Raw genomic sequence first — 115,343 nt, 5'->3', positions numbered from 1 at the left:
CATAGTTAGGATCTAGTGGGTCCTGAGCAAGCAGATTCTTTTGCTTTATCTCAAATGCAGAAGCCGTGATTAGTATGTTTGTGCTCTCAGGTTGATACTTCAGACCTACTTCGACCTGTTCACCTTCAACAGGTTCAAAAGGACGGTCCAATCTATCTGACCCCATAACAGGCTCAAAAGACTCGGAGTAGCTGATATAAGGGCTAACACCCATATCAAACGCGTACATCGCACCAAAACGTACAGTAGTAGCATCATCATCGGTCGAACCTCTCAGAGTTTCAGACTCTGTGCTATCCCTACGTACACCTGTAGTGAAAATCCAGTTTGCGAGTGAAATCTGATCCTGGAAGTAAAAGCCCAACTGTTCGGTTTCAGTTCTTCTTTTAATCCAATACTCAGCTGGAACCTGCTCCAAGTCAGAGAGGCTCGTCATTCCATAAGGCACGTAGCCGTATGTTGGATCGAATATATCAATTGTCCCGCCCCAACCCGGAAGATATAAACCGTCTGTACCTGTACTCGCATCCTGGCTATCCAGGCCAAAAGAAACCTGGTGCTCAAATGGACCCGTCGTGATTTCCCCAGAAAAGCGTAGATCAAAGATTAGGAAATCACTACTGGAGTCAGTCATGTATATCGTGCGTGAAACATCACGAATATTTGCATCCTCACGCTGATCAGAAAAAGGGGAGAAATCTGCAAACATCGTATGGTAATCAACATCGCCCTCTGAGTAGCGAATGCTTGCATTCATACCCCAATTCTCACTGAAGCTATGATCGAACCACAGGCTATAAGCAACTTGCTCAGTATCGTATCTATCCCAGCCTGGCTCACTTAAAAATACATCAGTAGGAATATCACCATTTTCATTCTCGACGATGGTGCCACCCCAGGGCAGGAAAGCGGTGGTGGTCCCACTTTCATCCTTTTGGTAATTTGCAAGGAAGGTAATCTCAGTATCGTCACTTGGACGCCAGGAGATCGAAGGCATAAACAAGGTGCTATTGTCTTCAACGTGCTCAACCTGAGCATCCGCATCGCGGGTATAACCAACCACGCGGTAAAGCCACTTGCCTTCGCTATCCATAGCTCCAGTAACATCTGCGGCAACGACTTTACGATCGTAATCGCCGCCTTGTACCATTACCTCACCACCAAAGTCACTTTGCGGGCGCTTGGACACCATATTAACGATGCCGCCAGTAGAGCCCTGACCATAGAGTACAGACGAAGGCCCCTTGAGAACCTCTACACTCTCAAAAGCATAAGAGTTTGCGCGAGCACTATTGTAACTACCAAAAATTGACTGCAAACCATCGATAAACATTGTCGGCTGTACGCCACGCACTGTCGACCAATCCCCTCGGGCATCTACACCGAAAGTACCGCCATTTACACCAGCGACATACTGCAAGACATCCTGAATCTGCTTGGTACCAGTCAGATCCATAAAGTCTCTATTACGCAGAGAAATTGAGAATGGAGTCTCGTCGACAGGAACATCTAACTTACCAATTGAAGTCTGGCGATCTAGGTTCAGATCCCCAATCACACTGATTTCTTCAATTCCTTCATTTTTATCATCCGCAGCGAACGCCACAGAAGAACCGCCCGCAGCAATAGCCAGCGCCAATAAAGAGCGGCTGATTCCAGAAATTACAGGAGAAGCTTTTTGCATACTTTTAATTCGAGCGGTACTCATGGAGATCCCTCAACGCCAACTGAATTTGGATGGGTCACAGTAAAACTGTGACCCAGGTAACTGGGCGCGAATCCTAATAGGAATCGTTATCATCTACAACATTATTGGAACATTTTTTTACTAAAAAGAGCGATGACATGATTAGGGACAAGAAATACGGCATTAAAAGACAACATTGCAACCAGCAAGCTGCACGTTTGTACCATTAGGATGACTTGATGAAATGAGTAAAAGCAGATTCTAAGGCAGGAAAAATACTAAGTGGCTGCTCAACAGCAACCACTTAGATTGGGACTATATATATCGGGATTTGATTTAGAGAGCTCTAGACAAAGATCCCTTACCTTTTAAGGATAGGTATAACTAGCCTGCACCCCCAAAGGCATTCCCAGTGTCCAGTAGGCCACCAGGAACAGCGACCAGCAAATCAGGAACACAACGGAGTATGGCAACATAATAGATACAAGCGTACCAATACCGGTTCCCTTCACATAGCGCTGACAATATACAACCACCAAGGGGAAGTAAGGCATCAGCGGGGTAATAATATTGGTGGAGGAATCACCTACCCGGTAAGCTGCCTGGGTGAGATCAGGGGAGAAACCGATCTGCATCAACATAGGCACAAAGATGGGGGACAGCAGCGCCCACTTGGCAGAGGCAGATCCCACAAATAAGTTGATAAAGGCTACCAGTACAATAATGCCCATCAGGGTAATCGGGCCCGGCAGCTCCATCGCCGCGAGCAAGCTCCCTCCCTCTACCGAAAGCAGCGTGCCCAAGCCGGAGCGGGCAAACTCAGAGATAAACAACGCACAGAAAAAAGCCATCACGATGTAATAAGCCATGGAGCCCATGGTTTTGGACATCGCATCAATAACATCCTTACTCTGGCGGAAGGTACCGGCCGCATAGCCAAATACCACACCGGGAATCACAAACAGCAGGAAGATCAGCGGCACAATCGACTTCATAATCGGCGCTGTGAAGGAGGCTAATTGCCCTTCTGCATCGCGCAAGGCTGAGGTCTCTGGCAGCATCCAGGCCACAAGTCCGACGATACCCGCCACCATCACAGTTACCGCCAGGTACATGGCTTTTTTCTCGCGGGCGCCCAGTTCCTGCATTACCGGCATATCCGCTTCATCGCCATCCACCTCTACATTTTTGAGGCGGGGCTCAATGACCTTATCCGTCAACCACCACCCCAACAGGGTCACCAGCAGGCAGGATGCCGAAGTGAAGAACCAGTTATTAAGGGGGTTTACCTGCATTTCCGGGTTGGCGATTTGTGCCGCTGTCTGGGTAAAGCCTTGCAGTAAGGGATCAATCGCTGAGGGAACAAAGTTGGCAGAAAAGCCGCCTGAAACTCCGGCAAATGCCGCAGCGATACCCGCTAAAGGGTGGCGCCCTGCAGCATAGAAGATCACCCCTCCGAGAGGAATTACCAATACATAACCTGCATCTACGGCTGTATGGCTGACGATGGCTACCAAAATCAACATAGGTGTCAGCAGCATCTGCGGCGTTACCGCCAGCAGCTTTTTCAATACCGCATTGATAAAGCCACTCTGCTCAGCCACACCGACCCCCAGCATGGCTACCAACACCACCCCCAAGGGCGCAAAACTGGTAAAGGTAGTTACCATACCAGATAGGAAGCGAGCCATTTCACTACTGGAAAGCAGGTTGGTTACCTGTATCGCCTCGCCGGTAGCGGGGTGTAAGGCTTCGAAGTTAACACCGGAGAGAAGCCAGGAGAGCACCCAGATTCCCACCATCAAGATCAAAAACAGAACAGCGGGATCGGGTAATTTATTACCAACAACCTCAATAAAATTGAGCGCTCGATTAATCCAGCCATTTTTATTATCGGCACTATTGCCGGCATCAGGATTTGCCTGAACGTTTTCCATGTTTGCACCCTGTACATTTATTATTTTTTATTAAAAAGGAGGCCGATACTCCATGGCCTCCTGCTTTTTCAGGAAAAGCTCTAACCTATCTTGCGGATACCAACCGCGTGACGCAACCTCTCGATAAACGGAGCAGAGTAAGCGCGAGCCTTAATAGCCCCCTTCTCCAGCTCCGTTTCAATTTGTTCCGGGTTGGCCAGCAGCTCATTGTAGCGCTCGCGAGCTTCACCAATCTGTCCATTCACCAGCTCAAACAACTGCTTCTTGGCCTCACCCCAGGCAATGCCCTCTTCAAAAGCTTTGCGCATTTCTGCTGTCTGTTCTTCGCTGGCAAATGCCTGCCAAACCTGGAACACAGTGGAAGTATCCGGATCTTTTGGCTCGCCCGGCTCCAGCAGATTGGTTTTGATCTTATTAATGTGCTTTTTCAGCTTCTTCTCAGGAAGGAACAGCGGAATAGTGTTGCCGTAACTCTTACTCATTTTGCGACCATCCAGGCCTTGCAACACAGCTACGTGGTCGTCAACTACCGCTTCTGGTAAAGCGAAGTGCTCACCGTAGTGGTGGTTGAAACGCTGGGCAATATCCCGGGCCATTTCGATATGCTGTACCTGGTCTTTGCCCACCGGCACCTTATTGGCGTTGAACATCAGGATGTCGGCAGCCATCAGGATCGGGTAACTATACAGCCCCATGGTGACGCCAAAATCGGAATCTTCGCCATCGGCGCGGTTGGCATCTACCGCTGCTTTATAAGCGTGGGCACGGTTCATCAGGCCCTTGCCGGTCATGCAGGTGAGCAGCCAGGTTAATTCAGGAATCTCATGGACGTCGGACTGACGGTAGAACACCACATTGTCGGTATTCAGGCCCAAGGCCAGCCAGGTTGCAGCGATCTCCAGGGTGGACTGATGGACCTGTGCCGGGTCCTGGCACTTAATCAGTGCGTGGTAATCGGCCAGAAAGTAGAACGATTGGTTGTTTTCATCCTGACTCGCGGCGATCGCCGGACGGATTGCACCCACATAGTTCCCCAGGTGTGGAGTACCGGTTGTTGTAATACCGGTTAATACGCGCTGTTTCGTCATAATTCCTTCGTAGTCTGTACTGTCATCAGGCAATAGAGACCGAATCATACCCCTTTAGTGCCCGGGGGTGTATCAACCAAAGGTACCGACTCCCCATAGCCGTACCAACACGCGGCCAGCGTTGAGCCTCTAGCGCCACTTTGGCGGAAACCCGGAATTGGCGCTGATATTCACTGGGCGAAACCCCAAACGCCCGACGGAAATGGTGACGCAAGGTCGCACTACTCTCAAAGCCAGCCAGTTGGGCTGCTCTGTCTACAGACTCCTTACCGGACTCCAGCGCCTTCTGCGCCGCCCGCAAGCGCTGCTGAATCAGCCACTCCTTGGGAGCAATTCCCATCGACTGGCGAAACTTTCGGTCAAAACTGCGGCGGGATAAATGAGCGCGCTGCGCCATATCATCAATTTTGATAGCGCCATCCAAATTGCCAATCGCCCAATCCAGCGCGGCGGAGAAGTGATCCGGCCGTTTGGCAACGGGCATCTCCACATATTGGGCCTGGCCACCCTGCCTATGGGGTGCCATCACCAACCGCCGAGCCACCGAATTGGCCAATTCATAACCATGGTTGCGCCGCAAAAACTCAATGCCCAGATCGATGGCCGCACTACTACCCGCAGCACACGCCAGTGCGTCCTCCCACACGTAGAGAACGTCTCCCACATACTCCACCGCAGAGAAGCGCTCACGAAAACGCTCCGCAAACAACTAATGGGTAGTCGCCTGCCGACCATCAAACAGTCCCAATTCCGCAGGCAGAAAAGCACCGGAGTAGAGCTCGCTAAGCTAAGGGCGGGGTAGGCAAAAGAGTTCGGTGGCGCAACCGAGTTCGAAGAGAGAGACTTGGCAGTGAGCGAGAATCGCTACCTTTGAGTCTTATAACCTCTTTTGTGTGCCATCTATTTTTAAGTAACCTCTAAATACTCGATCACGTAGTAATAATAAAAAGGGAGAAGACGTAAAACAAAGTTTTTGGGGGTTGGTCGTTCTACCCCCGTACTTCATTAAAACCCGATAAGCAACTCATCACTTAAAAAGCTGACTTCTTATCTATTTTCTCTAACATATTTAGAGGCTTTCTCAGACTCTTTTCTCCATTCTTCCTTTGTCATACAAGTCTTTTTCTTAAACCTTGAGCCGGTTGCCCTCTTAGTTTTACATATAAGTTCATCCTCCGCCTGACCCTGCTGAGTAGAATCAACTGAAGACAGTGCGTTAGAATCATCCACCGTATTTTCAACCCCTGATGTAGCGGAAGAACACCCGTAAAAACTTAAAGAACTAACTACAATTACAAGCGGAACAAGAGTTTTCATAGCAATAATCCGTTTTTGCAAATTGGTACTTTAGGTATATTTTGTACTGCAAAGAGCCCAGACAAAAAACAAGCAATTTAGGACAGCGCAAAAAATCAATCATATTATTTGAAATAGTCTCAAACAAGGAAACTGTGGGGACTTAAAATACACCAGCAGCGCATAAAAGCAAATATCTAATAGGTCAAACTTTTAGCGAAACCAGATTAAATACAATCTACTTTTACCCCCACACTCCCAATCAAAGTACAAGCTTTACGAACGCAGAGCTACCGAAACGCTGATTTATTTCCTATCACACAGCATAAAAATCTCACGACAATTCAATTTCAGCCCTTGAACCCTAATTTATAATATTTAGAGTGCATTAATCCCAGACCAACAGATATTTCCCCATTTAATAACTGGGCAGACACCAGCAGGAATAAGCGCTGAGCATTTTTCTAAACCCCGGTAGAAAACCCCTTCTACTGGGTCGCCACTTGGAGATAGTGGGCTGGAATGGCAGGCATTTAGATCTCAAAAATGGTGTTGTACTGCCGAAAATATACCCCAATCCCAGATCGTCTCTGAAACTCACCCCAGCACTAGCTGTAACTCAACTGGAATTTTTAAACTCGTTTCAATGGCTTGGTGGGGTCAGTAGGGGTAGCAAAAAAAGCTAATAGTCAGCTAAATAAATGTTGGGTATACGAACAATTCCTCTCAACTACTCTAGCTTTGCAGAGCTATAGGATTATCATGTTTTATCCAAAATATAGTTTTCCAAAGCCTAAACGAAGGCTTTCAGTATTTCACGACTATTACTTATAAATAAGCGATGAAGAGCCTCCAGAACTGATTCTTTTCGCGTACCTAAAACCTCCCTCCAATCTTTGAGTGCCCAGAATGGGTCGCCTTCGTATTCTATACGGACATCAGACAATAGAGATCGAATCATACCCCTTTAGTGCCCTGGCGTGTATCACGACTCCCCATAGCCGTACCAACACGCGGCCAGCGTTAAGCCTCTAGCGCCACTTTGGCGGAAACCCGGAATTGGCGCTGATATTCACTGGGCGAAATCCCAAACGCCCGACGGAAATGGTGGCGCAAGGTCGCACTACTCTCAAAGCCAGCCAGTTGGGCTGCTCTGTCTACAGACTCCTTACCGGACTCCAGTGCCTTCTGCGCCGCCCGCAAGCGCTGCTGGATCAGCCACTCCTTGGGAGCAATTCCCATCGACTGGCGAAACTTTCGGTCAAAGCTACGGCGGGATAAATGGGCGCGCTGCGCCAAATCATCAATTTTAATAGCGCCATCTAAGTTGCCTATCGCCCAATCCAGCGCGGCGGAGAAGTGATCTGGCCGTTTGGCAACCGGCATCTCCACATATTGGGCCTGGCCACCCTGCCTATGGGGTGCCATCACCAGCCGACGAGCCACCGAATTGGCCAATTCATAACCGTGGTTGCGCCGCAAAAACTCAATGCCCAGATCGATGGCGGCACTACTACCCGCAGCGCAAGCCAGTGCGTCCTCCCACACATAGAGAACATCTCCTACATACTCCACCGCAGAGAAGCGCTCACGAAAACGCTCTGCAAACAACCAATGGGTGGTCGCCTGCCGACCATCAAATAGTCCCAACTCCGCAGGCAGAAAAGCACCGGAGCAAAAAGTAAGAATCTGGCGGCCGGCAACGGCAAACTCAGCGACCGCCCTATGTACACGTTCCAAATAAGCATCTTGTGGTTGTGCATTGGTCGACCAACAGGGAATCACCAGCAAATCATAATCCATCAAACTCTCTACCTGCCGACAAGCCAGAGCCAGACCGCCGGTCGCAAGAGGGCTTTCCTCAGCGAAAGTCACAATTTCACCGGTGTAGAGCTCGCTAAGTTCAGGTCGGGGTAGGCAAAAGAGTTCGGTAGCGCAACCGAGTTCGAAGAGTGAGACCTGCCGGTGGGCGAGAACAGCCACTTTCTGGCTCTTATTAGGCTTTTGTGCCAACGTCGACATAGGTACCTCTAACCCTCAGCAGTTAATTAAATTAGGTTAACGAATAAATCCAACCCAGCATACCCAGTTGAGCAGTTATTGAAAGCAATGCTGGGAATAAAACCCTCAACCTTTGAAGCATAATTTAATAGGTAAATCACCATCATCCTCAAATAAGTAAAGCCGAATCCCACTAGCCAAAGCCGACCCACAAGTTTGCACGCAGAATTGGCGCAAAATTAATGCTATCTGGCTCAGAGGTAGATCGCTCGGAAGCAACCAAAAAGGGACACTATCACCCCTTGGAAACCTGACGAACCACCGAAAAATCACCGGGAGTAATATATGAGTTCAGCCGTAAGTAGAGTACCCGCTGCCAACAGTCAAGATGCGCTAAACCACTTCCAAAACCTTCTATCTTTTGAAACAGACTGCTGGGATGTACACCACGCAGTCAGCCAAAATCGCAAGGATTTCGTACTTTTAGATGTGCGAGGTGAAGAGGCTTATAAAAATGGACATATTCAAACAGCCGAATCCTTACCATACAGCCGTATCAATAAAGACAGGCTGAGCGAATACTCTTCAGATACTTTATTTGTCGTCTATTGTGCAGGCCCACACTGTAATGCGACAGAAAAAGCAGCTATCAGACTGGCCACGCTTAACAGGCCAGTCAAAAAAATGATTGGCGGCATCACCGGATGGTTAGATGAAGGGTTTACCCTCATCCAAGAAACAGCCAAATCAATTTAACTCCTATTGTTAGCCCCTTACAGGATGACATAGCTTGGCATAAGGATGTGTCAAGCTATCAAACGCCGACTCAAAGAAATACGATTAAATGGTACTGATATGTTTGTTCGCCATGCCCACCCCACTGACTGTTTCTATCTTTACAATATGATGCGCTGCTTAGCCAGGCATAATAATTCAACTGACTCCTTCCATATTACCCAAATTGAATTGCAAAATAGGTTGTTTCAGAGGAAAGAGCATCAAATGCTGGTTGTAGAACAAGACCACAATCTTGAGGGGTATATCAGCTTTAATATTATTCCAGAAAATGAAAGCTCGGCGGCCTTAGCTATTATCAATGAGCTATATATCGGGGGTTGCGATACAAACCGAAAAGAAGAAATTACCCAAGTCCTATTGAGTGCAATTTCGAAAGAAGCTCGGAAATATCACTGTACGGATATAAGGTGGAAGATATCTTCGAAGGGGCATGAATAAAAGCCGGATTTTTAGCAAGGATTGCAAGCTCAACTTGTAATACAAAAGAGATGGAGAATTCTAAAGCTCACCTGACAGAAAACAATTAGCCCTTCCGCCACCTAGCTAGCTTTGATATTCAAAAGACCCTTTTGGCAGCAAAGAGACACTCGAACCAGAGTGCGTATATCGCCTGCAAGCCAAAGGCTAAAACTTTATCCCTGGAGTCTAGTATCTTAATCACTTGCCCCAGAATTGTCCCCCTTACGACATATTCAAGCCTCCAATTTCTGTTTCTTTTTGATCCTCACATAGACTTCTTCACGATGGATAGGCAGTGACTTGGGTGCGCTTATGCCTATCTTAACTTGATTACCTTTTACCTCCAGCACTGTGACTGAGACATTTGCTCCAATTCTTAGATATTCACCTGTCCGTCGCTTTAAAATCAACATACTCATTTCCTTCAATAATCAAAATTTGGGCACTTCCGGGATGGGGAACTTGTGATTCAACGTTTGGAGGAAATATGGGGTGGTGCGCGAGGACAGTAGACACAGAAGAGGAAAAGGCGGGCGCTAGACTTCCAGAGCTTGGGAATTGGTCCCAAACTGCTGAATGTACTCCACTTTATTGAATACGAGCGGGTTTCTAGCGTATTATCCATATAGCCATTTTGATAGTCAGATTATCAACTTGGTTAGCTGACCCCGGGTGTTGGTAGCACCTTGGGTTAGCGCCTTTTACTTACTCTTATGTCACGCTACCGTTCTCCTATAAGGGAATGGGTCTTTTAGAAAGTTCTCGATTCTCTCTGGGCTTTCAAGCCTGTAAAGCCTCTTTAACCGGCTCACTCAATTACGATCAAAACACTAAAAATATCTACCGATTCTACGCAGCTTTGACATTAAAACAAACTTAATAAATTCCAATAAGATTATTTTCGCGCCTATATTTTTTAATGTTTCGGATCTGGGAAACTATTACCAAAAACCAACAGCAGCCGTTTAAACTGGACTTTACCTGTGCCTTTTCGAAAACAATAAAGAATAAAGTTCTCAACCACATTGCTACCTGGAAGAGGAAGCAGAAGAAAGTAAGCGTTACCGAAAAGTTAAATAGCTCATCATTTCAATGCACATTGCGAAACAGTGAAGAGTAAGACTGAAATCATCAAGCAGTAAGTCATCGCCCACATTAGCGCTCCTGCCTGGTTATTTTTAGGTTGAAACTAATCGTAACGGCAATGCCTGTGATGACTGATTATAATTCGATTCAATAGCGTATTCGTGCGTCGGCTTCAGGTGAGAAGCCCAAAGACTTCTTCCATTTACCGAGTCTTATAGCCAAAAACATACCTACTAACCAAGAGCGGCTCATCATATCACCTCAACACTGGCGATATCTCAACCAGAATTTTGTAAGCCACCTTAAAGGTGAGGAGGCGTCAGCAGGTTTAGCACAACAATCTTTTAGCAACTTCAATAATCGTCAGGAACTCGGTATTGAAGTGAGAATACATATCTAACTACAGAGAAATAAATTTAAGCAAAATAATCTTAAAGACACGTGAAAACATTAAGGCCGCACCTCCTTTAACATAGAAACCGGAACTCACACTCCAAAAACATCTAAACTACGCCCTTTAACTTTCCGACCAAAACTGTGCCGACCAATTAAAACTGACATCCAAATTTATAATTAGATTCTTAAAAAGTAGTATTCAAGAGGGATTTACCTGCTTCCCATAATGGTATCTACATCAATGGGAAACAGGCATATATTTATTTTGCACTTCAATATCATCCACTTTTATTCTGATTAGCTAACCTCACTCATTACGACACCTTTCAACCCTTTACCTCTTATTCTTGCCAAGAACTCTTCAGAAACAATTATGCCGTCGAGGCAATCAGGAATCCGGAAAATATTCACATCATCCGGAACAAGGTTAGAATGAATGTATAGTTCGGTAATGATGTCCTCACCTCTAATCCCTGGAGTCACCAGGGATCTGCTTTTATCTACACAATCTACTAAGCTTAAGATATTTAATAAGCGATACCCTTTTATCTCTCCACCTGTAGCCTGTGAAAAAAGAGGAAGATCTAAAACTTGCACATCAGAAAAGATTATATCTTTAATCAAATTAAAAAACTTATCTGACAAAGTAGGCCAATCAATCACACCTCCCATAAAATCAGCAAGCTGAAGATTCGTATCCTCAATACAAATCTTCACCCTGGAAAGCTCATCTTGATTACAACGTTTAGCCTGAATAATAGATAGTCGGTCAAAACCCCCTAAATAATAATTATCAACATATGAATAACCTTTTAAGCCCGCTTCAGGCATTAGCTCAAAAAATTTTCTCATGGAATAAAAACCTACCTAGTGTTATGTGGCCTTACAATACCATAAGTAATACCTTATTGAATTGCTTGCACCGCTTGATGTACGCCCTAAAGAGTAACCTACTACCCCTAACCAGCACTGGTTAGCATTCTATTTACACCCCTGCTGTAAATACTAGAGTTTGGACCAGAGTGATTCCCTAACATAAATTGCTTGTAAAGACTTGCTCTTTAATTTACACCAGGCACCAAAGTGAGCGGGTTTTACTGATGGCTGTTTCATTTTGGTCAGAGATACTGTGGTGGTTTTGCAATGGTATACGCCCTTGCTTAGTCAACCCTAAATAGCATTGACCTATCTAACATCGAAACAGTGTCACTTGTAACTGCTAAACTCCTACATTTGAGTAGGGAGCATGTACACCATAACGATAAAATAGGTTATAAGCTTGTATTTTTTGAATATGACTGCGCACCAGTGCATTGATTATCCTCTGTAGAGAATTTGTAGTCGACGCCGAGACTCCCCCTCCTGCTCAAGCCACCTGAACCAAAGCACGCTACTGGATTGCTAGCTACATATGCATAGGCATTCGGCCCATCATCCAACCCAATCGAATCACTCTGGATAAACCACCCAAAATTCGGATCATAATTCCATTAGTAGCTACAATAATACTCAACCTCACCACCCTTTATCTGTGCACACTCGCTGGCTAAACGCAATATAGTATTAGGCGCCTTTAAATACGCTGCTTTCGTTATAGGCCTTAAAGCGATTGGTGCTGGCTTCATAACTATAAACAATACTGCTCTCATAATATTCGTGCTGGTCGCATCCTGCTGGGTGCGATTGCCCACCGAATCGTAGTAATAGCTGTTTTCTCCCTGGGCAAAGCCCTCATTCATAAGCCAGTTTAGCTTGTCGAAGATAAATTCCCGATCCTTTAGGTACTCACAATTTCCAGCCGGTAATCCAAACCTAAGCTGTAACTCTGACTGATGCCATTGCCATAATCCATAGAGCTAAAAGCATCGAAGAACAGATGAGGTATAGTTGGACCCACGAACATGAGTCCAACTGATATAGAAGTATTCTTATAGATCAAGAAAGGTATCGTCTAACTAGTAGACATAAATAGCTCCCGCAGCATCCGCATCATTCAAATCTGGATCAGCCATAAGTCCAGTATCCGAACCCTGCTCCTCTGGAGCACCCACAACTAGGGTATCCCCGTCACCACTTAAAGCGATTGAAGTTCCAAAGTAGTCACGCTCATCGGTGTTATTGGCTTTCAAGTAAGTACTCTCAATCCACTGCCCATCAACCATCGAATACATATAGGCCGCGCCCGCCCTAGATGCCGAGTTGTCAGTGCTATCAGCATAGAAACCTACACCAGCACTACTCTCCTGAGCACCTACCGCAAGCAATGAGCCGTCATTGTTCAGGCTAATAGACGTACCAAAAGCATCATCTTCATCGGTGTTACTCGCTTTAAGGTAGGCACTTTGGTACCAAGAATCCTCCTCATATGAAAATAGATAGACAGCACCATTATTGAAGCCATCGCGATCATCGGGGTCCTCTGAAGCACCAGCCTGAAGTGGGGCGCCCACAGCAAGCAGGCTGCCGTCGCCACTAAAACTAACATCCCAACCAAAGCGATCGCCCACACTTGCACTATCTGCAGTAAGCAACTGTTGTTGAGCCCAGCCTCCATTATTGGAGAAAATATAAGTTGCTCCCCTGCCACCACTCCCGCCAATGGCACCAACCGCGAGAATGGAACCATCATCACTCAAGCTAACGGATGAACCGAAGTCCATATTTGAATTACTATCACTTGCCTTCAAATAAGCTTCTTGACTCCACTCAACCCCAGAATACTGGAAGATATACACTGCACCAGAATCTAGAGCTTCGTCATTATCAGGGCCGCTATTAACACCGGTAGCACTACTATCTTCATATGGGGCTGCTACTGCCAGGGTTGTTCCATTACCACTTAAACTCAACGCCCGACCAAAGAAATCATAATAGCCATGATTATCTGCTCTTAATTTAGCGCTGTGAGTCCACTCCAAATCCTCACGGGTGAATATATGAACTGCGCCAGCTGAAAAGTTATCATCCTCACCATTTTCTTTATAGGCACCAACAGCCAAAGTATTCCCATCGCCACTAAGGCTCACTGCAGATCCAAATGCAGCTCCACTTTCAACCTCTAAAGCTTTTAAAACGGCTCGGTAAACCCAACCATCTTCACCATAATCAAAAATATATACAGCACCTGACCCGCTAGCTGCATTATTAAATTCATTTAACTCATTACTATCTTCGCCAGTCGCACCAACAGCTATGGTAGAGCCGTCATCACTAATCGCTACGGACCAACCAAACTGGTCACCGGCTTCGGCATTACCAGCCTTAAAATAACCAATACTATCGACAACTTCCTCATCAATCGATATTTCAGTTGAATCCAGGCAAGTTGTATCATCACAGCTTTGCAATATATAGCGAGCATTCAATCGCTCAAATAGAGGCACTTTAATTTCTACGACTTCAGAACCTGCAGAAATTTTATCACTAACCACTTCATAGCCAGATTGCCCATCTTTGTTCTCAAGAAGTTGATAATAGGTAGCCCCTTCAACATCCGACCATTCAAAAGTAAACACTTTTGCTGAATTGAAATATAGGTAGGGAGTCGCCGCTTCTGAGATCGAGGGACCTCCGCCACTATCATCTCCTCCACCAGATGAGCCGCCCCCACAAGCGCTCAAGATCACACCACATGCAACAACTACCGAACTGCTTTTAAACTTCACAACATCCCTCCCCAAGGAATATGGATTGAATCGCGCGCAACCCTACCAAGCTTCAATGAAAAGAAAAACCAGAAATAGGATAAAGTGAGAGACGGAGGAGGTTAACAAGTAAAGTAACAGTTACAATGGTTAGTGTCGCGATAACTTGGGAGGCTACCTTTCAAGAAAAATAGTTTCCTACAGCCCCAAAAAAACACATAAAGACAAAAACACAGCAAAAAGAGACACATTATTGAAGGCGAGTAATAAACCAGAGCAAATTAAAATAGAAACGCTAAATAAATTAGATCATTCATAATCGAAATGTAAATGCGTAAAAGTAAAACGATTGAGATGTGATTTTTGGCCTTTGACAACTTTTTCACACTCTTAAAGTGGTGAACCAGCTCTTTTATCAAGTAAAGTGGCTGTGACATTTATCAATAAGCAGTCCTCCCGTTCATTAAATATCAGGTCGGGTATACCCCAACCTACATAATACCACTGCATTGACCAAAATATCCGGCCCCAAGCCATCAGTTAGCAAGCCCTTACAAATACAGGCAACCTCATTAGGGTTAATAATATCCATGGAAATGATCCAATAACCATATTCAGCACATGGAAATTCAATATAGAAATCAAATACTGAAACACTATTTTTACAAAATAAATCGACTATGGAGAGCGTAGAGCTGAGTGCCCCCACAGCATTGCGAATTCCTGCCATCTTAGCCTTGGCAAACCACCCATGACTCCTACTCATAAAGCCACTTGAAGCTACCAGTAGTAACCTGAGCTACCCGCTAGTTAATTTCTGCAGAAAATCCACTGCTTCACAATCCCACACAGGAAGCGGTGGATAAAAAATAGTCAGCGCCATAAGCTAAAGATCAACGAATCCCCAGGCTTGGAAGAATACAAATCGCCACTTCACCAAAACCTCAAATGATAATAATTTTTATTTGCGTTTAGCGCCTAACTGAGGTAGCCTAGCGACCCATCATTACTTCTTCTTAAAAATTAATATTGGGGATAGACCTGTCTATATTGCTCAAGCTTAGAAACACAGGGACTGTCATTACTGCTGTCATGAACTCAAATTTATTTTCATTCACCGCTCCAATTCTTTTTGGGCTTGGCAGCCAGCCGCAGAGTTTGGAGGTAAAGAAGCAATGGATAGGCAGCTATCGCCTAATTCACATTGATGATAAGAATCAAATGCGACACCATGGTCGAACAAACAACCTATGGGTTACCCACTATTTCACAGGCAATACCTTTGATAATTTTAGGGTTATTATTCTAGATAAAATACTTATCTCTATGACCGAGACTCTTTATTTTTTCTCTGCAACAGTTGGTATTGTTACCGCTAGCTCTCTAGGATCAAATGGCTTAAAGAGTGCTGTATATGAAAAAAATCACAGAGAAGAACCTCTTCGCCAAGTACCTCCTCCAAGACGAAAAAATATAGATACTGAAGAAGCTACGACATCATGAACCAGGACCCCTTTAATGATATTTATAACCCTATATCCACGTTTTTAGGTGGGTTTCAAAATATCGAGTCCAATCACTTTTCTGGTTACCTAGTAGAAAGCACCTTTAGCGTGAAAAACTATTGTGACTCATTTTTTGAGCAGCTCAATGTTCCTTTTTCAGATGCATTAAACAACGCTGTCCCGTCCCGACGGGCCGAATTTCTTGCTGGGCGAGCCTGTGCACACTTTGCTCTCAGCAAGCTTGGTATGCCGGTAAAAGAAATCCCTGTAGGAAAAAACCGCTGTCCAGTATGGCCAAATGGTGTACAAGCTTCTATTACCCATGCTAGCAACCGAGCAATCTGTGCAGCCAGCACTACGTCTAAAGGGCTTGGAATTGATTATGAAACAATTATTTCAGATAAAACTGCCGAAGAAATCAAACACAATATAGTCAGTAATTCAGAAGTAAGGCTACTAACAGAGAGCGGTTTTCCTCTGGAACAGTGGCTAATAATAGCTTTCTCAGTGAAAGAAAGCCTTTTCAAGGCGCTATACCCAAAAGTCGGAAAGTACTTTGACTTTCTCGATGCTGAAATTACTGCACTATCGCCCCAGCAACAAAAGTTAGAACTAAGAATTTTGCAGGACCTCTCCCCCAGAGTTCTCAGTGGAAGCACCTATACAGCCACCTATCAACCCCATCAAGGCGGCATATTAAGTATCGTTGAATATTAATCACCACCGACTATACCGACAGCACTTCCGTTAAGAAGAGAAGGACAATTTTATGTCTGACGTTCCAGCTATTCTGAGCGCACGGACTCATATGAAACTCCCGGGTAATGACGAGCTGATCCAAAAAATGCCCTGCCCGTCTGGTACCGCTTTAGCGATCGAGCGAACTCGCCACCAGGTTGCCAGAATACTAAGCGGTGAAGATGACCGCTTACTGGTTGTGGTCGGTCCGTGCTCAATTCACGACCCTGAAGCTGCGCTAGACTATGCGCAAAAGCTGTCCGAAACTCAAAACCAGTTTGAAAACAGTCTTTGTCTTGTCATGCGTACCTATTTTGAGAAACCGCGTACCACCGTAGGCTGGAAAGGTTTTATTTATGATCCTCATTTGGATGGCAGCGCCGATATGCATACCGGGCTCACCAAAGCCAGGGAGTTATTGCTCAACATCAATGCACTGGGACTAGGTACTGCCACTGAATTCCTGTGCCCTCTGAATGCTCTCTACATTGCAGACTTGATTTCCTGGGGAGCTATCGGCGCTCGTACCACGGAGTCACAAACACACCGGGAATTAGCCTCTGCACTTCCCTGCCCTATCGGATTTAAAAACAGTACTGACGGAAATGTCAAAGTTGCAATCGATGCAATTCAGGCAGCTCAATCTCAACAGATATTCTGTACCACAATCCACAATGGAAAACTTGAAGCTATTCAGTCTACAGGCAACCCTAACTGCCACTTAATTCTTCGTGGAGGAAGAAGGCCCAATTACCATACTGAGGACATAGAACAGGCGATATCTCAGCTTGATAATACATCGCTCCCCACCGGCATTATGGTGGATTGCAGCCACGGCAACAGTCAGAAAATACACAGCAATCAAATGGGTGTTGCGAAATCTCTCTGCGATCAAATCAGTACAGGGCAAAGAAATATTTCAGCTGTAATGATTGAGAGCTTCCTCGAAGAAGGAAGCCAAAAAATTCTCCCCTGGGGCAAGATGACCTACGGACAATCGGTTACTGATGCTTGTATCGGCTGGAAGGATACTTATCAGGCGTTAGAGATGCTTTCTGAAGCCGTTGTCAGACGTCGCCATCTATTTACCACCTCCCACAATATGGGAATGGAATTAAATCAAAGTGCTATGTAATAGTATTTCAAGAATATTTAAGCTGCTATTACTTCACTGGCATGGCAGCATTCCAAAATACCGAAGATTGCGTACATCTCCACTAGATTCATAAACCATTAGCCGCAACAATTTGAATTCTCTACTTCCTGCCTGCTACTCTTCAGGTGCAATTACACTAAACTACCTTAGCCATAAGATAGACATCAGCATACTCACCATTTCGAAATGCATAATTTCTTGCAGTGCCTTCGACCTCAAATCCATACTTCTTATATAGACCTATAGCCCGTTCATTATCAGTATAAACCTCTAACTCAATACGGCGAACGGCAAGCCAGTTAATAGATAGGTTGAGCATCGCCTCCAACAACTTTGAGCCAACCCCACTCTTTTGATGCTCTTCACTTACTGCCATACCTATATTTGATACATGCTTTCGCCTTGGATTCGAGAACACCTCCATTCCAATTTGGCCGACGATCATCCCATCCAGAACAGCTACAATGCTATAAAAGTTATCGGGGATATCCCCCAGAAACTTCTCCCATTTATCTATTGAAGGGTATGGGACTTGGAGTGTTCCTGCATAGCAGGAAGACTGAGCATATATATCTTTAATTTCAGGAATATCTTCTTTTCTACTATGTCTAATTTCTATACTCATGGACCCACTCTCGTATCACTTAATATAAATTCCACCAGCTTATTAAATTTTTAAATTAATAATTATCGAGAGTATACTCTCAATATTATGAATTTCGGTAGAGATAACTTTCCTATTATGACTCATCTCCACAACCACGCCTCAATCTAAATAAATACAGCGTCTATCAAAATCCGGATGCATATTTGCTCGTATATTCATTATCACGCCTATAGAACATACAATTTTACTCGTCCACCCTTTTCTATCTGTAAAACGGTGGAAGGTCCATCGCAGTGCAGCTGGCAGTTAAGCTCGTGCCGAGAATGCTTTGTGATATACAACCTCTCCACTCGGAAAGTCGTCATCAAACGACAGTGCCTGGAAATACTCTACGGGTACATCGGGCAAAACCAGCCCTTTGACAACTTTGAAACCAAAACGCCCGTAATAAGTAGGCTCCCCCAGTACAACGCAACCTGCCGCACCTTGTTCTTTGAGGTCAGCCAGGACGCTCCGAACAAGCTTTGAGCCAACCCCTCTTCCTTGATACTCAGGTAGTACTGAAATCGGCCCGAGCCCGAACCAGTTGGCTGAGCCATCAGAAATAACAACTGGAGAAATGGCAATGTGACCTACAATTTCTTCATCCACTTCAGCCACCTTAGATATAAATAATGCATCAGCTTGGCGAAGGGCCTTCACGATAAATTGCTCAGAGTGATCTGTATACGGAGCATCCCGAAAAGCCAAGGTAGTGACTCTGTGGATTGGCTCAATATCTCTTTTACTCTCTTTGCGTATCTGAATATCCAAATTTTGTTCTCTCTAAACTTCTTAAAATATTTTCCCGGCTTTGTTGTATTGAAATTTTTTCTTTAAATTGACACTCTTTCTATCTCCCACAAGTAGATTACTTTTTGAGTAAATTCCTACGATTCTTGATTCATCTGATTTGATACCTTAACGCATTACGCAACAGGCATTGAATGTGACGCAACTTGTCCATGTACCTTCTTTTTGGCCGACGATGTAAGCTGATAAGCTGCCAGGCCATACCATATCAAAGTAACGGCCACCCAAATCCTTTGTGTAACTCCTTTGTATCCAACAGGCATATATCCGTAACTAAAGAACCAAAAGAAAACAACGTGAATCAAGGTTACAAGTACGCATAAATCCTGGAATTTCTTTGAGATATAATAATTGCGCATCTCTAAAGCAAATATAACAGGAACAACCATTAAGATACTTGTTAGTCCATATACATCATGTAATGGGCTATTCATAATAAAGAGCCCCGCAAAAATCCATGTCACACCAAATGCAAACATCGTTAAAAAAGTATATTTAGCCTTTGCGAGAGACAAACAAGCCAGTGAAAATATACACATAGAAAGACCAATCAATATATCTGTAAGTCTATGTGAATATGAAAAGAAAGGTGATTCCAATGCTAACTCACTAATATGCTGAGTCACAATACTATAGCCTGGCAAAAACAACCCCAAGAAAATATTATACAGTGCAAACACAGGTATCAGCATTGCCTGCCTAATGAATATCAAATCCCGATTACCCAAAACTCACTCCATCTTGTAGAAAAATTAACATCCACATCTCAGACAAGCCAGCGCTACCTGACTGCCCAATGCAGGCTCATGTGATCGAAAAACACGGCATCAGCTTATCAAGTAACACCCTACATTGTGACGTAAAGTTGCCGAGAATACGCATGGTAGCGATTTATAGCCAATAAGGCATTTTCCAGGATACTCTCTTCAACACTATTGCCAAATAAGAGCGCGTACCTAGAGTTCTCCGAATCTTGTATTTTGAACTCGTACTCAATATCGAAGTACTCAGCTAAAATATCCTCGATATAATCGAGATGATCCCAACTGAAAGACTCTAAACACATGCCAAAATCTGGATCACAGGAAATTCTAAGTTCTTTCAATAATGTCGATCTATCTACCATAGTCACTTAATGCCAATCACTCATGGGATGGCTCGAAGCGCTGCCCCCCCAGAAAGCATGATAGCCTTAGTACTTACCAGATGCATTCTGCTTAACAGGAACTTCTGATCTGTAGTACTTCATATGCATATTTATCTAATTCATCTTCATTTGAATAAATATCAAGGTAAGCTACCCTGTGCTCTTTTATCAATTTGAAAATCTTACACGTGGCTTTCTTGCTTTCACTATCTGTAGACGGTAAGCACCCATCACTAATCATGACAAATGTGTCAACTGACATTCGCAATATCTCTGAGTAACTGCGTAATTCCCTATGTCTGTTTCTACCAGCGTTCTATTACTACCTACTGAATTAAGATATTTATCTTTAAGGGTATACAAAGAAGCTATTTGTCACTTTGTACAAAGGTACCCCTAAAGACATCTTACAGCCGCACAATATATCAACATTTCCCTCATTTTTACGACATATGCAAATCTGTATATATCAATCCAGTTACGCACATTTTACAATGGACGTAACCATTTCCCCGAGGTGTTCGCAACAGGCGGAGACGGTACAGGCTACATTCAATATAGTTAAAGTAGGGAGATATTAGAATGCTCTTTTCGTTCCATCGCTATACTGGAGGACTTCTTGAATTTTACTATTTGCGCTATACCACTCTCGACAATCCAGAGTAGGAAAAAGCGGCACTTGGCTAGGCTGCAAAATCAGTATCCAGCAGCCTTATAGGGACCAAAGTTCTTACGATAAACAAGTAACGTTCGCTTGTAGGCGCAAACCCATTCACCATGTTGATTTTGAGCGCGGGAATATATGCTGAGCAACCCCTGTTCAGACCTTGATTTTGACTCCCTCTTGGAAAGTATCTCAGATTCGAAGTATAAAGTATCTCCTACGTAAACTGGCTGCAACTCACAGTCACTCATCTCCAAGTTGGCCACAACCTTTCCAAACGTTCTAGTTGTATGCGCCATTGCACTTAAAACAAATGTCTCCAATACTCGTTGCCTATCACCATAAACTCGACGCGCATAAACCTTATCAGTGATAAACGGGCTGAGATCGAATGAGCGAAGTGCATAGTCGACACAGCTAGCTTCAGTGAAGGTTCGGCCTGGGCGATGTTCGAATACTTGCCCCACTTCAAAATCTTCAAAATCTATTCCGACCGTTTCTATATAAACGTTATCTTCTACTTCCCGCAAAAAATTAAATGACTCTTTCATTGAGGTCACCTAAATATGGAAAATGGAAATTTAGTAGCCGTTCGCAGAGAAAGGCAGGTGATTGCGCTTGAAGATCAACATGTCACACTGCATTTCGCAAATAGTCTTCTTGTCTTGATTCTTTCCATATATAACAATTTCTACCAGCCCCGCGTCGTCATACTCACTACCTGCCTGGACTTCGAGAACCTTACTCTCAGAATACAAGGTATCACCGCCATAAGCGGGTGCCACCATGGAAATTTTTCTCCAACCAACAATTTTTTTCCGTCGATTGTAGGTCTTCCAGATCAAACCCATTAGCTGTTGAACCGCTAAAGTAGTATCGATTAACGGCTTACCGAATTCAGTTTGGGCGGTGTAACACTCATCAAAATGCAGCATGGCTTGATTTAAGGTCTTGATGCACTCTTCCTTATTATCGTGCTGGCTAATGGTAACGCCAGGCCTATGGTGAAAAACCTGCCCTACCTTAAAGTCTTCAAAATCGAGACCGTAACGCTCTCGATAGCGATTTTTACCGGTCTTTATATACGCAGGAAAATGATAGCGGGGCATAGAAACCTCTTGCCTTACCGTAAGGCTCCGGTGAGTTTGGCTCTGCTACAGTACGGTCACAATCCCTTCGAGGCCGCCACAGTTTTCAGTGCCCGCTCAACCACGGGCATATCCACCATCTGTCCATCAACTACAAGAACTCCACCATGATTCTCTTTATAAGCTTTCAGTACTCTCTGAGCATGAGAAAGCGCCTCACTAGATGGTGCCAACCCTTGGTGAATCGGTTTAATTTGCTTTGGATGGATGGCTATTTTTCCAGAAAACCCCAGGGCGGAGACCCTCTGTGTTTCCTCAGTTAGGCTTCTTTCATCATCCAGCTCCAAATAGGGGCCATCTACAGCATCAATGCCTGCAAATGCGGCAGCCTGAACCAGCCGCCCCCTGCCATATAAAAGTGCATCCCAGCTCATATCTGACCCCACTGTTGCACTGTAATCAGCCGCGCCAAAGGCCAGGCAAACCACCTCCTCTACCTGGGCAATACTCAACGCATTCTCCAAACCTTTTGGGGATTCAATCAGGGCTATTATTCGAATCGTTTTATGGGAGGGGGCCATAACCTGGCAAAAACCAATCACTTCTTCTGCTGATTGAACCTTGGGAAGGATCACAACATCTGGCAGTTGCGGCAGATCTAGCAGCATCAACATATCCTTGATGCCGCAGTCGCTGTCGAGCTGGTTGATTCTCAAGGCGCGCTGAGTGGGAACAATATCTTTTCCTGTAAAGAAATTGACCACCTGCTCCCTTGCAGTATCTTTATCTTCCAGGGAAACGGCATTTTCCAAATCCACACAGGCAATATCGGCTCCGCTGGCCATTGCTTTTTCATAGCGATCCGGCCGTGTCGCAGGGACAAACAGGACACTGCGAAAATACTTGCTTCTGTTAATGACACTACCCATCTAGCGGCGTCCTCTCAACAAATTGACAGATAGCCGGATATCCGTTCCCGGTCCCCTTCTCTACAACCGGATTCCAAGCCAATCCAGTAGCTCACCCAAAAGACTAGCAACTCTGTATTAAATCGCGACACTCACCTTCAGTGAGCCCTGCCTGTCAGAGGGTCACTAAAATACGGGTGACCGACTATTCCCAATATCTACCAGACAATCCCATCTAATTTACGACTCCTGCTCTATGCTGAGGAATACGGCGTATCTATATTTAGTGGATTATTCCGACATGTTACCTCTCTCAGGTTTTCGGATTGTGGCGGTGGAACAATATGGTGCAGGCCCTTTTGGCACCTTATATCTGGCAAATCTGGGAGCGGAAATCATCAAGGTCGAAGATATATCCCACGGGGGAGATGTAGGCCGTACCGTAGGCCCTTACTTCTTGGAAAATGAACCAGGGGATAACAGCAGCCTTTTTTTCCAGGCTTTCAATCACAACAAACGCAGCTTATCCCTCAACCTTTCCTCTTCACAAGGGCAGGAAATCTTGCACAAATTAATTCTTAGTGCAGATGCACTGACCGACAATCTACGGGGAGACGTACCGGGCAAGCTGGGTATTACTTACAAAACACTGGGAAAGCTGAACCCCAAAATCGTTTGCGCCCACTTGACTGCCTACGGCCGTAGTGGCGATAGGGCCAAGTGGCCGGGATATGATTACCCCGTGCAGGCAGAGGCAGGCTATTTCAAGCTAACTGGTGAACCTGACAGTCCACCTACCCGGTGCGGCCTGTCCCTGGTGGATTTATCCACCGGGGTGGCTCTCGCGCTGGCCGTTGTTTCTGGTGTACTTAATGCCAGGGAAACTGGCAAGGGGCGAGATATCGATGTCAGCCTTTTTGATAACGCTTTATATAATTTAAGTTATGTGGCCATGTGGCAGTTAAATGCGGGGCACAATCAAAAGCGGGTGCCGCGATCAGCACACTTTTCCCTAAGCCCTTGTCAACTTTATAAGACAAAGGACGACTGGATTTACCTGATGTGCAATAAGGAAAAGTTCTGGAAATCCCTGTGTCAATGTATTGAACATCCGGAATTAGCTGACGCACCCAAGTTTGTAAATTTCAGGGAGCGCAGGAAAAACCAATCGGAGTTAACCGAAATACTGGATGAGATACTGTCAAAAAAAGATACCGTAGAGTGGCTAAAAATTTTAGCTGGTCAGGTGCCAGCCGCACCGGTATATGACGTTGAGCAGGCGCTAACAAACCCCTTTGTTTCCGATACCGACCGCATCCAAACAATACCCGGTGATCACGGCAAGGATATTAAAATACTGGCACCGTCAATTCGCTGTGATGGAGAGATGGTTAATTTCAAGCGGGCACCTACCCTGGGAGAAGACACCAAGGATATCCTGGCTGAGCTTGGCTATTCCGGGGCTGAGATAGCCAAGCTCGCCAAATACGGCATCATTTGAAAGAACTATTGATCATCGAGAACCTGAAAATTCTCTGCCAATAATTGTGTCTGCAATTGTGACCACTGATCCTCAGGAAGTGAAACTGGCACAGTGACGTTACTGACATATTCCGCCTGCCCACAATTCCCCAGGTGACGCCCCACCAAAAAGCGCAGGCGAGCTTCCTGGGCAAAATCACAGCAAACCGAAACATGCATTAGGGGAACAAAGGGCTGCAACGGAATATCTTGCAGCGCGGCACCTACCGCACCGCGATAGGCGCGCATCAAGCCACCCACCCCAAGCTTGGTACCACCAAAATAGCGGGTCACTATAGCGCCCACATTGCCGACACCCTGTTTCAGCAGCAATTCCAGCATTGGTCGCCCCGCGCTACCACCGGGCTCGCCGTCGTCATCTGCTTGCATTACTTCCGGGTTGGAAGGGTTGCCGATCACCAACGCGGTACAGTGGTGGCTTGCATCGGGATATTGAGCGCGGACAGTATCCAGCTGTTGCTGAAAAGCCGCCTTATTCTCTACTGGCCCCAGCCAACAAATAAAACGGCTCTTCTTTTCTTCTGTCTCACTGACAACGGGAGATGAGGGAATCTGATAACTCACCGACAATATCGTCCCAGCGCTGGTTTTTTAATTTTTCATACAAAGGCTGGAGCTTGGTCTGCCAGACCTTATTGTCGACAACGCCAACGTGCTTGCACCGAATAGTCCCCTCGGAATCCACCAGGAAAGTTTCCGGCGCACCGAAAACACCCAGATCCAGAGCCAAACGGCCATCTCTATCGGCGAGGCTATACAAATAGGGATTGTGGAATTTCTCCAACCACTTGATTGCTGCCTCATCCTCATCTTTGAGGTTAACGCCAACGATCGGCACACCCTGCTCAGCCAGAGCATTCAAATAGGGGTGCTCTACCCGGCAAGCTACACACCAAGTGGCCCACACATTCATCAAATGCGAGCCATTGGGAAGATCTTTCTTCTCTACAATTTGGCTGTTATCCGCCACTTTTTGCAAAGAGAATTCCGGCACAGGTTTATTCAGCAGGGCCGATGGCATTTCCTGTGGATTCAGGTAGAGGCCCCGCCAAAATAACAGGGCCAGCACGACAAATATTACCAGGGGCAAAAAGAGTTTGAGTCTAGACATTATCCTTTCCAACTATTACGCCGTAGCAACATTGCCTGTAACTTCTACATCTACAGGTTTAGCGGCTTTCGCTTTGCGATAGCGCTTATCCGCTACAGCAATAGCTCCACCAATCGCCATCAAAAGCGAACCCAGCCAAATCCACACCACAAAGGCTTTGTACTGAAGTCGCACAGCCCAATCACCGCTTGGGTTAGACCTGTCCATCGGCTCACCGAGGGCCACATAAATATCGCGGAAGAATCCAGTATCGATCGCTGCCTCTGTCATGGTGTTGCCACCAGACAGGTAATTGCGTTTCTGGGGATGCAGCTCTGCAACCGGCTTCCCGTCCTTGCTGACATGCAGTACACCTTCAAAGGCTCGGTAATTAGGCCCCTGAACCATACGAACACCGTCAAATTTGAAGTCGTAACCGGAAACCTGGAAACTGTCCCCAGCACCCATACGCACATCTTCCTCAATGCTGTAAACGGTAGTTAGTACTACCCCCAACACCGAAACTGCCAGGCCGATATGTGCGATATGCATACCGTAGTAACTGGCTCTCTGGCGCTTAAGGCCGGCAAAGAATGAGCTGGAGTTGCGGGTTTTAGCCACGATATCAGCGATGCTGGAAGCAAAGACCCAGATACCAATAAAGATTCCGAGCGCCGCTCCCCAGTGGAAGTCTCCCAGGGCCAGGGTCCACAGCAACGCAACTACCAACGAAGCGACAAATGGCAAACGCCATGCGCTCAGCAGTTTGTCCCAGCGGCTGTCTTTCCAGTTGGCGCGCACGCCCATACCCACCAACAGGCAGAGAACAACCATCAGTGGCACGAAGAAAAGATTAAAGAAGGGCGGACCCACACTCACCTTGCCCCAGTTCATGGCGTCGGCCAGAAGCGGGTAAAGAGTACCGGTCAAAACCATGCCCATAATCAGCATCAACAGGATGTTATTGCCAAGCAGGAAGGTTTCCAAAGAGCGGAAAGAGAAAACACTGCGAGCGCTGACTGTCGGTGCGCGCAGGGCAAATAACAGCAGCGAAGTGCCGACAATTACAGCCAGGAAGCCCAGAATAAAGCTGCCTCGCAGTGGGTCAGTAGCAAATGCATGCACCGAGGTAATCACCCCTGAGCGCACCAGGAAGGTGCCGAGCAGGCTGAGACTGAAAGCGAAAATCGCCAGCAGGATAGTCCAGCTCTTAAACAGCCCACGCTTCTCAGTTACCGCCAAGGAGTGCATCAAGGCAGTCCCTACCAACCAAGGCATCAGGGATGCATTCTCAACCGGGTCCCAGAACCACCAGCCACCCCAGCCCAGCTCGTAATAAGCCCACCAGCTACCCAGGGCAATACCCAAGGTCAGGAAGCCCCAAGCCACAGCCGTCCAGGGTCTTGCCCAACGGGCCCACACCGCATCCAGCTGTCCACCGAGCAATGCCGCAATAGCAAAAGCAAAGGCTACTGAGAAACCCACATACCCCATATAAAGCAAGGGCGGATGGAAAATCATACCCGGGTCCTGCAACAGCGGGTTCAGGTCAGAACCTTCCATCGGCGGGAATGGCAGGGTGCGATCAAATGGGTTGGAGGTAAATAGAATAAACAGGAAAAACCCGATCAGTACAAAACCGAGTACGGATAAAACCCGCGCGGAAAGCTCTGGGGGCAGCTGCTTACCAAACAGCGCTACTGCCGCAGCCCAACCAGCCTGAATCAAAAGCCACAACAGAATGGAGCCCTCATGCCCACCCCATACAGCGGTAACTTTGTAATAAACCGGCAGGATACTGTTGGAGTTCTGTGCTACGTAATTAACCGTGAAATCACTTTGCACAAAAGAAGTGGTCAGGCAGGCAAAAGCGATCAGAACGAACGCAAAAATACCCAGAGCCAGCGGACGCCCCGCATCCATCCACACAGGGCGCGATGAATAGCTACCGGCCATCGGCACTGTTGCGAGAGCAACCGAAAGCAGCAAGCCGACAATTAACGCAAAATGGCCCAGCTCAGGGATCATATTTTCGCTCCATCGGAACAACCTTCATGGGAAACCATGGTGTCGGCTACTTCAGGTGGCGTATAAGTTTCATCGTGCTTGGCCAGAACCTGGTCCGCACGCAGAACACCGCTTGGCATCAACTGGCCGGTAATCACTGCTGCTTCGCCTTCGGCAAATAGATCCGGCAGGATTTTGTCAAAGACTACGGAGAGTTGAGCCTCGCCATCAGTAATCACAAACTGGACTTCCAGGCTATCAGTAGCTCGCTGCACACTGCCCGGGACAACACAGCCTCCCGCGCGAATCCGCTTTTCCACCGGGACTTCACCCGCTGCAAAGGCCTTGGGGGCATAGAAATAATCGATATTGCCGCGCATCGCATAGGCTACAAAACCTACTGCTGCACTGGACAATACCACCAGGACAAGTACGAGTATCAGGCGTTGCTTGCGTACAGGGTGCATTGTCTAAGTCCTACTCCATAACTATTTAATTCTGTTGCGCCGATAGGTTCTCCATCGCCCTATCCGCTGGAACCCAGCAAATTGAAATTAAGCCGGTTCCTCTACTGTTTCTTTCTTTGTGGTTACTGTGCGCTCACTCACTGCCTGGCGGCGGCGCTGGGCAATTTTCTGCTGTCGCACCAGCTCTGCCTTCAGGCCACGGCGGGCAATGTAAGGGTAGAGAGCCATCCCCGCGAGACTCAGGAAAGTCACCGCGTAGGACACCCACACAAATACACCGTGGCCGTCCATCGTTAGGAAATCAGCCAGGTTGGCAAATTGAAACTCCACTTTATCGACCTCCCGCCAGTTCTTCCTGTACCCACTTGGTGCGCATCTCGCGCTTGAGCAGCAGAGTGCGGGTGTGAGTCAGCAGGGTCCAGGCATACATACAGTAGAAACCGATAATCATGGTCAGCAGAGGGTAGAACATACTCGGATCAATACTGCTGGATTCGGTCAGGCGAATGGTCGCGGGCTGGTGCAAGGTAAACCACCAGTCTACGGACTTGTAAATAATCGGGATATTCACGGTGCCCACCAGGGCCAGCAACGCAGAAGCTTTGTCGGCGACTTGCTCCCGGTTCACTGCGTGGGTAAGTGCCATAACGCCGACATAGAGAAACAGGAGTATCAGCATTGAAGTAATGCGGGCATCCCATACCCAGTAAGCACCCCAGGTAGGTTTACCCCACACAGCACCGGTAAATAGCGAAACAAAGGTCAATACCGCACCGATCGGCGCGGCAGCGCGCATCACGGCAAAGGAGAGCTTCATCTTCCAGATCAAGCCGATAGCACCGCTGATCGCCATAATGTAGTAACCGGCCAGGGCCAGGAAGGCGGCGGGTACATGGATAAAGATAATGCGGTAACTATTGCCCTGCTTGGCATCTTCTGGGGCAAAACCCAGGCCCCAAACACTGCCTACAGCGAGCAATACAACACTAGCCAGCGCCAGCCATGGCAGCCAGGCTTCAGTTTTTTGATAGAACCAGCGGGGCGAACCCAGGCGGTGAAACCATTGCCAAGCCAAGAAAGACCTCCAAATCAATTATCCAGGCTAATACGTATTGCACCCGCAGCAGCGAGTGGCGCCAGTGCCGCAGCAGCCGCTAGGAGTGCTGCCAATATCGCCAGTTGGGCGCTGTAGGCATAGCCATCAATTGCCGCCTGTACTGCGCCGGTGCCGAAGATTAGCACGGGCACATACAGCGGCATAACAATTAGTGCCAAGAGCAAACCGGGGCGGCGCAAGGCAACAGTGAGTGCAGCACCAATGGCCCCGATCAAACTCAAACTTGCAGTTCCCAGCAATAGGGAAACCAGCAAACAAACATAACCATCCACGGGCAGATTCAGCATTAAGGCGAGCAGCGGCGACAGCAATGCCAGCGGCAAGCCTGTGGCAATCCAGTGCACCAGGGATTTTGCAAGAACCGCAAAGTAAAGCGGTTGTGGTAACAGGGTGAGCTGCTCCAGGGTGCCATCTTCGAAATCACCTTTAAAAAGGCTTTCCTGGGATAGCATGGTGGACAGTAGGGCCATTACCCAGATCATGCCCGGAGCCATCTTTGCCAGAAGTTCGGGCTCAGGTCCTACCCCTAACGGCAAAAGTGCTAAAACCGTCACAAAAAATAATAAGGGGTTGGCAATATCTGCTCGTTTTCTCAACGCCAAGAGCATTTCAATCCGGAACAGCGCCATAAAACCGGGGCCACTGCGCACTTCGCTCACCGGCGTTTGGACATCAACTGTCGACATGCTCTCCCCCAAAATCCTCAAAAGGCTCAGAGACTGAATAGTCAGACAAATTAACCTCACTGAGTCCGGCTAATGACAGAGGTTGGTGTGAGGTCAGCAGAATTGAACCACCGCTATAAAGATGGACCGCCATTTGCTCTTCCAAAGCAGCAACGCCCACAACGTCGAGGGCGGTCAGTGGCTCATCGAGTATCCACAATCGAGGGGAATCAGGTAGAAATAATCGCGCTAGGGCAACCCGGCGATTCTGGCCGGCGGAAAGGGAGTGACACAAGCTATCCTCAAAGCCGGTCAGGTCGACTTTATCGAGCGCATTGAGCGCGTCCTCATGGTCAGCACCATACCAGGTGAGGTTTTCCAGTGGAGTCAGGCCACTGCGCACTCCGCCCCTGTGCCCGATATATAGTAAGGACTCACGCATCGCCGAGAGCGATTGCGGGTAGGCGGTATCACACCAAAGGATCTCTCCAGTGAAATCACTGCTACTGCCAATCAAAGTGCGTAGCAAGGTCGTTTTACCCGCGCCATTACTACCTTTGATTTGAATTGCAGCGCCGGCTTGAAGAGAAAACTGAAGGCCCTCAAACAAGCGCCGACCATCCCTTTCGCAGGCGAGATCTCTCACTTGCAGCACAACTTGGGACTTAGGGGTCACAGACATTCCAGGATAAAACCGCTCTGACAAATCTGAACGGCATTATACCGGCACCAGCGCTAATTGCATTGTCTCAGCGAGCAACATTTTAGCAACCCTTGATCTTTCGCAAGAATGCCCACTGATTCACACTGAAAAGCGCTATTTAAATTGGCACTGAATTATAGTTTTGGTATTTTCACACCGTCGTGAGATTCAGTACCTGTTTCTCGCTGTACCCTCAAGGAAGTGGGTAATCTCAGAAGTCGACATAAAGCTGGACCCCCAAAAGGGCCAATTCTTCTGCTCGTAAGGATGCGTGTCTATGAACAATCTCGCCACCCATATCGATCCCTGGCTCGACGCTACTACTTTAATTGGCCAAGAAAGCCAGATTCACCAACAGCCATTTCCTTTCTTCGTTGCCAAGAACTTGCTGGCCGAGAACCTGATGGCATCCTTTATCAAAGACTTCCCAAAGCTTAAAGGGGCCGGCTACCTTCCCTACGATAGAAGCAGTTGTGGCACCACAATAAATGAACTGATTGAACAGTTTAGGGCTCCGGAATTTGCCGATGCTATTGGCAACAACCTGGGTATTGAGAATCTTTCTCAATATCCAACCTATGTTTCCATTAGCCGTACACTCAAGAAACGCCACGGCCGCATCCATACCGACGGACAGTCAAAAATTGCTACCGCCCTGCTCTACCTGAACCCGGAGTGGTCCCTAGACGGCACAGGCTGCCTGCGCTTCTTAAAAAGCGGCGATAACTTTGAAGATACCGCAGCCCCGGAGGTAAAACCTTCATACGGTACCCTGGCCGCATTTAAGCGAGCCGATAACTCGTTCCACGGACACTTGCCTTTCGAGGGTAAAAGATTGGTTATCCAGGTAGCCTGGTTAGTCAGCGATGCTGACAAAAACAGAAAGGCCAAGCGCGGCAAATTAGCTTCAAAACTCAAGCGTCTGCTGGGTTGGTTTGGAGGCAACTCTGCAGCCACACAAAATATGTAGCTACAGCCAACTCAATACCTACGATAGAGCCCGCATCCCTTACGGGCTCTGTACCTACACACCTTCTTCCCTATCTCCATAGCACCCATTGCGAAAATAATAAACCTAACAACTTTAATTAGTGGAAAATACAATACGGGGAAACATAGCCCAACGATTTAAAAGCACAGAGAAGAGCCAGGGAAAAATAGAGGTGACTTGGGCAGGAAAGGCAAATTTTCAATAAAATCTATTAACTACGCAGAGTACAGTTTAAGCAATCCTATTTTTAGATTACTTTTATTTATTATCTGCACCCTGCATAGCTGGCTGTAGCCGTTAAAGTTTCAGCATATTTCGTTAGTCGAAATCATAGTCCATTAATTCACGCCTTAAACGCTTTTCCTCCAATTTGTCTTCTACCATTCGACGTGCGTCGCGTGGTGGCTGAGAGGTAGCTTCCTTCAGCACTTCAGTTGCAATTTGTGGAATACCCACATTATCAAAATCTAGGCGTCTTTCGTTAACGTGGCCGCTCATACGAAACTCCATAATCTTGATTAGAGAAAGCAGAAATATCCTTATCGCACCAAGGGTGCAATTGCAGGTTATCCAGCTCAATCAATCGTGGTCAAGCAATAATTTATCAAGTGGAAATACGGCTTTTACGTCAAAACTTTCCAGCTGATCCCCGAACAAAGCTATCCGCAAAAACCGCCATTTCGAAGTCAAAGTAGCGAAGAAAAAAGACAGATTTATGAAGGTTTTTCGAAAATTTTAAGAAAAGGGAACGACGGGAATAGCAGTAACCGAGTGGCGCCAATGTTACCCTCAGTGACACAGCAACTTGGTACGATTTGATGGAAGGTGAGTTAATGGTGAAAAGCATGACATGACACAGGGCTTTCCACAGGCTAGAATAGCGCCGCTCTTCAGCAGTGCTGACACCCGCCCCCGTCGGTTAACAGGATAAACCACGGACCTCCTAAGTCCGGACTGGTGGTTCGAGTCCACCCGGGGGCGCCATACATATCAAGGCAAATTAGCAAACGACTGCCTTTGCCGAATGCATAAACAACGCCAGGAATAACCCAGCCAACAGCACCCCACCCCAGAAGAGCCTGGTAGAACGGCTAATTGTTCTCCCGCGCCTGGCTTCGTTTCTTACAGTCTTTCCCATATCACAAATCCATTTGCCTACTTTTCGTCCATTCACCATAAATACTAACCGAAACCATTTCGCTGGTGAATCTCCATCTCAGGATAGACAAAGCCCGGCACAAGCCGGGCCCAGAACAATAGCAATGCAAGTATTGACGAACAGCGCCTACTGGTTAGTCCCGTTTGTGCCACTGCCACCATTACTATTGTTCATCTGAGTGCCATCCTGCATTTTTTTCTGCATTTTCATCATCTGCTTTTCAGCTTTGTCCTTCTTGTGGTGCATCCCCACCTTGTGCCACTCATCTTTGAACTTAGCCCAGAAAGATTCTTTTGGCGCTTTGGTGCAGGCGGTAATCACCATCGGCGTCACTTTTTCTGTGCCTTCAATATCCAGCATATCCCCCTCTTCCGTGCCTTTCTTGGCGTAGGCGGCAGCCCAATAAACTGCTTTAGGTTTAAACTCATCGTCGATAGCCAGGAAATCCGCACAGGTCCAGTCTTTCGCCGGCTTCTTGGGATGGTTATCCGCGAAGGCAGCAGAAGCAGCAAGACTGGCAATTACCAAAGGAAGAATGAACTGCTTACTTTTCACAATTAGATCTCCAAAATATCCAGGGTTATCACCCCGTGAATCAATTGCAGGTAATGTGCAATCCGCTCGCTACCCACGGGCCGGGGAGGACTGGCCGGCAAGTCACTAAAATGACTGCGACAAACAGCGAGGCAAAGAGTAGCCCCGGATTCACCAGCCTTACGACAGCGGAAACGCAAGCCAAGACACTGAATCAACGAATGCTTGGCCCATTGAAAGGATAGACGCATTTTTCATTTTTTGGGAAAAATCAAAAACACTTTCTTACCCTCTTGCATACAAACTTTATTGTTCTGACACATTCCATGTGAAGAAGCAGGCTTTACCTATATACACCTTTAGCTATTAGCGCTCGAAATAGAGTTTGCTGCCTCCCATTTTTGACTGTGCCTACCCAGCCTTAGCAAAGAGAAACCTAACCAAATAAACCAGACTATTTGGGAAATTCCGAATATTTCTGCAAAGATATCATCCGGATAGATGGTCGCAATTCCCGCCACTCCCACTAACATTCCGATAAAGTTTAATGGCCGGGAAAAAAGTCCAATTTGCAATGCAGCAATGCTAATTAGCAGAACCCAAAGTCCCCCCACCAACTCATTGCCACCACCAAGACTCTCAACCATCAAGTATATTATTCCCCAGGTATCGAAAGCCTGCTGAACACTGACCTCCATAAGCCCCAAAGCATAGGCGAGCCCTATATTTGCGATCATGCCGCTCGCTATGACAAGGCCCACCCAGACTGCTCCGAACAAGGATGCCAATGCAGCTATCTCCCTCCTCTTACTTTTTAGCTTTTCATATAAGCTAACTACCACACAGCCCAGAAAGATCGCAAAGACCAAGTACATAAGGGTATAGGCAATATTAAAAATCAGTTGATTTTCTGCCAAGAACGTCATTTTTTCTATGGGACTCCCAGCCGATGGAAAAGACCAAAAAGCACCAAAGAATACAAACGCACTAATATAAATTAACCCCATGCCAAACGCCGAGATACCAGCAACTCTATCCATAGCTCTCCCCTATCATCTTTGAACTCAATTCAATGCCTGTAAATATCACTTTAATTATGTAACCCAAGGAAGCCAAATTCGTAACACCCCACCCTATCTAAGCAGCAAGTAATCGCAGAAATGAATATTCAGCAAGAGAAGAAAGTCACAGTGCTTTAACCGAAATGTACATTAATGCCATTTCTGACTAGCGTTCATACCAGGACCTGTTGGTTAGGTGGATAGCTAAATATCACTATTGCCAATTAAGCCGAAGGAGATAATAGGATGGGGAACAAGGAGTGAAGGATCTAAATAATCCGGAGATCAGCGATTTCCATCAGGAGCCGATTTACTTAAAAATCAGCTCACTGTCAGCTCTAACGGTAGAGTGTCGTATTCAGTCACCAAGCCGATACTTACGGGCCACAACCTCAAACTGACGAATATAAATGGCTTGGGCTGGCTTATAGGGCGGCAGCCACTGATCGGGCCCTTTATCTCCCTTACTGCGATTGTGGCCATCATCAACCAGCCACAAATTTGCAGGGTCTTCTGCAAAAGCTCTGCGCTGCTCCCGGCTCCAGCTAGCACCACCGTACTTATGAGCCCAAGATAACGGTACTATATGCTCCACATCCAGGTCCGAAGCTTTTTCAAAAAACTGTCCCGTATAGGGATCCATCCACAGACCTGTAACCACTGTACAGCTCTTCTCATTGCTGAAGGCAACAGGAGCCAAAGAGAGACGGATCAATAGCTCCTGGCGAGTATTCTGGCAATCACCATCGACATCAGACCACCGTGGCAACCACTCATTGCGATCATAAGATTGAGGGGTTACTTCATAACACCCGCTGAGGGTCAACATGGATACTATTAATAAAGACTTGAGTCGCATAAAACTAAACTGCGGCTAATTACTGCTGGGGGAGCATTTTGATTGTAGTTTAAGGGCGCGTCAACAAGCACTTTTCTTAACACAAAATTTATTCGAGGATATAAGTAATAATCGAACCTGACAGAGATACGGGTTATTTAGCATGTGCAAACCTGTAGTAGTAAAAATATACAAATAGCGACAATTTATCGATACTGTATATACTTAAACCAACAAAATTCGTTAGCAGAACAATTCAATACATCTCAACAACAATAGGGAAATGCATGAAAACAATAACAACTTTAATCGTAGGATTTTTCCTTGGGGTAGGTTCCACTACCACCTTCCTTAGCTTTCGAGATTCCGGTACATCTGAAGTCTGGACTTTAACAAAATCGCTACAGACTAACGAAGGCATGATAATCCCAAGTGGTACACATTTTATAGTACATAAATACATGCCTGAAGGCTATGTATCCCTAGATCTTAACGTGAATGTAGAAGGAGTGATTCTAAAAAATTTTCACAAAAAAATATAAATAAAAATCACTTCAGATCTCCTGTGTGGGTTGAAGAAGCAGTAAACAATTGAATCAGTATCAGCCAAAGGGAAACTGTGGCGTACCATATAATATCTTTATATCAAAGCCTAAAAATACTCCAACAAAGACTTATATAATTCAGTTTCAATAGAAGACCCTACGTGAGAAGCGAAGTAGAATGAGTGATATTGAAAAAATCATAGAATTTGTTATCGAAATTGAGAAGCTTAAAGCTGTCCTGAGGCAAACAAAGCCAGTCGGTATAAATCGTTACGAGAACTCAGCAGAGCATAGCTGGTAGGATATATATTCTCATTCAAAAGTTGACTTCCACATGAAAAATAATACCTACCCAGTAAGCGGTTGTTAACAAAGACACTTCGAGCTGCGCCTCGAACTACCAAACAAAATAGGCCTACCTAAAGCTAGACTCTTTAAACCTACAAAGATTGATCAATATCTCTAGATATCTCACAAAGGATACCGTTAATCGAATCTACAAAAAGATGCAATGTGTCGTCTGGTAGACTTAAAGCAGCCAAGCCAAATAAAAGGTCAATAGGTATGAGTTCGAAAAGCAGTTAATAAGCTATTCCTTCTACATTTAGAATAGATAATTTAGAGAGTGTAAAATTCACCTAGCCTCAATAACCGTACTCTGCAGGGCAACCTTCAAAACCTTACGCCTCTTGTAATCCCCACTCATTAACAGTACAAGAAACATCCTATTTCGCACATAGACATACTACAGATTAGCCATTTTCAAGATAACACGGAGTTAACGATCTAGATGAAAGAATCGCTGAGTTCGCTCAAAATTATCGCTGTTTTTTTAATTCTCACAGCGAGCCTCTACCCTATCGGATACTGGCTAATTTTTCACATGGAAAGCGCAGTACCCTTAATGTTTTCTGTTGGGCTTGCCACGGTCATAACATGCTTGATATTTAAGAAGAGCCTGAGCCCCTTAGGATGGTCTTGGGGAAGCTGGAAATATCAGTGGTTAAGCTATTTGGTACCCTTGGGCTATGTAGCAGCTGCCTACCTCATTATGTGGATCTTAGGTTTCGGGGAGTGGTATAACTCAGAATACGTTACGGCACTAAGAGAAGGATATAAAGTAGATGGCTGGAGTGATACCAGTGTAATCATCTTTAGATTCTTAATTACTGCAAGTATCAGCTTTTTATTGATACTGCCTGGAGTTTTAGGAGAGGAGATTGGATGGCGTGGATTGCTTGTACCTGAGCTCTCAAAGCTTATGTCCTTCTCAGGGATCGCACTAACCTCTGGGTTTATATGGGCCGCCTGGCATTGGCCCATGATGGTAGCAGGTGTCTACGGGAATGAAACAGCCCCTCTCAGCTATCAGTTGTTTTTCTTTACGCTAGGCTTAATGTCAATGTCAGTCATCATGACTTACGTAAGATTAAAGACTAACAGTGTTTGGCCTGCCGTTATTTTCCACATGAGCCACAATGCATTTATTCAAAAATTCTTCAATCCATTGACCCTACAAAGCACAGATTCAGGTTGGTATCTCAATGAATTTGGTATGGTTTTACCTGTAGTTATTTTTTGTATCAGCATTTATTTCTGGAGAAAGGGCCAACAAGAGTTCGGCTCCGCTCAATCTGCAAGCGAACTGCTGTCTCCACAAAAATCTTGACGTAGCGCCATGGATGTGTGACAGAGGCTTGGATTAAGAACAATCATGAGTTTTGGGCAATTTTACCGCAGGCATATAGAAATACATTATGGATAATGAAGTAGATATTTTTGCTCCAGTTACTGATCTAGGAAAAAGAGATGCCCTTGAATGCTGGAGATGGCTAGTTGGCAAAAAGGCCTCCATGTGTCTTCTGACCTCCATGGGGGATTTATTCTTCAAAAGGAAGGAAGGCCTACTGAACAAGGAACGTGTCTATTTCCTAGATACTGGCACAGGAGAAATGGAACTTGCCGCTAAATCCTGGAATGCATTCCGAGAGATGATGGCAGCAATGAAAGATATTCCGGGCCACTGGTTTAAATATAGATTATTACTTGAGTTAGTGGAGCAACCATTAACTCAAGGTTGTTGCTATTCACCAATCCAACCACCGATAATGGGCGGGGAGTACATTACAGAAAATTATCAATCTATATCTTGGGAAGTTCATTTGGATCTGCTTGGGCAGATATATGAACAGCTTAATGGCCTTCCCCCAGGAACACCAATAGCTAGTGTAAGCTTAAAAATTGAAGAAGATTAAGAGGCCACCATTCAAAAGGGTTATCCCTAAATCCAGCATTTAAATCTATAATTTCATGTCAGGACTTGTCCTTATGATAAGCATTGAGTTTTTGATTACCTCTTTTATCGTTGTGTTGATACCGGGAACGGGAGTTCTATATACAGTTGCAGCGGGGCTATTCAAGGGTAAAAGGGCAAGTGTTTCTGCAGCGTTAGGTTGTACGCTAGGCATCATCCCCTCTATCCTTGCTTGCATCATGGGGCTGTCCGTAATCATTCATACCAGTGCATTAGCATTCCAGTTTGTAAAATATGCAGGAGTCGCGTACTTATTGTACTTAGCTTGGTCAATGCTTAAATCTAGCAGCTCCCTGACTCTGGAGGAAAGTCAAAAGAAACAGAGCTTAACCTCAATTGCTTTCAAGGGATTTATGATTAATATCTTGAACCCAAAGCTAACCATCTTCTTCCTGGCATTCTTACCCCAGTTTATTCCCTCTCAAATACAGAACCCCGTAGATAGTATGCTGATTCTTGGACTTGCCTTCATGGCTATAACCTTTCTGGTTTTCATTGTTTATGGCTTACTAGCAACAGTCATTCGAAATTATGTTATTCACTCAGAAAAAATTAGCATTATCATCCAACGAGTCTTTGCTGGCAGCTTCGCAGTTTTAGGACTCAAACTCGCCTTTACGAGCAGGGAGTGAGCCCCTCATTAGCAAAAACAGTAAAGCGATTACTAGTGTTAGGTGTAATGTTACTTCAGGCATACCCTATTCAAGCTTCCCCCTAAGAATCTCAATCGTAAAAGCATAAGCACAAACAAGCATGAAAATTTTTTTGACCCTTTCGGTACTCGGATTTTTCTTGACCCAATCACCTGTAGTAGCCGCTTCAAAGGCAGACCTTATGACCAACAGCGCTATTGGTCAAATGCCCTCCCGGTCCTTTCCCTCTAGCGGGTCCGAATATTGGATAGAGCGAGAACAAGCAGTAAGTTTCGCAAAAACCGATGACTGGGAAAAAGCTATTCCCCTGCTCGAAAAACTAACCGCCCAATATAAAGATGATGGAGACACTTGGTTTTTACTCGGGCATGGATACATCAAGACGAACCAATGCAACAAAGCAATTCCTGCGCTTGAACGAACGCTAGAGCTAGGGACAATCATGTCGGGGATAAGATCAGCTTCATCCCCCTCTAACGATATAATGATCAAAATTGCACAATGCCATTCCAAAATGGAAGAGAAAGACCAAGCGCTAGGCTGGATTCAAAAAGCACTCGATTTCAGATGGGATGACCGAAAGAGCCTCATTGGTAGTAGTGATTTTCAACACATATCTCAAGACGACATGTATAAGGAGCTTTCTGGGGAAAGCCAGCTGGAAAATTTATCGAGAGATGAACGCTGGATGACAGATTTAAACTTCCTAGCTGATGAAATATTACGCCTACATGTTAACCCCTACCATCACTCATCAAAGGAAGATCTAGCATTACACATAAACGAAATTAAAACAGAAATCCCCCACTTAACCGACCAACAAATCGTATTTAGAATGATGGCGCTACTTGCCAGCTTAGGGAATGGACACAACTTTATTGTCCCAACCCACTCTAGGAATGGCTCATTCAGCAAGTTACCAATCCAGCTCTATTGGTTTAATGATGGGATATTCATTGTAGGTGCCGATACCGAATATAAGCATCTTGTAGGGAAAAAACTCCTTTCTGTAGCCAACCAGCCGATAGATGCAGTAATGAAAAAGATTGCCACTGTAAATGCCCGCGATAACGAAATGCAACAATACTGGCTGGGGCCTTACTATCTGGCCTTACCGGAGGTTCTCGAGGGTTTAGGCATAGTAGAAAGTGCATCGAAGATCCCACTAACTTTGGAAGAAAAATCAGGAGCCAAAGAGCAAGTAGTTCTATCAGGAAAACCTTTCAACTTTACAGGTTTTCCAACCTTACCCGCACCTAATAATAGGGACAACTTACTTTACCTAAGGAACAAGAAAGAAAACTATTGGCTTGAATACAATTCTGACAATGATCTCCTATATCTACAATTTAATAGGGTCGCACAAGATAAGTCACACCCACTGGACGTATTCAGCAAAAAGATCACAGCATTCACCAAGGGTAGAAAAGTCAAAAATCTTGTTCTAGATTTGCGTCACAACAGCGGCGGCAATGGTTCTATTATCCCTCCCTTAACAAGATCGTTAATTCATTTTTCAGAAAATAGCGAAGAGAATAATCTATTTGTGATTATTGGACGGAATACCTTCTCCGCTGCACATTTGTTACTTGCAGACCTCGATCGCTTGACTGACATCATCATTGTCGGTGAACCAAGTGGGAGCAGACCCAACCATTTAGGTGAGGCGGGATGGTTTAAACTTCCTTACAGCGGTGTCTGGGGAATTATTTCATCTCAATATCATCAGGCCTCAAAGGCCGAAGATCATCGCATCTGGATTGCACCACATGTTCCCGTAACACTCTCATCTGAAGAGTATTTCGCAGGAGAAGACCCCGTAATAAATCATATAATTAGAATAATAAGCCACAAAAAAGAAAAAGCAGCAATACCCTCACCAGGGTCAGTTAGCACGGCAGGACTTTAGAGTTAATTATACAAAGGAGACGGATCAACATGTCTTTAACTTGGGTTATTGTAGGCTCATTTCTTCAATTATCTTTTTGCGGATTCCTTTTTATGATGGCCGCATTCGCTGGAGGTGGCGTAGCTAATAGAGGAAATTTATCAAAACTTTCATCAGTGATACTTGCGGCTTCCCTATACTTACTACCCTCAATTAGCGTACTTGCCGCCGGTATTGTTATATACCAATACAACCTCGGAGGGGACGCCTCCTCTTATTGGTGGCACTTCATGCCTATTGCAGCGGCGGCTTTATATATCATTTATATAAACTCACTATGGGAAAAATAGCGTAACATAAAAGAAATCAATAGGAGTTTCATCTGTGAGTAAATGCCTGCTTTTTGATAACGATGGCACCTTAGTTGATAGCGAACACCTCTCCAGTATTGGCTTAGCTATGATGTTCGAAAATTACGGAATAAAACTAGATGCTGATGAACTGGTCATAAGATTTCGGGGCTGGAAACTGGCAAGCATTCTATCCCTATTAGAAGAAGAGAATAATATCAAACTGAAAAGCAATTTTGTTGCAGCTTATCGCGATATAGTCACAAAACTCTTTATCAGAGAGTTAAAACCTGTTAAAGGTGTAGCAGACGCTCTTGAGGCACTTGATGGTGAGAAAGCGGTAGTATCTAGCGGCCCCCTGCAAAAAATCAAGCATGCATTAGATATATGTGGGTTATCTAAGTATTTCGGAAATAATTTATTCAGTTCATATGAAGTAGGCATATGGAAGCCTGATCCAGGCATATACCTACATGCCGCAAAAAGTATGGGCTACCATCCTGAGAACTGCTCCGTTATAGATGATGGGCCAGTGGGAGTTCAGGCTGGTATAGAAGCAGGCATGAAAACTTACTTTTTTAATCGTCTTGACGAGGAATATAATACCGTTGGCGTAGTGTCCTTTCAAGCGATGAGAGAGTTACCAAAACTAATAGGTAACTAATCCCCCAAGAACACTATACCTTTAGTTTATTAACATCATTCATTCAAGCTTATGCTACAACCGGTCATCATGGGCGGCAGAGAAAAGATGGTTCCCGACAAGCAATATCTATTTGGCTCTTTGCCCATGGGAGGTACAATTTAGCCATTAACAGTAGTGCAAAACATAGACAGAAAACCTATCATTCCATGCCTAATAGGATGTCGGTTTCACACGACACTTTCAGCACTAACCCTTGTACCCATCCTCACAAAACCTACATCTGGCTACAGTAAGAATGTTCTCAAAGTTATTTAAAAAGAGTAAACCACGAGTCTATCTGGATAAAATGATTGTCGTCTCACAGAATGAATTTAGCGAGATTGGTGCTTGGGGGGCTTTTAAGGGCGAAGATTTAGAGGCGGGCATTCGTCATAGGCTGGTAGAAATTTTCTCCCTACCACATATATCGAGTCGAATAGAACCTAAATCCAATGATTTAGCACTAGAGGTTGTAGTCTTAAAAGTAAGAGGGGGTGAGTTTGACACCGCATACTTTGGAGAATTTGGTGCAATGCCTGTATTCTGGCGGCCAAAGATTGAAGTCGCAGCTCGACTCTATTACGCCGACTCCAATAAAACACACTCCTCTTATAGGGCTCGAGAGAAAATGCCATGGAGAGAATATTTTTCAGGAGTATTCAGCCTAAGAGGGATGCTTAGATATAGGCCTGTTTTTGGAGCAAAAGAGCTAGAACCTATTCTCTATAGAGCATGTGAAAAGCTGCTTGCCAGTATGGTGAAGTCAGTATGAAATACTGTAAATTATGGCAATCCGCTACTACTTACGGACTTATTTTTTCCTGCGATAGAGATATCACAGCCCTAAGACAGGATATTAAAGTAACCAGGACTTTTGAGAGTTATCGAGAGGGTGATTTTTAAGTATAGCCAGATTTGCAGATAAGCTACTAGACTGAAGGGGCTTATCAACCCCATACCCTTTCGAACTTAATAATAATATTAAAAGACCCACTTGAACTGGCCTTGAAGTAACAATTAGGCACGGCTTGTGAAGGGTACTGCACTAAATCGTATACTTAACAATAACCTTAACTTTCTGGTGATTGTAATGCTCAAAATCAAAGAAGCCGCCGCTTTTATCCTAGTCGCGTCCCTGATGGGGTGCTCCTCAGATACTCCAGAGGATCCCAAGCCCACCACACCGGTCGGTTCAGACAAGGATGCCCACGGGTGTATAAACTCAGCCGGCTACCTTTGGTGTAGTAAAACTAAAGAATGCGAACGACCATGGGAACTTGCAGAGAAGGCTGGCTTTGCTAACACTCCCAGCAATTTTGATGAGTATTGCGGTAATAAATAGGGTCTCTGCCTAGCAGCCTCCTCCGTCTATAGGAGAAAGCAGTGACAGCTAAGGTCTTTGATACTCAAGACTAAAGAACAAAAGCTTCAGAAATAAAAAAGCCCGGCATAAGCCGGGCTTTTAGAAGATGGCGGTGAGGGAGGGATTCGAACCCTCGATGCCTTGCGACATACACACTTTCCAGGCGTGCTCCTTCGACCACTCGGACACCTCACCAAATTGTCACCCTTCGCGAGGGCTCTCCGCCTTAAAGCGGCCTCTCCTTCCAGCAAAACCCTTAAGTAAATCAATAGGATAGCTGTTATATCGTCGAGAGAGTGCGCACTTTACCCAAATGTCGAAGAAAATTCCAGTGGAATCTGGGATGAATGTGTCCTTACCTTTTTCTTGGTGCTCATGCTCAGCTACTAGCGGCTTCCCTGGGGGGCTACATAAACCATTGGAGGGCACCCTAAGTATCTTCCACACCACCGCCAAACTGCCAACTTTGTTTGGAAATAGCTTTGCGCCCGTCCTCCCTGTTAGGGTTTGTTTATTGCGTTATAGCTGATTGATACCGGCAGTGTAACTCTCACTTATATGACCGACGGCACAAACTTCCAACAAGCCACTCTAAGTGAAAGAAAAAATAGGAAGTAGAGAAGATTGTTGAATAAGAAGTTTTTACTTAGTAGCTACAAATTTTTTTTAGATAATTTGCCTCAATAAGAGCCAAAATATAAATGTGTATAAGTTTAACCCTAAAAAGTAGACGGTGGAGTTGCAGGCAAAAAGCAAGGAGAAGAGCTAACGCACAGTTTAAATTCCCTCAAAACTAACTTAGCCCACAATTTAGACAGCAGGGGTAATAGCAACAAAATTGAGGATCTATATAAAATACTACAGCAGAATGAGTAAAGAGGCCTTTGTGCACCCCCTTAAATCTAGCAGCTCATCAATTATAAACGCAGTAGTATTTGGCAAACCCTTCTAAGATGAGATCCCCCCTTAGCAAAGCCCAAAAATCCCTGGGCTGACGAGTAGAACCGCCAAAAAAGACATAGAGAAACCAATCGAAAGGCAGAAACAAAAAAGCCCGGCATAAGCCGGGCTTTTAGAAGATGGCGGTGAGGGAGGGATTCGAACCCTCGATGCCTTGCGACATACACACTTTCCAGGCGTGCTCCTTCGACCACTCGGACACCTCACCAAATTGTCACCCTTCGCGAGGGCTCTCCGCGTTGTAGCGGTCTCTCCCTTCAGCGAAATCTTCAAGGAAATCAGGAAGATAGCTGCTGTGTCGTCGAGAGAGCGCGCACTTTACCCAAATGTTCCTTGTTGTGCAAGCACTAATGCGAAAAAAGTCTCTCTGGCTGTTAAAACGGGGCATCATGAGGGAGCTCAGACTATCCGCTACAAGTCACCACGGCTATTTGCCCCCTCAAATGAGCCCCTCAGCTATCGCAGGTTTGGTGGCTAGACTCTGTGAGTCGTTTGACCCAGGCTCTATATTAGTCCGACCAGCATTAGTTTTCCGGCCGGCCCTGCCCCTTCGGTTCTCCAATATAAGGGCTGTACAACTCATGTAACCCCTTGACTCAAAGGTGAATATAAGCGCGGCTTTATATGAGGCCGGTACCCAGCCCCTTAAAGCAGCCATAGGAAAAATTGTCTTTTACTGACACTCCCCTTTTCCCTTCACCTGGTACAAGTCGCTCGGATTCCTGAGCTCAGATTGATCTAGGTTAATAATGTCGGAAAGCACCCTGTCATAATCTTTGGCCTGCTGTAGAGTCAGTGGTCGCTATCTATATAAACCTTGATATGCAAAGCCCTAAAGTACCCTCCCTGCCTAAACTGCAAATCTGCCATGAAAATTGGGAGGTTCCGAGGCTGGAGGTACGGTAATATCACTGGCAACAACAACGAGAAAAATATCACTTGCATGCACAGTTTTTTCGCATTCTGTTCCTCGGAAGAGTAAACTGCGCTGCTGGAGTCACGGCGTGGCTATATGGTGGATGGGGAAATCGGAGCCACCCTATCGCCAACGCGCAAGGTGTTCACTTTCTGCTCAAACGGACAAAGAACAACACAAATGCAGGACCAGCTTGAGGAGAGCACGGGGCGGAATGTTAACCCTCGCTACTCCACCTATTTTCGCACCCTGATTTTATTTGCCGCTGCCGGTACCCTGGCAAACGCGGTGAATTGGGATGCGCCATGGCAATCAGACAAGCTGGTTATTACCGGATCTGCTCTTTTTATCATTGCTTATACCGCTCTCGCCCAATTTATCCTCTACAAAACTGGCGATAAAAAAGCACTGAAAACCCGCCGCTGCCTCTCTTTCCTGGATACAGTACTGATCGGCATCACCATATCCCTGGCAGACTTCAGCATGCTGCCCTCGCTGCTGCTGGTTACCATGGTCCAGCTGAATGCCCTCACTGGGGGAGGCGGTGGTCGCGCTTGGTTTGAGCACAATACCGGCTTATTGGTTGGGGTCGTTATCGGGTACCTGATGCACGAGCCATCTCTGCTAGTGAGCGCTGACCTCACTATCAGCACCGTGAGCCTGATCTGTATTCTGGCCTATTTATGCGCCTATGCATTCTTTACCCACCGCCAGATTGGCCAGCTTAAGGAAGCCAATCACTCCCTGATGGTTGAGCAACGCGTTAGCAAGGTTCGCTCCTACAAGCTTTCCAAGTACTTGCCACAAAAGCTGTGGCGCTCTGTCACTACTGGGGATGAAGAAGCTCTGGTGACCCAGAGAAAGCTCCTCACCGTTTTCTTTTCTGACATCAAAGACTTCAGCCAGCTCACCGAGGAATTAGAGGCAGAGACCTTTACCCAGCTGCTCAATAATTACCTCTCTGAAATGGCACGTATAGCTGGGCAATACGGCGGCACTATCGATAAGTTTATCGGCGATGCGGTAATGGTTGTTTTTGGGGACGATGAGAGTAAAGGTCCAAAGTCAGACGCTCTGCGCTGCGTAGCTATGGCCCTGGCGATGCGTAAACGCGTACGTGAAATGAAGCAGGAATGGTATAACAAAGGTATCTCGCGCCCCCTGCAGGTTCGTATGGGTATTAATACCGGCTACTGTACTGTCGGCATTTTTGGTACCGCCAACTACCAGTCTTACACGGTGATGGGTACCCACGTTAACCTCGCTTCGCGATTGGAAGGCGCCGCCCAGCCGGGAGAAATCCTGATTAGCCACGAGACCTGGGCCATGATCAAACACACGGTAATGTGCCGGGACAAAGGGCATATCACCGTAAAAGGTATTAGTACCCCGGTGAAGGTTTACCAGGTTACTGATCTGCGTAAGAACCTGGGTGGCCAGCAGAGTTACCTGGAGGAACATGCCCCCGGATTCTCAATGCATTTAGACCTGGATAAAATCCGAAATTACGATAAGGAAAAGGTTTTACAGTCCCTACAAAAAGCAGCATCCAACCTGAAGAGCAAAGTCATTATCTAATTTTATAAAAGGTGCGTAAGCGTAAAACGCTACATAGTAGTATGCATACGCACCGCCAGGTTCCCCATAATCCAGACTGTACCTAACACAATAATCAAAAGAATTAAGCTAGAGAAAAGGATTAACGCCAGGTTATCCCTCCGGTCCCGTTGGGTCGTTACGTTCAAGAAATATTTTAATTGCACCACCAGCTGCGCAACCCCTAGTAACGCAACCAGAATCAAGACACTTTTATTCTCCCTTCCGATCGTCAGCACTGCGGCAAAAGCCGCTAGAGTGAGCACAATAGACAGGATATAACCTGTGATATACAGCCGCAGGTGTTGTGCAAAAGTCGGTTCTTTAGCCATAGACCCAGCCACCGAAATAAACCACGGAAAAAATTCCGATCCAAATCAAATCGAGGAAATGCCAGAATAATGCCAGGCGCAGAAAGCGCAGCTTTACGACATCCCCCAATCCCATAGTGAAAACCTGAACGATCAAAACGATCATCCACAGACAGCCGAAAGTGACATGGAGACCGTGCAAGGGCACTAAACCAAAAAAGGCTGACAGGTAACCACTGCGCTGTGGCACCCCGCCCTTCTCGGCCATCCCGGCAAAGTCGTACAGTTCCAATGCCAGGAAACCCATGCCCAGCAACAGGGTTATCACCACCCAAAATAGAAAGGCAGCGCGACTGCGTTCATGCTTAACAATAACTGTCGCAATACCCGCAGTGAGGCTGCTGGTTAGAAGAAGCATCGTTTGGGCGAACAAGCTGCCGAAATCAAAAAGCTCTTTCGGGCCCGGCCCTCCGGCGGTAGCGCCCACCATGGTGATATAAATCGCAAATACCACCCCAAAGAAAATCAGGTCGCTCATCATGAAGACCCAGAAGCCAAAGATCACCATATCGGGATCTCTGTGGATGGCTTCGTGGGGATTGATGCTGCCCGGGCTTTTCGGTGAAGAGACGGGATTCATTTAGATCTCCAGCTTCGCAAGGCCGACATTTCGCGGGGAATCTTCCAGGTCCCGGCTCACCGCCTCGCTCTTCTCGACCAAGGCCAACCAAGCTTCCGTATCCTTTTCTAACTGACTGGCAGGAATAATATATTCCGTTTCTTTGCGGAAGGTGGCCGCGATAACTGCAACCAAAATGGTTAATGCGGAGATCAGTGCAAGCCACCAGATGTACCAAACCAGGGCAAACATCAAAATTCCACTGACAACGCACAAAATAAATCCGAGAGGATTATTTTTAGGGAGCTCTATGTCTCGATAGACTTTAGGCCGCTTATAGGCTTCACCGTGCTCCTTAGCCTCAGTAAATGCATCCCGATCAGTAACCTTGGGTATTTCAACAAAGTTATAGGCCGGTACTGGAGCAGGAGAGTTCCACTCCAGGGACCGTCCATCCCAAGGATCACCCACAGGAACCTGGGTTTTCTTTCGGTCCCTGATACTTACGATAAATTGAATAACCAGCGAAATTAAGGCCGCCAGAACAATCATTGCGCCGATAAAAGCAACGATCATGTACGGCTTGAATGTGAGATCGGCATAGCTGAATGATCGTCTTGGCATCCCCAATAAGCCGGCGCCATATAGCGGGAAGAATGTCACCATAAATCCTGCAAACCAGAGATAGGCTGAGCGTTTGCCCCACTTATCATTAAGGCGGAAACCAAATGCTTTGGGGAACCAGTAGTTGTACCCCGCCAAAATTCCAAACAGCACGCCGGGAATCAAAACATTGTGGAAATGCGCCACCAGGAACAGTGTATTGTGCACTTGGAAATCGACAGTGGGGTTAGCCAGGATAACGCCGGACAGACCACCAATCACGAACAGGATTAAAAAGCCGATGGCATAAACCATTGGAGTGGTAAAACGTATTCGACCGCGATACATGGTCGCCATCCAGTCGTATACTTTCACCCCGGTCGGCACCGCGATCAGCATAGTCGCTATACCAAATGCAATATTGATCGTCGGACTCTGTCCCATGGTGAAAAAGTGATGTAACCACACAGTAAAGGACAGGATCGCAATACACATGGTGGCAATCACCAGGGATTTATAACCGTACAGGGTTTTGGCCGAATAGGTGGAAAAGACCTCGGAAAAAATACCATAGGCTGGCAACACCAATAGATAGACCTCAGGGTGACCAAAGAGCCAAAACAAATTGGCATAGTTCATCATATTTCCACCGAGGTCATTGGTGAAGAAGTGGAAATCCAGGTAGCGATCCAAGCCCAACATCAGTGCGGCAACGCTGAGAGGCGGCATTGCGAAAATCATTAGAATGGAGGCGCAGAGTACGGTCCAACAAAACAGTGGCATACGGAATAGGTGCATTCCTGGACCACGGCATTTATACACGGTGACGGTGAAATTAATTCCCGTTAATGTGGTCCCCGCCCCAGAAAATACGATCGCCCATATCCAGTAGTCAGGCCCAACCCCGGGACTAAAATCCGCCCCCGTATAAGGCGGATAAGCCGACCAACCCCCAGTAGAAAACTGCCCCACCACCAGAGAGACCATCAACAAAATACCAGAGGAAACTGTCACCGCCAGGCTGATTTGATTAAGTACCGGGAAGGCCACATCACGGGCACCAATTTGCAGCGGCATAGCGAAATTAATAAGGCCCACCAAAAACGGAACTGCCACAAAAAACACCATTATGGTGCCGTGTGTACTGAACAACTGGGCAAAGTGATCTGCATAGAGGAAGCCTTCCGGTGCGGCGGCTTGCTGAGCACGCATTACCATCCCCTCCAGCAACCCTCGAACCAACATCACGATCGCAAAAGCGATATACATAATGCCGATTCTTTTGTGATCAGTGCTGGTCAACCAATCCCGCCAGAGTGTTCCCCAGACTTTAAACCAGGTCAATAAAAACAGGATTCCCACTGTAGCCAGTATTACTATCGAGCCCGCCACACTGGCAACGGCCTCACTGACTGAGGGCCGCTCAAGAAACCCGCTAAATACCAGAGAATCCCAATTGAGCTTACCCAGCCAACCGTAATCCAAATTGTTCATGGCTGCGCTCCCTCGGCATCATCCTCGCCCCGGCCGAATTTTCGGGTGCCGGGCTGCTCTTCTATGCTCAGCGGTTTACCGGAGTGATAACGCATTACTATTTCGTGAAAAAGGTCTGTGCCCGGCAAGTTAAAATACAGTGTATTTTCTGGCATCTTGCTATTTCCCAAGACTTTGTATGCTTGTTTTTTGGTATTTCGCTGTGCCAGGCGGTTATAATTTTCTGGACTCAGGACAATCCCACCCGTCCGTACTTGCTTTACCCAGGCTTCAAAGTCCTCATCAGTCACAACCTTGACTGCAAAATTCTGGTCGACAAAACCATTGCCGGTATATTGGGTATTCTCCCCTCTGGTGTCGCCGGTTTTTGTACCGATAAAATTGAGCTTTGTCGTCATACCCGGCATCACATAAATCTGCCCAGCCAGTGCAGAAATAAAGAACGACTGCATTACCGTGTCGCTGGTCAATATCATTGAGACTGGAGTGTGTACTGGTACAACCAATTCACCGACTGTTGCAATATCCAGCTCCGGATAGATAAATAACCACTTCCAGTCGAGCCCCACCACCTGCACTTTTACCGGGGGTACAACGCCCTGTATTTCCTTATAGGGATCGAGCCGCGCCGTTGCACGCCAGAGCATCACTGACAGCACAATTATGACCAGGAATGGCACACCCCACATAATTACTTCGAGCGGGCCATAGGTTTCCCATTTTGGCGCATAGAATCCGTGACCTTTTTTTCTTCGGTATTTAAAGAGGATTACTGGCACCAAGATAAATACCGGGAGAACAGCGACCATGGTGAGTGCCATAGCCCAAAAGAAGTGTACTTTCTGCTCCTCTGCCACTGGTCCCAACGGCATCAGAAAAGTTTCAGAAGCACTGGCTGAATAGGGGATTAATAAAATTGAGAGAAAAACTGGCAGAATAAATAATAATCGTGGAGCGTGCACTTCAACACATCTCCAGTAACTTAGATATGCACGCAAAAAAACCACAGGGGCTTTTAGATTCCAATCCATGGTAAAGCCTACCGCCAAAAGTAGTTAGCCGGCATCTATTCCAGCTAACGCTTTGAATTCCCTTTCGAACCATTGAACGCGCACTCTTTAATAGGCCCATCAACGGTTTGTCTCACCAGAATAGCTGAATACAACAGTTCTATTGCCCTGGAGAAAGGTTCGATAAAAATCACGATAAATTAGCGGCTATAAAACGCCATTGCCAGACATAGTGCGAATCATCACCTCTACAAACTCGCGTAAATCTCTCTCATTGGGATGGCGCAGCTCCTCCCCTGAATACTTGTATAAAAAAGTATCCGACTGAACCGACCAATAAACTTCGTCACTAGGCGCCGAATATAGACGTGTCTCCACAACAGCAACCTGGGAGTTGCGGATATTCGGGTTGATCCGTTTTAATGCCAACAATTGGGTAACCAATAAAGTGTCAAATCCTCTCTCCCGGAGTAAGGGTGCAATCTCCCCCATTGAGGGAACACCAGTTATTGCCCCGAGAGCACTCCAGGAATGCGCATCAATACCCGTATCCTGCAGCTGCATGACCCACTCCCTTTCTACCTGCCCACCGACTATTGGCCTCGGTACCAGGGTATATGCGAGTACCAGGGTTTTTCCTAAGCTTTGAATACCAATATATGGGGACTGCCATACCCGCGTAACCACGGTACTGGCTGAAGTCCATCCGAGCAGAAGGGAAATCACTGAAAGGCTGCATAACAACCGAATAACCCGTGCTTGAAATACCTTCTCTCGTTTGACTCGCATATACCTGAACACCTCGTTTAAACACTTTACTTTCTTAAAATGTCATTCGGGTCGTAAATTGTGTCCGCACCAAAGACCCCCTATCTCCATCTTTGTCTTTGCGAGCGCCGTAGAGCACCTCGATTCCAGTCAACCAACGGGGAAAGGGTAACCAGACAATATTGATACTGCGGTATTGGGTTGCTTTGTAGGCCTCACCGGGTTGGAAGTCCAGATTATCCTGCCTTACCCTGCCGTAGGTCGCTACGGTATACAGGCAAGGAGTCCACCAGTGCTGGTACCCCAGATACCAGGCTGTAGTATTTAGTGCCTCTACCGAGTTATCAAAAAAATCATAAGCTGCATCTGGTGGCGCGTCATTAAGTAGACCGCTATATCCCGCACCGAGGGACAAAGAGTAATAAAGAACATCCTTGGAAAGTACGCCGGGCATATTGAAAGTGCCGCTTAAATTTAATCCCCAGCCGGTAGTTGATACGGCTGAATCCGGATCGCCACTCGCACGCAAATCCCTTAATACCAAACCCGCTTGTACCTGGGACCTAGGCAAGTCCGACTCCAGCGCAAATACCGCATCGGGCCAGCGGGCAACCTCGGTTGCATCCTCGAATATTTGTGAATCCGGCGCTTCAATAGCCACCTTAAAGTAATACTGTGACCCGTACCTCTTAATCCATCGGACCATTGAATGGCGCAAACCAAATGCCGAATTAGGCCCCTGGAAATCCAGGGTATTGGGGACCGCTTCCAAGTTCGCGAATGTTGACCACTGCTGCCCCACAAGAATACTGCCCCCCCAAAGCGCATTACTCACTTCTCCATAAGCTTTGCGCATGCGGGGGTTGGGAGTGGTAACACTGGAGTCCTGCAGGAAGTCCATCGAAATCAGGGTTTTAAATTCACGTCCCTCCCAGTGCTGCAGGGTCTCAAATACCAACCTGGAGGTCTGCACGGTAAATTCCGTCTGCCCGTCCGCTCCCTCTGCAGCCGTTTTGTCGAAAGTCACAATATCGGCAGGTACAAATTGTGCAGGGCTGATAATCGCGTCGGTATCATAATTGACATCCAAGTCCGCAAAGCCACTGATCTTCGCCTTCATAGTGTTTCCCAACAAGGGAATGGAGCCAGGCCACTCCGTTGTCGCATTGGCAATCACATCTTCGATGTCACTGGGGTCAGGTACCGCCTGATCAGACTGGGCCCGCGGCGGAGGCAGCGAACCAGGTGGAACTTCCTGGCGTATTTCCTCAATCTGTCGCTGTAAATCATTCATGTCCTCCTTGCTCACCGGTGCTTCGACAGGCTGTACAGGAGTTACTTCCAGAGACGGTCGGGATGGTGGTGCCCGTTGCATTTGCTCAATTTGCCGACGCAGGGCTTCGAGGTCTGCCTGTTGTTTCTGAATCTGGGCCTGCTGCTCTTCCAGCTGCTGTTGCTGGGCCTCAATCACCCGTATCAGATCATCAGCTTTAACATAAACTTCTGCAGTGGAGGATTGGGAAAAAAGAAGTGGGGCAAAACCGATTACTACGGCAGGAATTACTGGGGACTGCGTATTAATCTCCATCTGTCAGCCTCAACTCCACCTCCTGTGGGGCGGCCAACACAACTGCACTGTCGGTTTCCCCGGCCTATCTGGAAAGCGTAGCTTAAGAGACCGCAGCGCCAACCCAGATCGGCCTTAGGCAAAGAGTGATATTGAAGGGCCGTACCACCGGGGACTCCGGTGGCACTTAAGAAAGGAAATTATTGACGGGCAAAACGCGGAGGCATACGTTTCTCAATGCGAGTCGATCTCAGCGGATTAATATCCAAGCCGCCACGACGGGTATAGCGGGCACATACAGTTAACTCGGTAAATTCCGCCAGCTGTTGCAAGTCGCAAAAGATACTCTCGACACAGTGCTCGTGAAAATCCTGATGTTCGCGGAAAGAGACAATATAAGCCAACAGTGCCTCTCGCTTTAGTGCCGGTCCTTTATAGTCCACAACCACTGTCGCCCAATCTGGTTGTCCCGTTACCGGACAATTACTGCGCAGCAAGTGGCTATAAAGAACCTCACTCACATCTTCCTCACCGCCTTCGAGGGCGAGGAGTGCGGGGTCCGGTTCGTAATTATTCACTTCTATATCGAGATGATCCAGGCAGTAGCCCTCTGGCTTCTCAACTGCCAGCGCTGCATCTTCCACATCCATCAGGGTAACGCCGACATTTGCCCCCGCCGCTGCAGAGAGGTCCCGCACCAGTGCATCCTGTACCAATCTCCAGGATTCAAACTTGCTTTGGTTGAAAGAGTTTAAATACAACTTGAAGGATTTTGACTCCACCATGCAGGGGCTTTCCGCAGGAAAACTAAAACGAGCCACCGCCACCTGTGGTTTACCCCTGGGGTTCAGCCAGGAAAGCTCAAAACCCCACCATTCATCCTCTCCAAAGAAAGGCATTGCGCCGGCAGAGAGTCCCAACTGGGCTCGGGATAATGAGCGTTGAATTGGATGGAGCAACTCGGGGTTGTAAGTGGATTCATAGGTGGTCTCCTGCCCCAGGGGGAGGTTTTGCCAGTCTTCTCTTGTCATAAATTTCTCAATGTCTCAGTCGCTTACCGTGGCTCATCAGATAAATGGCCCAGGATGCCAAAAGCGCAATAAATACCAGGACGCCAAAAAATGCCCCGACAACATTAATATCGGAAACACCCAAAATGCCGTAACGGAAGGAGTTCACCATATAAAGAACTGGGTTCAATTTCGACAACCCCTGCCAGAAAGGCGACAGCAGGTCGATAGAGTAAAACACGCCTCCCAAGTATGTGAGGGGAGTTAATACAAAGGTCGGAATAATAGAGATAGCATCAAAACTATTGGCAAAAATAGCATTGATAAACCCGGCCAGGGAAAACAGCACCGCCGTCAAAAATACAATCGCTACCGTGACAAAGACGTGCTCTACCGTCAGCGAGGTAAAAAACATCGCTACGAGAGTCACTATCAACCCCACCATTAATCCCCGTGATACGCCACCGAGAACATAGCCCGCCATAATCACCCAATTCGGCGTTGGCGAGACCAGAAGCTCCTCCACACTGCGCTGAAATTTAGCGCTGTAAAAAGACGAAACTACGTTGGCATAGGAGTTGGTAATCACCGACATCATGATCAAACCCGGTACAACAAACTCGATATACGGATAGCCCCCCATATCACCAATTCGCCGACCAATCAGGGAGCCAAAGATCACAAAGTACAGTGACATAGTGATTACCGGCGGTACCAGGGTCTGTGGCCATATACGCATAAAGCGCCGGACTTCCCGACGGTAAATAGTGCTGAATGATATCCAGATTAATCTGCCCTTCACTCTTCTAGCCCCGACATTTTTTCTTCCGACAACATGGACAGGAACAATTCCTCCAAGCGATTGGCGCGATTGCGCATACTGGTGACTGTGATGCCCTGCCGCTGTAATGACGCAAATACCTCAGTCAGAGATTGTCCCTTTTCAATAGTGACTTCCAGTGAGTGATTGTCCCGCAAACGCCCTTCATAACCGGACAAGTCCGGGCACTCAGTGAGAAATTCTGCGCAGTCCAGGATAAAGGTTTCCCGGTTCAGGGTTTTCAGCAGTGACTTTATCGAAGTGTTCTCGACAATAGTGCCCTTGTCGATAATCGCTATATTGCGGCAGAGGCTCTCGGCTTCCTCCAGGTAGTGGGTGGTGAGAATAATTGTGGTGCCCTGCTGGTTTATTTTTTCCAGGAAACTCCACATGGAACGCCGCAGCTCTATATCCACACCGGCTGTGGGTTCATCCAGAATCAGTAATTTCGGCTCGTGAATCAGCGCGCGGGCAATCATCAATCTGCGTTTCATACCACCGGAGAGCATTCGCGCCTGGGTAGCGCGCTTATCCCACAGACCCAACTGCTTCAGGTATTTCTCAGTGCGTTCTTCAGCCAGTTTGCGCGGCATACCGTAAAAACCGCCCTGGGTAACGACAATGTCGAACACTTTCTCAAACTGGCTGAAGTTAAATTCTTGTGGCACAACACCTAACAGGCGCTTGGCCGCAGCAAAATCGACGTCGATATCCTCACCAAAAATCGACACTGAACCACCGCTTTTGCGCACCAGGGAACAGATGATACCGATGGTGGTGGACTTCCCCGCCCCATTGGGGCCCAGCAGCGCAAAGAAGTCTCCCGGCTGCACGTCAAAACTGATGCCTTTCAGGGCCTGGAAACCATTGTCGTAGGTTTTCTGTAAGTTATGGATCGATAGCGCAGCGCTCATCTTGCACTCCTATAGTGGGGAGCGTTATTCAACGCGCTTGCCCGAATAATTTCAACCTGAGGGGAGCTAGGGTTTTCATACACGTCACTTGGTGGGATGAACCGGAACTTGCAGGAGTCCCGGGCAAAAGTAACCGTGCAGAAGATAAGAATTACTATATCGGAAAAACAAAAAGCCGCTCGATTGAGCGGCTTTTTATTTTTGGAGCGGGAAACCGGGTTCGAACCGGCGACCTCAACCTTGGCAAGGTTGCGCTCTACCAACTGAGCTATTCCCGCAATTGACCCGGTAGCATTGCTACCGGGTCGTATTGGCATCCCCAAGGGGAGTCGAACCCCTGTTACCGCCGTGAAAGGGCGGTGTCCTAGGCCTCTAGACGATGGGGACAGAAACTTGCACTTCGACCTTTCGATCCGGTGCTGCCATGCTGTCCATGGCAATGCCACTGATTTCTCGGTGGCGTGCTCTCCGAGTTGACTAGAGATCATCTCGCAAAGCAGAAAATTGGAGCGGGAAACCGGGTTCGAACCGGCGACCTCAACCTTGGCAAGGTTGCGCTCTACCAACTGAGCTATTCCCGCAATTGACCCGGTAGCATTGCTACCGGGTCGTATTGGCATCCCCAAGGGGAGTCGAACCCCTGTTACCGCCGTGAAAGGGCGGTGTCCTAGGCCTCTAGACGATGGGGACAGAAACTTGCACTTCGACCTTTCGATCCGGTGCTGCCATGCTGTCCATGGCAATGCCACTGATTTCTCGGTGGCGTGCTCTCCGAGTTGACTAGAGATCATCTCGCAAAGCAGAAAATTGGAGCGGGAAACCGGGTTCGAACCGGCGACCTCAACCTTGGCAAGGTTGCGCTCTACCAACTGAGCTATTCCCGCAATTGACCCGGTAGCATTGCTACCGGGTCGTATTGGCATCCCCAAGGGGAGTCGAACCCCTGTTACCGCCGTGAAAGGGCGGTGTCCTAGGCCTCTAGACGATGGGGACAGAAACTTGCACTTCGATCTTTCGATCCGGCGCTGCCATGCTGTCCATGGCAATGCCACTGATTTCTCGGTGGCGTGCTTTCCGAGTTGACTAGAGATCATCTCGCAAAGCGGAAATTTGGAGCGGGAAACCGGGTTCGAACCGGCGACCTCAACCTTGGCAAGGTTGCGCTCTACCAACTGAGCTATTCCCGCGTGGCATCCCCAAGGGGAGTCGAACCCCTGTTACCGCCGTGAAAGGGCGGTGTCCTAGGCCTCTAGACGATGGGGACCCAGAAACCTTCTGTCGTTTCGCTCCACCTTTGAGTGTAGCCCTGCGTCAGAAGTGGGGCGCATTCTATGGACCACCGCTAAACCTGTCAACACTCTTTTTGATTTTTTTTCTTTTGTTGTCAGACACTTACAAAACCCAGCCATTTCTGGAGTGCATTCTAGTACCGCTCTGTGCCAGTTCCCTCGAGCACCAGCGCGTGCAGGTGCAACTCTTCCAGAAATTGGCGGATACGCTTCGCATTGGTACCCAAGTCACTGACCCCGACTCGGGAGCTGGAACGCACATCGACTTTGGAGCCACCACCCACGTCAGCGCTGACCCGTACAACGATATCGTCCGTAAAACCGAGGATCGGTGTTTTCGCTACAGCCTCCAGGTGGCCCCGCTGAGGCTCATAGGAAACCACTTTCCAGCCCAGGTCTTCGGCCACTTCAGCAGCGATCTCAGTGGTACGAGCTATCGGGAAGTCCACGTGCAACGGCATTATATCGGCATATATATCTGCCTCCCGCTGCAATTCGGCCACCTTCTCTCCACCGTATTCGGCACTGTTATCGCCTTTCTGGCGCAACTTCAATACCTCTTGATACTGGGGGGGGTTGCGGGTATCGGTACTGATGTCGTGAATTCTTGGCACATCGAAGTTGCCCTTGCCTACGGTTACCAGAGGTATTGCCACCGGCAGCAGTCCGAGCAACGCCGCCCACAGAGCATTGCTGCGCACCAACGGCTTGCTCTTGCTCACTCCCCAGACAAAAACAAACAGGCTCAGTAGCGCAATTGCCAAGGCTGCACCGCCAGAAAACACAAATATTTTGAAAACCACAGAGAAGTGCAGCAGCCCGTAACGCAAGGCGGCAGCCGCAAGGACGATCAGCAGTAACAGAATCCACTGCACCCGCAATAACCAATTACTCCAGTGTGATTCCGTCACTCAGTGTCATCCTCCGTTTCATCACTGCCCTGGTCCAGCTTCACCGATAGAGAGTTCACACAGTAGCGAAGTCCCGTATCGGTGGGACCATCGTCGAACACATGACCGAGATGGGCATCGCACTTACTGCAGCGAATCTCTACACGCTGCATACCGTAGCTGCTGTCAGGCAGCTCCTTCACCGCACCTTCATAATGCTCTGCATCAAAGCTGGGCCAACCACACCCGCTCTCAAATTTTGACTGCGAGCCGAATAAAACCTCGCCACAGCAACGACAACGATAGACGCCATCGTCAAAAACATCCCAATATTCGCCGCTAAACGGCGCCTCTGTCCCACCTTCCCGGCAGACCTCAAACTCCTCATCTGTAAGCTTATCCCGCCAGTAGTTCTCATCCATCTGTTTTGACATACTCTAGTGTTTCCGTAATCAATTGGGGTTTCCGGTCAGGCGTCACTTTGTGGCAATGCCTATGTGTATCGGTTCCCGGTTTCCCGCAGGAGTGGTACCTACCGCTGGTGGACATTACCCGGTTTTCGCGCACTGAACTCGCGGCCCTGGGCCGCTCCTGCTCTGCAATAGAGCTTCCAGGTCACCATGAAGGACATCAATAAATCAGAAAAACTGCACGGCGTCTGCTACGAAATTCGCGGCCCCGTGATGGAGCAGGCCCAGCGCATGGAAGAGGAAGGCCACCGCATCCTCAAGCTGAATATTGGCAACCCTGCCCCCTTCGGTTTTAACGCCCCCGACGAGATTATCCAAGACGTCATTCACAATCTCTCTGAGGCACAGGGCTACGTCGAGTCCAAAGGGCTCTTCGCTGCGCGTAAGGCCATTATGCAAGAGTGCCAGACCCTGGGTATCCCGGGTGTCGAGATTAACGATATTTACCTGGGCAACGGCGTCTCCGAACTGATTTCCATGAGCACCCAGGCCCTTCTCAATAATGGCGACGAAATGCTGTTGCCAATGCCCAACTACCCCCTGTGGATGGCCGCCACCAACCTCACCGGTGCCAAGCCGGTTCTCTATCGCTGCGATGAGGAGTCCGGATGGCTGCCTGATATTGAGGATATCAAAGCAAAAATCACTTCAAAAACCCGCGGCATAGTGGTTATCAATCCCAATAACCCCACTGGCGCCGTTTATCCCCGGGAACTACTGGAGGATATTGTCGAGGTTGCCCGCAGTCACAACCTGGTGATCTTCGCCGATGAGATTTATAGCAAGATTCTCTACGACGATGCGGAATTTACCCCGATGGCCAAACTGGCCCCGGACGTGCTCTGCCTGAGTTTTAACGGCCTGTCCAAGTCCTACCGCCTGGCCGGCTTCCGCTCTGGCTGGATGGTTATCAGCGGCACCAAACACAGGGCCAAGGGCTTTATCCAGGGGATGGAAATACTGGCTTCTATGCGCCTGTGCGGCAATGTACCCGCCATGTTCGCAGTACAAACCGCTCTCGGTGGCTACCAGAGTATTAACGATTTGGTCCTGCCCGGCGGGCGCCTACGCCAACAGCGAGATATGGCCCACCGCATGCTCAATGACATTCCCGGTGTGAGCTGTGTCAAACCTAGCGGTGCTATCTACTTGTTTCCCAAGCTGCACCTGGATCATCATAAGATCGAAAATGACGAGCAGCTGGTGCTGGATTTCCTGCGCCAGGAAAAAATACTACTGGCTCAAGGCAGTGCCTTCCATTGGGATGCACCGGACCACTTGCGCATTGTCTTCCTGCCCCGTGCCGACGACTTATCGCATGCGATGGAACGCCTGGGCGACTTTTTGGAGCGATATTCCTGCTGATGCTGGACGATTTACATATTCACGATTTTTACCGGGATGCCGGCAGGGTACTGCTGGCAATGTTTAATCAATTCCCGGTACCGGCAACCGTTTACGTGGAAGATATTTCCGGCCCCGACTCACCGGATGAGTACGGGCTGCACTCCCCCCGCCATTTAGCCTGCCTGGGGTCCATGACCTGGCTAAAGCAGAGTGGCTATATCAGCTTTTCCCAGCTGGTGCGCCAGGAGGCGATGGAGGATGCGGTATTAACCCACAAGGGTTTCCTGCTAATGATTAATGCCGGAGCTGAGTCCGGGCAGAGCAACGCCCAGTTGCTCAACAGCGCTGTGCGCGAGGGATCATCAGGCCAGTTGCAGGCGCTGATGGAGCGCTTGATGCGGGAGTTTGCCGCGCTGTAAGGGGTTCCTTAATGCGCGGCATTGACAATCGTCATTACCGGGATTGGCGACGATATTTAACGTGCAACATTTTTAGGGCAGCATCCGGGTCCCGATCAGGGAAATCCGGGTTCTGCTCCAAGCGCGCTACAACTTCATAACCGCTGTCAGATCCGAGGATTAACTCCCTAAACTGGGCTTCGCTGTGCCGTGGCGAGTTGATCACCATCAGCAGATCCGCCTCAGCGGCGAGACAAGCGGGCAGCTGCCTCAGCAACTTTTCATAATTCTGGCTGACATCGAAGCGACCTTTTTGTCGTGTCGGCGGATCGACAATGCCCAGGTCAAAGGGGCCGCGACGATCGAAGCGCTTGAATTGACGCAGCGCATCGAATTGCAGGAACTGAACCCCTTTGAGCGACAGCCCATTAACCTCGTGATTTTCCCGTCCGCGATTTAAAACACCGCGATTGACATCCACATTTACAATATCGATATCACCTGCCGCTCGCGCGACCGCAGAAAAGGCACAGGTGAAAGCGAAAAGGTTGAGCATTTTTGCCGACGTCTGCCCAGCTCTTGCACGCACCTGCTCTTCAAGCCAGGCCCTGCCCGGCTCAATGTCCAGGAAGAAACCCACATTTTGTCGATCAAACGTGAGGGGGAATTTAAGGTCTCCACGCTGCGCGACCGGGTCTGTTACCGGCTCACCAAAGTGCCACTGTAAAGGTGCCCCAGGGAGATAGCGTCGCTGCGCAGCGACCCCCTGATAACCTCGCGCCTCGGCCATTTGCCAGAGTTTTTCACACAGCTCTACTTCACCTTCATATTCTTCAAAAAAAGTCACTAACAAAGCGGGGAAAAAGCTGTCGACGCAGACCTGCTCCAAGCCCTCATAGCAGCGACCCCGGCCGTGAAAAAAACGGCGGCTGTCGCCAACATTTTGCCCTAATTTATTTTCTACCTGCTCCAGCAGCAACTGCCAATCTGCACTCATCGCTTATTGAATATCCCCGTTACTCAGTGGATAAAGAATGGCATCCCGGTAGCCGGTAACCACTCGAATAAAACCACTCCACCGTTTATCAAGCTTGGGGTTACCGCTATCGATTAATAGCGGGCGCCCATGCAATTCCGTAATTTTTGTTTTAGTCGCAACCACGATTAAATTATCGCGCCCAACGCGCCGCAGTACATTGGCCGACAATTGTTGGTTACCCCGGCCAATTAAATGACCCTGGCCACCAATGGCGGTGAGAATGATTTTTACCGGCCCGCTGTGATCGGCGATGGCCTGTTCAATTTGCGGCGCACTGACATCCAGCTGCAACAACTGGCCATCCAGTAATAAATCCACCCCCAACAGTGTTCCCTCACAGCCCAACTCACTGAGGATTGCCAATGTAGTAGAGCCTGGGCCAACGACATACAGGGTTTGCGGGTCCAGGTCTTCGGTAATCTCTGCGGCGATATCCACAACCGCCAGCTCTTCCACTTCGCGGCCGGCATTTTTTACCGCCTGTAAAAACTGACCTTCTTGGGGCACCAGCAATTCGCCGTAGTAACGCGTGGTTACCCGCCCACTTCGGAATGACTGTTCATCAATATCCCGCACTTCACGCTCAGCGAGGTCCACCAGCTGCCCCGCCATCAGACGGCGCAATACCTCGCCACCCGCTTTAGGGGAAATCGCAAAACAGGCGGAGTGCATTTTCACTCCGGCGGGAATACCCAGTACCGGGAAATTATCTCCCAGGGCATTGACGATATTTCTCGCAGTGCCGTCACCGCCAATAAAAACAATGAGGTCTGCACCATTGTTGCGGATAGTGGCTGCTGCACGCTCTGTATCTTCCGGGGAGGATGGCGAGCACTCGGCCACGCCCACTTCACAGACAGAAAAACCGAGTTTACGCGCTGTACTGCCCCCCATATCGCCGGCAAAGCACAGGATTTCCAGCTCATCCTTATAGGGTTTTAACTCCTCAAGGGCCAGCGCCGCACGCTGATTTGCCTGGGGCTCGATACCTGCGTCCAGCGCGCGTTGCACCGTTTCGGCACCATCGCTCCCCTTGAGACCTGCCGGGCCGCCAATGCCAGCCCAGGGGTTAATGATTAAACCAAGCTTTTTTACTTGTTTACTTAACTGCACGCCAACCCCAACACTTCCAGTTGCCGCTTCTCTTCGTCACCCAAATTCTGGGCTGAAGTTTTGCAGTGACTGAACTCCAGGCGCTCGGGGTACTCTTTACGCAGCAAATCAAAAGCCTTCTCCATCGGCACATCACCTACTGCCGCCGCGCGCAGGCGGCGATCGTCCGCGCGGGGGTTGTACATCTGCAACAGTAATTCTTCTGCTGAGTCTCCCGTGATCTCTTTAGATGTAACAGCCGGCTGACATTCCGCAGACATAGGTGCAATACCCAATTCCCGGCACAAGGCCTCGCGAATCATACGGGTGCCAGCCAGCTTCCCATCCAGGCTGTAACCGGCAATATGCGGTGTACCCAGGTCAACATGCTGCAATAATTCAATATCGATATCCGGTTCGTTCTCCCATACGTCCAGTACAGAAGTAAAACGCTTGCCCCGCTGGATTTCCGCCAGCAGTGCCCGGTTATCTACCACCCCACCCCGGCCGGCGCTAATCAAGATGCTGCCATCGCGGAGCTGGCGCAACTGCTCTGCTCCAATCATATGGAAACTGGGGTAGGTGCCGCCCTTAACCAGCGGTGCGTGAAGGCAAACAATATCCTGGCTCAGCACCTTTGCCAGCTCACTCGCATCCGGGTTTTCCGGTAGCCAGGGATCGTAAACTGCGCAGGAAACCCCAAGGGCATGCAAGCGCTGTTGCAATAATCCGCCCACATTGCCGCAGCCCACTATGCCGAAGCTGCGCCCATGCCAGTCAATTTCCAGTGCGGCCAGGGTGCAGAAAACATACTCCACCACGGAGTTGGCATTGCAGCCAGGCGCGGCGCTCCAAAAGATCTCATTGCGTTCCAACCACTGGGTATCCAGGTGATCAGTGCCTATGGTGCAGCTGCCAACAAAGCGCACCCGGGTCCCCTCCAGCAGGCTTTGATCAACCTGGGTGACCGAGCGCACCAACAAAATATCCGCATCAATTAATTGTTCTCGGCTCAAGGTGCGGCCGTGGTAGCGCTCCAGCGTTCCCAGATCACCGAAATACTCCTCCAACGCAGGAATATTCTCATCGGCGACAATTTTTAATCCCGCACTCTGTGCAGCGCTATCCGTCATGTAAGTTCTCCATCAACACCCGCTAAGGTGCGTTCAATCTTCTTGCTCAGGCCGCCGATACCAAATTCCTCCGCCAGGGCACGGGCCAGATAGACATCTACCGGCTGTGGGCGCAAATCTGCCAGCTTTACCCCCAGGGGAACCCGCTCCTCAAGACTGGTCAGGCGCTTGGCGAGGTGCAGCTGCTCTTCGTATTCCTCTATCCGGGCCACCAATCCCTTGGCTCCGCGAATGGGCATTGTGGCAAGGGCATCGAGCTGCTCCAGCAACATTTCTATAGTGTCGAATGTCTCTAACAGGCGTGCCGCTGTCTTTGGGCCAACGCCGGGTATCCCGGGAATATCATCGCTAGTATCTCCCACCAGGGCCAGATAGTCGGGAATCTGTTCCGGGCGCACACCGAACTTTTCCCGTACGCCTTCGCCATCCAGGTGCCGGTCGTTGGCAAAATCCCACAGGGATACAGCACCCCGAGCCAGCAGCTGCCCCAGATCCTTGTCCCGACTCACGACCACTGGGTTATGCCGGTGCAGCTTCCGGGTTAATGTGGCCAGTATGTCATCGGCCTCGTAGCGCTCACTAGAAAAGCTGGCAATACCCAGTACCTCAGCCATTTCCCGACACGCCGCCAGCTGGAAAGCCAGGGCTTCATCGGGCAGTGCGCGACTGCACTTATAGTCTGAGTAAATCTCGTTGCGAAAACAGCTTCCCAATGATTCGTCGAAGGCGCAGGCAATATAGCCCGGTTGTCGCGCCAACATATCCAACAGGAAGTTAGTAAAGCCGTAAACGGCTTCAGTGGAGTAGCCACTGCGACTTTCCCAGTTGGGCGGCAGCGCAAAGTAGTAGCGAAAAATATATACCGATGCGTCTATGAGATAACTATTCAAGAGAGATCCGCCAATTGGTAGCTGCCCCGATCAAAAGGATTGGGACAGCCGAATTCCTTCATCAGGGCTTCGGCGAATGCACAGGCCCGAGGGTTGGGCCGGGTATCACAATAGTCCAGAACTTGCTGCCAGATGGCCTTTTTAAACGGGTCGCTGGCGCCCAATCCATTCTCCAGGTTGTCGGCGCTCACGCGGAACTTGAGTCCGCAAGCCCGTGCAAAGATCCATTCAAGGGCCTGTGGCTTGACCTCTACCTGCTCGAACTCAGCCTGCTGGTCGGCACTGCGACCATCCGGCGCATACCAGTAACCGTAATCCGGCAATTGCCGCCGGGCCTCTCCGGCGACACACCAGTGCGCGACTTCATGCAAAGCGCTGGCGGCATAGTCCAGGGTGAACTCTACCTGGTGGTAGGGTTGACCTTCCCCCCTGGGCCGGTAATAGGGCTCGCAAAAGCCCCCGCGAAGTCGGGTATTGAGCCCATTTGGGTCTGAAAAACAGTGATCGAAGACTCTGACGATACGATCAGCCATTGGCAGTTTCGTAGGAACAGAAGCCATTTCTGCGGTTGCAACAGGCAAGGCGTTCTCCGGGATACCTCAAAGGCGGGGACTATATCAACGCCTGCGCCCCGATCAAAGCGCAGGCGCTTGCGGGGCGCAAAAGGCGCTGGTTGTATTTCGGCAAATCAACATATACCTTTAGGAACAGGGATGCCGCAGAGGGCGTGTCCTTCTAGCGTCTCCCCGAGGAGGGAATTAAAGCAATCAAACACCCTCCTGCCCCAGTCTTCCTTCAGAGGTAGGGCATTTCGCTGTCGCACCTTCATCTGACGTGGAGACGGTATACAACCGGCCCTGCAAGGAGGTGTTCCATGACAGACCACAGCATCAACAATGTGGTTGACCTCTTCACCGGCGAGCCCATCGAAACTTCTGCGGACAGGCGCTTTATTCGTCTTTCGCCGGAGCTAGACGGCTTGGAAATGCTCTACTCCAACAACTCCAGCGGCACAGATCTATATAGCCTGAAAGTTTTATGCTGGGGTCTCAAAGCAAATGGCGAGGTCGTAGGCCTCGTTCCCTGGTTAAACACCATAGTGGCCTGTCCCGACATCAAGGACCCTCTCGACGGACGCTTTGAGGGCTACTATGACCCCGGCATCGAGGAAATCTTCCATCAGCCCCCCATTCACAAGATCGTCGAGCTGGAGACTGCGGCGGAATACTTTGAATACGAGAGCAATAAAGCTGAGGAAGTACTCCAGGAGATCCCCGACACCATCGGCACCCACGCTGTGTTTATGGATGAACAGCGCGAGAACCTGACACTGATTGAGGTCGTCAGCTGGAGGTTGCACGCCGACGGGGATATTCACGGCATGCTAATAGACCACGATATTGTTGAAACCACTCCGGTTTTACCGGGGGATCACTGCCTGTACCCCGCGCAGGAGAGCGAGGGATTCCGGTACTTTTTCCAACACCATATCGCTAACAAAATTAAATCCGAGGACCCCGAAGCCCTGGCCGCTATCGCTGCCCTGGTGACAGCTCCCTAAGGACTGTTGGGTCTTAATATTCAGGAGTGTGCCAGCCCCCGCCAATGGCATGGGGGCTGGAGCAACCGCGACCCGCTATTCCGCTTTTTTAATCCAGTAGACAAATTCGTCATTTTCCTCTGCGTGCTGTACCAGCTCATATCCAAGAAATTGGCAGAACTTGGGCACATCCCGCTGAGTGGAGGGGTCGGTAGCAACCATTTTCAACACTTCACCATCGGCGACATTGCGCACCGCTGAATGCAGCATCATGACGGGTTCCGGGCACAGGAGGCCACGGGCATCTAAGGTGTGATCTGACTTCATAGGTATCATTGTGCGCAATTTTACCGCCGTCGTCATCTCCAGAGGCATGAGGGCCGCGCGGTAATTCCCCTGCGCCCGCACTAAAATCCTCATAGGGCTAACGCAATTCGGGCTGACAATGATCTACGTGTTGATAGAACGGGAAATTGCGGCAGAAATGCAGGGCAGCTATGAAGAGGCCGCCCGCAAAATCCTCACTTGCGCCTACCGCACCGTAGGCTTTATCGAGGGGCAGACCTATATCGAGAAGGGCAATCCCTTGCGGCGCTTTACACTCTCCAAATGGCAATCTGAGCTCCATTGGCAACACTGGTATACCAGCCAGGAGCGCCGCGCACAGATGAATCTACTCAACCCACTGATGGTGCGGGAAGAGCGCATTACTGTCCTGGAGATCGCAGCATAAACTGGGCAGCCAACTCTACTGCGGATTGCCAATGCTGAAGCTGGTTAAAACCGCTGGCGCGACGGGGTTTAAAGTCGTGATCGCCATCTTCCAGCCACTCGACCTCAATGGTGTTCGCCAAACCGTAGCCCTCTACCTCAGCCCGGCTGCCTAATGGGTCCCGATCTCCCTGTATCACCAAGGTCTGGCAGCGAATATCCACCAAGTGCTCGGTACGCAGCTTTTCCGGCTTGCCCTGGGGGTGAAACGGATATCCCAGGCATACGGCACCGGCAATCGCCTTCTGCCCCCAGTATTCATCCGCCAATAGACTCGCCACGCGCCCGCCCATGGACTTACCACCGATAAACAGGGGCAACTCGGGGCCTAACTGGACGATTTGCTCGCGGAAAGACTCTTGCAGCTGGGGCATGGTATTGGGTGGCCGCTTACTTCCCCCGGTGCGCCGCTGCGCCATATAGGGAAACTCAAAACGGACAACTTCCACACCCTGCTCACACAGCCCTTGCGCCAGGAACTGCATAAACTCACTATCCATCGGCGCCCCGGCGCCATGAGCAAACAGAAAGCGCGCACGGGGCTCACTCGGGCTATCGATTAACCATTCAGACATCGGGGGGCAGGTCCTCGGCCAGGACCAGGTTTACGGTTTCTTCACCGGGCTCAAACCAGATCACCACTTGGCCGGATTGCAGCTGGCGACGCAGGCTGGCAACTTTGTCCACCAGTTCCACTTCACGCTCACCGTATTCGGTGCCCTCGCGAGTGGCGTACTCTTCCAGCAAACTTTGCAGGGTATCGGCTTCTAGTTGTTCGAAGGGAATAATCATACAGCGACTAATTCAGGTAGGCTGGGAGCAGCCATAGCCACCCCCAGAATATTGTAAAACGATCAGGACTTGGGTTTGCGGAAGCGCAGGGTCATACGATCGCTCTCGCCGATAGCGAGATACTTTTCACGGTCCTCTTCACCCAAGCGCATTACCGGCGGTAAGGTCCATACGCCTTTGGGGTGGTCAGCAGTGTCTTTGGGGTTCGCATTTACCTCGCTGGCCTCTTCGAATTCAAAGCCCGCCTTTTTAGCCAGGTCGATAACATACTCCTGGGTGACATAACCACTTTTCACCATATCTTCCAGGCTGGTACCTGGCTTGGCACGGTGCTCAACGATCCCCAGAACACCACCGGGCTTCAGCGCGGCAAAAAAGCTGGCAAAAGCTTCATCGGCATAATCGCGATACATCCAGTTGTGCACGTTGCGGAAAGTTACTACGGCATCGGCACTGCCTGCCGGAGCAATCTCGCGACCGGTTTGCGGGGCAAACTCAGTCACAATTACTTTCTTGTAGGCCTTATCATTGGCAGCCAGCTTCGCTTTGAAGTTCTTCAGGGAGCGCTTGAAGTAGTCGGACTCACTATTCTCGGGGAAGTGCGCCGCATATAAGGTCCCTTCCTTGCTCAGGTAGGGCCCCAGAATTTCGGTGTACCAACCGCCACCCGGAGTAATTTCCACTACCGTCATATCCGGCTCGATCCCCATAAACTCCAGGGTCTCCGCTGGATTGCGGTACTGATCGCGGGCGACATAATCCTTGTTGCGATGATCCCCCTTAATGGCAGCAGAGAAATCTGCAGCCTGGGCTGTGCCCGCCAAAGCCAAGGCACCGGCCAGGGCCACCAGGGATTTCTTAAAATTGCTCGTCATAGTTTTTCCTGTGTTGTTATCGTTGGTCCAACTTCGTTTGCACACTGTCGATCTTATCCTGCATAGATTGCTCGCGATCAATACGAGTTCCCAATTTCAGACTGGAACTGATTCGGTCGGCGCCCATTTGATGTACCCGCTCGTGGCACTCTTTAACTGCCGCCATCACCTTATCCCAGTCCCCCTCGATATTGGTACCGTAGGCGTGCAGGCGATAGGAAAGCCCCGCCTCTTCCAGCACCCGCTCACACTCAGCAACGTATTTACTGACGGAAACACCAACGCCGATAGGGATCACACATAAGTCCGCAATCACGTTCATCAACAGTCCCTCGTTAAAGTACTTGGATATTGGTTTCAAAATAACGCTTTTGAGATTGGCCGATAGAGTTATTCGACGAGATCCTATTACAATGTCAGCTCAACGTCTCTCGTGAAGCAAAGGAACCCTATATGCAACAGCATCTCGTTATCTCCATGATCTCTGATGACAAGCCCGGTGTCGTGGAAAAGCTTTCAGCAGTTATCGCAGATAACGGCGGCAACTGGGAAGACAGCCATATGGCCCACTTCGCTGGGAAGTTTGCCGGAATCCTGCGGGTGGCGGTGCCCGCAGATAAAAGTGAGACACTAAAAGAAGCGTTGTCAGCCCTGGCAAACGCAGGCTACAACCTGGTTATTGAAGATGCCATTGCAGTATCCGCCAAACCCCAGCAAACGCTGACGCTGAAACTGGTTGGCAACGACCGTCCCGGCATAGTCCGCGAGATCTCGCGCGCCCTTACCGCCCACCATATCAATATGGAGCACCTGGAAACCACTTACGGCAGCACTCCCTGGAGCGGTGAGCCCCTGTTTAATGCCGAGTGCACCATCAGTGTGGCCGAAGACATAGATCTCGACGGCTTGCGTGACGATCTGGACCAGATTGCCAATGAACTTGGGGTCGAGATCGATTGCGAGGAGATCGCCACCCCCATCTAATTGTGGAATAATCCGCAGCCGTACAGGGCCGGGCACTGCTGTCCGGTCTAGCTAGAAGTCTCTCCAGCGCAAACGCCACCTCATGTTCAAGATTGTTCTATACCAACCTGAAATAGCGCCAAATACCGGCAATATTATTCGACTTTGTGCCAATACCGGAGCAGAGCTGCACCTTATCGAGCCCTTGGGTTTCGATATGGATGACAAACGCCTGCGTCGCGCCGGCCTCGACTACAGCGAGTACAGTCGCGTGGTGCGCCACAAGGACTGGCAGACCTTTATCGATAGCGAACAACCCGCCAGGGTGCTGGCGCTCTCCACCAAGGGAAGCAAAAGCCATACCGCGATCGAATTCCAGGCGGATGACGCCATTGTGTTTGGCCCGGAGACCCGGGGGCTACCCGCAGAGTTCCTGCAAGCAGTAGGGGCCGAAAACACTTTGCGTATCCCCATGCGTGCCGAGAGCCGCAGTATCAACCTGTCCAATGCCGCCGCCATTGTTATCTACGAGGCTTGGCGACAATTGGATTTTAGTGGCGCCGTGTCCCAGCAGTAAGAAGTTCACCTTTTATGCAAAGTTCCCAAGCCCCAATCGGACTCTTTTACGGTTCCAGCACTTGCTATACCGAAATGGCTGCGGAGAAGATCCGCCAGTGTATCGGTCCTCAATGGATTGATATCCACAATATCGCAGAGGCGGATATTGGCCTCGCCGAAGACTACGACTTCCTTTTGTTCGGCATTCCCACCTGGGACTACGGCGAACTGCAAGAGGACTGGGAAAATATCTGGGACGACTTGGCCGCGCTGGACCTGCACGAGAAAAAGGTCGCGCTGTTTGGTCTGGGTGATCAGGAAGGCTACCCCCAGTGGTTCCAGGACGCCTTGGGCTATTTGCATTCGCAGCTCCTCGCCTGCGGAGCCCGTGCAGTGGGCTATTGGTCCGCAGAAGGTTACGAGTTTGAAGAGTCCAAGGGGCTAACTGCCGATGGCAGCCAGTTTGTCGGGCTGGCCCTGGATGAGGAGAACGAATTCGATCTGAGCGAGGAGCGTATCCAGCGCTGGTGCGCCCAAGTAATGCGCGAGTTTGGCTTGCAGGATGGGGGCTAACGGAAGTCTTATTGTGAGCGAACCGGACAAGAAGTACGCAGAAATTGAATGGCGTGAAGACGGCCAACCGCTGTCTCGCGCCTATGACGATATCTATTTTTCCAGCGCCTCCGGCCTGGAGGAAACCCGCTACGTTTTCCTGCAGCAAAATGCCCTGGCTGAACGCTGGCAACAGCTCGCAGAGAACGGCACCTTTACCATTGCCGAGACAGGCTTCGGCACCGGCCTGAACTTTCTCGCCGCTACGGAGCTTTGGCAGAAAACAGCCCCGGAAAGTGCTCGCTTGCACTTTATTTCGGTCGAGAAGTTCCCGCTGCGTCCCAACGACCTGCGCAGGGCACTGGATCTCTGGCCACAACTGGCCCCGTTCGCCCAGCCCTTGATTGATAGCTACCCTCCCCTGCTGGCCGCCGGCATTCACCGGCTGCACTTTGGCCCAGTCAATCTGACCCTGATTATCGGGGAGGCAAGTGAGGCCCTGAACAGCTTGCGCCTGCAAAGGGACAGCGATCACCAGGTAGATGCTTGGTTCCTGGACGGTTTTGCCCCAGCCAAGAACCCGGATATGTGGACACCAGAGCTGTTTAACAACATGGCCGCTCTGAGCAGTCCCAGCGCCACTTTCGCCACCTTTACCTGTGCCGGGCTGGTTAAGCGCGGACTCCGCGATGCCGGTTTTTCCCTGCGCAAGGTTCCCGGCTTTGGGCGCAAAAGAGAGATGCTGTGTGGCACTCTGGAGAGCCCACAAGTGAGCGAAACCAGGGAAACTCCGTGGCACCTGCCTCACCAGGAAAGCAAGCCTCCTAAAACCGTCGCTATTGTCGGCGCGGGAATAGCCAGCGCCACTATTGCCCGGGCACTGGCAGAGCGCGGCATCGATGTTCAGGTATTTGAGCAGGGTGAGGAACCCGGCTCTGGTGGCTCTGGGAATGACCAGGGAATTCTATACGCCAAGTTATCTCCCAAGCCCGGCCCCAACGGAGACTTCAATCTCCACGCTTTGATGTTTGCCCAGCGCTACTATCGCAGCCGCTGCTCTAAAGTGAGCCACTTCAGCGGTCTGCTTCAATTGGCGCAAACTGAGCGGGAACAGCAATTACAGAGTCAGGTTGCCGCCACACTGGCGGAGAGCGATGGGCAGCTATTGGCTGAACCTGTCGATGCTCGAGCGGCCAGCTCCCTGGCAGGCGTCGACCTACCCGTGGGTGGACTGCACTTTCCTCACGCCGGGTGGATTGAACCGCGCAAAGTCTGCGCCACTTTATTACAGCACCCAAATATCAACCTGCACAGCAACAGCTTGGTAAAAGGGTTAGGGCGAGAATCGAGCGGTTGGTCAGTAAAAACAGACCGCAGTGACTTTCAATTTGATGCGGTAGTTCTGTGCGCTGCCAATGATATTCGCCAATTTGCCCCTGCGGCGGCCCTCCCCCTGAAGCCAATTCGCGGGCAGGTGTCCAGAGCAACGGCCACTGAAAACTCTTCGCAGTTACAAATGGCTTTGTGCGGTGAGGGTTATATCACTCCTGCCTATCAAGGGCGTCAGAGCTTTGGGGCCACCTTTAAGCTTAAGGAGACCGCTACTGACCTACGAGTTAGCGAGCACAGCGAGAATCTACAAACCCTGGCAGAGCTACTGCCGCAAATAGCAGATGAGTTCTCACAACAGTCTCTCACTGGCCGAGCGGCTTTGCGCGCAGCGACCCCCGACTACCTACCCTTAGCCGGCCCCTTACCCAACTGGGACTCTATCAACGATACCTATGTCGCACTGCGCAAGAATCGCAAGCAGTACGTTCCCGAGCGGGCTGACTACCAGCAAGGCCTCTATGTAATGGGAGGCTTGGGTTCCCGTGGCTTTACCTACGCACCACTAACAGCCGAGGTACTGACTGCCTGGATGCTCAACGAGCCCCTTCCGGTCAGCGCAACCCTGGCCAAAGCACTGCACCCGGCTCGCTTTGCCATTCGCGATCTGGGTAGAAACCGGGATATCAAGTAGAGGGGACTCCAGTCTCCTTCTTCTCTGAAGACAGCAAGTTGGCACTGCCGGAACCACAGGCGACGATCGTCTTCATCGCCGCCTCAACACTCACGCCGGGCAGTATTTCTACGCACTCTGCCGGTACGTGAAACACAAACCCGGAGGTGGGTACCGGCGCTGTGGGCACATAGACGGTCATATCTCCATTGGGGTGTTGAGAAGTGACAATTGCGGTGACAGTGAGCGGATTATCAATGCCGTGAATGCGGACCTTGGCTACCGGCCCCGCCAGCACACCTTCACCACCGCCACCAATAAACTGGATCACCACATCTTTGATGGTGCTGTAACCCGGCGCCAGGCGTCCCAACCAGTGATCCACATGGCGGTGCAACCAGCTGCCAACACTGGTTTTCACCAACAAACCAATCGCGAAACAACCACCGAGAATCAGGGCTATCACCACGAGCCTGGCAAGGGTATTCTTAAATTCTGTATGCGCCTCAAGCCACACCACAGCGGGAGCTACAAGATCACTAACTTGACCGAACAGCCACTGAAACAGCAGGACAAAGATAGCTATAGGCAGCACCACTGCGAGTCCACCCAGCAGCGTCAAAGTGATAAAAGTTTTAATTCTGGTCATAGGCTATTGATGAACCGACTTCTCGTGAACAGCTGGATACTGTTATTGCTTTACGCCCCGTGGCTGCAAAGTGCAGCTGCAGAGACACAACTCCAGACAATCCCTTTTTCCATCCTGGAAGAGCGCCAGCGTGGAGGGGACCATTTCACCCAGGGGCTTTTCTACGATGGTCAACGCTGGTGGGAGAGCAGTGGTCGCTACCGCCGCTCCTGGCTCGCCGAGTATACCGATCCTGGCGCCAATCCAGTAAGACGCAAATGGCTGGCCAGGAATCGTTTCGCCGAAGGGCTCACAGTTCTCCACGATAAACTTTACCTGCTGACCTACAAGGCGGGAGAGGTCCATGTCTACCACGCAGACAAGCTCCAACATTTGAAGGTCATGCACTATCGAGGCGAAGGCTGGGGCCTCACCAGTAATGGCCAGCAGCTGATTATGAGTAATGGCAGTGGCGAACTGGTTTTCCGCGATCCCGATACTTTTGAGGTAGTGCGACACCTCAAAGTTCAAGGCGGAGGTAAAAATTGGTCCAGACTCAATGAATTGGAATTTGCCCAGGGCCTGATTTGGGCAAATATATGGCAAGAAAAACAGATTATTGCCATCGATCCGGAGAGTGGCCAGGTGCGCGGCATTATCGATCTCAGCGCTCTCAATCCGGCCGGCAGAAATCACCCTGACACCGTGGCCAATGGGATCGCCTGGGACAAAGCCAAAAATGGGCTCTGGATAACTGGAAAGTACTGGAAACAGCTCTATTTGATTCGCCCTGCAGGACTGGGCTTTGAGCGTACCAGTAGAGTTTCTAACGCTGATCCGTAACGGTCAGCACCCCCCCATCCCGGAGATAGTCCATCGCAGACAACTGCAACTGCAAGCGATAGCCGTGCCCCCTGCTCTGTAGGCTGACGCCTTCCAAACTCGCCTCGCCGTCATACAGCGTGGTGAATTTCCCTTCTTCATTTTCCCACTGAATATTTTCAACTTTTTGCATGCCGGGTAACTCAAGAGTGACCACTGTGAACTCTTCCGGCAAAGGCTGTAGCTCAACCTGGGCAACACCCGATGCGGTCGCCAGGGAAAATGCCAGTTGGTTTTCCGGTGCTGTTTGCCACCCCAGGTGAGTGTCAGCAACAACAGATTGAACCAGATTATGTGGGGAGGTGGAGGCGCACCCCAGAAGTCCGGCAGGAACCGTCAACGACAACACAGTTGACAAAATCAATGTGCGCATAGCCCTATCCTTAGCTTGCCGCTGTGATGGCGTAGGATTATAACCCGCGAAATATGTCACAGGCGTAAAGCCGCCAATTTCATTCAATTTCAGCGGCATACTCATCAATAAACATACCACGCGCGATCGAGCCACAAGGTATACTCCCCGCCCATGAATTCCCCACAACATATTCTCGAACACGTTTTTGGCTATACCGATTTCCGCGATCCTCAAAAAGCAGTTATCGACACACTGGTAGCCGGCAATGATGCCCTGGTATTAATGCCCACCGGCGGTGGTAAATCCCTGTGCTACCAGATTCCCGCCCTGGCGCGCCCCGGGTGTGGAGTTGTAATCTCCCCCCTGATTGCCCTGATGCAGGACCAGGTAGAAGCTCTTCAGGAAGCCGGCATCCGCGCCGCTTACTTGAATTCATCAGTGGCCTACGACGAAATCCAGGCAATCGAAAGCCAGCTATTACACGGTGAGCTGGATCTCCTCTATCTGGCCCCGGAGCGGTTACTACAGCCACGAACCCTGTCATTACTGCAACGGGTAGAACTGTCGCTGTTTGCCATTGATGAAGCCCACTGTGTTTCCCAATGGGGGCACGACTTTCGCGCCGACTATCTGCAACTCAACTGCCTGCACGAGCAATTCCCCCGGGTACCCCGTATTGCCCTGACAGCAACAGCAGACAAGCGCACCCGTGCAGAAATTGCTCGCCGCTTGGACTTGGAAGAGGCTCGCCACTTTGTCAGCAGCTTCGACCGCCCCAATATCCAGTACCGCATTGAGCCCAAGGACAACCAGCGCCGCCAACTGCTGCAATTCTTACAGAATGGACACCAGGGCAACGCCGGGGTTATTTACTGCCTGTCCCGAGCCAAAGTGGAGAACACTGCGGAATGGTTGAGCCAGCAGGGCTTCACTGCCCTGCCCTATCACGCCGGACTACCCGCCGAGACCCGCGCCGAGCACCAGCGCCGCTTCCTGCGTGAAGAGGGCGTCATTGTTGTCGCCACCATTGCATTTGGTATGGGGATTGATAAGCCGGATGTGCGTTTCGTTGTTCACCTGGACCTGCCCAAAAGCATAGAAGCCTACTATCAGGAAACGGGCCGCGCGGGCCGCGATGGTGGGGCCTCAGTTGCTTTACTCCTCTACGGTCTTGAGGATGTGGTAAAGATCGGCCAGATGGTGGAGTCCTCAGAGGGCAGCGAAGAGCACAAGCGCCAGGAGCGCAGCCGCCTGAATGCCATGCTCGGGCTGTGTGAAATCACCAGCTGCCGCCGCCAGGCCCTACTGGACTATTTTGCGGAACCACTGGACAACCCCTGCGGCAACTGTGATACCTGCCTGGAGCCGCCTGCCACCTGGGATGCCAGTGAGGCAGCGGTAAAACTACTCTCCTGTGTCTATCGCACCGGACAGCGCTTCGGCGCCAGCCACGTGATCGATGTACTGCGCGGCTCCGAGAACGAGAAAGTCCGCAAATTCGAGCACGACCAGCTCTCCACTCATGGCATCGGCAAAGACCTGAGCGCAGCCGAATGGCGGGCAGTCGTGCGACAGCTGATTGTTCGCGGCTATCTGGAGGTCGAGGGGGAGTTCCAGGGGCTGGGGCTCACTGAAATTTGTCGCCCGCTGCTGCGACGGGAGGAGACTCTCAACCTGCGCAAGCTTCCCCCGAAAGCGGCGCGCTCGCAGAGCCGTGACAATCACAACCTGGATGATCTAAGCCCAGAAAACCAAGTGCTTTGGGAAGCCCTGCGCAACTGTCGCAAACAGTTGGCTGAAGAGCGCGGCGTGCCGCCTTATGTCGTCTTCCACGATGCGACCCTGCGCGGCATGGTACAAGCCCACCCACAAACACGCAGCGAGCTATTAGCGGTCTCCGGCGTTGGAGACAGTAAACTCGAACGCTTCGGCGATGCATTTTTGGCGGTTCTCAGGGATTTTCCCAAACACGAATAACTCCAACCAGTCGGGAGCTTTTCCCCAAAACACAGAGCTGTGTTACAAAGGGGCAAAGCAGTAGAACAATAATTGATAAACCCGACTGAGAGAGAACTATGAAAGTAATCGGCCACCTGATTAATGGCAACATGGTTAATGACACCGGTGCCGCAGGTAACTCCGAACTCCAAGAGGTCACCAACCCCTCCACCAACGAAGTGATCGCCCAGGTTTCGTTAGCCTCTAAAGCGACTGTTGAAGAGGCCATTAGCGCAGCTGAAGCGGCCTTCCCCGCTTGGCGAAACCTTCCGACGGCCAAGCGAGTACGAATTATGTACCGCCTGCGAGACCTGCTGCAGGACAACGCCGCAAAGATTTGTGAGCTGATTACCCTGGAACACGGCAAAGTCCTTGACGATGCGATGGGGGAATTACAGCGAGGCATCGAGAATATCGAGTACGTTTGCTCTACTCCGGAAATGCTAAAGGGCGAGCACAGTAAAAATGTCGGGCCGGCAATAGACTCCTGGAGCGAATTCCAACCACTGGGTGTTTGTGCCGGCATAACCCCCTTTAACTTCCCCGCTATGGTCCCCCTGTGGATGTGGCCCATGGCAATTGCCTGCGGCAATACCTTTGTACTAAAACCCTCCGAACGCACACCCTCCTCCGCACTGTTTATCGCGGAGCTGGGTATAGAAGCCGGCATCCCTACAGGGGTACTGAATGTGGTTAACGGCAGTAAAGAGGCCGTCGATATACTCCTCACCGATAAACGTGTCCAAGCGGTGAGCTTTGTGGGATCGACTCCGATCGCAGAGTATGTCTACACCACAGGCACCGCCCATGGCAAAAGAGTGCAAGCGTTTGGTGGTGCCAAGAACCATGCGATCATCATGCCCGATGCCGACCTGGACAACGCTGCCGCTGCTCTGATGGGCGCAGCCTATGGTTCCTGTGGTGAACGCTGTATGGCCATCTCTGTCGCTGTAGCGGTAGGTAATGAAACCGCCGATGCCCTTGTTGAGAAGCTCAAAGTACAAATTGCTGATCTGAAAATCGGCGATGGTATGGACAGCCAAAGCGATATGGGGCCACTGGTAACCCGGCAACACTTACAAAAAGTGGAGAGTTATATTGCCGCTGGTATCGAAGAAGGTGCCGAGTTGGCTGTAGATGGGCGCAACCAAACCGTTTCCGGTTTTGAAAATGGTAATTATCTAGGTGCCTGCCTGTTTGATCGAGTTACTCCGGAAATGTCGATTCACAGCGGGGAGATATTTGGCCCGGTACTCTGTGTGATGCGTGTCGAGTCCATGCAAGAGGCAATGGATATTATCGATGCTCATGAATACGGTAACGGCACCTGTCTATTTACTCGCGACGGTGAGGCCGCACGCTATTTCAGCGACAATATTAAAGTTGGAATGGTCGGTATCAACGTACCTCTGCCGGTACCGGTAGCACACCACAGTTTCGGTGGCTGGAAGCGTTCACTGTTTGGCGACCTTCACGCCTACGGCCCCGATTCAGTGCGTTTTTACACCAAGCGCAAAACCATTACCCAGCGCTGGCCTACCAGTGGTGTAAGGGAAGGTATTCAGTTCAGTTTTCCTTCAAATCAGTAATTACTGAAACAAGTCATTATAAGAAGGTCCGTAACCAAACGGGCCTTCTTCCTATCTCCAGATATAAACTGCTAGCAGGCATAAAGCTTCAGGACTCCAACCTCTACACTCCTTAAACACTCCCCTGCCCCGATTTTCACACCTAACACCAAAACCTTTTATTTACCTCACTAATTTACTCACAAAAAAAACAAATAAGTTCTTATTTTTTAATGCATCTCATTTACTTTAGATTGACAGGGTGGGATTATTTATTTAGCAATAATTGGAACAACCATTATGAAAACCACAGGTCTCGCCATTGCCCTTGTTGCTGTGCTGACCGCTACCCATCAGGCAGCAGCACAACAGGATGCATCATTTAAGAAATGTAAAAAGTGGCAGCAAAAAATTGAACACTTCCGCGAAGAAAGAAAAGATGGCGGATCGGGAGAGCAGATGGAGAAATGGAAGGACAAGATAAAAAAATTGAGAGAGAAATTTAAAGAATACAACTGCGATCAATATAAGCGCCACTTGTAATCAAGAATTGGCAACTGCAGCACTCAAGAAAAATTATTCGCCTTCCCCTGAATATCAGATGAGCGTTAAATAAAAAAGGACGCCGAAGCGCCCTTTTTTGGCTGCATGACTGATTACCAGTGGAAATCAAACTTGTAGCCTACACCAATGTTGAATGACCAGGGGTCAAAGAGGTAATCACCACCGAATCTGTGGCGATAACGCTCCCCTAGATCGTCATCAAACCAGCGAGCATCCACTTCGATATCAGTATCAACATCATAGTAAATAGCTGCAAGATTGATTAGCCAGCTACTATCGTGACCGAAATTAAAGTCAACACCAATTTGCCAAGTATAACCCCAGTTATCGCCCAGGTTTACACGACCATCCCAAGGACGGAATACTGCATTATCATCAACATCATCCCACCAGCCCCAATGCCTCAAGCGCTCATCGGTAAAGTCGGTGTAGTTGATTCCGACTCCCATATAAGGCTGAACCATACAGCTGGGATCTAGAGGATAGTAATTCAGATAGGCAGCGGTAAGCTGAGGTTTCCATCTGGCAAAATCGCGGCGACGGAAGTTGTCTCTAAAATCATCGTTGAAGCGATACAGCCAGGGCCTGTTATCTCCTCCTGTATGGCGGTCACCCTCGGTGTAACTCAGGGATACACTCATATGGTCAGTAGCCCGCCACTCGACATTGATAAACCAGCCCCACTCATCACTAGGATCAACATTGGAACGGAATGAACCCCAGTCAAAAAAATCATCATCCGGCCAGTCAAAGAATCTATCACCAAAGGTGACATTATCCGAGTTAGGCGAGATATAAGCCCCACCAATTCGAACCTTAAACTCCTGGGTCTTTGGTGGGGGAGGGGCATAGCCAGCCGGTCCTGCCGAAGCGACACTAGAGATTGCTAAGGCGAGGGGCGTCATAACGGGGATCAGAATACGCGTCATCTTCATTTGTGGTAACTCCATTGATATTCAGCAGATCAAACAGCAATCAGCCCAATCAATGGTCAGTCTAGTCGCACGAAGTAACAGGTGTAGAAAAAACAAACAAATGTTGGCGTGTAAAAAAGTATTTATTGTTTTCTGGCACTTAAACCGCTTTTTGGCGTTTAATTTTCCCGAACAAAGTATGATTTTTAAAATGGATAGGCGCCTCTTGGAATTCTAGCGGCCACCAGAGCAAGAGAGATATGAAGAGATCTAAATTAATAAACAAAAAATAGACGCCATTTCACCACTGATTTTTACAACCAGCAAAAGCTTATGAGGGCTTTCGTGACGCAAAAAGAAACTAAAAATTTTTGAATGGCTGTTTACATGAAAAACGCGACAGGTCCCAGAACTGGAACCTGTCTGAGTTGTTTTAAATAAAGCGCTGAATTACGACTTTTTTCCACCACCCTGGCATTCAGGACTCTGGGGGGCCTGTCCCTCCCACTCTTCCGGGCTGTAAGTGTGCAGAGCCAGAGCATGTATCGGGCCGGCCATTTCTTCAGACAATGCCGCATAGACTTTTTGATGGCGCTGCACTTTTCTTGCCGAATTGAACGCCTCACTCACCAAGACGACCCGAAAGTGCATTTCAGAGCCAACGGGCACATTGTGCATATGACTTTCGCATTGCACTTCAATATGCTGAGGCGAAAATTCCGCAGTCAGTTTATCTTTAATTGTCTCAGCAAGACTCATCTATCAACTCCTTTATTTGCGATACAGCAAGGCTACTTTCCAGAACCTAGCTGACAACCTTAGCCTGTTGCTTTCTCGCCTCAACAATCGCTTCATAGGCAACAGTAATACTTTTCATCTGATCATCCGCATGACGCATAAACTCTTCAGGCAACCCCTTGGAAGCAATTTTATCTGGATGATACTCTGCTGCTTTTCGGCGATAAGCTAATTTAAGCTCTTTATCGCTAGTCTCCGGGGTACAACCCAACACTGCGTAATGCTGCTCCAGATTTGCAGCCGTACTCCTACCCCCGTGCAAAAACTCATTTTGCATTGCCGCAAATAAAGATTCATGCAACCCAAGATCAACAGTGATGCGTTTTAAAATTTCTTCTTCTGCGCTGTGTAATTCACCATCGGCATAAGCAACAGCAAATAATAGGCGATACACCATTTCCCGCATTGCTTGATCGCGAACCAGCTGGCGATACTGTTTTGCGTAATCGTAAATGCTGTACTTATCAGTCTTGGCATTTTCAAAAATACGGATTGCATGCTTGCGCTCCTCAGTGCCCAGACGGAGGTTGTTTCTAATAAAGCCCTCTATAAACTCCACTTCAGCTTTAGAAACCAGGCCATCTGCCTTAGCCATTTTTGCCAACATCGAAAATAGAGTCACGATGAAGATTGTCTGGGCTCCATCCCTGCTCAGGGCCGAAGCAGCCTTCCCGAGGCGCTGCTGCAAACTGGAACCAAATGAACTGCCGATCCAGGCTCCCAATGCCGCACCAATTGGGCCGCCAAACATAAAACCAAAGCCTGCACCTAACCCCGCCCCTAACCAGGACATACACTCTCCTAGACGCTAAAAGTCGCGCCCGCTATATAAGAATCAAACAAGTAAAACGCGCCTATCATACCACGTACTAAGGCGCCTTAATCCCCAAATATGAATCACTGGTCACAACCCAATAGAACTGAACCCGCCAGGTCTATCTTTTGACGCGGCAATCAATCTCGAAACTATCACTAGTCCTCAGGCCCAATTATGTTTGAGAGTGAAAATCGAACTTAAAGGCAAGCCGAATGAAAATGCGGCCAGACACAGCTCTCTTTCGCCCCCTATTGGCTTTGTGTGCCATAGCACTCCTCACGTTAACCGGTTGCGATCAACATCGAGGTGCATCCCAGCAAGAGGAGGCCAGCAGCACTCCAGGGCACCAGGACTGGGAAACTATCGTAGAGGTCCTTCTGCACCCCCGCTGCCTCAATTGCCACCAGTTGGAGATGCCACTTATTAATGAAGGGGCTCCCCATGTTCCTAGAGTGGAGCGCGGTCCAGATAATATGGGGGCAGGTACCATGCGTTGCAATAACTGCCATTCAAGTAAAAACAACCCTGTTACCGGTGCGCCTGGAGCTCCAGGGTGGGTTATGGCACCCATTGAGTTGAACTGGTCACAAAAATCCTCGGCTCAAATCTGCAAGCTGCTAACTACTCCCCAAGACAACGGCGGGCGAGCACCAACCAGTCAACTGGAGTTTGTCAGTACCAGCCCACTGGTATTGTGGGGATGGCACCCCGGAGACAGCCGCCAGCCGGTAAATATCCCCCACGACAAGTTCATTGAAGCAATGAAAGGCTGGATTGCAGCAGGGACACCCTGCCCACCAGAGAGGGCATCAAACTAATTATGTATTTGCTAAATCTAAAATTATGCGGTTTACAGTGAGATGAAAATTCTTGAAAAAATATAATCTTAGTAATAAAAACATCGAAATAAATAACAGTTCGGTATCTAGGGAGCCTCTGAATAACTCCGTAATGCCTCTGCGGGTCTTGAAGGCTGCAGATGTTAGGCGCAGCTCGCCGCGAATGGCCGTAGCCCTTTGCAAGAGCTGCAACGCAGCAGCTGTGGCCTTCAAGGCCCGCCCTTCGGGGCTTGCAGAGCGATTCACACTCCGCGTTGCGACTTCTTGAAAGGTCTAGACATTCCTGCGAAGCCGCGCCTTGACTGTGAACCGCTCTGCATGCCAGAGGTATCGCGGAGTTATTCAGAGGCTCCCTAGTTGAAGATATTCTCGGAACCCTTTTATGGCCCACGATTTAACGCTAGACCATCTAAGAAATACCTACTCCCAAGGTATTACAACACCGCGTGAACTCATTGCCAGTCTATTAAAGCAAGCACTGCAGCAAGCCAATTATAACGCCTGGATAACTCTATTAACGCGAGAAGAGCTAGAGCCCTATCTAGAAGCATTGGACCGAATAAGGCCCAGCGATCTGCCATTATACGGAGTGCCCTTTGCTATCAAGGATAATATTGATCTTGCTGGAGTACCTACAACAGCAGCCTGCCCAGACTTTAGCTATATCCCTCACGAAAGCGCATTTGTTGTAAAGCTATTGATTGAAGCAGGAGCTGTGCCGCTCGGCAAAACCAATCTCGATCAATTCGCCACCGGCCTAGTAGGTGTTCGCTCCCCTTACGGAGAAGGTAAAAACTCTTTTAACCAGGAGTATATTTCTGGCGGGAGCAGTGCGGGGTCAGCTATTGCCACAGCACTTGGGCAAGTCAGTTTCGCTTTGGGAACAGATACTGCTGGCTCTGGTCGGGTACCTGCGGCACTCAATAATTTAATAGGCCACAAACCCACTCGGGGACTGCTGAGCACTACAGGGGTTGTCCCCGCCTGTAAAAGTCTCGACTGCGTGTCAATATTCACCCTAAATTGTCAAGATGCCGCCAGGCTACTTGATATTACGGCGAAGTTTGATTCAGCCGATATCTATAGCCGTACCACCCCATCTTCAAATAGGCTGCGGTACTTCCAGGAAAGCTTCCCTAACAATAAGATCAGTTTTTCTTTTGGTATACCTGAGCAACTTGATTTTCAAGGGAACAAAGAAACCCAGGCACTCTTTAATCAATCTATCAAAAAATTAAAAGTGCTGGGCGGACAGGCTGTAACTGTAGACTTTAATCCTTTTATAGAAGCGGCAAAGCTACTATACGAAGGTCCCTGGGTAGCCGAGCGCTGGATTGCAACTCAAGGTGTAAAACCGAAATCCATGCTTGAGGTAATCCGGAAGGTTATTAGCTCCGCGGAAACAAAAACTGCAGCTGATGCTTTCTTGGGACAATACCGCTTACAAGCACTAAAGAGAATCTGTGATAAAAAACTGGAGAATGTCGATTTTATCATTATTCCCACTATACCGACTGCTTACACCCGCCAGCAAATAGCCAAGCAACCCATTCAAAGAAATTCTACTCTCGGAACCTACACAAATTTTATGAATTTATTGGACTATTCTGCGACCGCAGTGCCCGTTGGCTTTCTTAGCTCCGGAATTAGTTGGGGAGTCACTTTGTTTAGCCAGAAACATTGCGATATGTCCCTGCTAAGTTTTTCTAATAGTTTACACCAGGCCTGTAATCTCCCATTGGCTGCTACAGGAGAACGCCCGGGAGAGACATCTAACCAAGACAGCAGCTCTCGCCATTAGCTACACCGGACAAGCTGGCAAAAATTGTAGTCTGTGGTGCACATCTCAAAGAGCAACCTCTCAACTGGCGACTCACTGAGCGGGGAGAACAGTTACATCAGAAAACAACAACCAGTCACCAATACCGACTCTATGATCTCCCCGAGGAGGAGCGCCCCGCTCTGGTTCGCGATGAATCAGGAGATGGGCAAGCCAACCAGGTGGAAATATGGCAGTTACCAAACGAATATTTCGGCAGTTTAGTTGCTGCAATACCCTCTACGGAAGCTGGCTTAACTGGCTCCAATCCAAACATTAAGCCCACTCGGCAAATTTACTTAGCCAGGAGGCATTCGTTTTCCTTCCTACCACAAAGAGCTCTTCACTAGATTTTATATCGCCATCCTCCACCCTAACGATTACCCCACCTATTTCAGTTATCAGAGGCTCTGGCAGAAAAGCGAGCAGCCTGTTATTTTTTACTAGCTGGCAAAGAACCCCATAATCATTTACAACGACCTGCACCTTGCGAGGATAATTAATTTCTGGCCAGCCATCGCTACCTATCCCCCGCTCTTCACCACAGAAGGGGGATATCCTCGGCGCGGCAAATGGATATTGCAAGATATTTGACAGTGAAGCCTTCACCTCAACCCCCTGCTCCACTATCAAAGAGTGATCAGGCCCTGCAGCAATACACATTGATACTGAGCCAAGTGGCCGAGCATCCATTGTGGATGACAACTGCCCCAAAACCGCTCCGGTTATCAGGGCCAGGTCTACCTCCCCTCTGGATAACATCTTCAATGCCAAGGCTTCATAGGCCGATGTGAATGACAACCGCCCCCCTGCTTCCTCAGTAATAAACTTGCGGTGGATAAATGTACCCCAGGCTAGTTGCAGCATGGTCGGAGCAGCAATTCGGCACTCCTGATTTACCTTTAGCTCGCCAACTTCAGAACGAATTCTTCTGGCAATCGCCACCATCTCAACCGCCCGACTTTGCAGTCTGCGGCCTGCTTCATTGATTTTCAGTTGCTTGCCAACTCGATCAAACAGGCGAGTACCCAGCTCTCCCTCCAGCCGTTTTAGGGTTTTACTCAATCCGCCTGGGCTCGTATCCAGCCTGTCTGCGGAGCGCTGCAGGTTCTCCGTCGCAGCAATCACTAGGAACTTCTCAAGTGCTTCTATTTCCATAGTGGAATCAAATGTCTCTATTTTTGAATCGATTATTCACTAGAGTACTCTTAGAATCCCCTGCATCCAAGGTCATAGCTACACAAAACCGATGAAAAATATTCTTCTATTTTTGGCGCTGACAATCAGCTCAAGCTTATGCTTCACACAATCTTCATTAGCACAAAGTGACAATTCGGTCGGCATTCATGGCATGGCCCTGTTTGCCGTCGGCGGGCAAATTATTGCCACACACATGCCACTACATGGCGGAAAACACAGTCATCAAGTTATTTTGGAATTGGAGACTGATGACCAGGAGGAGGTGCAAAACCTCCTCAAGCGAAACGAGTTAGTTACATTGCTTCCAGAGGAATTTTCTTTACGCGAACTACGCGAGGGAAAACTCAATGCCTTTAACGCCCAAATGTTTACAGGGCATTTTGAACGAGGAGGAAAACTTGCGCTGCAAGCTGTTGCTTTCCGAGTAACCTCTCGACTAATAGACAGCCCCCTTACCCGAACAGAAAATGGGCACTACCAATTAATACTCCTTAAAAATTACACTTTGCTTGTGCATGAAATTGCATCCACCCCCAGCTTCGACCAAATACTGCTGGTCAGCACCGACCATAATTTTTCCAGCGACATTTATAGCAGCAGTTTAAAACCGCTTTCGAAAGATAGCTGGCCAAAAAGCCTAACTAAAGCCGGCATCCACTATAAGGAAGAGCTGTATTTTGAAAGTCAGGATTTCCAGTAAATGACCAAACCGATACTGATTATCCAACATGAGGAGAATGAGGGCCCGGGGTATATTTATGACTGGGCTACAGAGAAGCGAATACCGCTTTCTATCATTAACCCCCAGAAGTCACCACTTCCTCAAAGCGGCTTTAGCGGAGTTATTATCCTTGGTGGGATGATGAACGTTTGTGAGCGCGTAAGGCTCCCCTGGCTTGCCAATGAGATTGCATGGGTAAAAAACTGCATTGAACTTCCGATCCCAATATTGGGCATCTGCCTTGGGGCACAGATTCTTGCACATGCATTGGAAGCAGAGATTCGCCAGCTTCCTCAAGAGGAAATAGGCTGGCTACCTATAAGGTCTACAACAGCACTGAATTTTAATTTAGAGAATGTGTTCCAGGCACATAGTTATTTTTTTGAAATTCCGGAGGGGGCAAGATGCTTGGCTGAATCTGATTTGTGCCCTCATCAGGCGTTTATATTCGGCAAAAATGTGTTGGGATTACAATTTCATCTAGAGTGGTCACAAACGGATGTTGCCAAGTTATTTCCCGAACACTTTAAAATCCACGGCTCCCCAGAGGCGCTTCATCGCAAAGGGCGCGATTTATTATTTCAGCTGCTTGATGCGCACTTCACACAGTTAAATGTGAGTTTTTGATACTATTGATTGGGTGGGCGGAATTGGGGAATTCAGCAGGCTTCATAAACTGAATTTCCCCTAACACTCACAAACCAATTCAACAGCTCATCTATTCAGAGCACTTGACCCTTGACTCAGAGCAAAAACCACTGCGTTGGGTGCAGAGTTCAAGTAATTTCCCCTTCGCCTCAATACGGCTAAAGCCATTTGAATGCATGCCTCCCGCCACTGGATCCTTCATATAACAGGCCCACTTTGGACGCTCCTCTACTAGAGCTGGCGGTACCAGTTCGGGCTGAGCTTCAATACTCGCCTGCAACTCCAAAATCAAGCCCTGAAGCCGATGGACATTTTTTCGTAACTTAACCACTTCTTTTTCTAAGTCACGAACATTTTCAGCTCCAACACCCTGTTTGTGGTCAGAGTGTACTTCTTTACGGAGCTTAACCACCTCTTTCTTTAACTGGCGGACTTCTTCCGCAGTTTGATGATTATCATGTGCAAATACACTAGTGGAGAAAAGAGCAAAGGCAATTAAGAATGGCAAACTACGCATTGGGGTTACTTCCTAATGAATTTTTATTCCAGTAAAAATTTTGGGAGGAATATAGCGCAACTAACCTTAACTCAAAATGAATTCTATCGATGGAGATGCTCTGTTGACCGGATAAACATACCTACTCCAGCTATGACTGCCTCTTCACATTATTTAAATCAGAAGAATCTATTTTAACCAGCAAAAGCGGACAAAATGCATTTGTTTTAGGTCAACAAAAAAGGGCGAACACTGTTCGCCCTTTCTTCCAAAGCCATGGATTTTGGTTACCCGCCAGTAAGGCTCCGCACCATACTGATCATCACACCCGCAGCCACCGCAGAACCGATAACACCGGCTACGTTGGGGCCCATTGCGTGCATCAACAGGAAGTTGTGAGGATTGGACTCGAGTCCCACTTTGTTGGACACCCGCGCGGCCATAGGTACGGCAGAAACACCGGCAGAACCAATCAATGGGTTAATCTTGTGCTTGCTGAATACATTGATCAACTTAGCCATCAACACGCCAGCCGCAGTGCCGATCGCAAACGCCACAATACCCAAAGCCAAAATACCCAGGGTTTTAGGATCGAGGAATTTGTCTGCCGCCAATTTTGAACCAACAGAAAGTCCCAGGAAAATAGTGGTGATATTGATCAGCGCATTCTGAGCAGTGTCTGACAATCGGGAAACGACTCCGCACTCACGCATCAAATTACCAAAGCAGAACATACCCAACAGCGGTGCAGCAGCTGGCAGGAACAGGGCCACCAAAATCAGCAGTAACATCGGGAAGGCAATTTTTTCCCGCTTGCTCACATGGCGCAATTGCACCATTTCAATTTTGCGTTCCTGCTCAGTGGTCAGGGCTCGCATAATCGGCGGCTGAATCATAGGCACTAGCGCCATATACGAATAAGCCGCTACAGCAATAGCCCCCAACAGGTCCGGGGCCAATAGGCTGGAAACATAGATAGCTGTGGGACCATCTGCTCCACCGATAATACCGATCGCAGCGGCATCCGCGATTGAGAAGTCCATGATTCCCGCTACCGAGAGACCCACAGCACCGAGCACCGTGGCAAAGATCCCAAACTGGGCCGCTGCACCGAGGAACAAGGTGCGCGGATTGGCGAGTAGCGGACCAAAGTCGGTCATAGCCCCTACGCCCATAAAAATTACCAACGGCGCAATGCCGGAAGCAATAGCTACGGAATAGAAGTTATACAGCATACCGTTATTGAAACCGGCATCCCGGGCAAACTCAGCTGCTTGTACTTGCACGGCTGCCGGCGCACTGGCCAGAGCTTCCTTCAGCGCGGGTAAAGCTGAAGTACTATCAAGACCCAGGATCTGGGCCATTTGCGTCAAAACAGCTCCATCTCCCTGGGTAAGGGCTGTCTCTGCGGCTGAGAGTGCCAAATCAGCACCGGGAATATTGGCCAGGATTCCGCCGAAACCGATAGGCACCAAAAGCAGGGGCTCAAAGTTTTTGCGAATGGCCAAAAACAGCAGGCCCAGGCCCACTAAAATCATAATGAACTGGCCCGATGCCATCTGCGCGACACCGGAGGAATGCCAAAGAGTAATCAGATTATCCACGTGTGACTCCTACCTTTGGCTATGCAATAGACAGCAGGGCATCACCCACCGCCACTGAATCGCCTTCTTTTACTGCCACACTGGCGACGTTACCGGCACGAGGGGCACTCACCACAGTTTCCATCTTCATCGCTTCCAGTACTAACACCGCCTGGCCTTCACTCACCTGATCCCCAGGCTTCACCATTACTTTGAAGATATTTCCAGCGAGAGGCGCATTAACCGGCTCACCTCCGGTAGCAGGCACGGAAGGTGCACTAGCTGCAGATGCGGGAGTACCACCGGACACAGGGGCAATATTGGTTAAGTCACCACCATCGGCCACAGTGACGGTGTAGCTCTGTCCCTCTACAGTCACGGTGTAAACTTCTTCACCTTTGTCGTTCTTGACTGCAGCACCTTCATTACCGGTAGGTACTGGCTCAAAAGCTTCTGGATTACCACGGTTCTTCAGGAACTTCAGGCCAATCTGCGGGAAGAGTGCATAGGTAAGCACATCGTCGATCTCCCCCTCACCATCGGTCAGGGCCACATCTTGTTCACCCGCTTTCTCTTGAAGCTCCAGGGTTAACTTGTCCAACTCTGGTGCCAACAGGTCTGCCGGACGACAGGTAACCGGATTCGCTCCATCCAGGACCCGGACCTGCAGCTCCTGATTAACTTCAGCAGGTGTCGCACCGTATTCGCCTTTCAAGACGGCGGCAGTCTCTTTAGAGATCGACTTATAACGCTCTCCAGTCAGAACATTGAGCACCGCCTGGGTACCCACAATCTGGGACGTGGGAGTAACCAGCGGGATACAGCCCAGGTCTTCGCGCACCCGGGGGATTTCCTCAAGTACATCATCCAGGCGATCTCCAGCGCCTTGTTCGCGCAGCTGGTTTTCCATATTGGTGAGCATGCCACCGGGTACCTGGGCCACCAGGATGCGGGAATCCACCCCCTTCAGGGAACCCTCAAACTTCGCGTATTTCTTGCGAACGTTACGGAAGTAGGCCGCAATTTCTTCCAGCAGGTTAATATCCAGCCCGGTGTCTCGCTCAGTGCCTTCCAAAATGGCCACCAACGCTTCGGTTGGGCTGTGACCATAGGTCATGGACATAGAGCTGATCGCGGTGTCCACGTTGTCGATACCCGCCTCGATACACTTGAGAGCGGTAGCCGTAGATAAACCGGTAGTAGCGTGGCACTGCATATGGATGGGGATGTCCACGGCGGCCTTCAAACGTTTCACCAGCTCGTAGCCCTCATAGGGGCGCAGTAGACCGGCCATGTCCTTGATCGCGATGGAATCCGCTCCCATATCCTCGATCTGGCGCCCCAGATCCACCCATAAGTCCATGGTGTGTACTGGGCTCACGGTATAGGAGATGGTGCCCTGAGCGTGCTTCTCTTGTTTCTTCACCGCAGCCAGTGCGGTTTTCAGGTTGCGCATATCGTTCATCGCGTCGAACACGCGGAACACGTCTACCCCATTGACTGCAGCGCGCTCTACAAACTTCTCAACCACGTCATCCGCATAGTGGCGGTAGCCGAGAATATTCTGTCCCCTGAACAGCATCTGTTGAGGCGTATTCGGCATAGCTTTCTTCAATTCACGAATACGCTCCCAGGGATCTTCGCCGAGATAGCGAATGCAGGAGTCGAAAGTGGCGCCCCCCCAGGACTCCAGAGACCAGAAGCCAACTTTATCTAGCTTCTCAGCAATCGGCAGCATATCGTCCAGTCGCAGTCGGGTAGCGAACAGTGACTGGTGGGCATCGCGCAGGACTACATCGGTAATCCCCAATGGCTTTTTAACCTCAGTCATGGGTTATCTCTCTCGGCAGAAATTATTGGAAATTGTTTGGAAGCGATTGGTGGTTAGCGTCTTTTGCGATGCTGTTTGATCGCAGCTTTAATCACCGCATGTAAATGGGCCTTATCATTCCCTGCGCTTGGGGAAGGCGTGTGGGATACGGGCTCCGCTTCGGGAAAATAGCGGGAGATGATTCTCGACATAACACCGGTACCGATCACCAGCAATAGCAGAAAAGTAAAAACAATTCCCATACCAAACAGGGTGATATCTAGCCCCTGTTGCAAAAGTGTTTCTTGCACTGTTTATTCCCCCTGGCACCAGGCAATAAAACCAGCCATTCCGGACGGTTTCATCTGTCCCCGTAACACTATGAATTTACGTACCTATTTATTCAGGACAGCTGAAACACCCCAATTGATATTTTGTGCATATGTAAAATCTTCGCTCACAATTAAACAAATTTATGTCGTACAACCAATAAACTTGCCCGAGAAAATCTCACTTAGCCCAGCCGTCCCAAATTTCTGCACATCGGAATCTTATTCCCTAGACCGGTAATTTCAACCGCCGCTGCACCTGATCCTCCCCCAAAAAGAGCGGGCACACAGGAAAAAATTCGTTAGTTCCAAAATGCTGATATTTTTCTATTATCAATACAAGTTGCTTTTAAAATCAAACACTTATTGGTTTCAGGGGCAACGGAGGGGTCTAAATTGCCACGCCCAATTTTGGTGCGAAACATCAATAGGCTGAGTTTATTTCTCCTACTTTTATATACTGAAGAATGATCGTTTTTGCGCCATTACAATAACTTGCTGATAGAATATGCGCCTTTAGATTTATGATTTACCTCTCAACTGACTTATGACCGACAAGACACCTACCCCAGAACCTACGATTTACCAGGCACCAATGGAGGGGGTAATCGACCATCACGTACGTGCCCTGCTCTCCGCCATTGGAGGGGTCGATATCTGTGTTACAGAGTTTGTTCGTGTTACTAATACTCGCTTGCCTCGCAGAGTATTCACCCGCTTGTGCCCAGAGGTCGACAAAGGTGCAAAGACCCCAAGCGGGATTCCAGTACGATTACAGCTGTTAGGCGGCAACCCCAATGCAATGGCAATTAATGCAGTAAAAGCAGTTGAGTTCGGTGCTACAGCAATTGATCTCAATTTCGGCTGCCCTGCAAAATCAGTGAATAACAGCGACGGTGGCGCCTGCCTATTGCAAAGCCCTCACAGAGTGGAAGCTATTGTAGGAGCGGTTCGCCGCGCTGTCCCGGAAAACATCCCTGTCACCGCAAAAATCCGACTGGGCTTTAATGATCGCTCTAGCTATATGGATAACGCCCAGGCCGCAGCAGCTGGCGGCGCAAATGAACTGGCAGTACACGCTCGCTCCAAAGTCGATGGCTATAAACCCCCAGCCTACTGGGAATACATCGGTGAAATTCGCCAAAAACTGGAAATCCCAGTCATTGCCAACGGGGATATTTGGACACTTGAGGAATTTCAACGCTGCCGTGAAGTAACCGGATGCGAAGCATTTATGTTTGGTCGCAGCCTGTTAGCCAGGCCAGATTTAGGCAAGCAGATAAAAGCCTACTGCTCAGGTGAGAGCTATACAGCAATGGGCTGGCAAGAGATTATTGAAATTCTTTGGGGTTACTATCAAACCACCCGAGAAGTTTACCCTTCCAAGTATCTGGGCAATCGTATTAAGCAATGGCTCGCTTACTTGAAATTGGCTTTTCCTGAAGCCCAATTGTTCTTTGATAAAATAAAACGTCTCAGGGAGGCAGAAGAGCTTGATAGAGCTTTTTCCGAAGAGCGGAAAATTCAAATAGCATCAATTGAGGCAGCCTAATTTTCCGCACCTCTGCCAGTATCGGAATTGATACTGGCAGAGGAAGTTACCCGCTCAGATCCACTCTCACAGATCCATTTTTGACTGTCGACTCAAGTATGCCGGATTGAAGAATTTTTCCGCTAACTGATGCGCAGTGCTACTTTCGTAGTGAACTCTGGTTTCAGTGGTAGCCTTGATGCCATCAACTAAAACCATCTCCTCCACAAATAGCTCTTCATCCTTTATCCCCGATACAAAATGCGCAACCTTAGCCAACTTTCCAGATTTCAAGTAAAGCTCCGCTTGGATAGGGAAGAGACTCTCACTATCAAGCCACAATGTTATCTTTTGATAGCTGGCTCCTTTGGTTTTTGCCTCCAGCTGAAGTTTGTGGGTCAATTTACCCTTTAGAATTTCACTTGCCTCGAACTGCCCCCGATAGTCCTGGCTCCAAGTCAAAGTGGCGATATCACCAATTGAAGCCTCCCCCAGCAATCTTTGCATCGGTGTAATGCGGATAGGGCGGCGGCTGCGGGGCATCAATAGCCAGTAGTTATCCTGCAGCATCAGCATTTTTTGCCCTTCTTCACCAATACCTTTAAATATCACCAATGATTTTCTCTCAGGGCGAGTATAAACATGGTAGCGATCTTCGCTTTCTAACTCTCCCTGTTTAAAAACCTGGATGTTGGTGACAACTTTTGAAGATGACTCTCCAAGACGATAGGAATCGGCTTTGGCCAACATGCTTTCTACCTGTACAGCGGAAAAATGACTTTCCTTCTCCTCAGTCCCAGCTGAAACAAAGGGAGAGAACATCAGCAACAAACCAATCGCCAAGCTAACTCTGCCTAATCTTAATTTATACATGGACCAATGCCTCAGTAATCGGTTTATTGACACCTTTCCGCGCCGCAAGGAAGGATGAAAAAACACATATCGCAGCTATTGCAACCGAAATCATCCAAGCCAAGTTAATAGAGAAATAAACAGTCAAAGGATACCCCGTTGTTTTTCCCGGAGGTGGCGGCATAGTAATGTCAAACATCATCAATCCAGCGCTTATCAGACCAGCCAAAATAACACCGGCTAAAGAACCCACTACAGCAAGTACTAAAGCCTCCAATATAAACCCTGTTATCAATTCCACTTTGGATGCACCCAATGCGGACAAGGTACCTATTTCCCGTGTTCTCTCTGTTACCGACATTGCCAGCGTATTGAAAAGCGAGACAAAGATAACCAGTGCCATAATGATTCCCATCAACCCAAAAATTCGATCATAAAGACTCTTCACTCCCTGATAGAAAAAGGCACGATCCTCCCAAGTTGTAATTTCCAGCTCTGGAACTAACTCGCGCAGCCTTTCCTGCAAGCTCGATATCTTATCAAGGCTGTAGCCATAAATTGCCATGGTTGAGACCCTGTCACTATCTAAAAGGAACTGCGCAGCCGGAACAGAAATATATACTTGACGCTTATCCATATCTGGAACACCAGTCCCGAAAACTCCCCTAACCTTAAAATCCATTGCATTGAGAGCCCCATGAACGGTAGAGGACATTAAAGTAATATAATCCCCGGGCCTTACATTAAGATTTCTTGCGAGATCCTTACCCAGCATAATCTCAGGATCACTGACATCTTCACGGCTTGATAAAATACCGCCCTCAGTGACATTTAGAAAAGGCCCCTTCACCCGAAATTCACTTGGCAATATCCCCTGACCTAAAAAAACAGAGGACTTGTCACCATTGGAAATTAATCCTTGCAGATAAACTCTAGGCTGCACAGCCTTCACATTTTCCTCAACCAACAAGTCCCTACGTAATTTATTGGCATTATCTAAACCAAGCTGAAGAGGAAAGTCCTCATCAGAAGAGAAATATCCCGGCTGTGTTAGCACCAAATGCCCCTCACTGCGCGCCGCGCTCTCTTTAAGGGATTGATACGTAAATAGGCCAAAACCTCCGGAGGTCATCAAGGCCGTTACCACAATGGAAATAATTGCAACGGCAAGAAAGCTTCTGCGACGATTGCGCAATAAATTTAAAACCGCGACTTTTAAGCGACGCATAAAGCACTCTCCTGCAGAATTACACCATCTTTCAACTCAACAACTCTATCGCAATGACGAGTCATTCGATCATCATGACTGGCAACAATAAAAGCTGTTTTTTGCTCCATTCCTAAATTTTTCATTAACTCAATAATTTGTTGTGCGGTAACACTATCCAAGCTGGCCGTAGGTTCATCGGCAATTACCAGTTTGGGCTGGTGCACCAGTGCTCGAGCAATTGCTACTCTCTGCTGTTGTCCACCTGAAAGGCGTTCTGGCCGGTAGTTGGCAAACTGGGACAGTCCGACATGATTCAACATGTCCATAACACGCCGCCTTACTTCACCTTCTTTCATTCCATTCAAAAGAAGTGGAAAGGCTACATTTTCAAAGGCTGTCATTACCGGAACCAAATTAAACTTTTGGAATACAAAACCCAACTGGGTACGACGGATCTTCATTGACTGCCGGTGGCTTTTTCTCAGCACCTCGCCGGCAAAGCAGACTTCTCCGCTGTAATCATGATCCAGTAGTCCGCAAATATTTAACAAGGTACTTTTACCAGACCCTGATGGTCCACACAGAGCTACCATAGTGCCTGCCCGAATATCCAGATTCACATCTTTTAGGGCTTGAAGTTGAACCTCACCGGAAGTGTAAGTCTTTTCAATATGAGTGAGCTGTAACATGGATTCACTACCTGTTCGCACTATTAGTCAGAGTTTTTAACATCACCACATGGATTTGATATGCCATGACTCTCAGCCTTTGCTCCCCATAAATTCACTAACTCCTTGTCACCCTCAAGCTCTGCAGCCTGCAATGCACCACAGTAAATCCAGTGAGTAGCGTCTGGCGGCATATATCCCATGCGTGGATCACCCATCAACTCATGATAAAGTTCAAACCCACGGTCAAAAGAATTAAAGAACTTTGGCACCTTAGTAAAAGTTGTTGCAGCAATTCCTTTGAGCAGCAAGTCTTGAGGCATCCCCTGAGAGGAACGACCAGGGTTATCCATTTCTTCAATTATGGTGAGCGCCTTATCCATACGGGCAATTCCATTCTCTGCATAACTGACCTTTCTCCAGGGCAACCAGCTTTCTTTTGCCATTAGAGTCTCACTAGCCCCCAGGTAAAAAAGTACAATAGGATCAGAAGGGTTATCTTTCTGTAATGTCTTAAAAGCCTCATAGGAGTCCTCTATCGCCGCCCCACCCTGCGCTGCCGCTTTTTGGTACAAACCTTCCATTTGTGCATCCTGGGCAGCAAGGGATGAAACGCTCACCCCAAGATTTAAAGCCATTATTACAAGTAACCTTTTCATTACACTTCTCCTTGCTTCTGAATTTCTGATAGATTACCTAGCATCCAAGTATCATTCAGGACAGTGCGATGAACTGTCTCTGGAGAGGATAAGAGGCAAAAACTTATGCTGAATGGCTCTAGAGGATGGATAGGTGGAGAATTACTGCACGCGAAGAGATACTATCGTTAAGGCGTCTAAATTTAGGAGAGTGTACTAGTTAGTAAAGACTGCGGAATCGCCAAAATATTGAAGACTTGGTAACTAAATTGATACTAATAAGATTGTGCGATGCAAATAGAGTGGATACAGATCAAAAGAGCAGTTCCCTTGATCTGTATAAAATATCAAATAAAATTTACAAAGACTAATCCACCATTGCAATATGGGTAATCATTTCACCGACAGACTGCCCCAAATTATTTGTAGCTATAGTACGAACAATAAAAACATCGTTTTCAACATCTAAGAGTTCTACTTTTATATCTACATCTTGTCCTGCCAGCGCTAAGTTGTCCGCACACAAATCCGCAGAGGTAACAATAAATCGAGCACTATCTTCACCTGTCAACCGCCTCAAAAATATACAACATGACTTAATAAGGCTCTGCGAGGCAATAGCAACGGGCAACGCTTTCACCCGATCAAAATGCCCCATGCACATTTCTGGAGTAACTCTACCGATACTTGCCGTCAGAGACATTAGATCAATATTATGTACATTAATATCAATACTTTTGGAGTAAGGATTAATATTGCTAATAACAGGAGTGAAAGCATGGATGCTATCACTATATATCTTATGGAAAGATCGCTCCCGCATTACATGATATTTCACGTTAAGCCGTGCCGCCACTTCACCGGCAGGGTCTAACAATTCAGCCTCAGCAACCAACTCTCTCTTATTGGTAAATACGGCTTTGGTTCGGGCCAGAAGGTGATCAGGGCGCATATCGGAAACAAAGCTATCATAAGTTTTCAAATCAGCTTTGCGCGCCAGGTAATAATGCTTGGATCTCACTGGATTGGCCAAAGCGCCAAAACAAGAGCCCAAAATTGCCAAGTGTCGACCAATCTCCGCGACATCCATTAAACTACTTTCATATGTACTTTGACATTGCACAGGCACTTTAGCAACAAGCCAGCCGTCAGCGTCAAAATGTAAAGCCTCTAGCGCAAAGTAGGGAGATTTCACCTCAATTAGATCCTCAACTCCTTCTACAGAAGAAGGATCCAACTTAAAACTATCCAACATAATTATTCCATTAATTATCGGAGAAAATTTACACACAGGTACTCACAGCAGAATACCTGGCATTACAAGAGGAAAATAGATTAGGCACTTTCGGGAAGAATGCAGCATATATACCTTCCCAGCCATTTAAGAAAATGTCCTAAAATAGAAAAACCATAAAGAAAAATCTTAGCCTATTTTACAAGCCAAATAAGCAGAAAATAGACCTTCAGGCAGAATCTCAAGCACCAGGCACAAACAAACTCAAACCCACCAAAATAGTTAATCTACAATTAAAAAACACTCCACCCCTCAAGTCGCGGGCAATTATGCCAATCAAACCCCTAAAGTAAATTACCGACAATTACAAAAACAACCCCTCAGTTCGCACAAGATTACTAGTCAAACCATATAGCAATAGCATAAAAATATATAAACAAGCGTCCAAATTCAAACCCAAACAGCAACCACCCTAAAGCCTTGGCAATTAAAACCCCATTAAGTTTGAAGCACGGCTTTAATAGTAATTCAATAAAACCAATATCATCTTTAACGCTATAATCTCTTATCGCAGTCCCGCCATATTACCCTTCCTTTCATCAGAGGCAGTTGGAGCATTTAGATTAAAGATCTCTCGACACCAAACCAATCTGAATGTCCGGCCATCAAAAATAAGGGGCGGTAAAGTTACTAAATCTTAAGTAGCAGATATGAATCTCTACTATGCATATCAATTTAAATAGAGGGGTCAACTTAACCCCCTAAGTTAAGACAAATATAAATTGTTGATCACTACATTGTTTTAAACAATGAAGCAGCCCTACGACTCACTGTATATTGACGCCCGTCATCCATCACCACAGATACACCGCCAGTTATTCCACGGCATACTTTTTGAATGCGCTTCACACAGACAATTGTAGAACGGTGGATTTGCCAAAATAAATCTGGCTCCAACTGAGCTAACAACTCCTTTAGAGGGGTTCTAATAATATGCTCACCCTGACCGGAGTAAACCGTCGTGTATTTGTCCTCTGCCACAAATGCCGAAACCTCATCGCAGGCAATCAGATGAATATCTTCGCCTTTGCTTGCCTTAATCCAGCGAAGGTACTCAGGTCTACTTAAGGAAAGCTGCCTCAGCAACGCCTCAATATCAGGTCCTGACTTTAGGTTACCCTCTTCCCGGTCTCTCAGGCGCTGCCGAATACGATCACATGCTTTTTCCAGCCGCTTGTCATCAATAGGTTTTAGCAGATAGTCGGCTGCCTCATGCTCAAAAGCACTTACAGCATACTCATCATAGGCTGTGATAAATACAACAATAGGACTTGTTTTTAATTTGCCAAGAGCCTCAGCAACAGCCAAACCATCCATTCCAGGCATGCGGATATCGAGAAAAACTACATCAGGCTCCTCTTGTTGGCATAGGGCTAACGCCTCGCGGCCATCACAGGCTTTACCTGCAATCTCAAGCTCAGGAAAAATATCGGCAAGCATTTGGTCAAGATGGTGACGCAATAAAGGCTCATCGTCTGCAATTATGGCACGCATGGAAACTCCAAACGGGCAGTTACCCCGCCCTGATTATTACTTTGTATCAGTAGCTTACCACGCTCTTGGTAAAGGGTAGAAAGTCGCTCCCTAATATTGCTTAGCGCAATCCCATTATGTTTGCTGGGGCTAAGTTTATTAGCTCCAGCAGCGAGCCCCACACCGTTATCTTCTACCTCAATAACCCACTGGTTTTCTTTCTGTTTCACCCGCAACCTGACCAGCCCACCTTTGGCTGCAGGCTCAATGCCATGAAAAATTGCATTTTCGACTAAGGGTTGCACAAGTAACGGGGGAACAAATGTCTCTAAACTCACATCCCCTGATAAATCAACTTCATACTCTAGCCGTTCCCCCAAGCGTATCTTTTGAATCTCCAAATAGCATTTCAAACTGCTTAGCTCATCCTTTAAGGATACCTGGTCGGAACGGGATTTTTTCAAGCTAATTCGCAAGAGGTCACTAAAGTTATCCAGTAGAACTTCTGCCTTTTGAGGATCGTGGCGAATAAGCATTTTCAGATTGGCCAGAGTATTAAATAAAAAATGAGGTTCAATCTGGCTTTGCAATACTTTTAGCTGGCTCTGAGCCAAAGTCTTTTGTTGCTCCATCTTTAACAATTCAGCTTCTTGCCGCTCCCTCTCAAATTGGTAAGCCTGCTCCCGATTAAGATGGACTTGATAGAGAAAAATGGAAAGAAGAATGGCAATAATTAAAAAATCAAGTGCCCGAAATTCCCCAAAACCCGATACCCACCACCAAGCATGTAGAGTTCCCAGGACAATTGCCGCTAAACTCACTACCGCATACTTTACTTTTGAGGGCCAGGTGGGCTTGAAAAACTCGACTACCTGCCTCGTGGATGTCGCTATAAATCCGTACGCCAGAGAAATTACGCCGTGAACTGCATAGCTCCCCCCCCAGATAGCCTGGGTAATTACCGCCACCACCACACAAATTATCAATGTACGTAAGCACTCTCTTAACAGATTCACCCTTAACTCCACTCAAAAAACAATAGTCGTACTCAAGGTAAATACAGCCTGGTTTTGAAGCTGCGCAAAAGCAGACTCATCAGGACCAGCAAAATATCTTACGGATGTTCCAAGTACCCAATCGTTCGCAATCTCCCTCTCACCCCCGATAGTTAAAATAAGGCCACCATCTTCAGGCGTGTATATTAAATCTACTTTTGGATGGTACTCATTATTGGTAAGCGTCCAATGTAAAAGTAAATTGTGCCTCAGGGTATTATCACTTAAAAAGGCCATCGCTGAGGATTGGCGAAGGCCATCCCACTGCACTCCCTGATTTTGGTACCACAGGCTGTTATCAAACACCTGCTCCCATTCGCTTTTCCCCCAGGCCCGACTATCAAACCAGTACTCTAAAATAACCGAATGCCCAATGCTGTTTGCCCATGTCATCCCTATAAGAGCTTGCCAGCCATCATCCATCTGCTCCTGTTTTGGCATAGCCATCAAAGCTGGGGCTCGCCAGCGCCAGTATTCTTGCTGGTAGCGCCATTCTGTATGGATCTCCCATTGCTCTCCATAAGTATTAACCCAGCTTCCCCCTAAGTTCATACCTCGCTGATCATCCATGTAACCCAGTAACTGCCACTCTGCACTAGTTCCAAGCTGATACCAGCGCATGGCAAATCCCTTTGGGTGGTCACCCCCAGAGGCCTGGCTGATACCGGCATCCACCAGCATTACACTTAGCTCTCCATTCTCAGTGAAACGACTGGCAGACACCACCCCAACTCCTTCGCTCACTTGAAGTGATACCGGATTCCGCTCTATGGGTAGAAACCAATCCAGCGGACGATGACCATAACCAACACCAAAGTCCAGGCGGCGTTTGCCCAGCAACCAATCCCAGTCCTGCCAGCTCCCCTGCCAGAAAAGCTCCTCAACTACCAACTCTAAGTCTTCACTGCCACCGCGCTCTGCCTGGTGGAATGCAGAGATCTGCCCTTCCCAAGCTTCATACTGTAGTGCCCCCTGTAGTAAAGCTTGCCGAGACACACTTGATTGCGCCTCAAAAAGTGAGCTATCAGAAGCGCGATCATAAGCGGCTGTCATCGCCAGCTCCCACTGTGATTCAAGGGCATCCGCCTGGCTAGTAGCACTACCAATCAGTAGAGATAGCGCCCAAAGAGAATATAGTTTCATAGTTGCCTCCATTCGTGGGAAGCACACTACCAACCTTCCAGGCCCATACCATCGGATAAGACCAGCGGTACTGGAATCAGATAAATGGCTTTTGACCGAGATTAATGGAGGGGGTTATCCATTAAATAACCCACTGAAAAGTTGATCACTCTTTACGCAACCATCCAAGAATACGGTTATTCTCTACATACCATTGCCCTGGGGGCATGAAAATAAGTGGGTAACGCTCTCGGGAGGGAGAAAATGGACCCGCGTTCTGCTGAATAACCTCCAGGGTAGCATTCTCTATATCTATCATAGAGACGATAGCCACATGGCCATAAGGGTTAAAGAGGGAGGGGCTATAGACAACAATATCGCCAATATCCGGAGGGGTATTACCTTGGTTACGAAACTGCAGCAATCCTCTTTTGGCATTCAAATTTCCATGCTGAACCGTCAGGTCAAAAAAATCTTTAGCGTGACCAAATGTATCCGGCATTTTGTGCCCAAATCGCTCGTAATAATAACGCTTAACAAACTCAACACACTGGTATCTTAGGCCAAGATTATAACCATCTGACGAAGTGTTGCGCTCTTCGACATTATTAACTCCGCCATTGTAATAGACCTCTACGCCGTGAAGTGAATCTATAACCTCTCCGATAGAATAAGTGGTATTAAGGTTTAGGCGGGTGACCAACAGATAGAACATCAATATCAAAAGCCCTATACCAGCCACAACAGTAATAAATCTACCTTTCCTTCCACCTTCTTTTGTTTTTTCAACGGAAGACAACATCCATGTTCCTCACTAATCGATCCCAATGATAAGTACCCCGATTTCAGCACCGCCAGTGGAAAAGGCTTATGGAGCTAAGTACATTCTACGTTCAAATATAGGTCTCATTCCTTTATCCTACTCATTACACCTAGTTAACTTTTTGAACCCTGTCATCAATTGCTCAAACGGGGTTCATACTACTTACAGGCGCTAATAGCAATTGATCCAACACCGTCACAACCTGCCAAAAAAGCGATAGCTATTTTGCCTTAGGTGACCCAGAATCCAAATATAGTTATTTAACTAATAATCAGCAGGAACCGGGCCACTGAGCAGCTGTCCATCAATTACAAATCGCCTTGCTCAATTAGATTAAGAAATACGTCGAGTTTGTCATGCCTGATACCCTAAAATTCCTTACAGCATTCAGTTTATCGGTTCTCCTTACAGCTTGTGGAGGAGGATCCGGCAGTAGTAATTCCAACGATGAGACTACTGAAACCGAAACAAGTACCGACGGCGGAGACAACAGTGGTTCTGATGATTCCGATAACGGGGACGACGACAGTGATGAAGAAACGGGGGGCTACACTTTTAACCCCAGTAGTCCCCTGGCATCACTTATCGTAGGGACACAAGAGTATGCCAGTGGCACTCTCAGCCTCGAAGATACCGATAGTAATAGCCCCACTTTTCAAGCCAGCAGTGTGGCCGGAAGCTATGGAGATTTTACTCTCTATGAAAGTGGAAACTGGGAATATCAATTAAACACCAGTTCCCAGAGTTTGAATGATGGTGAGTCCGTGGAGGACACTATCTCTTTCCAGCTCACCGATGGCAGCACCCTCTCCGTGGTGTTCTCTATTCAAACCATCGAAGCCACAGAAAGCAGCATTGTTTTTATCTTTATGAACTTCTCAGATGCCGCCGTAGAAGCTGATCTAAGCATTACCCAAATTGCAAATATGGCTTTCAATGACACAGATTCTCTTGATAATGCCTACCATGAAAACTCCCTGGGACAACTAAAGTTCAGCCGCCATCTAAGCAATGACACTTCACTAGATCAATACTGCTACGGTGAAGACAATGATGAGAGCACTTCTATAGACTGCTTTACCTACAGCATTGCCGACAGCCAGAATGGTGGTGTACTGAGCATCGAAGATGCGGAATCTCGCTCGGGCAGTGAATATAACGATAGCGGCTATACATGGAGAGATAGGGCAACCAGCTGGATCGAAAGCAATTACCTAGACTCCAACAACCAGCCCGTAGAGCTCAACGATTGGCGTCATCGGGTCTACATTTTCCCGGAAGCTGCGGCCAGTGCAGGACTGGTTGGCACGGGAGTCGCCTCTGTCGGAGGCCGCTGGAGCATGATAATTGCAGATAGTGATCAACTGATTATGGGCCATGAAATTGGGCACAATATTGGCCTGAGCCACGCCGGCAATGACGATAATAATGATGGGGATACCAACGATAGCGGTGAGAGTGAATATGGTAGTGACGGCTCCCTAATGGGCAATGCTTGGCAATCACGACTCTTTGGAAGCGGCCATCGTGACTATATGGGCTGGTATGACTCATTCCCCGGATACACTGAAACTATTGAGGCGGTCGCAGGCAGCACCACTAGTATTGAGTTTCAAGCCATAGAACTTACTGCTGGTGAGCTTAGTAGCGATCTACCTCAACTCTTAAAGGCCGAAAGTATTGGTAGCAGGAATGGAGAAAACTACTATTACATCGAATACCACGTCGAGCACGACACCCTCAACCCCCGTCCACACCACGAAAATGCGGTAACGGTTCACTATCTTAGCGGCACCAGTAATAACAATGTTACCGCCAACCAGGTAGCCACACTGTCAACTACCGGGGACAGCTTTACTGACTCATCTGCTGGGATCACTATTGAATTCCTATCCACTAACAACAGCAACAACTCTGCAACTGTTTCTGTAACTTACGATGAATAATTTAATGGGGAGTACGACCGCAATGAAAAATCTACCCTTAGCCCTACTTCTCGCCCTTTCCTCTTCAGCAATTGCCGAAGAGACTGTAACTGGCGTGTTAGAGGAAGAGATCTCCGAGAACTTTCAAACAGGAGAAGTGGATCACCGCTTCTCCGTAAAAGATGAAACTACCGGTGACTACTACTTTATCGACGCCAAAGAGGCAAAGCAGAAAGGTATGCAATCTGGTGAGCGAGTACGTATTCATGGAGAGCGAGAAAACAAACGGCGTTTTCGTATACGTGAATCTCAACGCCTGGAGTTAAGACGAGAGGAGTAACGCCCTTTCTAACTATAGTTTTAACTCCTACCTCACAAATTCCGCATAGATCAAGTCGGGTGTACAGAACATTATCAGTGCACCCGCTTTACATAACACCAATTAGCCTACCATTTGGCCACCTCAGACCTAGATACATTTTACTGACCACATTATTAAAGTTAATTATTTAAGTCCTATAATATCGGCACATCTTTACCATTTAGGTAAGTTACAAACAGATCTATTCAAATTACGCCGATAGAAAACCCGAGCAGGCAAGTCACTCTAAAATTCACAACGCCACTCCCGCCGTCATTTCCAGCTGAGCATATAAGCGCTGCAATATATGCAGTAAAACCTAGTTTTTGGCGCCAAAGACATCCATTGTGAAAGTTGACATTTTACAAAATTCTAAACATGAACAACTCACCCCTTGTAGATTTCATCTTACCGCACCGAGATTGCAGCAGATAGCTCATCCAAATACCTTTTAGTCAAAAATAATACTAAAGGCACTACAGTCTCTTTAATTTTTAATACCAATTACCGCTCTTAAACAATTAATTCAGAAACAAAACCGACCAGAGCCTCAGGATGAGAAACAGTAAAATTAAAAAGCTCTTTATGGGTAGCATCCCACCTATTCTGTTAATTATTGGCTCCAATAGCCTTGCCAACGATAGCCGCACAGTGCTAGTAGAAGCAGCGCAACCCTGGGAGCAAGCTATTAGAACAAAGTTATTTTGCTCTGTATCATCCCCTGCCCTACATCAAATATCTAGTCACTCAGATGCTGAACTTATAGAAATAAAGCCTGTTGGCTCCATTATCAAAGCTGGTGAACTAGTAGCAGCCCAGGATGACTTTTATCTCTCCCAGCAAATGAAGATCATTCGCACCGATATTGAATTAACACAAAGCCAGCTTAACTATGCAGAAGAAGAACTAGGTAGACTGGAGAAACTTCGCTCCGCCGACATGGTTTCTCAGTCTCATTTAAATAACCTTAAGCTCAATGTGGACACCTATCAATTAACCAAGCAAAGACTCGAACAACAACTAAATACAGCTGAATATCGTTCTAAACGACTACTGCACTACGCAAAAACCGATAGTCAAGTTTTAAGCATAGAAGCTAATCCTGGAGAAAACCTCAACCCAGGACAAAGAATTATGCAGTTACTCCCACTAACTGAAAACCAAATTGAATGTAGTCTCCCTGAAGAACACATAAATAAAGAAAGTCTGCTAAGCAATAGCACCTTCAAAATTAAGGAGCAAGATATTGAACTCAGAAATATCAGCCATATAGTAAACCCAGAAACACAGAACTTTAATCTCTACTTTAAAGTAAACAGACAAAAATTCAAATCCTTACTGGTTGGACAGCGATTTGAAATAACTATGTTTACCCCTTTCGCGGGTCATAGCGAGCAAGAATACATTACTAGAATTCCTAGTGACGCCGTAATTCTTGAGAATGGGCGACAATATAAGGTTTGGACTCTAGACAACGACCAAAGAGCAGTTAGTACCAGGGTGCAAATAATAGATACTCTCGATAATTACTTTGTTGTACGTTCAAGTATTGCTCCTGGCGATCTTTTGATTGTACTGGGTTACGAAGGATTACAGCTCAATGAAGCCGTTACTCCTACAAAGAGGGAAAACACATGAAGTCCCTGGAGAAATACAGCTCAATTATCATCTGTTGTACCTTTACTCTAATAATAGCCGGAATTATAACCGGGATAAATTTACCAAACGCCCTACTCCCATCCATTAATCGCCCACAAATTGCACTCGCAACCTCCTGGCCAGGAAAGACCGCAGAAGAAATAGAACAAATACTAATTGCTCCGCTAGAACAGGAACTCTCCAGCCTAAGCCACCTAAAAGAATTGCAAACCAATGTTAATAGTAGCTGGGCTTGGACCGTAATTGACTTCCATTCGGAGGCAAATATGGAGAAAATGTATATTGAGGTCCTCTCCAAAATCAACCAAGTACCCAATTGGCCAACACAAGTTCGCACACCGGATGTATTCAATTTTGCAAATGGTGCAGGGGCTACGCTTGGATCCTTTTTCCTATATTCTGAGAAGCCAGCTAGCGAACTTAAATTAATCGACGCGTTTATAAATCATGTAAAGCCAGCCTTTAGCAAAGTTCCTGGTGTACAGTCCATTGAAGAGGCCGGCACACCCACTGCCCAAAGGGTCGATATTGAGTTCGATCCAGAAAAGATGACTCGGTACTCTTTAACCATTAGTGAGATAACCGAAAATCTAAACAATTTAACGGATCGCTCGGGAGGAAATCTAAAAATTGGATCAAAAGATTATGCCCTTCATTTTAAGGGGCAGATCCCACTAGAGGAACTTTCAACGCTACCTATCGCAACACGAGAAAGCCAAATCATTCAACTCTCGGATATTGCTTCGGTAAAAGAGCGTGTAGCTTCAGATTGGTTATATTTTGCCCTTGAAGGCAATAGATCTCTATACTTCTACCTACGCCCTACCGAAAATGTCAATGTTCTAGAAACTATCGCCCAGCTCAAATCAACAATAGAAGAATTAAATGACGGAGAGTTAAATCGATTGGGGATGAAGCTCGCCATAAGCCGGGATGACTCCACGGGTATTCGGAATTCCCTCAGCCTGGTATACGGAAGCCTCTTGCTGGGATCACTACTCGCCTGCCTGGTCATTTATTGGTTTTTACGTAACCCCAGAACTCTAACCCTAATATTTCTAAGCATTCCCATTTGTATCTCTCTGGTGGTTCTGGGAATGTATCTTGGAAATAGAAGCATGAACGTTGTTTCACTTGCAGGGATTGCACTTTCTATCGGGTTAATGGTCGATGCAGCAATTATTGTCGTAGAAAACATTCAAAGACTGCGCAAGCAGGGTATAAATATTCAGGAAAGTATCACGCGGGGAACCAAAGAAGTTTCGGGCTCATTAGTTTCATCTACAATCTCCAGTGTTATCGTGTTCCTGCCCATTATTGCTATGCAGTCAGCAACAGGGCAGCTTTTTCAAGACCTGGCCTTCACAATTTCAAGCGCATTATTAGCATCACTATTGTTTGCTCTACTAATACTACCCTCATTGGCCAGACACTTACTTGGAAAAGCAGCAATTGCTGAGGAGGGATCCAGTAGTATTAAAATCAATAAGGTGCTTGAATGGTGGGTGAAGCTTTCTATCCGTTCTGCAAGCAATCCTAAGCTAGCCTCCACTGTGATTTTGTTAGGATTACCCGTCGCACTCATCGCTACCTTCTTTTCCAGCCCTGACATTGATGTCCTCCCAGACCCTAAACAAAATATGGTCTCTGTTTATATCAACTTTGAAAGTCCTTTATCCACAGAGACCATAAGAAATGAAATTGGGGAACGGGTCGTAAATAGAATCACAGCCAATAGAGAAGAAATAGAGAACCAAGTTTCAACCTATGGAATAATTTGCAACCCAAATAATTGCAATCTCTATCTATACACAAAAGGGGACTGGGATTTTGAAGAACTAAAGAGTTGGCTAAATGAAAAAGCTCTCTTTGGACTAATTGGGACTCGAATACATTTCAGGCAAGGTGGTTTATTAAGGTTTGCCCTACCCAACAACCGTATTAGCCAGTTAGATATCAAAGGGGCAGAGCTATCTCGACTACAGATGGCCGGGAGTGAGCTGATGAGTCATTTACGCTTAGAATTTCCAGAAGCGCAAATTCAAGAGGGAAGCGCACTTCAAAATAGAGCGGTTCGTATTGAATTCCAACCCAAGCTAGTACAATTAGCTCGTTTAGGTATTACAATATCGGAATTAAATCATCATCTGATGGCTTTAACCGATGGAATATATATTGGGCACTTCTATACGGGAACCAACACTCTTCCTTTTTACTTTAAAGCAAGAGAACCGCAAAATCTTGAGACGCTCCTAAATACAGAGATACTGATTAACAGTCACGGCTTTATTCCTCTACGTGAATTGACCGACGCCAAAATCACTCAAGCGCCAGCCAGTATACTTCGTGTCGGCCAGGAAGTGAGTGCATCAATAAACTTAACTCCTCCCGAAGGCGTTGCCATGAAGTCATTTGTCGAGGATGTTGATCAATCTGTGAAAGAGTTTCTATCAGAAAGTTCCTACAATGATCTTCATACACAGTTTAGAGGTAGCGCTAATGAACTCAGCCTGTTCCTCAGTGAGTTCCTGAAAATTTTTGCAGCAGCTATCGCAGTATTGGCCTTATTAATGTATTTCGCCCAAAGGTCCGCAAAGTTAGCAGCAGCAGTACTCTGTGCTGTACCCTTATCATTTGCAGGCGGAATGATTAGCTTACAAATTTTAAATCTATTTACCCCCCAAAGCCTGGATGTAATAACCATGATCGGCTTTGTAATCTTAATGGGACTGGTAGTTAATAATGCGATACTACTCGTCAACCAATTTAATAAGTCATTGCAAAACGGAGCCAATCAATTGGAGGCGATATATATGGCTGCCAGCTTGCGTGTCCGCCCCATTATGCTTACAACAATTACCTGTATCTTTGGCAATATCCCTTTAGTGCTTAACCCCGGAAGTAGCGCAGCTATCTATCGCGGTCTAGCTGCGGTTATTACTGGCGGAATGGTGTTTAGCGCCTTATTTGTCTTGGCATTTATGTCTGCTTTACTATCACAAAGGCTGTTTAGCCCTCATACATCTGACACTACCCAAAAGAGTGAGTTGAAACTGCCAGAAGCCTCTACTGCGTGATATCCCTCATTTGACCTCAATTTATTCACGCCCAAACTGGAAGCATTATTTTTGTGCCAGAATGGGCGTTAATACCTACTCCGAAAAGCACTTTGCGACGCAGTGCGCGACTTATTCAAGTGACTTTATTTGCTATAGTTTTATAGGATGTAGTTAACCAACATGGAGAGCAAAGGTTTAATTACCACTTATAAATTGGTAAGGAATCAAGGATGAAGTCTCTAATATATTTACTTTTGAGTATCCCATTTACACTGCCACTTATCAGCGATGCCGCTTGGACAGAGAAGGCGCAAATTTACTACTTAAAAGTACACTCGAATGGTGTAGATGTCAGACTTAGAGGATTTGTCAATCCAGAGACAGAGGTGAGCTGCGTGAGCAAAAACACCTTTTTTCTTATCAATGACGACTCTGCCATATACAACACCAAAGTATCTTTTCTGCTTTCCGCTTATATGTCCCAGAAAACTGTAAAGTTTAGTTATTACGGATGTGAAGATGACAGGATTCGCTTAGGCTCAATCCGGTTTCATGATGAGTAGCCAAATCTCATATGATTGACTGGCCCTTTATAATTTGGGCCAGTCAATTCTTATCAATATCAATCTAAAAAATATCCGGATCATCTATCAAACTTGCATTTTCCAACCCATAGTACTCGATCACCCAAGCATAACTCTGGTATATCTCATAACGAGTCGGATAGGCCCGCCCCACTTCATCCCAGCGTTTCCGCGCATTGGAATAGCTGGAACCTTTGATAACTCCTGACAACTCGAACTCATCACCATTATGGGGATTCATGACCGTTGTGGTATAGGGAACTTCAACCTCGCTATTTTCCACCATCATCCGCGCCATCATCAATCCATAGGCGGGTACATTAGATGGCATGGCATCTTTAACAGTTTCCTGGTTGCTTTTGGTCGATGTTTCCCCAACGGTCGTTGAAACACTAAAAGTCTCAGAAAAACTGAATGTAATGGAGCCACTATTTTCAACAGTGCCGGGAACACCGACTTTGTAACCCTCGGTCAAGCTAACTCCAGCAGTAACCGAAATACCCATAGTATTAGTCCAGGTATCTGTTTCACTCTTCCCGTCGGTATACCAGACTTCTGTACTGTCGTTTTGGGCAATACTGCCAGAGTTCTCAAGTAATCTCTCACCAAAGAATGTCCTGGTATTGTTGGGGGTTTCCACAATCTGATCCCAGTGAATCTCTACGCCAGATTCCACCAATTCCAAACGATCCGCAACGCAAGGGTAAATACTCCAAACTTTACTATCACTCGCAGTACCAGCAAATCCAACTACTGACCGGGTTCCAATACTTAGATGGTATTCCTCCCACTTATACCAGCCATTATTACCTCCAAGGGTAATATCACGGGTTGAGTTATCAGCCATGTCTTTCAAGTAGACTCGAATCCTGGAAATATTGCCATCGCGCTTTTTATAGAAGCGCCAACCCTGAATATATTCGGTAGCACCAAGCAACTTTCGATACCCGGAGATAGTGGTTTTACCAACCTCCTCATCTCCTGCATATAAGTATTCGAGTTTTAACCCTTTGATTCTCTCATCACCGCTAAAACTGGTTATAGCGGTGATCTTATCTCCAGGGATTCGGGTGGTAACATAGCTATCGCACATATCGAAATCGCTACCATTCCCACTCTTACCATACTGAAATATTGTATCGTACCTTAGGGTCCCACCATTATCTGATGTATTAAAGTACTGATCCAAAATATTTTCTGTTGCACTAATCTGCACAGAAGCCAATAAACCTAACATCGCTGTGACGAAATACTTCATAGTCAACACCTTCTTTATAAGATTATTCTTTTAAACGGATACAACTATCTGAGTACAACCTTTTGTCAACTTCGTCCGTGTCCAACCCTCCTGTATTGCCTTTATTGTTTAAGTTTTCCATCCTGTGGGGTGAAAAATAGAAGTAATCTGACTTCGCGCTACCAGAACGAACCAACCACCAACGCAGTAACCACAAGCAGTAGCACAGACTGAACTCGATAGTTTTTCCATAGTGGCTGTGCTTTCAGGGATACGGTCTCAGTGTCAAAATCACTTTTAGACCAAGTGAAAGATTTGGCTTCTTCGCTAATCTCAGTAGGATAAAGTAGGCTGGCAATCACCAATACCAGTGAACAGAAGACAAATAAAATTGGAGCAATATAGAGGAAATGTAAGTTTGTCCAGTCGAAGACTTCATTGACAAAAAAGAGGCCAGCACCGCCCAAGGTGCCTAACAGCAAAGTAGCCATAGCTCCCTTGGAGTTAGCACCACGCCAAAAGAATCCGATCAGGAAAAGTGCCAGTACAGGGGGAACTGCATAGGAAAGTACCTTCTGCAGATACTGGAATAAGGAACCAAAACTCTCAATTTGTGGTGCCCAAAGTACGGCAAGTATCATAAAGATAAAGGTGACCAGCTGACCTACACGCATTAACTGGTGCTGGTTTAGGCCCGGAAAAAACTTCCGCACAAAGTCCATGGTCACCAGCGTGGAAGCTGAATTAAGCGTGGAATCAATTTGCGACATTAGTGCAGCAACAAAACCTGCCAACACTAGCCCCAGGATACCAACAGGCAACAGCTCAAATAACAGAGTGGGATAAACCATATCTGCGCGCTCTAGCTCGGGGAAAATAACAATCGCCATAGTGCCAGGCAGAACCATGATAAACAGCACGGGAAGTTTGAGCAGACCGGCAAATAAGGCTCCCCAGCGGCCGTGATTAACATCTTTTGCACTGAGTACCCTTTGCACCATAAATTGGTTAGTACACCAGAAATAAAAGCCCAGCAAAGTGACTCCCGTAATTAGCCCCAACCAGGGTACGCTCGAATCACCAATGGGCCGTATCAGACTCAATTGTTCCTCGGAGACCTGGGATACAACATTTTCCCAACCTCCTGCGCGATCCAGGGCAAAAATACTGATCAGGATTGAACCAAATATCAGCAGCAGCGCCTGAATGGTGTCGGTATAAATAACCGCAGCCAAACCTCCACAGATGGTGTAGATACCCGCGATCACCGCCAAAATTGAAATCGTGGTCCAAATTGGTAATTCAGGAAATATCAATTTCATTACCAGGGCCCCTGCATAGAGGCTACCTGCAGTATCAACCACAATATTCAGGAAAATAGTCAATCCCGAAAAATAAGTGCGCGCGGTGCTGTTAAAGCGACGCTCAAGCATTTCCGGCATTGTGTAAATGCGCGAGCGAAGAATTGTGGGCAGATAGAAAACGGCAAAGAAAACCAGGATAACCGCCGCCATCCACTCATAGTTGAAGACCGCTATGCCAGTGCTGTAAGCATCTCCGGCCAAGCCAATCAAAGTGGTACTCGATATATTGGAAGCGAACAGGGATAAGCCAATCAAGGGCCATACCATTTTTCTCCCAGCCAGGAAGTAGTCTTCTGCAGTATCGTGGCGGCGACTTAGGAAGAGCCCAAGGCCGATGGTGAAAACAAAATAGACGACCAAAATGGTCGCATCGACTGGGTGAAGACCAAAATCGACCGGCATAACTTCCTCGTTCACTGCTAGCAGCGTATTTTTAGAATGATTTGCTTGAACTTGGCCAAAAATTAAATCACAGTGGTTTAATTAAGTAAAGCCAAGCTTCAATAAACAAAAAAAGCTATATTAATCAATAGGTTATATAAACTACGATCTTAGTGCCAACGAAGTCAATAGACTAAGCAAAGGCTTTAAAGTTACACTTTTAACAATAGAACCGGACAATCAGTGGCCGGATCAGATCACGTTTCATCTCAGGGGGCACGGATGGGTAAAGGTAGCAATTCCAGTGGTTTACGCCGTTATAACGAGCGAGTGGTGCTTACGACCCTGCGGAAGACTGGCGCAGCCTCCAAGTCCGACCTAGCGCGCCAAACTGACCTCACCGCTCAGGCGGTTACCCGGATTGTCGATGATTTGGAAAGCGCAGGGCTGGTAATGCGAGAGGGGCGGCGACTGGGCGGCAAAGGCCAACCCTCGATTATGTACGTTATTAACCCTACTGGTGCTTACTCTGTCGGTATCAAGGTGGGACGGCGCAATATCGAGCTGCTACTAATGGATTTTGGTGGCACAGTACTAAAGAAGATTTGCCACGAGTTTGAATTCCCGGAGCCCGAATTTTTATTGGCAAAAATTGAATCGGGCCTCCAGGCACTTACTGATACCCTACCCGCTAAAGACAGAGGGAAACTAGTGGGCGTTGGTATCGCTATGCCCTGGTTTATCGGCGCCTGGACTGAAGAACTCAATATGAGCGAGGAACTAGCGGCCCAGTGGAAAGAAATTAATTTTGCTGAAGAAGTTGCTCAGCGCACACATCTGCCAGTCTTCTTCGAGAACGACTGTTCAGCTGCTGCTGTTGCCGAATTGCAGTTTGGCAATGGCCAGGACATATCCAATTTTCTCTACGTTTATATCGGGACCTTTATCGGTGGAGGCCTGGTATTAAATGGCAGCCTGGAAACCGGCGTCCATGGCAATGCGGGCAATCTGGTTTCCCTGCCAGTGCCCCCCTCAAAACTTAGCAGTACCCCTGAAAATCAAGGGGCATTTGAGCTACTCCTCAATCGCGCTTCACTATTTGGTTTGCGCAGACATTTACGAGAGTGCGGCATTGAAATTACCAGCGTTTCCGAACTGGAAACAGTGATGGACCAGGCCCGCCCTCAAATCCAGGAGTGGCTGGATGACTGTGCAGATGCGCTGGTTTATGCATTTCTATCGGCAATCAGCGTACTGGACCTGGAGGCTATTATTGTCGATGCGCATTTACCCCGCTTTTTATTAGACGAACTGGTCGAAATGATTTCTCGCAGGATAAAGCAGGTGGCGCCTTCAGGTGTATTTGCGCCCAAAATTGTCAGTGGAAAAATTGGAGTCGATGCCATCGCCACAGGCGGTGCGATTTTGCCTTTTTACTCAATTTTTGCACCGGATAAAACAGTTCTATTAAAGGGCGGCATACCAGGAAGAATATCTACCTGATTGCGCCTTAATTGGAACCCCAGAAAGCATAAAAATAACTCTGGGCTCCTTAAGAATAATCAAAGCAATAACTCACTGGCAAATTTCCAATCAGCACTAATGAGGTAAATATCATGGCATTTAATCTCGATAATAAATGGGTATGGGATTTTTGGTTCGCGCAGGACGGCGACCAGTACCATGTATTTTACCTTCAAGCCGATAAATCACTGGGCGATCCTGAGCTGCGCCACTGGAATGTATCTGTCGGTCATGCCGTTTCTACGGACCTCATTCATTGGACAACGCTCCAGGATGCATTAAAACCCTCACCTCGAACTGCAACCGCCAGTGAGGAAGCTGCAGACTCTTACACTACCTGGACCGGCTGTGTACACAGAGAAGGCGATACCTGGTATATGTTTTATACCGGTACTAAATATTCAGAGAAAGGTCTGGTTCAGCGGGTCTGCCTGGCAACTTCCAAAGACTTATTACACTGGGAAAAACACCCCAACAACCCCCTGGTGGAATTAGATCCCAATTTCTACGATGGCCTGAACCTTGAATATTGGCACGATGCATCCTGGCGTGACCCATGGATCGTTAAAGACCCCTCGCAGAATCTCTACCATATGTATCTCACTGCGCGCTGTAACCAGGGCAGCCCTGATGGGCGTGGCGCAGTTGGCTATGCCAGTTCAACGGACTTAATTCACTGGAAAGTGGGGCAACCGGTATTGGCTCCCGGTTGGTATGGCGAAATGGAAGTACCGCAAATTGAATATATCCATGGCCGCTACTACTTATTCTGCTCAGTATCGACAAAGTTCCACAGCACTGCCCATCGACAATCCATGCAGGGCACACCACTGACTGGCACAAAATATTTTATCGCCGATGATCTGAATGGCCCATACGAAGTGGTTGGAGATGGCTTTATCGGCGCAGACCAGCAGGGATCACTCTATTCCGGCCGGGTTATCCAGGGGCCGGACCAACAATGGTATCTGCTGGCTTTTAATAGGGACGATGCCGAGGGCAACTTTATCGGCGGTATCTGCGACCCCAAGCGCATCGAGTTTATGGACGATGGACAACTGGAATTGGCCAAAGACTAGCAGGCAGGAGTCGCAACCAAATCCTTAGGTAGATGCTCACCAGAAGCATCTACTGCCCCGTATCCCCTTCTCCCGCAACCAGTGCTACTTAGAAAGACAAGCAGCACTGTCACCAAAAGCAAAGATCGATACCGCGAAAATCACTACTTCCCCTTGGTTTACTTATCTATTTGCTGATTCCACTGCGTAAATTCCGCAAATTTTCGTGTTGCCTTTATTAAATCACAGTGATTTAATAAATGTGTTCGCGGGGAGAGGTCCCACCCATGCGGTAACAGGAAGAGAGTCTCGAGCCCGCAGAGAACGGGCCGTGAAAAATCTAATAACCATAAGAGATGATTGAGGAGAGCGCCGTGATTGCAGAGGGCTTCCAAGCAGGTTCAGAGACACAGAAACACTTTAAACCACACTCCATAGCCCTGGCAGTTGCCATGGCCTCCAGCGTAGCGGTACCGGCAACAGCTGAGGAAATGCCGGAAATTGAAGAGGTGATGGTTACCGCAACCGCCCGACCGGTTACCAAGATGGAATCCAGCGTTTCCGTTAGTGCACTGGACACTGAGGAAATGGCGAAGTACGCCCCGCGCTCTACCGCAGAGCTGTTCCGCAGCTTACCCGGTATTCGGGCGGAATCCTCCGGTGGCGGCGGCAATGCAAATATCACCGTTAGGGGTATTCCCCTGGCAACTGGCGGCTCCAAATATATGCAAATCCAGGAAGACGGATTGCCTGTATTAGAATACGGCGATATTAATTTCGGTAACACTGACAACTTTGTTCGCACCGACTCCTCTCTCGCACGTATAGAAAGCGTACGCGGCGGCTCTGCCTCCACCTTTGCCAGTAATTCCCCTGGCGGTGTGATCAATATGATCAGCAATACCGGCGAAGAAGAAGGTGGTAATGTAGGACTTTCGTTTGGTGCGGACTACGATGAGTCCCGCCTGGACTTTGGCTATGGCCACCACTTGAATGACACTTTGCGATTCTATGTCGGCGGATTTTTAAGAGAGGGAGAAGGCATCCGCGAGACCGGCTTTGATGGGGATTCCGGCGGCCAACTCAAGGCCAACCTCACCAAAGAGTTTGATAACGGTTATGTCCGCCTCTATTACAAACATCTCGATGACCGGTTAACAACTTATCTTCCTGGCCCTGTAACCTATAAGGGCGATGGTGAATTCGGCACGGTTGCCAACTTCGATGCCAGCAGCCAAACCCTACATTCCGATAATTATCGATACATTTCCACTTTTGATGCCTACGGCAATCCGGTAACCCGCGACTTATCCGACGGTATCGAATCTCTGGTGGAAG

General features: G+C 48.0%; 114 protein-coding genes, 11 tRNA genes and 1 pseudogene (2 of these 126 only partly in view). 44 read left to right on the top strand and 82 right to left on the bottom strand.

What is annotated here, in order from left to right; genetic code table 11:
• The 6 genes from ACJJII_RS14310 to ACJJII_RS14285 form a co-directional block, all read right to left on the bottom strand.
• A protein-coding gene (locus tag ACJJII_RS14310) for a TonB-dependent siderophore receptor (protein ID WP_444916660.1) crosses the window boundary here: on the bottom strand, nt 1–1,708 show its 5' portion. It extends 434 nt beyond the left edge of the window; only the first 1,708 of its 2,142 coding nucleotides appear in the window; the start codon lies at nt 1,706–1,708; the stop codon falls past the left edge of the window.
• Between the two features lie 347 nt (nt 1,709–2,055).
• Nucleotides 2,056–3,624 (bottom strand): AbgT family transporter, encoded by a 1,569-nt coding sequence (locus tag ACJJII_RS14305; RefSeq protein ID WP_444916659.1) that lies wholly within the window; start codon nt 3,622–3,624, stop codon nt 2,056–2,058.
• An 80-nt stretch (nt 3,625–3,704) separates the two neighbouring features.
• Nucleotides 3,705–4,712, bottom strand: coding sequence for a tryptophan--tRNA ligase (locus tag ACJJII_RS14300; RefSeq protein ID WP_444916658.1), 1,008 nt, complete (start codon nt 4,710–4,712; stop codon nt 3,705–3,707).
• Between the two features lie 25 nt (nt 4,713–4,737).
• Nucleotides 4,738–5,421, bottom strand: coding sequence for a helix-turn-helix domain-containing protein (locus ACJJII_RS14295; protein WP_444916657.1), 684 nt, complete (start codon nt 5,419–5,421; stop codon nt 4,738–4,740).
• A 338-nt stretch (nt 5,422–5,759) separates the two neighbouring features.
• A complete protein-coding gene (locus tag ACJJII_RS14290) occupies nt 5,760–6,029 on the bottom strand; it encodes a hypothetical protein (RefSeq protein WP_444916656.1) in 270 nt (89 codons plus the stop codon).
• Between the two features lie 1,002 nt (nt 6,030–7,031).
• Nucleotides 7,032–8,030, bottom strand: a complete 999-nt coding sequence (locus ACJJII_RS14285; protein ID WP_444916655.1) for a helix-turn-helix domain-containing protein — start codon at nt 8,028–8,030, stop codon at nt 7,032–7,034.
• Nucleotides 8,031–8,354: 324 nt separating this feature from the next.
• Here ACJJII_RS14285 and ACJJII_RS14280 point away from each other — a divergent pair, with 324 nt between their 5' ends.
• The gene (locus ACJJII_RS14280) at nt 8,355–8,765 is read left to right on the top strand and encodes a rhodanese-like domain-containing protein (protein ID WP_444916654.1); all 411 of its coding nucleotides are present in this window, start codon (nt 8,355–8,357) and stop codon (nt 8,763–8,765) included.
• 45 nt (nt 8,766–8,810) lie between these two features.
• Nucleotides 8,811–9,245, top strand: coding sequence for a hypothetical protein (locus ACJJII_RS14275; protein ID WP_444916653.1), 435 nt, complete (start codon nt 8,811–8,813; stop codon nt 9,243–9,245).
• A 254-nt stretch (nt 9,246–9,499) separates the two neighbouring features.
• On the opposite strand, the gene csrA is transcribed toward ACJJII_RS14275, so the two are convergent.
• From csrA to ACJJII_RS14250, 5 genes and pseudogenes are all read right to left on the bottom strand, one after another.
• A complete protein-coding gene (gene csrA, locus ACJJII_RS14270; RefSeq protein ID WP_413665123.1) occupies nt 9,500–9,679 on the bottom strand; it encodes a carbon storage regulator CsrA in 180 nt (59 codons plus the stop codon).
• A 1,366-nt stretch (nt 9,680–11,045) separates the two neighbouring features.
• Complete coding sequence (locus ACJJII_RS14265; protein ID WP_444916652.1) at nt 11,046–11,600, bottom strand: hypothetical protein; 555 nt, start codon at nt 11,598–11,600, stop codon at nt 11,046–11,048.
• A 419-nt stretch (nt 11,601–12,019) separates the two neighbouring features.
• Nucleotides 12,020–12,220: pseudogene (locus ACJJII_RS14260) on the bottom strand (hypothetical protein); the annotation flags it as partial.
• Nucleotides 12,221–12,703: 483 nt separating this feature from the next.
• Nucleotides 12,704–14,413 carry a histidine kinase gene (locus ACJJII_RS14255; RefSeq protein WP_444916651.1) on the bottom strand — a complete coding sequence of 570 codons (1,710 nt, stop codon included), beginning with the start codon at nt 14,411–14,413 and terminating at the stop codon, nt 12,704–12,706.
• Between the two features lie 442 nt (nt 14,414–14,855).
• On the bottom strand, nt 14,856–15,158 hold the full coding sequence (locus ACJJII_RS14250) for a hypothetical protein (protein ID WP_444916650.1): 303 nt from the start codon (nt 15,156–15,158) through the stop codon (nt 14,856–14,858).
• Between the two features lie 284 nt (nt 15,159–15,442).
• On the opposite strand from ACJJII_RS14250, the gene ACJJII_RS14245 reads away from it, so the two are divergent.
• Genes ACJJII_RS14245 through ACJJII_RS14235 form a run of 3 tightly spaced genes read left to right on the top strand, consistent with a single transcriptional unit; the run spans nt 15,443 to nt 17,770 of the window.
• A complete protein-coding gene (locus ACJJII_RS14245) occupies nt 15,443–15,895 on the top strand; it encodes a hypothetical protein (protein WP_444916649.1) in 453 nt (150 codons plus the stop codon).
• Nucleotides 15,892–16,614 (top strand): 4'-phosphopantetheinyl transferase family protein, encoded by a 723-nt coding sequence (locus ACJJII_RS14240; protein WP_444916648.1) that lies wholly within the window; start codon nt 15,892–15,894, stop codon nt 16,612–16,614. Before ACJJII_RS14245 ends, ACJJII_RS14240 begins: the two co-directional genes overlap by 4 nt.
• Nucleotides 16,615–16,666: 52 nt before the next feature.
• Nucleotides 16,667–17,770: a 3-deoxy-7-phosphoheptulonate synthase gene (locus ACJJII_RS14235; protein ID WP_444916647.1), complete on the top strand. Its 1,104-nt coding sequence runs from the start codon at nt 16,667–16,669 to the stop codon at nt 17,768–17,770.
• Between the two features lie 157 nt (nt 17,771–17,927).
• Here the strand turns inward: ACJJII_RS14235 and ACJJII_RS14230 are convergent, their stop codons facing one another.
• From ACJJII_RS14230 to ACJJII_RS14205, 6 genes are all read right to left on the bottom strand, one after another.
• Complete coding sequence (locus ACJJII_RS14230; protein WP_444916646.1) at nt 17,928–18,416, bottom strand: GNAT family N-acetyltransferase; 489 nt, start codon at nt 18,414–18,416, stop codon at nt 17,928–17,930.
• 288 nt (nt 18,417–18,704) lie between these two features.
• Nucleotides 18,705–19,211, bottom strand: coding sequence for a GNAT family N-acetyltransferase (locus ACJJII_RS14225; RefSeq protein WP_444916645.1), 507 nt, complete (start codon nt 19,209–19,211; stop codon nt 18,705–18,707).
• 155 nt (nt 19,212–19,366) lie between these two features.
• Nucleotides 19,367–19,978, bottom strand: coding sequence for a DUF998 domain-containing protein (locus tag ACJJII_RS14220; RefSeq protein WP_444916644.1), 612 nt, complete (start codon nt 19,976–19,978; stop codon nt 19,367–19,369).
• Nucleotides 19,979–21,093: 1,115 nt separating this feature from the next.
• Nucleotides 21,094–21,612: a MaoC family dehydratase gene (locus tag ACJJII_RS14215; RefSeq protein WP_444916643.1), complete on the bottom strand. Its 519-nt coding sequence runs from the start codon at nt 21,610–21,612 to the stop codon at nt 21,094–21,096.
• Between the two features lie 30 nt (nt 21,613–21,642).
• Nucleotides 21,643–22,170, bottom strand: a complete 528-nt coding sequence (locus ACJJII_RS14210; RefSeq protein ID WP_444896647.1) for a MaoC family dehydratase — start codon at nt 22,168–22,170, stop codon at nt 21,643–21,645.
• 56 nt (nt 22,171–22,226) lie between these two features.
• A complete protein-coding gene (locus ACJJII_RS14205) occupies nt 22,227–23,078 on the bottom strand; it encodes an HpcH/HpaI aldolase/citrate lyase family protein (protein WP_444916642.1) in 852 nt (283 codons plus the stop codon).
• A gap of 280 nt (nt 23,079–23,358) precedes the next feature.
• Between ACJJII_RS14205 and ACJJII_RS14200 the strand changes: the two genes are divergently transcribed.
• Nucleotides 23,359–24,558, top strand: a complete 1,200-nt coding sequence (locus tag ACJJII_RS14200; protein WP_444916641.1) for a CaiB/BaiF CoA transferase family protein — start codon at nt 23,359–23,361, stop codon at nt 24,556–24,558.
• A gap of 5 nt (nt 24,559–24,563) precedes the next feature.
• Here the strand turns inward: ACJJII_RS14200 and ACJJII_RS14195 are convergent, their stop codons facing one another.
• The 8 genes from ACJJII_RS14195 to ccmA form a co-directional block, all read right to left on the bottom strand.
• Nucleotides 24,564–25,163, bottom strand: coding sequence for an IMPACT family protein (locus tag ACJJII_RS14195; protein WP_444916640.1), 600 nt, complete (start codon nt 25,161–25,163; stop codon nt 24,564–24,566).
• Nucleotides 25,126–25,710 (bottom strand): DsbE family thiol:disulfide interchange protein, encoded by a 585-nt coding sequence (locus ACJJII_RS14190; RefSeq protein WP_444916639.1) that lies wholly within the window; start codon nt 25,708–25,710, stop codon nt 25,126–25,128. Before ACJJII_RS14190 ends, ACJJII_RS14195 begins: the two co-directional genes overlap by 38 nt.
• Before the next feature lie 15 nt (nt 25,711–25,725).
• Nucleotides 25,726–27,717 (bottom strand): heme lyase CcmF/NrfE family subunit, encoded by a 1,992-nt coding sequence (locus ACJJII_RS14185; protein ID WP_444916638.1) that lies wholly within the window; start codon nt 27,715–27,717, stop codon nt 25,726–25,728.
• Entirely contained in the window at nt 27,714–28,163 is a 450-nt protein-coding gene (locus ACJJII_RS14180) for a cytochrome c maturation protein CcmE (protein WP_444916637.1), read from the bottom strand. The genes ACJJII_RS14185 and ACJJII_RS14180 overlap by 4 nt, the downstream gene beginning before the upstream one ends.
• Nucleotides 28,164–28,250: 87 nt before the next feature.
• On the bottom strand, nt 28,251–28,493 hold the full coding sequence (gene ccmD / locus ACJJII_RS14175; protein WP_413665105.1) for a heme exporter protein CcmD: 243 nt from the start codon (nt 28,491–28,493) through the stop codon (nt 28,251–28,253).
• A gap of 1 nt (nt 28,494) precedes the next feature.
• Complete coding sequence (locus tag ACJJII_RS14170; RefSeq protein ID WP_282933518.1) at nt 28,495–29,238, bottom strand: heme ABC transporter permease; 744 nt, start codon at nt 29,236–29,238, stop codon at nt 28,495–28,497.
• Nucleotides 29,239–29,252: 14 nt separating this feature from the next.
• Nucleotides 29,253–29,966, bottom strand: a complete 714-nt coding sequence (gene ccmB / locus ACJJII_RS14165) for a heme exporter protein CcmB (protein ID WP_282933519.1) — start codon at nt 29,964–29,966, stop codon at nt 29,253–29,255.
• Entirely contained in the window at nt 29,953–30,627 is a 675-nt protein-coding gene (gene ccmA, locus ACJJII_RS14160; RefSeq protein ID WP_413665104.1) for a cytochrome c biogenesis heme-transporting ATPase CcmA, read from the bottom strand. The genes ccmB and ccmA overlap by 14 nt, the downstream gene beginning before the upstream one ends.
• A gap of 298 nt (nt 30,628–30,925) precedes the next feature.
• Here ccmA and ACJJII_RS14155 point away from each other — a divergent pair, with 298 nt between their 5' ends.
• A complete protein-coding gene (locus ACJJII_RS14155; protein ID WP_413665103.1) occupies nt 30,926–31,618 on the top strand; it encodes a 2OG-Fe(II) oxygenase in 693 nt (230 codons plus the stop codon).
• A gap of 339 nt (nt 31,619–31,957) precedes the next feature.
• Here the strand turns inward: ACJJII_RS14155 and ACJJII_RS14150 are convergent, their stop codons facing one another.
• Nucleotides 31,958–32,137 (bottom strand): PA3496 family putative envelope integrity protein, encoded by a 180-nt coding sequence (locus tag ACJJII_RS14150; protein WP_108735213.1) that lies wholly within the window; start codon nt 32,135–32,137, stop codon nt 31,958–31,960.
• Nucleotides 32,138–32,547: 410 nt separating this feature from the next.
• Between ACJJII_RS14150 and ACJJII_RS14145 the strand changes: the two genes are divergently transcribed.
• Nucleotides 32,548–32,623, top strand: a tRNA-Arg gene (locus tag ACJJII_RS14145).
• Between the two features lie 301 nt (nt 32,624–32,924).
• Here ACJJII_RS14145 and hdeA read toward each other — a convergent pair.
• From hdeA to ACJJII_RS14125, 4 genes are all read right to left on the bottom strand, one after another.
• Nucleotides 32,925–33,353 (bottom strand): acid-activated periplasmic chaperone HdeA, encoded by a 429-nt coding sequence (gene hdeA, locus ACJJII_RS14140; RefSeq protein WP_282933522.1) that lies wholly within the window; start codon nt 33,351–33,353, stop codon nt 32,925–32,927.
• 2 nt (nt 33,354–33,355) lie between these two features.
• Nucleotides 33,356–33,583: a hypothetical protein gene (locus ACJJII_RS14135; protein WP_444916636.1), complete on the bottom strand. Its 228-nt coding sequence runs from the start codon at nt 33,581–33,583 to the stop codon at nt 33,356–33,358.
• A 108-nt stretch (nt 33,584–33,691) separates the two neighbouring features.
• Nucleotides 33,692–34,372: a hypothetical protein gene (locus ACJJII_RS14130; protein ID WP_444916635.1), complete on the bottom strand. Its 681-nt coding sequence runs from the start codon at nt 34,370–34,372 to the stop codon at nt 33,692–33,694.
• 379 nt (nt 34,373–34,751) lie between these two features.
• Nucleotides 34,752–35,252, bottom strand: coding sequence for an HNH endonuclease family protein (locus ACJJII_RS14125; RefSeq protein WP_444916634.1), 501 nt, complete (start codon nt 35,250–35,252; stop codon nt 34,752–34,754).
• 266 nt (nt 35,253–35,518) lie between these two features.
• Between ACJJII_RS14125 and ACJJII_RS14120 the strand changes: the two genes are divergently transcribed.
• From ACJJII_RS14120 to ACJJII_RS14080, 9 genes are all read left to right on the top strand, one after another.
• Nucleotides 35,519–35,773, top strand: coding sequence for a hypothetical protein (locus ACJJII_RS14120; protein WP_444916633.1), 255 nt, complete (start codon nt 35,519–35,521; stop codon nt 35,771–35,773).
• 793 nt (nt 35,774–36,566) lie between these two features.
• Nucleotides 36,567–37,445: a CPBP family intramembrane glutamic endopeptidase gene (locus tag ACJJII_RS14115; RefSeq protein ID WP_444916632.1), complete on the top strand. Its 879-nt coding sequence runs from the start codon at nt 36,567–36,569 to the stop codon at nt 37,443–37,445.
• 88 nt (nt 37,446–37,533) lie between these two features.
• Nucleotides 37,534–38,031, top strand: coding sequence for a T6SS immunity protein Tdi1 domain-containing protein (locus ACJJII_RS14110; RefSeq protein ID WP_444916631.1), 498 nt, complete (start codon nt 37,534–37,536; stop codon nt 38,029–38,031).
• A gap of 73 nt (nt 38,032–38,104) precedes the next feature.
• Nucleotides 38,105–38,722, top strand: a complete 618-nt coding sequence (locus ACJJII_RS14105; protein ID WP_444916630.1) for a LysE family translocator — start codon at nt 38,105–38,107, stop codon at nt 38,720–38,722.
• Nucleotides 38,723–38,843: 121 nt separating this feature from the next.
• Complete coding sequence (locus ACJJII_RS14100) at nt 38,844–40,652, top strand: hypothetical protein (protein WP_444916629.1); 1,809 nt, start codon at nt 38,844–38,846, stop codon at nt 40,650–40,652.
• A gap of 29 nt (nt 40,653–40,681) precedes the next feature.
• Nucleotides 40,682–40,981, top strand: a complete 300-nt coding sequence (locus tag ACJJII_RS14095) for a hypothetical protein (RefSeq protein ID WP_444916628.1) — start codon at nt 40,682–40,684, stop codon at nt 40,979–40,981.
• Nucleotides 40,982–41,015: 34 nt separating this feature from the next.
• Nucleotides 41,016–41,645: an HAD-IA family hydrolase gene (locus ACJJII_RS14090; protein WP_444916627.1), complete on the top strand. Its 630-nt coding sequence runs from the start codon at nt 41,016–41,018 to the stop codon at nt 41,643–41,645.
• 277 nt (nt 41,646–41,922) lie between these two features.
• Nucleotides 41,923–42,438 (top strand): hypothetical protein, encoded by a 516-nt coding sequence (locus tag ACJJII_RS14085; protein ID WP_444916626.1) that lies wholly within the window; start codon nt 41,923–41,925, stop codon nt 42,436–42,438.
• Between the two features lie 318 nt (nt 42,439–42,756).
• A complete protein-coding gene (locus ACJJII_RS14080) occupies nt 42,757–43,008 on the top strand; it encodes a hypothetical protein (RefSeq protein WP_444896630.1) in 252 nt (83 codons plus the stop codon).
• Nucleotides 43,009–43,136: 128 nt separating this feature from the next.
• Here the strand turns inward: ACJJII_RS14080 and ACJJII_RS14075 are convergent.
• Both ACJJII_RS14075 and ACJJII_RS14070 read right to left on the bottom strand, forming a co-directional pair.
• Nucleotides 43,137–43,224 (bottom strand) — tRNA-Ser (locus ACJJII_RS14075).
• An 885-nt stretch (nt 43,225–44,109) separates the two neighbouring features.
• Nucleotides 44,110–44,197: transfer RNA gene (locus tag ACJJII_RS14070), tRNA-Ser, on the bottom strand.
• 888 nt (nt 44,198–45,085) lie between these two features.
• Between ACJJII_RS14070 and ACJJII_RS14065 the strand changes: the two genes are divergently transcribed.
• On the top strand, nt 45,086–46,483 hold the full coding sequence (locus ACJJII_RS14065) for an adenylate/guanylate cyclase domain-containing protein (protein WP_282933535.1): 1,398 nt from the start codon (nt 45,086–45,088) through the stop codon (nt 46,481–46,483).
• Between the two features lie 29 nt (nt 46,484–46,512).
• On the opposite strand, the gene cyoD is transcribed toward ACJJII_RS14065, so the two are convergent.
• The 19 genes from cyoD to msrB form a co-directional block, all read right to left on the bottom strand.
• On the bottom strand, nt 46,513–46,833 hold the full coding sequence (gene cyoD, locus ACJJII_RS14060) for a cytochrome o ubiquinol oxidase subunit IV (RefSeq protein ID WP_444912603.1): 321 nt from the start codon (nt 46,831–46,833) through the stop codon (nt 46,513–46,515).
• Complete coding sequence (locus ACJJII_RS14055; RefSeq protein ID WP_444894403.1) at nt 46,826–47,452, bottom strand: cytochrome c oxidase subunit 3; 627 nt, start codon at nt 47,450–47,452, stop codon at nt 46,826–46,828. The genes cyoD and ACJJII_RS14055 overlap by 8 nt, the downstream gene beginning before the upstream one ends.
• Nucleotides 47,453–49,528 (bottom strand): cbb3-type cytochrome c oxidase subunit I, encoded by a 2,076-nt coding sequence (locus ACJJII_RS14050; RefSeq protein ID WP_413665088.1) that lies wholly within the window; start codon nt 49,526–49,528, stop codon nt 47,453–47,455.
• Nucleotides 49,525–50,490 carry a cytochrome c oxidase subunit II gene (locus ACJJII_RS14045; RefSeq protein WP_282933539.1) on the bottom strand — a complete coding sequence of 322 codons (966 nt, stop codon included), beginning with the start codon at nt 50,488–50,490 and terminating at the stop codon, nt 49,525–49,527. Before ACJJII_RS14045 ends, ACJJII_RS14050 begins: the two co-directional genes overlap by 4 nt.
• A 255-nt stretch (nt 50,491–50,745) precedes the next feature.
• A complete protein-coding gene (locus tag ACJJII_RS14040; protein ID WP_282933540.1) occupies nt 50,746–51,327 on the bottom strand; it encodes a hypothetical protein in 582 nt (193 codons plus the stop codon).
• A gap of 34 nt (nt 51,328–51,361) precedes the next feature.
• Nucleotides 51,362–52,894, bottom strand: coding sequence for a DcaP family trimeric outer membrane transporter (locus tag ACJJII_RS14035; protein WP_444916625.1), 1,533 nt, complete (start codon nt 52,892–52,894; stop codon nt 51,362–51,364).
• 179 nt (nt 52,895–53,073) lie between these two features.
• Nucleotides 53,074–53,904 (bottom strand): NADPH-dependent 7-cyano-7-deazaguanine reductase QueF, encoded by an 831-nt coding sequence (gene queF / locus ACJJII_RS14030; RefSeq protein WP_444916624.1) that lies wholly within the window; start codon nt 53,902–53,904, stop codon nt 53,074–53,076.
• Between the two features lie 7 nt (nt 53,905–53,911).
• Complete coding sequence (locus tag ACJJII_RS14025) at nt 53,912–54,685, bottom strand: ABC transporter permease (RefSeq protein ID WP_444916623.1); 774 nt, start codon at nt 54,683–54,685, stop codon at nt 53,912–53,914.
• The gene (locus ACJJII_RS14020) at nt 54,682–55,617 is read right to left on the bottom strand and encodes an ABC transporter ATP-binding protein (RefSeq protein ID WP_413665083.1); all 936 of its coding nucleotides are present in this window, start codon (nt 55,615–55,617) and stop codon (nt 54,682–54,684) included. The genes ACJJII_RS14025 and ACJJII_RS14020 overlap by 4 nt, the downstream gene beginning before the upstream one ends.
• 202 nt (nt 55,618–55,819) lie before the next feature.
• Nucleotides 55,820–55,895 (bottom strand) — tRNA-Gly (locus ACJJII_RS14015).
• Nucleotides 55,896–55,928: 33 nt separating this feature from the next.
• Nucleotides 55,929–56,004: transfer RNA gene (locus ACJJII_RS14010), tRNA-Glu, on the bottom strand.
• A 118-nt stretch (nt 56,005–56,122) separates the two neighbouring features.
• Nucleotides 56,123–56,198, bottom strand: a tRNA-Gly gene (locus ACJJII_RS14005).
• 33 nt (nt 56,199–56,231) lie between these two features.
• A tRNA-Glu gene (locus ACJJII_RS14000) sits at nt 56,232–56,307 on the bottom strand.
• 118 nt (nt 56,308–56,425) lie between these two features.
• Nucleotides 56,426–56,501 (bottom strand) — tRNA-Gly (locus ACJJII_RS13995).
• Nucleotides 56,502–56,534: 33 nt separating this feature from the next.
• A tRNA-Glu gene (locus ACJJII_RS13990) sits at nt 56,535–56,610 on the bottom strand.
• 118 nt (nt 56,611–56,728) lie between these two features.
• Nucleotides 56,729–56,804 (bottom strand) — tRNA-Gly (locus tag ACJJII_RS13985).
• A 1-nt stretch (nt 56,805) separates the two neighbouring features.
• Nucleotides 56,806–56,881: transfer RNA gene (locus tag ACJJII_RS13980), tRNA-Glu, on the bottom strand.
• Between the two features lie 159 nt (nt 56,882–57,040).
• On the bottom strand, nt 57,041–57,817 hold the full coding sequence (locus ACJJII_RS13975) for a DUF1499 domain-containing protein (RefSeq protein WP_282933544.1): 777 nt from the start codon (nt 57,815–57,817) through the stop codon (nt 57,041–57,043).
• Nucleotides 57,814–58,230, bottom strand: coding sequence for a peptide-methionine (R)-S-oxide reductase MsrB (gene msrB / locus ACJJII_RS13970; protein WP_413665066.1), 417 nt, complete (start codon nt 58,228–58,230; stop codon nt 57,814–57,816). Before msrB ends, ACJJII_RS13975 begins: the two co-directional genes overlap by 4 nt.
• Before the next feature lie 186 nt (nt 58,231–58,416).
• Between msrB and ACJJII_RS13965 the strand changes: the two genes are divergently transcribed.
• Complete coding sequence (locus ACJJII_RS13965; RefSeq protein WP_108732567.1) at nt 58,417–59,631, top strand: pyridoxal phosphate-dependent aminotransferase; 1,215 nt, start codon at nt 58,417–58,419, stop codon at nt 59,629–59,631.
• On the top strand, nt 59,631–60,032 hold the full coding sequence (locus ACJJII_RS13960) for a hypothetical protein (protein ID WP_444896621.1): 402 nt from the start codon (nt 59,631–59,633) through the stop codon (nt 60,030–60,032). The genes ACJJII_RS13965 and ACJJII_RS13960 overlap by 1 nt, the downstream gene beginning before the upstream one ends.
• A gap of 34 nt (nt 60,033–60,066) precedes the next feature.
• Here ACJJII_RS13960 and ACJJII_RS13955 read toward each other — a convergent pair whose 3' ends face one another.
• From ACJJII_RS13955 to ACJJII_RS13935, 5 genes are read right to left on the bottom strand one after another with little or no spacing between them, the layout of a single operon-like run.
• Complete coding sequence (locus tag ACJJII_RS13955) at nt 60,067–61,008, bottom strand: class I SAM-dependent methyltransferase (RefSeq protein WP_444916622.1); 942 nt, start codon at nt 61,006–61,008, stop codon at nt 60,067–60,069.
• A 3-nt stretch (nt 61,009–61,011) separates the two neighbouring features.
• On the bottom strand, nt 61,012–62,163 hold the full coding sequence (locus ACJJII_RS13950) for an ATP-NAD kinase family protein (protein ID WP_444916621.1): 1,152 nt from the start codon (nt 62,161–62,163) through the stop codon (nt 61,012–61,014).
• Nucleotides 62,154–63,275, bottom strand: coding sequence for a 4-phosphoerythronate dehydrogenase (locus ACJJII_RS13945; RefSeq protein WP_444916620.1), 1,122 nt, complete (start codon nt 63,273–63,275; stop codon nt 62,154–62,156). Before ACJJII_RS13945 ends, ACJJII_RS13950 begins: the two co-directional genes overlap by 10 nt.
• Complete coding sequence (locus tag ACJJII_RS13940; RefSeq protein ID WP_444916619.1) at nt 63,272–64,165, bottom strand: 5'-3' exonuclease; 894 nt, start codon at nt 64,163–64,165, stop codon at nt 63,272–63,274. The genes ACJJII_RS13945 and ACJJII_RS13940 overlap by 4 nt, the downstream gene beginning before the upstream one ends.
• Entirely contained in the window at nt 64,162–64,746 is a 585-nt protein-coding gene (locus ACJJII_RS13935) for an elongation factor P hydroxylase (protein ID WP_413665060.1), read from the bottom strand. The genes ACJJII_RS13940 and ACJJII_RS13935 overlap by 4 nt, the downstream gene beginning before the upstream one ends.
• 293 nt (nt 64,747–65,039) lie before the next feature.
• On the opposite strand from ACJJII_RS13935, the gene ACJJII_RS13930 reads away from it, so the two are divergent.
• Nucleotides 65,040–65,726: a hypothetical protein gene (locus tag ACJJII_RS13930; RefSeq protein ID WP_444905848.1), complete on the top strand. Its 687-nt coding sequence runs from the start codon at nt 65,040–65,042 to the stop codon at nt 65,724–65,726.
• Between the two features lie 75 nt (nt 65,727–65,801).
• Here the strand turns inward: ACJJII_RS13930 and tusA are convergent, their stop codons facing one another.
• The gene (gene tusA / locus ACJJII_RS13925; RefSeq protein WP_282933554.1) at nt 65,802–66,032 is read right to left on the bottom strand and encodes a sulfurtransferase TusA; all 231 of its coding nucleotides are present in this window, start codon (nt 66,030–66,032) and stop codon (nt 65,802–65,804) included.
• 118 nt (nt 66,033–66,150) lie between these two features.
• Here tusA and ACJJII_RS13920 point away from each other — a divergent pair, with 118 nt between their 5' ends.
• Nucleotides 66,151–66,438 (top strand): antibiotic biosynthesis monooxygenase family protein, encoded by a 288-nt coding sequence (locus ACJJII_RS13920; RefSeq protein WP_413665059.1) that lies wholly within the window; start codon nt 66,151–66,153, stop codon nt 66,436–66,438.
• Here ACJJII_RS13920 and ACJJII_RS13915 read toward each other — a convergent pair.
• The 4 genes from ACJJII_RS13915 to ACJJII_RS13900 all read right to left on the bottom strand — a co-directional run bounded on the left by ACJJII_RS13915 (nt 66,413) and on the right by ACJJII_RS13900 (nt 68,504).
• Entirely contained in the window at nt 66,413–67,051 is a 639-nt protein-coding gene (locus tag ACJJII_RS13915) for an alpha/beta family hydrolase (RefSeq protein ID WP_444916618.1), read from the bottom strand. The two genes, ACJJII_RS13920 and ACJJII_RS13915, sit on opposite strands and share 26 nt — an antisense overlap.
• Entirely contained in the window at nt 67,044–67,268 is a 225-nt protein-coding gene (locus ACJJII_RS13910; protein WP_444916617.1) for a YheU family protein, read from the bottom strand. Before ACJJII_RS13910 ends, ACJJII_RS13915 begins: the two co-directional genes overlap by 8 nt.
• A gap of 62 nt (nt 67,269–67,330) precedes the next feature.
• The gene (locus ACJJII_RS13905; protein WP_444896614.1) at nt 67,331–68,143 is read right to left on the bottom strand and encodes a class I SAM-dependent methyltransferase; all 813 of its coding nucleotides are present in this window, start codon (nt 68,141–68,143) and stop codon (nt 67,331–67,333) included.
• 16 nt (nt 68,144–68,159) lie between these two features.
• Nucleotides 68,160–68,504 (bottom strand): MTH1187 family thiamine-binding protein, encoded by a 345-nt coding sequence (locus ACJJII_RS13900; RefSeq protein ID WP_444916616.1) that lies wholly within the window; start codon nt 68,502–68,504, stop codon nt 68,160–68,162.
• 92 nt (nt 68,505–68,596) lie between these two features.
• On the opposite strand from ACJJII_RS13900, the gene ACJJII_RS13895 reads away from it, so the two are divergent.
• The 4 genes from ACJJII_RS13895 (at nt 68,597) to mnmC (ending at nt 72,239) form a co-directional block, all read left to right on the top strand.
• A complete protein-coding gene (locus ACJJII_RS13895; protein WP_282933559.1) occupies nt 68,597–69,127 on the top strand; it encodes a glycine cleavage system transcriptional repressor in 531 nt (176 codons plus the stop codon).
• 82 nt (nt 69,128–69,209) lie between these two features.
• Nucleotides 69,210–69,683 carry a tRNA (uridine(34)/cytosine(34)/5-carboxymethylaminomethyluridine(34)-2'-O)-methyltransferase TrmL gene (gene trmL / locus ACJJII_RS13890; RefSeq protein WP_108732553.1) on the top strand — a complete coding sequence of 158 codons (474 nt, stop codon included), beginning with the start codon at nt 69,210–69,212 and terminating at the stop codon, nt 69,681–69,683.
• A gap of 14 nt (nt 69,684–69,697) precedes the next feature.
• Nucleotides 69,698–70,237, top strand: a complete 540-nt coding sequence (gene fldB / locus ACJJII_RS13885; RefSeq protein ID WP_444916615.1) for a flavodoxin FldB — start codon at nt 69,698–69,700, stop codon at nt 70,235–70,237.
• Nucleotides 70,238–70,250: 13 nt separating this feature from the next.
• Nucleotides 70,251–72,239, top strand: a complete 1,989-nt coding sequence (gene mnmC / locus ACJJII_RS13880; protein WP_444916614.1) for a bifunctional tRNA (5-methylaminomethyl-2-thiouridine)(34)-methyltransferase MnmC2/FAD-dependent 5-carboxymethylaminomethyl-2-thiouridine(34) oxidoreductase MnmC1 — start codon at nt 70,251–70,253, stop codon at nt 72,237–72,239.
• On the opposite strand, the gene ACJJII_RS13875 is transcribed toward mnmC, so the two are convergent.
• Complete coding sequence (locus ACJJII_RS13875; RefSeq protein WP_108732551.1) at nt 72,232–72,867, bottom strand: DUF502 domain-containing protein; 636 nt, start codon at nt 72,865–72,867, stop codon at nt 72,232–72,234. The genes mnmC and ACJJII_RS13875 overlap by 8 nt on opposite strands.
• 9 nt (nt 72,868–72,876) lie before the next feature.
• Here ACJJII_RS13875 and ACJJII_RS13870 point away from each other — a divergent pair, with 9 nt between their 5' ends.
• A complete protein-coding gene (locus ACJJII_RS13870) occupies nt 72,877–73,689 on the top strand; it encodes a glutaminyl-peptide cyclotransferase (protein ID WP_444896609.1) in 813 nt (270 codons plus the stop codon).
• Here ACJJII_RS13870 and ACJJII_RS13865 read toward each other — a convergent pair.
• Nucleotides 73,673–74,101: a hypothetical protein gene (locus tag ACJJII_RS13865; protein WP_157953964.1), complete on the bottom strand. Its 429-nt coding sequence runs from the start codon at nt 74,099–74,101 to the stop codon at nt 73,673–73,675. The two genes, ACJJII_RS13870 and ACJJII_RS13865, sit on opposite strands and share 17 nt — an antisense overlap.
• A gap of 153 nt (nt 74,102–74,254) precedes the next feature.
• Between ACJJII_RS13865 and recQ the strand changes: the two genes are divergently transcribed.
• The 3 genes from recQ (at nt 74,255) to ACJJII_RS13850 (ending at nt 78,192) form a co-directional block, all read left to right on the top strand.
• Complete coding sequence (recQ, locus tag ACJJII_RS13860; protein WP_444916613.1) at nt 74,255–76,060, top strand: DNA helicase RecQ; 1,806 nt, start codon at nt 74,255–74,257, stop codon at nt 76,058–76,060.
• 98 nt (nt 76,061–76,158) lie between these two features.
• A complete protein-coding gene (locus ACJJII_RS13855; protein WP_444916612.1) occupies nt 76,159–77,670 on the top strand; it encodes a CoA-acylating methylmalonate-semialdehyde dehydrogenase in 1,512 nt (503 codons plus the stop codon).
• A 279-nt stretch (nt 77,671–77,949) separates the two neighbouring features.
• Complete coding sequence (locus ACJJII_RS13850) at nt 77,950–78,192, top strand: hypothetical protein (RefSeq protein ID WP_444916611.1); 243 nt, start codon at nt 77,950–77,952, stop codon at nt 78,190–78,192.
• Between the two features lie 113 nt (nt 78,193–78,305).
• On the opposite strand, the gene ACJJII_RS13845 is transcribed toward ACJJII_RS13850, so the two are convergent.
• The 3 genes from ACJJII_RS13845 to djlA form a co-directional block, all read right to left on the bottom strand.
• Nucleotides 78,306–79,148 (bottom strand): OmpW/AlkL family protein, encoded by an 843-nt coding sequence (locus tag ACJJII_RS13845; RefSeq protein ID WP_444916610.1) that lies wholly within the window; start codon nt 79,146–79,148, stop codon nt 78,306–78,308.
• Between the two features lie 429 nt (nt 79,149–79,577).
• Nucleotides 79,578–79,886: a BolA family protein gene (locus ACJJII_RS13840; protein WP_282933570.1), complete on the bottom strand. Its 309-nt coding sequence runs from the start codon at nt 79,884–79,886 to the stop codon at nt 79,578–79,580.
• 46 nt (nt 79,887–79,932) lie between these two features.
• On the bottom strand, nt 79,933–80,718 hold the full coding sequence (gene djlA, locus ACJJII_RS13835) for a co-chaperone DjlA (RefSeq protein ID WP_444916609.1): 786 nt from the start codon (nt 80,716–80,718) through the stop codon (nt 79,933–79,935).
• A 236-nt stretch (nt 80,719–80,954) separates the two neighbouring features.
• Here djlA and ACJJII_RS13830 point away from each other — a divergent pair, with 236 nt between their 5' ends.
• The 3 genes from ACJJII_RS13830 to ACJJII_RS13820 all read left to right on the top strand — a co-directional run bounded on the left by ACJJII_RS13830 (nt 80,955) and on the right by ACJJII_RS13820 (nt 83,750).
• A complete protein-coding gene (locus tag ACJJII_RS13830) occupies nt 80,955–81,560 on the top strand; it encodes a hypothetical protein (RefSeq protein WP_413665045.1) in 606 nt (201 codons plus the stop codon).
• Nucleotides 81,561–81,963: 403 nt separating this feature from the next.
• Nucleotides 81,964–83,382, top strand: coding sequence for an allophanate hydrolase (atzF, locus tag ACJJII_RS13825; protein WP_444916608.1), 1,419 nt, complete (start codon nt 81,964–81,966; stop codon nt 83,380–83,382).
• A 14-nt stretch (nt 83,383–83,396) separates the two neighbouring features.
• Entirely contained in the window at nt 83,397–83,750 is a 354-nt protein-coding gene (locus ACJJII_RS13820) for an allophanate hydrolase-related protein (protein ID WP_413665855.1), read from the top strand.
• On the opposite strand, the gene ACJJII_RS13815 is transcribed toward ACJJII_RS13820, so the two are convergent.
• Nucleotides 83,677–84,558 (bottom strand): LysR family transcriptional regulator, encoded by an 882-nt coding sequence (locus tag ACJJII_RS13815; protein WP_444916607.1) that lies wholly within the window; start codon nt 84,556–84,558, stop codon nt 83,677–83,679. The genes ACJJII_RS13820 and ACJJII_RS13815 overlap by 74 nt on opposite strands.
• A gap of 91 nt (nt 84,559–84,649) precedes the next feature.
• On the opposite strand from ACJJII_RS13815, the gene ACJJII_RS13810 reads away from it, so the two are divergent.
• Both ACJJII_RS13810 and ACJJII_RS13805 read left to right on the top strand, forming a co-directional pair.
• Nucleotides 84,650–85,300, top strand: a complete 651-nt coding sequence (locus tag ACJJII_RS13810) for a hypothetical protein (protein WP_444916606.1) — start codon at nt 84,650–84,652, stop codon at nt 85,298–85,300.
• Nucleotides 85,301–85,948 carry a type 1 glutamine amidotransferase gene (locus ACJJII_RS13805; protein ID WP_444916605.1) on the top strand — a complete coding sequence of 216 codons (648 nt, stop codon included), beginning with the start codon at nt 85,301–85,303 and terminating at the stop codon, nt 85,946–85,948.
• Between the two features lie 91 nt (nt 85,949–86,039).
• On the opposite strand, the gene ACJJII_RS13800 is transcribed toward ACJJII_RS13805, so the two are convergent.
• From ACJJII_RS13800 to ACJJII_RS13785, 4 genes are all read right to left on the bottom strand, one after another.
• Nucleotides 86,040–86,486, bottom strand: coding sequence for a hypothetical protein (locus tag ACJJII_RS13800; protein WP_444916604.1), 447 nt, complete (start codon nt 86,484–86,486; stop codon nt 86,040–86,042).
• Between the two features lie 266 nt (nt 86,487–86,752).
• Complete coding sequence (locus ACJJII_RS13795; RefSeq protein WP_444916603.1) at nt 86,753–88,069, bottom strand: sodium ion-translocating decarboxylase subunit beta; 1,317 nt, start codon at nt 88,067–88,069, stop codon at nt 86,753–86,755.
• A gap of 19 nt (nt 88,070–88,088) precedes the next feature.
• Nucleotides 88,089–89,879: a sodium-extruding oxaloacetate decarboxylase subunit alpha gene (gene oadA, locus ACJJII_RS13790; protein ID WP_444916602.1), complete on the bottom strand. Its 1,791-nt coding sequence runs from the start codon at nt 89,877–89,879 to the stop codon at nt 88,089–88,091.
• Nucleotides 89,880–89,932: 53 nt separating this feature from the next.
• Complete coding sequence (locus ACJJII_RS13785) at nt 89,933–90,169, bottom strand: OadG family protein (protein ID WP_444916601.1); 237 nt, start codon at nt 90,167–90,169, stop codon at nt 89,933–89,935.
• Between the two features lie 565 nt (nt 90,170–90,734).
• On the opposite strand from ACJJII_RS13785, the gene ACJJII_RS13780 reads away from it, so the two are divergent.
• On the top strand, nt 90,735–91,739 hold the full coding sequence (locus tag ACJJII_RS13780) for a tRNA dihydrouridine synthase (protein ID WP_444896593.1): 1,005 nt from the start codon (nt 90,735–90,737) through the stop codon (nt 91,737–91,739).
• A gap of 66 nt (nt 91,740–91,805) precedes the next feature.
• On the opposite strand, the gene ACJJII_RS13775 is transcribed toward ACJJII_RS13780, so the two are convergent.
• From ACJJII_RS13775 to ACJJII_RS13735, 9 genes are all read right to left on the bottom strand, one after another.
• Nucleotides 91,806–92,591, bottom strand: coding sequence for an outer membrane lipoprotein-sorting protein (locus tag ACJJII_RS13775; RefSeq protein ID WP_444916600.1), 786 nt, complete (start codon nt 92,589–92,591; stop codon nt 91,806–91,808).
• The gene (locus tag ACJJII_RS13770) at nt 92,584–93,798 is read right to left on the bottom strand and encodes an ABC transporter permease (protein WP_444916599.1); all 1,215 of its coding nucleotides are present in this window, start codon (nt 93,796–93,798) and stop codon (nt 92,584–92,586) included. Before ACJJII_RS13770 ends, ACJJII_RS13775 begins: the two co-directional genes overlap by 8 nt.
• Entirely contained in the window at nt 93,786–94,469 is a 684-nt protein-coding gene (locus ACJJII_RS13765; protein WP_444916598.1) for an ABC transporter ATP-binding protein, read from the bottom strand. Before ACJJII_RS13765 ends, ACJJII_RS13770 begins: the two co-directional genes overlap by 13 nt.
• 23 nt (nt 94,470–94,492) lie before the next feature.
• Nucleotides 94,493–95,107, bottom strand: a complete 615-nt coding sequence (locus ACJJII_RS13760) for a hypothetical protein (RefSeq protein WP_444916597.1) — start codon at nt 95,105–95,107, stop codon at nt 94,493–94,495.
• Nucleotides 95,108–95,453: 346 nt separating this feature from the next.
• Nucleotides 95,454–96,341 carry a hypothetical protein gene (locus ACJJII_RS13755; protein WP_444916596.1) on the bottom strand — a complete coding sequence of 296 codons (888 nt, stop codon included), beginning with the start codon at nt 96,339–96,341 and terminating at the stop codon, nt 95,454–95,456.
• Nucleotides 96,342–97,112: 771 nt separating this feature from the next.
• A complete protein-coding gene (locus ACJJII_RS13750) occupies nt 97,113–97,874 on the bottom strand; it encodes a LytR/AlgR family response regulator transcription factor (RefSeq protein WP_444916595.1) in 762 nt (253 codons plus the stop codon).
• Entirely contained in the window at nt 97,862–98,869 is a 1,008-nt protein-coding gene (locus tag ACJJII_RS13745; protein WP_444916594.1) for a sensor histidine kinase, read from the bottom strand. The genes ACJJII_RS13750 and ACJJII_RS13745 overlap by 13 nt, the downstream gene beginning before the upstream one ends.
• Nucleotides 98,870–98,881: 12 nt before the next feature.
• Complete coding sequence (locus tag ACJJII_RS13740; RefSeq protein WP_444916593.1) at nt 98,882–100,051, bottom strand: hypothetical protein; 1,170 nt, start codon at nt 100,049–100,051, stop codon at nt 98,882–98,884.
• 145 nt (nt 100,052–100,196) lie between these two features.
• A complete protein-coding gene (locus ACJJII_RS13735; RefSeq protein ID WP_444916592.1) occupies nt 100,197–100,832 on the bottom strand; it encodes a CHAP domain-containing protein in 636 nt (211 codons plus the stop codon).
• Nucleotides 100,833–101,209: 377 nt separating this feature from the next.
• On the opposite strand from ACJJII_RS13735, the gene ACJJII_RS13730 reads away from it, so the two are divergent.
• The 5 genes from ACJJII_RS13730 (at nt 101,210) to ACJJII_RS13710 (ending at nt 108,420) form a co-directional block, all read left to right on the top strand.
• Nucleotides 101,210–102,799, top strand: a complete 1,590-nt coding sequence (locus ACJJII_RS13730; protein WP_444916591.1) for a VCBS domain-containing protein — start codon at nt 101,210–101,212, stop codon at nt 102,797–102,799.
• A 22-nt stretch (nt 102,800–102,821) separates the two neighbouring features.
• Nucleotides 102,822–103,118 (top strand): hypothetical protein, encoded by a 297-nt coding sequence (locus ACJJII_RS13725; RefSeq protein WP_444896582.1) that lies wholly within the window; start codon nt 102,822–102,824, stop codon nt 103,116–103,118.
• A gap of 576 nt (nt 103,119–103,694) precedes the next feature.
• The gene (locus tag ACJJII_RS13720) at nt 103,695–104,777 is read left to right on the top strand and encodes an efflux RND transporter periplasmic adaptor subunit (protein WP_444912558.1); all 1,083 of its coding nucleotides are present in this window, start codon (nt 103,695–103,697) and stop codon (nt 104,775–104,777) included.
• Nucleotides 104,774–107,875, top strand: coding sequence for an efflux RND transporter permease subunit (locus tag ACJJII_RS13715; protein WP_444916590.1), 3,102 nt, complete (start codon nt 104,774–104,776; stop codon nt 107,873–107,875). The genes ACJJII_RS13720 and ACJJII_RS13715 overlap by 4 nt, the downstream gene beginning before the upstream one ends.
• Nucleotides 107,876–108,087: 212 nt before the next feature.
• Complete coding sequence (locus tag ACJJII_RS13710) at nt 108,088–108,420, top strand: hypothetical protein (protein ID WP_444905878.1); 333 nt, start codon at nt 108,088–108,090, stop codon at nt 108,418–108,420.
• A gap of 64 nt (nt 108,421–108,484) precedes the next feature.
• Here ACJJII_RS13710 and ACJJII_RS13705 read toward each other — a convergent pair whose 3' ends face one another.
• Nucleotides 108,485–109,699 (bottom strand): hypothetical protein, encoded by a 1,215-nt coding sequence (locus ACJJII_RS13705; protein ID WP_444916589.1) that lies wholly within the window; start codon nt 109,697–109,699, stop codon nt 108,485–108,487.
• Between the two features lie 158 nt (nt 109,700–109,857).
• Nucleotides 109,858–111,459, bottom strand: coding sequence for a sodium:solute symporter (locus tag ACJJII_RS13700; protein WP_444916588.1), 1,602 nt, complete (start codon nt 111,457–111,459; stop codon nt 109,858–109,860).
• A 246-nt stretch (nt 111,460–111,705) separates the two neighbouring features.
• Here ACJJII_RS13700 and ACJJII_RS13695 point away from each other — a divergent pair, with 246 nt between their 5' ends.
• The 3 genes from ACJJII_RS13695 to ACJJII_RS13685 form a co-directional block, all read left to right on the top strand.
• Entirely contained in the window at nt 111,706–112,926 is a 1,221-nt protein-coding gene (locus tag ACJJII_RS13695; RefSeq protein ID WP_444916587.1) for an ROK family transcriptional regulator, read from the top strand.
• A 113-nt stretch (nt 112,927–113,039) separates the two neighbouring features.
• Complete coding sequence (locus tag ACJJII_RS13690) at nt 113,040–114,026, top strand: glycoside hydrolase family protein (RefSeq protein WP_413665021.1); 987 nt, start codon at nt 113,040–113,042, stop codon at nt 114,024–114,026.
• Between the two features lie 353 nt (nt 114,027–114,379).
• A protein-coding gene (locus ACJJII_RS13685; protein ID WP_444916586.1) for a TonB-dependent receptor crosses the window boundary here: on the top strand, nt 114,380–115,343 show its start. Its footprint extends 1,541 nt past the window's final position; only the first 964 of its 2,505 coding nucleotides appear in the window; the start codon lies at nt 114,380–114,382; the stop codon falls past the right edge of the window.

The organism is Microbulbifer maximicatervae (SeqCode) (assembly GCF_052467825.1).
This window is presented reverse-complemented; position numbering and strand designations above follow the sequence as displayed.

Excerpts from the sequence above, each read along its gene's own strand:
- ACJJII_RS14210 (WP_444896647.1), bottom strand. The coding sequence starts at position 22,170 with ATGCCCCGCTATCATTTTCCTGCGTATATAAAGACCGGTAAAAATCGC.
- msrB (WP_413665066.1), bottom strand. The coding sequence starts at position 58,230 with ATGTCAAAACAGATGGATGAGAACTACTGGCGGGATAAGCTTACAGAT.
- ACJJII_RS14115 (WP_444916632.1), top strand. The coding sequence starts at position 36,567 with ATGAAAGAATCGCTGAGTTCGCTCAAAATTATCGCTGTTTTTTTAATT.
- ACJJII_RS14150 (WP_108735213.1), bottom strand. The coding sequence starts at position 32,137 with ATGAGCGGCCACGTTAACGAAAGACGCCTAGATTTTGATAATGTGGGT.
- ACJJII_RS14180 (WP_444916637.1), bottom strand. The coding sequence starts at position 28,163 with ATGCACCCTGTACGCAAGCAACGCCTGATACTCGTACTTGTCCTGGTG.
- ACJJII_RS13805 (WP_444916605.1), top strand. The coding sequence starts at position 85,301 with ATGACCAAACCGATACTGATTATCCAACATGAGGAGAATGAGGGCCCG.
- ACJJII_RS13715 (WP_444916590.1), top strand. The coding sequence starts at position 104,774 with ATGAAGTCCCTGGAGAAATACAGCTCAATTATCATCTGTTGTACCTTT.
- ACJJII_RS14055 (WP_444894403.1), bottom strand. The coding sequence starts at position 47,452 with ATGAATCCCGTCTCTTCACCGAAAAGCCCGGGCAGCATCAATCCCCAC.
- ACJJII_RS13840 (WP_282933570.1), bottom strand. The coding sequence starts at position 79,886 with ATGAGTCTTGCTGAGACAATTAAAGATAAACTGACTGCGGAATTTTCG.
- queF (WP_444916624.1), bottom strand. The coding sequence starts at position 53,904 with ATGACAAGAGAAGACTGGCAAAACCTCCCCCTGGGGCAGGAGACCACC.
- ACJJII_RS13780 (WP_444896593.1), top strand. The coding sequence starts at position 90,735 with ATGACCGACAAGACACCTACCCCAGAACCTACGATTTACCAGGCACCA.
- ACJJII_RS14290 (WP_444916656.1), bottom strand. The coding sequence starts at position 6,029 with ATGAAAACTCTTGTTCCGCTTGTAATTGTAGTTAGTTCTTTAAGTTTT.
- atzF (WP_444916608.1), top strand. The coding sequence starts at position 81,964 with ATGGCCCACGATTTAACGCTAGACCATCTAAGAAATACCTACTCCCAA.
- djlA (WP_444916609.1), bottom strand. The coding sequence starts at position 80,718 with ATGTCCTGGTTAGGGGCGGGGTTAGGTGCAGGCTTTGGTTTTATGTTT.
- ACJJII_RS14135 (WP_444916636.1), bottom strand. The coding sequence starts at position 33,583 with ATGCGTCTATCCTTTCAATGGGCCAAGCATTCGTTGATTCAGTGTCTT.
- ACJJII_RS13945 (WP_444916620.1), bottom strand. The coding sequence starts at position 63,275 with ATGACGGATAGCGCTGCACAGAGTGCGGGATTAAAAATTGTCGCCGAT.
- ACJJII_RS14125 (WP_444916634.1), bottom strand. The coding sequence starts at position 35,252 with ATGCGACTCAAGTCTTTATTAATAGTATCCATGTTGACCCTCAGCGGG.
- ACJJII_RS13775 (WP_444916600.1), bottom strand. The coding sequence starts at position 92,591 with ATGTATAAATTAAGATTAGGCAGAGTTAGCTTGGCGATTGGTTTGTTG.
- ACJJII_RS14285 (WP_444916655.1), bottom strand. The coding sequence starts at position 8,030 with ATGTCGACGTTGGCACAAAAGCCTAATAAGAGCCAGAAAGTGGCTGTT.
- ACJJII_RS14130 (WP_444916635.1), bottom strand. The coding sequence starts at position 34,372 with ATGGATAGAGTTGCTGGTATCTCGGCGTTTGGCATGGGGTTAATTTAT.
- ACJJII_RS13695 (WP_444916587.1), top strand. The coding sequence starts at position 111,706 with ATGGGTAAAGGTAGCAATTCCAGTGGTTTACGCCGTTATAACGAGCGA.
- ccmA (WP_413665104.1), bottom strand. The coding sequence starts at position 30,627 with ATGTCTGTGACCCCTAAGTCCCAAGTTGTGCTGCAAGTGAGAGATCTC.
- cyoD (WP_444912603.1), bottom strand. The coding sequence starts at position 46,833 with ATGGCTAAAGAACCGACTTTTGCACAACACCTGCGGCTGTATATCACA.
- ACJJII_RS13955 (WP_444916622.1), bottom strand. The coding sequence starts at position 61,008 with ATGAGTGCAGATTGGCAGTTGCTGCTGGAGCAGGTAGAAAATAAATTA.
- ACJJII_RS14100 (WP_444916629.1), top strand. The coding sequence starts at position 38,844 with ATGAAAATTTTTTTGACCCTTTCGGTACTCGGATTTTTCTTGACCCAA.
- ccmB (WP_282933519.1), bottom strand. The coding sequence starts at position 29,966 with ATGTCGACAGTTGATGTCCAAACGCCGGTGAGCGAAGTGCGCAGTGGC.
- ACJJII_RS13710 (WP_444905878.1), top strand. The coding sequence starts at position 108,088 with ATGAAGTCTCTAATATATTTACTTTTGAGTATCCCATTTACACTGCCA.
- ACJJII_RS14200 (WP_444916641.1), top strand. The coding sequence starts at position 23,359 with ATGTTACCTCTCTCAGGTTTTCGGATTGTGGCGGTGGAACAATATGGT.
- ACJJII_RS14080 (WP_444896630.1), top strand. The coding sequence starts at position 42,757 with ATGCTCAAAATCAAAGAAGCCGCCGCTTTTATCCTAGTCGCGTCCCTG.
- ACJJII_RS14050 (WP_413665088.1), bottom strand. The coding sequence starts at position 49,528 with ATGAACAATTTGGATTACGGTTGGCTGGGTAAGCTCAATTGGGATTCT.
- ACJJII_RS14185 (WP_444916638.1), bottom strand. The coding sequence starts at position 27,717 with ATGATCCCTGAGCTGGGCCATTTTGCGTTAATTGTCGGCTTGCTGCTT.
- ACJJII_RS13725 (WP_444896582.1), top strand. The coding sequence starts at position 102,822 with ATGAAAAATCTACCCTTAGCCCTACTTCTCGCCCTTTCCTCTTCAGCA.
- ACJJII_RS14300 (WP_444916658.1), bottom strand. The coding sequence starts at position 4,712 with ATGACGAAACAGCGCGTATTAACCGGTATTACAACAACCGGTACTCCA.
- fldB (WP_444916615.1), top strand. The coding sequence starts at position 69,698 with ATGCAAAGTTCCCAAGCCCCAATCGGACTCTTTTACGGTTCCAGCACT.
- ACJJII_RS14205 (WP_444916642.1), bottom strand. The coding sequence starts at position 23,078 with ATGGGTAGTGTCATTAACAGAAGCAAGTATTTTCGCAGTGTCCTGTTT.
- ACJJII_RS14020 (WP_413665083.1), bottom strand. The coding sequence starts at position 55,617 with ATGAGCGCTGCGCTATCGATCCATAACTTACAGAAAACCTACGACAAT.
- ACJJII_RS13750 (WP_444916595.1), bottom strand. The coding sequence starts at position 97,874 with ATGCGTGCCATAATTGCAGACGATGAGCCTTTATTGCGTCACCATCTT.
- ACJJII_RS13730 (WP_444916591.1), top strand. The coding sequence starts at position 101,210 with ATGCCTGATACCCTAAAATTCCTTACAGCATTCAGTTTATCGGTTCTC.
- ACJJII_RS13705 (WP_444916589.1), bottom strand. The coding sequence starts at position 109,699 with ATGAAGTATTTCGTCACAGCGATGTTAGGTTTATTGGCTTCTGTGCAG.
- ACJJII_RS13830 (WP_413665045.1), top strand. The coding sequence starts at position 80,955 with ATGAAAATGCGGCCAGACACAGCTCTCTTTCGCCCCCTATTGGCTTTG.
- ACJJII_RS14110 (WP_444916631.1), top strand. The coding sequence starts at position 37,534 with ATGGATAATGAAGTAGATATTTTTGCTCCAGTTACTGATCTAGGAAAA.
- ACJJII_RS13855 (WP_444916612.1), top strand. The coding sequence starts at position 76,159 with ATGAAAGTAATCGGCCACCTGATTAATGGCAACATGGTTAATGACACC.
- ACJJII_RS14240 (WP_444916648.1), top strand. The coding sequence starts at position 15,892 with ATGAACCAGGACCCCTTTAATGATATTTATAACCCTATATCCACGTTT.
- ACJJII_RS13895 (WP_282933559.1), top strand. The coding sequence starts at position 68,597 with ATGCAACAGCATCTCGTTATCTCCATGATCTCTGATGACAAGCCCGGT.
- ACJJII_RS13755 (WP_444916596.1), bottom strand. The coding sequence starts at position 96,341 with ATGTTGGATAGTTTTAAGTTGGATCCTTCTTCTGTAGAAGGAGTTGAG.
- ACJJII_RS13740 (WP_444916593.1), bottom strand. The coding sequence starts at position 100,051 with ATGAAACTATATTCTCTTTGGGCGCTATCTCTACTGATTGGTAGTGCT.
- ACJJII_RS13915 (WP_444916618.1), bottom strand. The coding sequence starts at position 67,051 with ATGTCTGAATGGTTAATCGATAGCCCGAGTGAGCCCCGTGCGCGCTTT.
- ACJJII_RS13800 (WP_444916604.1), bottom strand. The coding sequence starts at position 86,486 with ATGCGTAGTTTGCCATTCTTAATTGCCTTTGCTCTTTTCTCCACTAGT.
- ACJJII_RS13910 (WP_444916617.1), bottom strand. The coding sequence starts at position 67,268 with ATGATTATTCCCTTCGAACAACTAGAAGCCGATACCCTGCAAAGTTTG.
- ACJJII_RS14095 (WP_444916628.1), top strand. The coding sequence starts at position 40,682 with ATGTCTTTAACTTGGGTTATTGTAGGCTCATTTCTTCAATTATCTTTT.
- ACJJII_RS13930 (WP_444905848.1), top strand. The coding sequence starts at position 65,040 with ATGACAGACCACAGCATCAACAATGTGGTTGACCTCTTCACCGGCGAG.
- ACJJII_RS14275 (WP_444916653.1), top strand. The coding sequence starts at position 8,811 with ATGTGTCAAGCTATCAAACGCCGACTCAAAGAAATACGATTAAATGGT.
- ACJJII_RS14065 (WP_282933535.1), top strand. The coding sequence starts at position 45,086 with ATGCAGGACCAGCTTGAGGAGAGCACGGGGCGGAATGTTAACCCTCGC.
- ACJJII_RS14190 (WP_444916639.1), bottom strand. The coding sequence starts at position 25,710 with ATGTCTAGACTCAAACTCTTTTTGCCCCTGGTAATATTTGTCGTGCTG.
- ACJJII_RS14280 (WP_444916654.1), top strand. The coding sequence starts at position 8,355 with ATGAGTTCAGCCGTAAGTAGAGTACCCGCTGCCAACAGTCAAGATGCG.
- ACJJII_RS13735 (WP_444916592.1), bottom strand. The coding sequence starts at position 100,832 with ATGTTGTCTTCCGTTGAAAAAACAAAAGAAGGTGGAAGGAAAGGTAGA.
- ACJJII_RS13765 (WP_444916598.1), bottom strand. The coding sequence starts at position 94,469 with ATGTTACAGCTCACTCATATTGAAAAGACTTACACTTCCGGTGAGGTT.
- ACJJII_RS13690 (WP_413665021.1), top strand. The coding sequence starts at position 113,040 with ATGGCATTTAATCTCGATAATAAATGGGTATGGGATTTTTGGTTCGCG.
- ACJJII_RS13845 (WP_444916610.1), bottom strand. The coding sequence starts at position 79,148 with ATGAAGATGACGCGTATTCTGATCCCCGTTATGACGCCCCTCGCCTTA.
- ACJJII_RS14120 (WP_444916633.1), top strand. The coding sequence starts at position 35,519 with ATGAAAACAATAACAACTTTAATCGTAGGATTTTTCCTTGGGGTAGGT.
- ACJJII_RS14155 (WP_413665103.1), top strand. The coding sequence starts at position 30,926 with ATGAACAATCTCGCCACCCATATCGATCCCTGGCTCGACGCTACTACT.
- ACJJII_RS13875 (WP_108732551.1), bottom strand. The coding sequence starts at position 72,867 with ATGACCAGAATTAAAACTTTTATCACTTTGACGCTGCTGGGTGGACTC.
- ACJJII_RS13965 (WP_108732567.1), top strand. The coding sequence starts at position 58,417 with ATGAAGGACATCAATAAATCAGAAAAACTGCACGGCGTCTGCTACGAA.
- ACJJII_RS13760 (WP_444916597.1), bottom strand. The coding sequence starts at position 95,107 with ATGAAAAGGTTACTTGTAATAATGGCTTTAAATCTTGGGGTGAGCGTT.
- ACJJII_RS14085 (WP_444916626.1), top strand. The coding sequence starts at position 41,923 with ATGTTCTCAAAGTTATTTAAAAAGAGTAAACCACGAGTCTATCTGGAT.
- ACJJII_RS14250 (WP_444916650.1), bottom strand. The coding sequence starts at position 15,158 with ATGAGTAGGAGTCATGGGTGGTTTGCCAAGGCTAAGATGGCAGGAATT.
- ACJJII_RS13770 (WP_444916599.1), bottom strand. The coding sequence starts at position 93,798 with ATGCGTCGCTTAAAAGTCGCGGTTTTAAATTTATTGCGCAATCGTCGC.
- ACJJII_RS13865 (WP_157953964.1), bottom strand. The coding sequence starts at position 74,101 with ATGCGCACATTGATTTTGTCAACTGTGTTGTCGTTGACGGTTCCTGCC.
- ACJJII_RS14230 (WP_444916646.1), bottom strand. The coding sequence starts at position 18,416 with ATGAGTATAGAAATTAGACATAGTAGAAAAGAAGATATTCCTGAAATT.
- ACJJII_RS13810 (WP_444916606.1), top strand. The coding sequence starts at position 84,650 with ATGAAAAATATTCTTCTATTTTTGGCGCTGACAATCAGCTCAAGCTTA.
- trmL (WP_108732553.1), top strand. The coding sequence starts at position 69,210 with ATGTTCAAGATTGTTCTATACCAACCTGAAATAGCGCCAAATACCGGC.
- csrA (WP_413665123.1), bottom strand. The coding sequence starts at position 9,679 with ATGTTGATTTTAAAGCGACGGACAGGTGAATATCTAAGAATTGGAGCA.
- ACJJII_RS14035 (WP_444916625.1), bottom strand. The coding sequence starts at position 52,894 with ATGGAGATTAATACGCAGTCCCCAGTAATTCCTGCCGTAGTAATCGGT.
- ACJJII_RS14265 (WP_444916652.1), bottom strand. The coding sequence starts at position 11,600 with ATGAGAAAATTTTTTGAGCTAATGCCTGAAGCGGGCTTAAAAGGTTAT.
- ACJJII_RS14040 (WP_282933540.1), bottom strand. The coding sequence starts at position 51,327 with ATGCGAGTCAAACGAGAGAAGGTATTTCAAGCACGGGTTATTCGGTTG.
- ACJJII_RS13960 (WP_444896621.1), top strand. The coding sequence starts at position 59,631 with ATGCTGGACGATTTACATATTCACGATTTTTACCGGGATGCCGGCAGG.
- ACJJII_RS14235 (WP_444916647.1), top strand. The coding sequence starts at position 16,667 with ATGTCTGACGTTCCAGCTATTCTGAGCGCACGGACTCATATGAAACTC.
- ACJJII_RS13905 (WP_444896614.1), bottom strand. The coding sequence starts at position 68,143 with ATGACGAGCAATTTTAAGAAATCCCTGGTGGCCCTGGCCGGTGCCTTG.
- tusA (WP_282933554.1), bottom strand. The coding sequence starts at position 66,032 with ATGAAGTCAGATCACACCTTAGATGCCCGTGGCCTCCTGTGCCCGGAA.
- ACJJII_RS13850 (WP_444916611.1), top strand. The coding sequence starts at position 77,950 with ATGAAAACCACAGGTCTCGCCATTGCCCTTGTTGCTGTGCTGACCGCT.
- recQ (WP_444916613.1), top strand. The coding sequence starts at position 74,255 with ATGAATTCCCCACAACATATTCTCGAACACGTTTTTGGCTATACCGAT.
- ACJJII_RS14305 (WP_444916659.1), bottom strand. The coding sequence starts at position 3,624 with ATGGAAAACGTTCAGGCAAATCCTGATGCCGGCAATAGTGCCGATAAT.
- oadA (WP_444916602.1), bottom strand. The coding sequence starts at position 89,879 with ATGACTGAGGTTAAAAAGCCATTGGGGATTACCGATGTAGTCCTGCGC.
- ACJJII_RS13870 (WP_444896609.1), top strand. The coding sequence starts at position 72,877 with ATGAACCGACTTCTCGTGAACAGCTGGATACTGTTATTGCTTTACGCC.
- ACJJII_RS13920 (WP_413665059.1), top strand. The coding sequence starts at position 66,151 with ATGATCTACGTGTTGATAGAACGGGAAATTGCGGCAGAAATGCAGGGC.
- ACJJII_RS14105 (WP_444916630.1), top strand. The coding sequence starts at position 38,105 with ATGATAAGCATTGAGTTTTTGATTACCTCTTTTATCGTTGTGTTGATA.
- ACJJII_RS13720 (WP_444912558.1), top strand. The coding sequence starts at position 103,695 with ATGAGAAACAGTAAAATTAAAAAGCTCTTTATGGGTAGCATCCCACCT.
- ACJJII_RS13815 (WP_444916607.1), bottom strand. The coding sequence starts at position 84,558 with ATGGAAATAGAAGCACTTGAGAAGTTCCTAGTGATTGCTGCGACGGAG.
- ACJJII_RS14215 (WP_444916643.1), bottom strand. The coding sequence starts at position 21,612 with ATGAAAGAGTCATTTAATTTTTTGCGGGAAGTAGAAGATAACGTTTAT.